Origin of the sequence: Massilia rubra (assembly GCF_011682065.1) — a bacterium.
Taxonomy (GTDB): Bacteria; Pseudomonadota; Gammaproteobacteria; order Burkholderiales; family Burkholderiaceae_D; genus Telluria_A; species Telluria_A rubra.
Genome location: NZ_VUYU01000007.1, coordinates 1 through 115,343 on the forward strand (window position 1 = coordinate 1; position 115,343 = coordinate 115,343).

Consider the following 115,343-nt stretch of genomic DNA (forward strand, 5'->3'; position numbering starts at 1 on the left):
TACCTGGGACGGTCCATATTTCGCCGCTTTCTCGGCCAATAGCTCGCTATTGGCACTGCGAAATCGTCAAAATCTGGCCTCGCCCAGCTATTTTTTCGCTTCGACTCCCCAAGTCCGACAGGCTGCTAGTCTTTAGCCGGCGCCAGCTGCATTTCGGCCAGCCGCACCCAGTAGCTGGCGCCGATCGGCAACAAGTTATCGTTGAAATCGTAGCTGGCGTTGTGCAACTGGCATGGCCCCAGCCCGTGACCGCCGGCGCGATGGTCGCCTTCGCCATTGCCGATGAACACATAGCACCCCGGCTTTTCCTGCAGCATGAAGGCGAAATCCTCCGCCCCCATGGTCGGCTCGGTATTCGCATTGACCATGTCATGCCCCACCACGGCCGTCATCGCCTCGACCGCAAAGGCCGTTTCGCGCGCATGATTGACCAGCGGTGGATAGTTGCGCTTGAACTGGAAGTCGACCGTGGCATTGAAACCCGCCGCGCAATGCTGCGCCATCTCGCCCATGCGTTGCTCGATCAGGTCCAGCACCGGCGTGGTGAAGGTGCGCACGGTGCCGATCAGCACCGCTTCGTCGGGAATCACATTGGTGGCGCTGCCCGCGTGAATTTGCGTAATCGACAACACCGCCGTATCGAGCGGACTTTTCTCGCGCGACATGATTGTCTGCCACGCCTGGGCGATCTGCACCGCCACCATGACCGGGTCGACCCCGCGATGCGGCTGGGCCGCATGGCAACCCTTGCCCTTGACCACCACGCGGAACTCGTTACTGGACGCCATCATCGGCCCCGCCACCACGCCGAAAGTGCCCATCGGCATGCCCGGCCAGTTGTGCATGCCGTACACGGCATCCATCGGAAACTGCTCGAACAGGCCGTCTTGCATCATGCGCCGCGCGCCAGCGCCGCCTTCTTCGGCCGGCTGGAAAATCAGGTACACGGTGCCGTCGAAATTGCGGTGTTTCGCCAAATGATGCGCCGCGCCCAGCAGCATGGCCGTATGGCCGTCGTGGCCGCAGGCGTGCATCTTGCCCGGATGGCGAGAGGCATGCTCGAAGCTGTTGATTTCTTGCATCGGCAAGGCATCCATGTCGGCCCGCAATCCGATCGCGCGCGTGGAGGTGCCGTTCCGGATGATGCCCACCACGCCCGTCAGGCCCAGGCCGCGCACGATGGGGATGCCCCATTCGGTCAGGCGGGCCGCGACCACGTCGGCGGTGCGGACTTCTTCGTAACACAATTCCGGGTGCGCGTGCAGGTCGCGCCGGATCTGCTCCAGCGCACCCTGGAAGGCGATAATCGGTTCAACAAGGTTCATATCATTCTCCACTCATGCTGGAATGTTAACCCATTTGTGGCAGTTTTGTAGTCCTTCTGGGCATCAGGCTGGCAGACCGGACCTGCTTTTCAACAACAGTCCCGGAATCGTATAAAGTAAGGGTTTCAACACCTGTTTCCCTGGATCTTGCAATGACCACCACCCAAGTGAGGGCCACCTGCCCGCACGACTGTCCCGATACCTGCGCCCTGCTCATCACCGTGGAAGACGGCGTCGCCACCGAAGTCAAAGGCGACCCCGACCATCCGACCACGGCCGGCGTGCTGTGCACCAAGGTCTCGCGCTATGCCGAACGCACCTACCACGCCGAGCGCCTGCTGCATCCCATGCGCAGGATCGGCAACAAGGGCGAGGGCAAGTTCGAGCGCATCAGCTGGGACGAAGCGATCGAGACCATTGCCAGCCGGTTAACAGAAATCGCCGCGCGCGCCCCGCAAGCGATCCTGCCGTACAGTTACGCCGGCACCATGGGCCTGGTGCAGGGCGATTCGATGTCGGCGCGCTTTTTCCACCATCTCGGCGCATCCCTGCTTGACCGCACCATCTGCGCCACGGCCGGCTTTACCGGCTATAAATACACGATTGGCGCCACCATCGGCACCGATGTCGAGCAGTTCCAGGATGCCAAACTGATCATCATCTGGGGTGGCAACCCGATCGCCTCCAACCTGCATTTCTGGATGCGCGCGCAGGAAGCCAAGCGCAAGGGCGCGCGCCTGATCGCGATCGACCCGTATCGCTCCCTGACGGCCGAAAAATGCCACCAGCACATTGCCCTGCTGCCCGGCACGGATGCCGCGCTGGCGCTGGGCCTCATGCATGTGCTGATCCGCGACAATCTGGTCGACGACGATTACATCGCCCGCTATACCCTGGGCTACGAGCAACTGAAAGAACGCGCCGCCGAATGGCCGCCGCAGCGCGTCGCCGACACCTGCGGCATTACGCCCGAGGAAGTCGAAAACCTGGCGCGCGAATACGGCGAGACGTCCCGGCGCGGCGAACCGGTGGCGATCCGCACCAATTACGGCGTGCAACGCGTACGCGGCGGCGGCATGGCTGTGCGCAACATCACCTGCCTGCCGGCCCTGGTCGGCGCCTGGCGCCATGCGGCCGGTGGGGTCCAGTTGTCGTTGTCGGGCTCGTTCCCGGTCAACAAGCAAAAGCTGCAGCGCCCGGACTTGCTCAAGCAGCCGGTACGCACCATCAACATGACCACCATCGGCGACGATTTGCTGCGCGACACATCAAGCGAATTCGGCCCCAAGATCGAGGCCGTGATCGTCTACAACGCCAACCCGCTGGCGATCGCCCCCGATTCCGACAAGGTCATGCGCGGCTTTGCGCGCGACGACCTGTTTACCGTCGTGCTCGAACATTTCCAGACCGACAGCGCCGACTATGCCGACATCTTGCTTCCCGCCACCACCCAGCTGGAACACGTGGACGCCCACAGCACCTATGGCCACCTGTACATGATGGCCAACAATGCCGCCATCGCGCCGCTGGGCGAAGCCAAGCCCAACACGGAAATCTTCCGCTTGCTGGCCGCGCGCATGGGTTTCGACGACCCGTGCTTCCAGGAAACCGACGACCAACTGGCCGCGCAATCGTTCGATGCCAGCCATCCGCGCGCGATTCATTTCGACTGGGAATCGCTCAAGCGCAAGGGCTGGCAAAAACTGGCGATGCCGGCCGCGCCCTTTGCCGAAGGCGGTTTCCCCACGCCATCGGGCAAGTGCGAATTCTATTCGGCCAGCATGCTCGCCGACGGCCTCGACCCGCTGCCGGCGCATATTCCGCCCTACGAATCGGTGGCGAGCAACCCGGTGCTGGCGGCAACATATCCGCTGGCCATGATTTCCCCGCCGGCGCGCAATTTCCTGAACTCGACGTTTGTCAACGTGACCAGCCTGCGCGCGACCGAAGGCGAACCGCATCTCGACATCCATCCCGACGACAGCGCCGCGCGCGGCATCGAGCATGGCCAGATGGTGCGCATTTTCAACGACCGCGGCGCCTTTGTCGCCAAGGCGCGGGTCACGCCGAAAGCGCGCGCCGGGCTGGTGGTGGGCCTGTCGGTATGGTGGAAGAAACTCGCCAGCGACGGCAAGAACGCCAATGAAGTGACCAGCCAGCGCCTGACCGACATGGGCCGCGCGCCGACCTTTTACGATACGCTGGTGCAGGTGGAAAAGGTGTAAAACCCAAAGGGGGTGCGCGATGAAACTCAGCAGACGGGCCCGCAACGGCCTGATGGCAGGCACGGCGGCATTGCTGCTGGCAAGTTGTTCCAGCCTGAATTATTACCGCCAGGCGGCCCAGGGCCAGCTGACCCTGCTGTCCGACGCGCGCTCCATCGACGACTGGCTGAACGACCAGGCCACCGACGCCAAGCTGCGCGTGCGCCTGGCCACGGCGCGCCAGATCCGCACCTTCGCCGTCAAGGAACTGGGCCTGCCCGACAACAACAGCTACAAGAATTACGCGGCCCTGAGCCGGCCGTTTGTGCTGTGGAACGTGGTGGCCGCGCCGGAACTGTCCTTGAAACCGATCCAGTGGTGCTTCCCGGTGGCCGGCTGCGTCACCTACCGCGGCTACTACAGCAAGGAAGACGCCACCGAGTACGCGCGTGTGCTGCGCGAGGAAGGCAACGATGTCTCGGTCGGCGGCGTGCCGGCGTATTCCACCCTGGGCTGGTTCAACGATCCGCTCATTTCCACCTTCATCCACTATCCCGACGCCGAACTGGCGCGCCTGATATTCCACGAGTTGTCGCACCAGGTGGTCTACGTGGCGGGCGACTCGCAATTTAACGAATCCTTCGCCAGCGCGGTGGAAGAGGCCGGCGTCGAACGCTGGCTCAGCGGTTACGGTAACGAAACCATGCGCGCGAACTACCTCGCCATCTCGGCGCGCAAGAAACAATTCCTCTCCCTGCTGCTGGGCTGCCGCGATGCGCTCGACAAAGCCTACGCGTCCAAAGCCAGCGTGGCCGAAAAACGCGCCAGCAAAGCCCGCCTGTTCCAGAAGTTGCAGGACGATTACCAGCTGCTCAAGGCGAGCTGGGGCGGTTATGCCGGCTACGACCGCTTTTTCGCCGAGCCGCTCTCGAACGCCCACCTGGCCTCGATCGCCACCTACAACGATTTCATCCCGGCCTTCCGCGCCCTGCTGGCGCGCGAAAAAACTTTTCCGCGTTTCTACGCCGCCGCCAAGGCCTTGGCCGAACTCGACCGCGACGAGCGCCACCGCCGCCTGAAAGCGCTGGCCGGCGCCTGAACAAACGCCGGCAATTTTTCGCCATACCAATGGGTGTTGCGGCACCGCACCAAAAGGTGCGTGCATCAAGCCTGTCTGAAATACCAGCAAAAGCGCTTGCATCGAAGCGCATCGCCCGATAGCATCACAGACAGCGTAATAAAGCGCACGCTCGGTTTATTTTCTTGAGTGCAAAAAATACTGGTCGGCAATGTGCGCCGAACCCACATAACGATAATATTGAGACTGAGGCACATATGGACAAGATTTGGCTGAAATCCTATCCCGCGAACGTCCCTGCGGAGATCGATCCCGACCAGTACGGCTCGCTGGTGCAATTGCTCGAAGAGTCCTTCAAGAAATTTGCGACCCGCAACGCCTACGTCTGCATGGACAAATTCCTCACCTATGCCGAGCTCGACCAGTATTCGAAACGCATGGCGGCCTGGCTCCAGAGCCGCGGCCTTTCCAAGGGCGCGCGCGTGGCCGTGATGATGCCCAATGTGCTGCAATATCCGATCGCCATCGCCGCCATCCTGCGCGCCGGCTACACCGTGGTCAACGTCAACCCGCTGTATACGCCGCGCGAACTGGAGCACCAGCTCACCGATTCCGGCAGCGAAGCGATTATCGTCCTGGAAAATTTTGCCCACACCCTCGAACAAGTCCTCGCCAAAACGCCGGTCAAGCACATCGTGGTGGCCAGCATGGGCGAGCTGCTCGGTGGCCTCAAAGGCGCGATCGTCAATTTTGTCGTGCGCAACGTCAAGAAAATGGTGCCCGCCTTTTCGCTGCCCAACGCCGTGCGCTTCAAGGACGTGCTGGCGCAGGGCGAAAAGATGACGTTTAACCCGGTCAAGGCGAGCGCCACCGATGTCGCCTTCCTGCAGTACACGGGCGGCACCACGGGCGTATCGAAAGGTGCGACGCTGACCCACCGCAACGTGATCGCCAACGTCCTGCAAAGCGAAGCCTGGTCGCAGCCGGCGCTGATCAAGGCGCCCGTGGTCGAGCAGGTGGTGATCGTGTGCGCGCTGCCGCTGTACCATATCTTTGCACTGACCTGCTGCGCCATGTGGGGCATGCGCGTGGGCGCCCTGAATATCATGATTCCCAATCCGCGCGATATCGGCGGCTTTATCAAGGAACTGTGCAAATACAAGATCAACATGCTGCCGGCGGTCAATACCCTGTATAACGCGCTGCTCAACCATCCCGATTTCGCCAAGGTCGATTTCTCGGGCCTGAAGATTTCCAACGGCGGCGGCATGGCGACCCAGCAGGCCGTCAACGACAAATGGAAAAAGGCGACCGGCACCTGCATCATCGAAGGCTACGGCCTGTCCGAAACGTCGCCGGTGGCCACCTGCAACCGTTCCGACCTGACCGAATTCACGGGCCACATCGGCATGCCGGTGCCGTCGACCGACGTTGCGATCCTCGACGACGACGGCAAGCCGGTGGCGCTGGGCCAGTCGGGCGAAATCGCGATCCGCGGCCCGCAGGTCATGGCCGGCTACTGGAACCGTCCGGACGAAACGGCCAAGGTCATGACGGCCGACGGCTTCTTCAAATCGGGCGACGTCGGCATCATGGACGAGCACGGCTTCGTAAAAATCGTGGACCGTAAAAAGGATATGATCCTGGTTTCCGGCTTTAACGTGTACCCGAACGAACTCGAAGAAGTCATCGCCAAGCACCCGGGCGTGCTCGAATGCGCCTGCGTCGGCGTGCCGGACGAGCATTCGGGCGAAGCGGTCAAGGTGTTCGTGGTGCGTAAAGACCCGACCCTGACGGTCGAACAATTGATGGCTTACTGCAAGCAGGAATTTACCGGCTATAAAAAGCCGAAGTACATCGAATTCCGCAGCGAGCTCCCGAAAACCAACGTCGGCAAGATCCTGCGCCGCGTGCTGCGCGACGAAAAGCCGGCGGCGTAAGCGCTGCCGGCCGTATCGCATCAGGTAACAACGCATTCGCTGATTTAAGCGGCACGACCGCCTGCGGGCGGTCTTTTGCATTCACAGTCATAGATAACAGACGAGGCATAGATGGACAAGTTTTGGCTTAAGTCGTACCAGGAAGGCGTGCCTGCGGAAATCGATTACACGCAATACCGCTCGCTCACCCACCTGCTGGAAGAAGCGTTCCGCAAGTACGCCGACCGCAAGGCCTACGTTTGCATGGACAAGTCCATCACCTACGCGGAACTGGACCGCATGTCGGCGCAGATGGGCGCCTGGCTGCAAAGCCGCGGCCTGAAACCCGGCGCGCGCGTGGCCATCATGCTGCCCAATGTGCTGCAATATCCGGTGGCCATGGCCGCCGTGCTGCGCGCCGGCTACGTGATCGTCAACGTCAACCCGCTCTACACCCCGCGCGAGCTGCAGCACCAGATGATCGACTCGGGCGCCGAAGCCATCGTGGTGCTGGAAAACTTTGCCCACACGGTGCAGGAAGTGCTGGCCAAGACCCAGGTCAAGCACGTCATCATGGCCACCATGGGCGACCTGCTCGGTCCCCTGAAAGGCATGATCGTCAACCTGGTGGTGCGCAAGGTCAAAAAAATGGTGCCGGCGTTTTCGCTGCCGGACGCGGTTCCGTTCAACAAGGTGCTCGCTGAAGGCGCGCGCCTGACGCTCACGCCGGCCACGCTCGGCCACGACGACATCGCCTTCTTGCAGTACACCGGCGGCACCACCGGCGTGTCCAAGGGCGCGGTCCTGCTGCACAAGAACGTGATCGCCAACGTGCTGCAGAACGAAGCCTGGCTGCAGCCGACCCTCGACACCCTGCCCAAGAACCAGCAACTGCAATTCGTGTGCGCGCTGCCGCTGTACCATATCTACTCGCTCACCGTGTGCTCGCTCATGTCCACCCGCCTGGGCGGCATGAACCTGCTCATTCCGAACCCGCGCGACATGCCGGGCTTCGTCAAGGAGTTGAGCAAATACCGCATCAACGTGTTCCCGGCGGTTAATACCCTGTACAACGGCCTGCTCAACAACGCCGAATTCGCCAAGCTCGATTTTTCCAGCTACAAGGTGTGCAACGGCGGCGGCATGTCGGTGCAGCAGTCGGTGGCGGACCGCTGGCTCAAGCTGACCGGCACCCCGATCATCGAAGGCTACGGCATGTCCGAAACGTCCCCGGTGGCCACCGCCAACCGCTGCGACATCAAGGAATTCACCGGCTCGATCGGCCTGCCGTATCCGTCCACCGACATCGCCATCCTCGACGACAACGGCAATCACGTGCCGCTCGGCGAGCGCGGCGAAATCGGCATCCGCGGCCCGCAGGTCATGGCCGGCTACTGGAAGCGCGACGACGAAACCGCCAAGTCGATGACCGCCGACGGTTTCTTCAAGACCGGCGACATCGGCATCATGGATGAACGTGGGTACACCAAGATCGTCGACCGCAAGAAAGACATGATTCTGGTCTCGGGCTTTAACGTCTATCCGAACGAAATCGAGAGCGTGATCTCGTCGCATCCGGGCGTGCTCGAATGCGCGTGCATCGGCGTGCCGGACCATAATTCGGGCGAAGCGGTCAAGCTGTTCGTGGTTCGCAAGGACCCGAACCTGACGGCGGAAGACCTGCTCGAATTCTGCAAGGAGCAGCTCACGGCCTACAAAAAGCCGAAGTACATCGAGTTCCGCACCGATCTTCCGAAAACCAACGTCGGCAAGATCCTGCGCCGCGAACTGCGCGACCCGGCGCCGGTCGTCACGGCTTGATCCCGGCGGGAGCCGCTAGCAGCCGACGATCCCAAGTCCGGCAGTCTGCTAGACTTGGCGCGCTCCCGCTTTACCGTTGGCCACTTCAAAGCTCGCCAGCGTCGCCTTGCCCGACTGCGCATTGCGCACATCGTCCAGCCCGACGAACACCGTCGTGGTCTTGTCAGGCGTCACATCCATCAGCATGAACCCGCGCTTGTCGCTGCGCCCGTATTTGGTATGCGGGTTCATCTCCAGATACTGCAAGGTGCGCGCCTGCGGCCGTGAGCCCGACGTCACCGAGGTCCCGCAAAACTCGGTCGCAATGACCGGATTGCGCTTGGACGACGGCCGGTTGAAGTCACCCAGCAAGTCCGACGCATAAAACGTGTGCACATCGCCCGCCAGCACCACCGGATTGGCCGCGCCGCTCTTGCCCAGCGCCTCGAACAGCCGCTGGCGCGCCACCGGATAGCCATCCCACCCATCATTCCAGAAGCGCCCGTCGGTGGGCTTGAGCACCGGCACCTGGCTCGATTGCGCCATCGGCGTTTGCTGCGCGATCAGGTTCCAGCGCGCCTTCGACGAAGTGAACCCCTCGGCCAGCCACGTCTCCTGCGCGCGCCCCAGCATCGAGCGGCCCGGGTCGCGCAGCGCCGCGCAGGCGCGCGTGACCGAGCTCGAACCGCCCCGTCGCGCCGGCGCGCAAGCATGCGTGGCGCGGTACTGGCGGTCGTCGAGCACATGAAAGCGCGCCAGCCGTCCCCAGTCGTAGCGCTGGTACATGCGCATGCCGGCGTAGTCGCCCGGCCGCGCCAGCACCAGCCGCAGCGGCATATGCTCATAAAACGCCTGGTACGCCGCCGCGCGCCGCAGCGCAAAGCCGGCATCGAGCCGTTCGTCGCGCTCGCCCGCGTAATCGTTGGCCACCTCGTGGTCGTCCCAGGTCACGATCCACGGCGCCGCCAGGTGCGCACCCTGCAAATCGGGGTCGCTCTTGTACTGGGCGTAGCGCGCGCGGTACTCGGCCAGCGAAAACGATTCGGCCGTGCGCACGGCCGAAGCAGGGTGCGCCAACTGGTACGGCCCCCACTCATATATATAGTCGCCCAAAAACGCCACCAGGTCGGGCGCGGCGGCGGCGATGTGGCGGTGCGCGGCGTAGCTGCCGAATTCCCAGTGCTGGCACGAGGCCACCGCCAGCTTGAGCGCGGCCGGCATGGAATCTGTCGCCGGCGCGGTGCGCGTGCGTCCGGCCGGGCTGACCGCGTCGCCCAGCATGAAGCGATACCAGTACCAGCGCGCCGGTTCCAGTCCGCGCACGTCCACATGCACGCTGTGCGCCAGCGCCGGCAGCGCGCTGGTCGTGCCCCTGGCCGCGATGCGGGTGAACGCCTGGTCGTGCGCCACTTCCCAGCGCACCGAAAAGGCGACCGGCGGCGTGGCCGCGGCGTTCAAGGGATCGTTCAGGATGCGCGTCCACAGCACCACCGAGTCGGGCAGGGGAGAGCCGGAGGCCACCCCCAGGCTGAAAGGATAATCCGTGCCGGGCGCGCGCGCGTGGGCACCCGGAAGGGCGATGCCGCCGGCGGCCAGCGCCGCGTACCGGAGGAAGTGGCGGCGCGGCCGGTCCACTTAACGGTCTTGCGGGAAGATCAACTCATCGAGCGCCGGCACCTTGCGCGGCTTGCGGTCGTCGCCCGTGGCGACATAGGTCAAGGTGGCCTCGGTCACCTTGACGGTGTTGGCCTGCAGGCGGTTACGCTCGGCGTAGACTTCCACGTAAACCGTGATCGAGGTATTCCCCACCTTGGTGATATCGGCATAAAAAGACAGCAGATCGCCGACGAACACTGGGTTTTTGAAGACGAACGAGTTCACCGCGACGGTGGCCACGCGCCCGTTGGCGCGCCGGGTGGCCGGCAGCGAGCCGGCGATATCGACCTGCGCCATGATCCAGCCGCCGAACACATCGCCGTAGACGTTAGCGTCGGACGGCGCGGGCATGACCCGCAGCTCGGGCATTTTGCCGGCTGGGAGTCCTCGGGGGGCGGGAGCGGAGGCAGGAGCAGGTACGGCGTTTTCTGGCGTGGTCATCGTAAAATCTCTTGAAAGGCTACAATCGACCGGAATTGAACCACAAATCCCCGAGCTCCGCCATGCGCCGTAATTCTTCCCCTCCGCCTCCCGTCGACCCGAACGCCCCGCCCCGCAGCGACTGGGGCACCTTGAAGACCCTGATTCCCTACCTGTGGGTATACAAATGGCGCGTCATGGCGGCGCTGGGCTGCCTGATCGCGGCCAAGCTGGCCAACGTTGGCGTGCCGCTGGTGATGAAAAACCTGATCGACCAGCTGACCATCAATCCATCGAACCCGAAGGCGCTGCTGGTGCTGCCGCTCGGCGCGCTGGTCGCCTACGGCCTGCTGCGCCTGTCGACCACGGTCTTCACCGAGCTGCGCGAATTCTTGTTCGCGCGCGTGACGCAACGCGCCGTGCGCACCATCGCGCTGCGCGTGTTCCGCCACCTGCACGCGCTGTCGCTGCGCTTTCACCTGAACCGCCAGACCGGCGGCATGACGCGCGATATCGAGCGCGGCACGCGCGGCGTCAGCTCGCTCATCTCGTACACCCTGTTTAACATCTTGCCGACCCTGGTCGAGATTACGCTGGTGCTGGGCTATCTGGTCACCCACTACGACATCTGGTTCAGCGCCATTACCGGCGTGGCGCTGGTGACCTACATTGCGTTTACCGTCATCGTGACCGACTGGCGCACCCACTTCCGGCGCACCATGAACGACCTCGATTCCAAGGCCAACACCAAGGCCATCGACTCGCTGATCAACTACGAAACCGTCAAATACTTCGGCAACGAAGACTACGAAGCGGCGCGCTACGACGAAGGCTTGAAAAACTACGAGAACGCCGGCGTCAAGTCACAGACCTCGCTGTCGGTCCTGAACACCGGGCAATCGCTGATCATCGCCACCGCCGTCACCCTGATTCTGTGGCGCGCGACCGAAGGCGTGATCGCCGGCACCATGACCCTGGGCGACCTGGTGCTGGTGAACTCCTTCATGATCCAGCTCTACATCCCGCTCAACTTCCTGGGCGTGATCTACCGCGAAATCAAGCAAAGCCTGGCCGACATGGAGCGCCTGTTCTCGCTGCTGGACCAGAACCGCGAAGTGGCCGACAGCAAGGACGCCAAAGCGCTCGTCACCCACGGCGCCCAGGTCGCGTTCTCGAACGTGAACTTCAGCTACGAATCGAAGCGCCAGATTTTGTTCGACGTCGATTTCACGATTGCGGCCGGCACCACCACCGCCGTGGTGGGCCACAGCGGCTCCGGCAAGTCGACCTTGTCGCGCCTGTTGTTCCGCTTTTATGACGTCAACAGCGGTGCGATTACCATCGACGGCCAGGACCTGCGCAACGTCACCCAGGAGTCGCTGCGCCGGGCGATCGGCATCGTGCCGCAGGATACGGTGCTGTTCAACGACACCATCGAATACAACATCGCCTACGGCAAGCCGGGAGCGAGCAAGGACGACATCGTCGCCGCCGCGCGCGCCGCCTCCATCCACGACTTCATCGAATCGCTGCCGGACGGTTACGCCACCATGGTGGGCGAACGGGGACTCAAACTGTCGGGCGGCGAAAAGCAGCGCGTGGCCATTGCGCGCACCCTGCTCAAGGACCCGGCGATTTTGATTTTCGACGAAGCCACCTCCGCCCTCGACTCCAAGGCCGAACAGGCGATCCAGGCGCAGTTGAAGGAAATCGCAAAGAACCGCACCACCCTGGTGATCGCGCACCGCCTCTCGACGGTGGCCGACGCCGAGCAGATTCTGGTGCTCGATCACGGACGCATCGTGGAACGGGGAACGCATTATGCGCTGTTGGCGGCGAACGGCTTGTACGCCCAGATGTGGGAACGGCAGCAGGCCAAGCAGGAAGAGGAAGAGGCGGAGTCGCCGCTCGACGTGGAATAACCAGGTGGGCACGTCGTGCCCACCCTTGAACCAGTTAGTAGGTGTAGAACATGCGCTGGATTTCCTTGGTGCTGTTGGTTTTGGTCAGCGCCAGCATCAGCAGGATGCGCGCCTTTTGCGCATTGAGCGTATCGGCGGCCACGAAGTCCAGCTGATCGTCATTGGCTTCGCCGTTGCGCGCCAAAATGCCCTGTCCCACGCGGCTGGCGCGCACGATGATCGCGCCCTTGGCGCGCGCCGCTTTCAACGACGGCACCACTTTGCCGGCCAGGCTGCCGTCGCCCACGCCAGCGTGGATGATGCCCTTCGCGCCGGCCGCCATAAAGGCGTCCACCGCCACCGGATTCATGTTCGCATAACCGTACACGATGTCGACCTGCGGCAGCGACGTCAGCGCGCCGATATCGAACTCGGTCTCGGTCGTGTGCTTGCGCACCGACTGGCGATAGAAGAAAGGCTTGCTGCCCTGGATGTAGCCGAGCAGGCCCAGTTCCGGCGTGCGGAAAGAGTCCAGGGTCGAGGTATTGACCTTGGTGACATCGCGCGCGGACTGGATCTGGTCGTTCATCGCCACCAGCACGCCCTTGCCGACCGCTTCCGGGCTGGCGGCCAGCATCACCGAGTTATACAGGTTGATCGGGCCGTCGGCCGACAGCGCGGTCGATGGACGCATCGCCCCGACCAGCACCACCGGTTTGCGGCTCTTGACCACCAGGTTGAGGAAGTACGCGGTTTCTTCCAGCGTGTCGGTGCCGTGCGTGATGACGACGCCATCGACGTTGTTCTGCGCCAGCAGCACGTTGACGCGCTTGGCCAGCGTGAGCCAATGCTCGTTGCTCATGTTCTCGCTGGCGATCTGGAACACCTGCTCGCCGGTGACGTTGGCCACCTTGGACAGTTCCGGCACCGCCTTGATCAGGTTTTGCACGCCCACCGTGGCGGCTGTGTAGCCGACCGTGGTGGTGCTGCTCGCGCCGGTGCCGGCGATGGTGCCGCCGGTGGCCAGGATGGTCACGTTGGCCAGCTTGGGCGCGGCGCTTTCGGCCTGCACCGCACTGCTCACCGCCACCAGCATGGCGAACAGGGCGATCATCGATCGGGTGGTTTTTTGATACAACATGGGTTCTCCTTGGATTGATGTTTATGGTTGTTTGTAGACGACGCCGTCTTTCATCACAAAGCGCACCTGCTGCAGGAGCGCGATGTCGCGCAGCGGGTCGCCGGCAACGGCGATGATGTCGGCCGCATAGCCCGGTTCCACGGAACCGAGGCGGGTGCCTTGGTCGAGCAGGGCGGCGGCGTTCAGGGTGGCCGCGCGGATCGCTTCGAGCGGCGCCATGCCCGCTTCGACCATGTAGGCGAATTCCTTCGCGTTCTCGCCGTGCGGGAACACGCCGGCATCGGTGCCGAAGGCGATCTTCACGCCGGCCTTGTAGGCGCGCGCGAAGGTGGCCTGGATCTGCGGGCCGATGGCGGCCGCTTTCGGGCGCACCAGCGGCGAATAGTAATCCGGGTCCCTGGCCTTGTCGGCCACGTAGCGGCCGGCCGACATGGTCGGCACATACCAGGCGCCGTGCTTCTTGAACAGGGCGATGGTGTCGTCGTCCATGATGGTGCCGTGTTCGATCGAGTCGATCCCGGCGCGCAGCGCGCGCTTGATGCCTTCGGTGCCGTGCGCGTGTGCCGCGACCCGGAAGCCGTAATCTTTGGCGGTGCTGACGATGGCGCGCAGCTCGTCCTCGGTGTACTGGGCGTTCTGGCCGTTGCGGGCCTGGCTCAACACACCGCCGGTGGCGGTGACCTTGATCAGGTCCGCGCCTTCCTTGTAGCGGGCACGCACCGCTTCGCGCGCGCCTTCGGCGCTATTGACCACGCCTTCGTTCGGTCCCGGCGTGCCCAGTGCATGGCTCAAGCGCTGCGAAAAATTATTGGTCGGATCGGCGTGCCCGCCGGTGGTCGCGATCGATTTCCCCGACGTGAACATGCGCGGGCCGGGAATGCTGCCGGCCGCAATGGCGCGCTTGAGCGAGACGTTCAGGCCATCGCTCGCGCCCAGGTCGCGCACGGTGGTAAAACCGGCTTTGAGGGTGCGTTCGGCGAAGACGACGGAGCGGTAGGCATGGTCGGCGGGATTGAGGCTGATGGCGTCGCGCAGGGCGTCGGCCTGCTTCTGGGTTTCGCCGGTCAGGTGCACGTGCATGTCGATCAGGCCGGGCAGGCAGGAGTGGGCCGACAGGTCGACGCGGCCCGCTGTCGGGTTAGCGTCCGCGTTCGCGCCCGCGCCCGCGCCCGCGCTCATCGGCCCGACCGACTTGATGACGCCATCCTCGATGACGATGCTCACCTTGTCGCGCCAGGCGCCGGTTTTGACATCGAGCAGGCGTCCGCAATCGACGGTCTGGGTGGCGGCTTGCGCACTACCGCAAGCGAGCAAAATACCGATGGCGGACAGCTTGAGCATTGCGGGTCTCCCGAGAAAAATGATGGCAAAAGAGCATACATGAATTCGATATGCAGAAGTGCGGCCAAGGCCCAAAAGCAAAGGGCGGAAAAGCTGTGCTTTTCCGCCCCCGGGCATGCGTGTATTTATTTGAGCGGCGAAGTAGCCGGTTCGACCGCGCCAGGGTCGCTCAATTCACCCTCCCACTTGGCCACGACCGCCGTGGCGATGGCATTGCCGATCACGTTGGTGGCCGAACGCGCCATGTCGAGGAAGTGGTCGATACCGAGCAGCAGCAGCAGGCCTGCTTCAGGAATGTTGAACTGGCCCAGGGTGGCGGCGATCACCACCAGCGAGGCGCGCGGCACGCCGGCCATGCCCTTGGAGGTGAGCATCAGCACCAGCATCATGGTCAGCTGGGTCGACAGCGACATCTCGATGCCATAAGCCTGGGCGATGAATACGGTGGCGAAGGTACAGTACATCATCGAGCCATCGAGGTTGAACGAATAACCGATCGGCAGCACAAACGCGGCGATACGGTTGCGCACACCGAAGCGCTCCAGGCCTTCCAGCGTTTTTGGAAACGCCGCTTCCGACGACGCGGTGGAAAATGCCAGGATGGTCGGCTCGCGCACTTCGCGAAGCAGCGCAAACACGCGCGGTCCCAGGAACAGGAAGCCGGCAATCGTCAGCGCCACCCACAACACGCCGATGGCGATGTAGAACTCGCCCATGAAAATGCCGTAGGTCGACAGGATGCCGATGCCGCTCTTGGCGATGATGCCCGAAACCGCCGCCAGCACCGCGATCGGGGCCAGGTTCATCACATAGCCGGTCACCTTGAGCATGACGTGGGCAACGCCGTCGATGGCTTCGATCATCGGATTGGCGCGCGCGCCGACCGCCGCGGCGGCGGTGCCGAAGAACAGCGAGAAGATCACGATCTGCAGGATTTCGTTCTTGGCCATGCCGTCCACGATCGACGACGGCACCAGGTGGGTGACGAATTCCTTCAGCGTCAGGCTGCTGGTGACGATGCCCGACACCGCGCCGGCCGGCGGCAGGTGAGCCACCATGGCGTCGCCGGGGCGGAACAGGTTGACCAGGATCAGGCCGAGCGAAAGCGACATGATCGAGGCCAGCACGAACCAGCCCAGCGCCTTGGCGCCGATGCGGCCGACTTCCTTGGCGTCGCCCATCTTGGCGATGCCGACCACCAGGGTCGAAAACACCAGCGGCGCGATGATCATTTTAATCAGGCGCAGGAACAGCGTGGTTACCAGCGACATGTATTCGGCGAAGGCGGCCGGGTTCGGCGCGCTGACATTGATGGCATACCCGAGCACCACCCCGAGCACGAGGGCCAGAAGGATGTAGAGGGTGAGGCGGTTTTTCTGGTTCATGGGCTGTGCGTCCTGTATTTGGGTCGATTCGGTGGCGTCAGGGACAGCGGAAAGCCGGTTTCCCTGCATTCTCGGGCAAAATAGCGTTATTTTGTGAGCGAACCAGCCAGTTATGTGATGATTTTCTTGGCAAGTTCCGCAGTATCCTAGGGGCCGCAGGTGCTGTCAAGCTCGCACCTTCTCTATCAGAACAGACGAAAAACAACATGATCGAACTAAAAAATGTCAGTAAGTGGTATGGCCAGTTCCAGGTGCTGGCCGACTGCACGACCGAGGTGGGCAAGGGCGACGTGGTGGTTATCTGCGGTCCGTCCGGCTCCGGCAAGTCGACCCTGATCAAGACCGTCAACGGGCTCGAACCGTTTCAGCAAGGCGAAGTACGGGTCGACGGCGTCTCGGTGGGCGACAAAAAGACCGACCTGTCGGCCCTGCGCGCGCGCATCGGCATGGTGTTCCAGAATTTCGAGCTGTTCCCGCACCTGTCGGTACGCGAAAACCTGACGCTCGGCCAGACCCGGGTGCTCGGGCGCAGCCTGGAAGAAGCCACCGCCAAGGGCTTGCAGTACCTGGACCGGGTGGGCCTCCTGGCGCAGCAGGATAAATACCCCAGCCAGTTATCGGGCGGGCAGCAGCAGCGCGTGGCGATCGCGCGCGCACTGTCGATGGACCCGATCGCCATGCTGTTCGACGAGCCCACCTCCGCGCTCGACCCGGAAATGATCAACGAAGTGCTCGATGTGATGGTCGGCCTGGCGCAGGAAGGCATGACGATGATGGTCGTCACCCACGAAATGGGCTTTGCGCGCAAGGTCGCCGGGCGCATTTTGTTCATGGACCACGGCCGCATCGTCGAAGACAGCCCGACCCAGGAATTCTTCACGGCGCCGCGCTCCGAGCGGGCGCGCGAGTTTTTGGCCCGGATCATTCACTAAGCGCGGCAGCCTAGCGGGTCAACCTCGCGTCAACTTGCGCAAGTATGCCATCGAGATCGCGCAGTATATCGCCGGTGGTGTAATAGTCGCCGCTTTGCAGTGCCGAGTCGCGCGAGGCCAAGCCGCGTTCGATAAAGCGGCGCTGGGCGCGGCGCTGCCGGATCTGTCGCCGCACCGATTCCGCGCCAGAGCAGGACAGGGATGCGCCACTTTCCAGTGCGCTTCCGGCGGCGTTGCTCACTTCTGGTGTGACTCGAAGAGAAGGGAAGTTGGCGGTTTTCAAGGTGGACTCCATGCGTCGCGTTTGAAACGCCAATATCTCAAGCTCCCGAGGCGAATGCAAGCAGCAGGTTCAAACGTGCGTCATGTTTCTTAGAGGAATCACGAGCGATTGGTCGCCTTCGGAGGTTAAAATACCGCATCCGTTTTCCGAAAGCCGCCATGTCCACCATCGATACCCCCCAGAGCCTGACCATCACCCGCCCCGACGACTGGCACCTGCACCTGCGCGACGGCGCCGCCCTGGCCAGCGTGCTGCCGCACAGCGCGCGCCAGTTCGCGCGCGCCATCGTCATGCCCAACCTCAAACCCCCGGTCACCACCACCGCCATGGCCCAGGCTTACCGCGAGCGCATCCTGGCCGCGCTGCCGGCCGGCATGCGTTTCGAGCCGCTGATGACGCTCTACCTGACCGACAACACCGACCCGGACGAAATCCGGCGCGCCCAGGACAGCGGCTTTGTCCACGCCGTCAAGCTCTACCCGGCCGGCGCCACCACCAATTCCGACGCCGGCGTGACCGACCTGGCGCGCTGCTACAAGACGCTCGAAGTGATGCAGGAAGTCGGCATGCCCTTTTTGGTGCACGGCGAAGTGACCGACCAGGAGATCGACCTGTTCGACCGCGAGGCAGTCTTCATCGAGCGCGTCATGCGTCCGCTGCGGCGCGACATGCCCGAGCTGAAAATCGTCTTCGAGCACATCACCACCAAGGACGCGGCGCAGTACGTGGCCGAAGCCGACGGCCCGATCGCCGCCACCATCACCGCGCACCACCTGCTGTACAACCGCAACGAGATCTTCAAGGGCGGCATTCGACCGCATTACTACTGCCTGCCGGTGCTCAAGCGCGAAGAACACCGCCTGGCCTTGATGACGGCGGCCACCAGCGGCGACGAGCGCTTTTTCCTGGGCACCGATTCGGCCCCGCACGCGGTGGGCGCCAAAGAGACTTCGTGCGGCTGCGCCGGCTGCTACACCGCGCTGCACGCGATGGAGATGTACACCGAAGCGTTCGAACGCGCCGGTGCGCTCGACAAGCTCGAAGCCTTTTCCAGCTTCCACGGCCCGGATTTCTACGACCTGCCGCGCAACACCGAACAGGTCACGCTCAAGCGCGAAGCCTGGACCTTGCCGCAGACCGTGCCGATGGCCGACTCCACCCTGGCGCCGCTCAACGCCGGCGAGCAGATTAACTGGAAGCTGCTGTAAGCGATGCTGTCGCAGATTGACTGGGCGCGCCCGTGGTACGACGCGGTGCGCCCCGCGTTTGCGCGCCTGGGTCTTGACGTCGGCAGCGTGGCCGAGGCCCTGAACGCGGCTGCCGCGCCGCTGGCGCTGGTCAACCAGCGCGGCCTGCCGCTGCGCTTCGTGCCGCAGGACCAGTTGCCGGACGGGCGCGCCTACGAAGAATTCATTGGCGCCACCGGCTGCGTGCCCACGCGCGAGAACCTGCACGACTTCTTCAATGGCCTTGTGTGGCTGACCTTCCCGCGCATCAAGCAGCAATTGAACGCCCTGCAGGCGGCGCAGATCGCGCTGGCCGGGGTGGGCAAGTCGCGTGGCGCGGCGCGCGACGGCGCCACCATTTTCGACGAAAACTCGGCGCTGCTGGTGGTGCGCGCCGGCGGCGAGGGCGAGCGCCTGGTGGCCGCCCTGCGCGCGCACGGCTGGATTGAGGCACTATACGAACGGCGTGACGCTTTTGGGCCGGACGCCGAAGTCTGGCTGTTCGGCCACGCGCTGATGGAAAAATTGGTCGCGCCGCGCAAGGCGATCACCGCGCACACGCGCGTGGTGGTGGTCGGCGACGAGTACTTCGCGCTGTCGCACGACCAACGGCGCGCCTGGATCGACGGCCGGGTCGCCGCCGAACTGGCGGACCAAGGATTGAGCACTGCCTGCTTTACTCCCTTGCCGGTGCTTGGCGTGCCCGGTTGGTGGGAAGGGCAGGACCACGCGTTTTACGCCGACACCACGGTATTTCGGCCCAAGCGGGCCGTTTGAGGAGAACACATGACTGAAGCGGTACGTTGGGGAATTCTGGGCACGGGCAAGATCGCGCGCGCGTTTGCGACGGCCTTGCGCGACACGCCGGGCGCGCTGCTGGCCGGCGTGGCGTCGCGCAGCCTGGAAAGTGCGCAAGCCTTCGGCGCCGAATTTGGCGCGCTTGCCAGCTACGGCTCGTACCAAGCGCTGGCCGACGCGGCGGACATCGATGTGGTCTACATCGGCACCCCGCACCCAATGCACGTCGATAATGCCGTCATGGCTCTCAATGGCGGCAAGGGCGTGCTGTGCGAAAAGCCCTTCACCATGAACTTGGGCGAAGCGGAACACATCGTGGCGCTGGCGCGCGAGAAGAAGCTGTTCCTGATGGAGGCGATGTGGACGCGCTTCATGCCGGCGCTGGCCGAAGTGCGGCGCATCATCGCGTCCGGCGAGATCGGCACGGTGCACCAGGTGACGGCCGATTTTGGTTTCGCGGGCACGCAGGACCCGCTGCACCGCCTGAATGATCCGGCGCTGGGCGGCGGCGGGCTGCTCGATTTGGGCATTTATCCGCTCTCGATTGCGGCCGCGCTGCTGGGGCCCGTGGCCGAGGTGCGCGCCATGGCGCTGATGGGCGAGACCGGGGTCGATATCCAGACCGGCTTCACCATGCGGCACGAAGGTGGCGGCATGTCGGTGTGCAGTTGTTCGCTCAGGGCCAGGACACCGGCGGAGCTGACCGTGTCCGGCAGCCTGGGGCAGGTGCGCATGAATACCATGTTCCACCGGGCGCAGTCGGTGACCGTGACCACGGCGGACGGCGCGCGCACGATTGACACCCCGTACCTGGGCAACGGCTATGTTCACGAGGCGATGGAAGTGGGGCGCTGTCTTAAAGAGGGGCTGCTGGAAAGCCCGGGCATGCCGCTCGACGAGACGCTCCATCTGATGGGCGTGCTCGATACGATGCGCGGGCAGATTGGGTTGCGCTATCCTTCGGACGCCTGATTCGTCGTTCCCGCCACTGTCTCGTCGTTCCCGCGCCAAGGCGGCACTCGGCGGGAACCCAAGTTGTTATAGCCGCCTGTGGCTACGAAACAGACTTGGGTTCCCGCCTTCGCGGGAACGACGGGCTACACCTTCAAAAACTCCTCCTTGCCCCCCAGCCAGCGCGCCAGATGCGCTTCCACCACATCATCGACCGCCTCGTGAATCAGGTTGTGCGCCACGTCGCGCGCCTGTTCCACCAGCCACTGGTCGGTCTCCAGGTCGGCGAACCTGAGCATCGCCTGGCCCGACTGGCGCGCCCCTAAAAACTCGCCCGGCCCGCGAATTTCCAGGTCCCTGCGCGCAATCTCGAATCCATCGGTGGTCTCGCGCATGGTCATCAAGCGCTGCTTGGCGATCGGCCCCAGCGGGCTCTGATATAGCAGCAGGCACACGCTGGCCGCCGAGCCGCGTCCCACCCGTCCCCGCAACTGGTGCAGCTGCGACAAGCCGAAGCGTTCCGCGTGCTCGATCACCATCAGCGACGCATTCGGCACATCCACCCCCACCTCGATCACGGTGGTGGCCACCAGCACCTGCACCTCGTTCGCGGTGAAGGCATCCATCACCTCCTGCTTTTCGGCCGCCTTGAGGCGCCCGTGCACCAGCCCCACCTGCAAGTCGGGCAGGGCCTCGGCCAGCATCGCGTGCGTATCGGTGGCGGTCTGCAACTGCAGCGCCTCCGACTCCTCGATCAAGGGACAAACCCAGTAAATCTGGCGCCCCTCCAGCGCCGCCGCGTGCACCCGCTCGATGACTTCGTCGCGCCGGTTCTGGTCGATCGCGCGCGTGACGATCGGGCTGCGCCCCGGCGGCAGTTCATCGATGATCGACACTTCCAGGTCGGCGTAATAGGTCATCGCCAGGGTGCGCGGAATCGGCGTGGCCGACATCATCAACTGGTGCGGCGTCTTGCCGTTGCTGCCCTTGTTGCGCAGGGTCAGGCGCTGGCCCACGCCGAAACGGTGCTGTTCGTCGACGATCACCAGCCCCAGTTTCGCAAACTGCACCGTGTCCTGGATCAGCGCGTGCGTGCCGATCACCAGCTGCGCCTCGCCCGACTCCACCATGGCGGTGGCGGCCAGCTTGTCCTTCTTTTTCAGGCTGCCGGTCAGCCACGCCACCTTCACCCCGAGCGGCTCCATCCAGCCGGCGATCTTGCGGAAGTGCTGGTCGGCCAAAATTTCGGTCGGCGCCATCAGGGCCGCCTGGTAGCCGCTGTCGATGGCCTGCGCGGCGGCCAGCGCCGCCACCACTGTCTTGCCGCTGCCGACGTCCCCCTGCAGCAGGCGCTGCATCGGATAGCCGTTTTTCAGGTCGGCCCGGATTTCCTTGAGCACGCGCTGCTGCGCGCCGGTCAGCTTGAACGGCAGCTGCCCCAGGAACGCTTCCGACAGCGCGCCGACGGCCTTCAGTACCGGCGCACCCTTGACCCGGCGCGCCCGCTGCGCGCGTTTGAGCGAGAGCTGCTGCGCCAGCAGTTCGTCGAATTTCATGCGGATCCAGGCCGGGTGCGAGCGCTCGACCAGCGAATGGGCGTCGATTTCCTGCGGCGGATAGTGCAGCAGGCGCACCGACGGCTCGAAATCGGTCAGGTTCATTTCTTCGCGCAGGGCCGGCGGCAGGGTGTCGCGCCAGTCGATGCGCTTCATCGCGTCGGCGATCGCGCGCCGCAAGATCGCCTGCGACAAGCCTTCGCCGGACGGATACACGGGCGTGAGCACGGTCGGCAGCGGCGCGCCTTCGTTAATCACCTTGTACGATGGATGCACCATCTCGGCCCCGAAGAAGCCATGCTTGAGTTCCGCCCGGGCGCGCACGCGCGTGCCCTCGGCCAGTTGCTTGACCTGGCTGCCGTAAAAATTCATGAAACGCAGCAGCAGGTCGCCGCTCTCGTCGGCGATGGTGACGAGCAGCTGGCGCCTTGGACGGAAGCTGATCTCGTTTTTCGTCACGATGCCCTCGACCTGCGACACATGGCCGCCGCGCAGGCACGCTTCGCGGATCGACACCACGACGGTTTCGTCCTCGTAGCGCATGGGCAGGTGCAGCACCAGGTCCATGTCGGTGTGCAGGCCCAGCTTGGCGAGCTTGCTTTCGTTGGTTTTCGGTGGTGTTTTCGGTTTGGTCGGCGGCATATTGAAGCAACTTCAGTGCGTAAGGGGGTAAAATAGAGGGTTGCCCTGCACGCGTGAGCCCTTATTGTACGGCTCTTGACCCTCTTTTTTACAAAATTAGCAGAATGTACTCGCTCTCCGACTTCGATTTCGACCTGCCCGCCGAGCGCATCGCGCAAACGCCGCTGCCAAACCGCAGCGCCTCCCGCCTGTTGCACCTGGACGGGACGGCCCTGGTCGACCGCCAGTTCGCCGACATCGTCGACCTGCTCGCCCCCGGCGACCTCTTGGTGATGAATGACACGCGCGTGCTCAAGGCGCGCTTTTTCGGCGTCAAGGAAACCGGCGGCAACGTCGAGGTGCTGGTCGAGCGCATCCTCGACAGCCGCACCGTGCTGGCCCAGGTGCGCGCCTCCAAGTCGCCCAAGCCCGGCAACCGGATCCGCCTGGCCGACGCCTTCGACGTCACCGCGGGCGAGCGCGCCGGCGAATTCTTCACCCTCGTGTTCGATGGCGACGTGTTCGAACTGATCGAAGCGCACGGGCGCTTGCCGCTGCCGCCCTATATTGAACACGACGCCGACGAATTCGACGAAACGCGCTACCAGACCGTGTACTCGCGCGAGCCGGGCGCGGTGGCCGCGCCCACGGCCGGCCTGCACTTCGACGAAGCGCTGCTGGCCGCCTTGAGCGCGAAGGGCGTCAATTTCGCCTACGTGACCCTGCACGTGGGCGCCGGCACCTTCCAGCCGGTGCGGGTCGAAGCGCTGGCCGAGCACAAGATGCACACCGAGTGGTACACCGTGCCGCAGGAAACCGTGGACGCCGTGCGCGCCGCCAAAGCGGCCGGGCGCGCCATCGTCGCTGTCGGCACCACCAGCCTGCGCGCGCTCGAATCGGCCTCACAGTCGGGCCAACTGGTGGCCGGCAGCGCCGACACGGCCCTGTTCATCACGCCCGGCTACACCTTTAAGACGGTGACGCGCCTGATCACCAACTTCCACCTGCCCAAGTCGACCCTGCTGATGCTGGTGTCGGCCTTTGCCGGGTATGACGCCATCCGCGCCGCCTATGCGCACGCCATCGCCAGCGAGTACCGCTTCTTCAGCTATGGCGACGCCATGCTGCTCACGACCGACAACAAGTAGATCCCACATCCTATGCTCGACTTCCAACTTCTCAAGACCGACACCAGCGGCCTGTCGCACGCGCGGCGCGGCCGCCTCACGCTCAATCACGGCGTCATCGAAACCCCGATCTTCATGCCGGTCGGGACCTACGGCTCGGTCAAGGCGATGTCGCCGGTCGAACTCAAGGAGGTCGGCTCGCAGATCATTTTGGGCAATACCTTCCACCTGTGGCTGCGCCCGGGCACCGAAGTACTCAACAAATTCGGCGGCCTGCACGGCTTCATGGGCTGGGACAAGCCGATCCTGACCGACTCCGGCGGCTTCCAAGTGTTTTCGCTCGGCGCGATGCGCAAGATCACCGAGGAGGGCGTCAAGTTCTCGTCGCCCATCGACGGCAGCAAGCTGTTTTTGTCGCCCGAGATATCGATGCAGATCCAGCGCGCGCTCAACTCCGACATCGTCATGCAGTTCGACGAATGCACCCCGTACGAAATCGACGGCCGTCCGGCCACCTCGGTGGAGGCGGCGCAATCGATGCGCATGTCGCTGCGCTGGGCCCAGCGCTCGATGAACGAATTCACGCAGGGCGAAAATCCCAACGCGCTGTTCGGCATCGTCCAGGGCGGCATGTTCGAAAACCTGCGCGATGAGTCGCTGGCGGGGCTCGAAGAGATCAATTTTCCGGGCATTGCGATTGGCGGGTTGTCGGTGGGCGAGCCGAAGGAAGACATGATGCGCATGCTGGAACACGTCGGCCCGCGCCTGCCGGCCAACAAGCCGCACTATCTGATGGGCGTCGGCACGCCGGAAGACCTGGTGGCCGGCGTGGCCAACGGGATCGACATGTTCGACTGCGTCATGCCGACCCGGAATGCCCGCAATGGCTGGCTGTTTACGCGTTTCGGGGATGTGAAGATCAAGAACGCGCGCTACAAGGACGACCAGGGGCCGCTCGACGAGAGCTGCGACTGCTACTGCTGCAAGAACTTCTCGCGCGCGTATTTACATCACCTGCACCGCTCGAAAGAGATCCTGGGGGCGCGCCTGAACACGATCCACAACCTGCACTACTACCTCAAGCTGATGAGCGAGATGCGCGACGCGATCGACGCCGACCGTTTCCACGCCTTCCGCCTCGAATTCAACGCCGGCCGCGCCCGCGGTGTCTGATTTGTTGCAAAACCGTCATTCCCGCGCAGGCGGGAATCCAAGATCGTACCGTAGCTAAAGTCGGCTCAACGGAATTGGATTCCCGCCTGCGCGGGAATGACGAGGATGATGGGCAAAAACGGCGCCACTGATTGTAGAAGATCAGAAACGCGGCCGGGGATTGTTGAAAATTATATAACTTTCACCCGCTTGCAAAAACGAAGTTGGCAGCCACATAGGCCAGATTGGCTTGTCGCGAGCATGCGGTGCTAGAATACAGCGCTGATTTTTTAACGAAACTAACCTCAATATCGGAGTCTCCCGTGTTTATTTCCAACGCTTATGCGCAAGCTGCTCCCGCTGCCGCCGATACCAGTTTGATGGGTAACATGAGCACCTTCCTGCCCCTGATCCTGATGTTCGTGGTCATGTATTTCCTGATGATCCGCCCCCAGCAAAAACGCGCCAAAGAGCAGAAATCGATGATGGACGCCCTGTCCAAGGGCGATGAAGTCGTCACCGCCGGCGGCATCCTCGGCAAAGTCGTCAAGGTCAACGAGAGCTACATCACCATCGAGATCGCCAACAATACCCATATCGTTGTGCAGAAAAGTTCGATCACCACGCTGCTGCCGAAAGACACGCTGAAGTCCCTGTAAGCCCGACGCGCGGCCGCGCGCCGCCTGACTGCTCAACATTGAACGCTGGAACACTATGAATCGCTATCCCGTCTGGAAATACATTCTCATCGTCATTGCGCTGTTGCTGGGCGCCTTGTACACGGCGCCCAACTACTTCGTCGAATCGCCTGCGCTCCAGGTGACGACCGGCAGTTCGATCCTCAAGATCACCAACAGTACGAGCGAACAGGTGGAAGCGGCCCTCAAGGCGGCCGGCATCGCGCACGATGGTGTGAGCCTGGACGGGAATGAAAACAGCACGTCCGTGCGTGCGCGTTTCGCCACCACCGACGCCCAGTTCAAGGCCAAGCTGGCGCTCGAACGCGCCCTGAACCGCAACCCTGCCGAACCGGATTACATCGTCACCGTCAACCTGGTGAAGAACACGCCGCACTGGATGCAGGCGCTGCGCGCCTTGCCGATGAACCTGGGCCTGGACTTGCGCGGCGGCGTGCACTTCCTGATGCAGGTGGACGTGGCCGCGACCACCGAAACCAAGATCAAGGGCATCCAGCAGAGCGTGCGCAGCCAGCTGGTCAGCAAGGACAACAAGGACGAGGCGCGCCATAGCGGCATCGACCGCGTCGGCCAGACCATCGAAGTGCGTTTTGACGATGCCGCCCGGCGCGCCAAGGCACGCTCGATCATCGGCGCGGAGTCGGCCGACCTGCTGTTGACCGACGCTTCCGACGCCAACGGCCTGAAACTGATCGTCGCGCTCAAGCCGGAAGCGCTGCAGCGCACCATCGAAGAAGGCGTCAAGCAAAACATCCTGACCCTGTCGAAGCGGGTCAATGAACTGGGCGTGTCCGAGCCGATCATCCAGCAGCAGGGCCGCGACCGCATCGTGGTGCAGCTGCCCGGCGTGCAGGACGTGGCGCGCGCCAAGGACATCATCGGCCGCACCGCCACGCTCGAAATGCGCATGGTCGACGATACCGTGGTGCCGGGCATGGAATCGGCCGCCAACATTCCGCTCACGTCGGAACTGTTCACCGACGAGCGCGGCCAGCCGATCGTGCTCTTGAAAGACATCATCCTGACCGGCGAATACATCTCCAGCGCCATCGGCACCATGGACCAGAACAACCAGCCGGCGGTGAGCCTGGACCTGAACGGCAATGGCGGCAGCAAGATGCGCATCGCCACGCGCGAGCGCATCGGCAAGCGCATGGCCATCCTGCTCAAAGAAAAAGGCAAGTACAACGTGCTGTCGGCGCCGGTCATCAACAGTGAACTGGGCAGCCGCTTCCAGATCACCGGCATGGGCACCCCGCAAAAAGCCAACGAACTGGCGCTGCTGCTGCGCTCGGGCGCCTTGTCGGCGCCGATGGAAATCATCGAAGAAAGGGTCATCGGCCCGCAACTGGGCGCCGAGAACATCACCAAAGGCCTGTACTCGACCGTGTACGGCTTCGCCGCGATCGCCATTTTCATGATCATCTACTACCACATGTTCGGCGCCTTCAGCGTCGTCGCGCTGGCTTCGAACCTGCTGTTCCTGCTGGCGCTGCTGTCGTGGATGCAGGTCACCCTGACCCTGCCTGGCATCGCCGCGATCGCGCTGGCGCTGGGTATGGCGATTGACGCCAACGTGCTCATTAACGAACGTATCCGCGAAGAGCTGCGCGCCGGCGAATCGCCGCAGAAGGCGATCGCCGCCGGTTTCGACCGCGCCTGGGCCACCATCCTGGACTCCAACGTGACCACCCTGATCGTCGGTATCGCCTTGCTGGTGTTCGGTTCCGGTCCGGTGCGCGGTTTCGCCGTGGTCCACTGCCTGGGTATCCTGACCTCGATGTTCTCGTCCGTGTTCGTCTCGCGCGGCGTGGTCAACCTCTGGTACGGCCGCAAGAAAAAGCTGAACAAAGTCTCGATCGGTACCGTCTGGACTCCTGGCCTGTCGGTCACGAAATCATAAGCACTTACTACAACAGGACTCAAGATGGAATTTTTCCGCATCAAGAAAGATATTCCCTTCATGCGCCATGCGTTGATTTTCAACGTGATTTCGGCGCTGACCTTCGTGGCGGCCGTGTTTTTCCTGTTCTCCAGGGGCCTGCACCTGTCGGTCGAATTCAAGGGCGGCACCGTGATGGAGCTCAAATACCCGGCCGCCGCCAACCAGGAGAAGATCCGCACCGACCTGATCAAGCTCGGTTACGAGCAGCCTGAAGTGTCCAGCTTCGGCACCGCGCAGGACGTCATGCTGCGCCTGCCGATCATCGAGACGGTGACCGGCTCGACCGGTTCGCAGAAGGTGTTCGCCGCGCTGTGCGCATCCGAAGGCGGCGCCGTCACCCGGATCGACACCGTGGTCAAGGGCCAGAGCGTGGCCAAGGATGTCTGCCATTCCCCGGCCGGCGCCGACGTGCTCAGTCTCCGGAAGGTCGAATTCGTCGGCCCGCAGGTGGGCGACGAACTGGCCCACAACGGCGTCAGCGCCCTGCTCATGGTGGTGCTGTTCGTGGTGATCTACCTGGCGATTCGCTTCGAGTGGAAGTACGCCGTCTCGGCCATCATCGCCAACTTGCACGACGTGGTCATCATCCTCGGCTTCTTCGCCTTCTTCCAGTGGGAGTTCTCGCTGGCGGTGCTGGCCGGCGTGCTGGCGGTGCTCGGTTACTCGGTCAACGAATCGGTGGTTATTTTCGACCGGATCCGCGAAAACTTCCGCAAGCAGCGCAAGGCCAGCGTCGAAGAAGTCATCGACAATGCGATTACCAGCACCATCTCGCGTACCATCATCACCCACGGCTGTACCCAGATGATGGTGCTGTCGATGCTGCTGCTGGGCGGCGCGACCCTGCACTACTTCGCCGTGGCGCTGACCATCGGTATTTTGTTCGGCATCTACTCGTCGGTGTTCGTGGCCGCCGCCATTGCCATGTGGCTGGGCGTGAAACGTGAAGACCTGATCAAACCGATCAAGGAAAAGGACGAAACCGACGGCGCCGTCGTTTAAGCGCCTTTTCGCCTGCTTCGACAATGCCGCCCGGCTCACGCCGCGCGGCATTTTTCATACCTGCCGCCTGCCGACCCATGATGCTTGACGACCGCGCGCCGCCATGAGCCGCACCAACCGCCTGTTCCTGCTGCTCGACGCCCTGCGCGGGCACCGCCGTCCCGTCACCGCCGCCGTGCTGGCCGAGCGCCTCGGCGTGTCCGAACGCACCATCTACCGCGACATCCAGACCTTGTGCGAACTGGGCGCCCCGGTCGAAGGCGAAGCGGGCGTCGGGTACATGATGCGCGCCGGGCTGTTCTTGCCGCCGCTGATGTTCTCGACCGACGAACTCGAAGCGCTGGTGCTCGGTGCGCGCTGGGTGCGGCGCCAGGGCGACGACGCGCTGGCCGAAGCGGCGTCGAACGCGCTGGCCAAGATCGCCACGGCCACCCCGAAAGACCTGCGCGACTGCATCGCCGAGACCAGCCTGTGGGTGCCGGTCGGTCCCGGCGCGCCCGACACCACCGTGTTCGTGCGGCCCGCGCGCGAAGCGATCCGCGACCAGCACAAGCTGCGCATCGGCTACCGCGACGCCGCGGGAGTGGCGAGCGAGCGCACCGTGTGGCCGTTCGCGCTGGCGTTCTTCGAAGGCGCGCGCGTGCTGGCCGCCTGGTGCGAGCTGCGCGGCGCCAACCGCCACTTCCGCATCGACCGCATCGCCACCGCCGTGGCCAGCGGCGAGCGCTATCCGGCCCACCGGCGCGACCTGCTCAAGCGCTGGCGCGAAGAGTTAAACCTTGACGACGACTCCTGACAGAAACTGACGCACACCGCCCCTATCATGGCCGCTCCAACAACTTTTCACGGAGCTGCGCCATGCGCCTGTACCACAACCACCTGTCATCGAACGGCCGCCGCGTACTGATGGTCGCCGAGCAGCTTGGCCTGCCGCTGGACATCGTCAATGTCGACCTGGGGAGCGACAGCGACCGCGCGCGCCTGCGCGAAATCAACGCCAATGGCAAAGTGCCGTTGCTCGAGGACGGCGACTTCCTGCTGTCGGAATCGTGCGCGATCATGCAATACCTGTGCGACATCACCCCCGGCCAGCAACTCTATCCGCAGGATGCGCGGGTGCGGGCCGATGTGAACCGCTGGCTGTTCTGGGGCAGCCAGCATTTTGCCGAGACGATCAGCATCCTGTCGTTCGAACACATATGGAAGGCCATGATTGGCATGGGCGAGGCCGACCCGGCCATGGTCGCACGCGCCGAAGGCGAACTGCGCCAGCTCGGCGCCGTGCTCGACGGCCATCTGGCGCAGCGCGACTGGCTGGTGGGCGACGCGCTCAGCCTGGCCGATATCGGCGTCGTGACGCCGCTGATGTATCTGGAACGGGCCAAGCTGCCGCTGGGCGAGTTCGCCAACCTGATGCGCTGGTTCGACCGCCTGCGCCAGCTCGACCTCTGGAAAAACAGCGGTCCCGCATAAACCTGCACACCCCGCGACTACGCCTACAATCGGGGTCAGAGCATTAATTAGAAATGTTTCAAGTTAAAGCTCTGACCCCGGTTACGAAGCTCTGACCCTGGTTACGCCACTACCTGCCAGATCAAGCCATGGAAAAACAGCGAAGTCGGATAAATCTGCAAAACCCGCGACTGCGCCTACAACCGGGGTCAGAGCACTAATTAGAAATGTTTCAAGTTAAAGCTCTGACCCCGGTTTTTCTTGATTGACACGCGTGGACGGGATAGGCATACTCGAGGCATCCGATGTTAGCGCTAACATTGGCGTCCGCCGAGGAGAGCCCCCGTTGATTGCAACACCGCTGCCGTGGCGTGAAAAAATCAGTTACGGCCTCGCCGATATGGGCTTCAATTTTTATTGGGCCAATATCGCGACCTTCCTGATGATGTTCTACACGGACGTGTACGGCATCTCCGCCGCCGCCGCCGCGTCGATGATGTTCGTCATTAAGATCGTCAACGCCTTCACCGATCCGCTGATCGGCGCCGTGGCCGACCGCACCAGCACCCGCTTCGGCAAGTTCCGCCCCTACCTGGTCTGGATGGCGCTGCCGCTGGCTGGCGCCGGTGTGCTCACCTACACCACCCCGGACCTCGACCAGAGCGGCAAGCTGGCCTGGGCCTACGGCACCTATCTGCTCATGATGGTCTGCTACACCTGCATCAACATCCCCTACAACGCCTTGTCCGGCGTGATGTCGGCCGAGCCGCAGGAACGCTCCACCATCAACGGCCTGCGCTTTATCTTCGCCTTCGCCGGCAGCCTGCTGGTCACCGCCGCCACGCCCGCCATGGTGCTGTTCCTGGGCGGCGGGGAAGGAATCGACGCGACCCGGCGCGGCTGGCAATTGACCATGCTGGTGTGGGGCGTGCTTGCGTCGCTGCTGTTCGCGGCTACCTTTTACAACACGCGCGAACGTATCGCGCCGCCGCCGCGCCAGCGGACCCGCGTGCGCGACGACATTGGCGACCTGGCCGGTAACCGTCCGTGGATGGTGCTGTTCTTCCTGGCGCTGATCATCATGGTGTCGATCACCCTGCGCACCACCACGGCCGCCTATTACTTCAAGTATGTGGTGGGCCGGCCCGACCTGCTGGCGTCCTTCCTGCCGGCCTACATGGCGGCGGCGGCCGCCGGCGCCGCGCTCACGCCCGTGCTGACGCGCTTTATCGACAAGAAGACCCTGATGATGGTGCTGATGTCGCTCACCGCGCTGCTGTCGGCGGCGTTTTTCTTCGTCGGCCCCGAACAGATCACGGCCATGTACGCGCTCCAGATCGCCCTCGGCCTGGTGCTGGGACCGAAGTCGCCGCTGGCGTTCTCAATGTATGCCGACAGCGCCGACTACAACGAATGGCGCAACGGCCGCCGCGCCACCGCGATGACCTTCGCCGCCGCCACGTTCTCGCAAAAACTCGGCACAGCGCTGGCGGTGGCCGTCATCGGCACGGTCTTCACAAAGCTCGGCTACGTGCCCAACGCGGCGCAGTCGAGCGGCTCGCAGGCCGGCATCGTCTGGCTGATGTCCATCATTCCCGCCATGTTCGCCCTGCTCGCGGTGGCGGTCATGTTTTTCTATAACCTCGACAGCGCCAGACTGCGCCAGGTCCAGGCCGACCTGGCGGCGCGCAAGGCGCCGCTGTAACGCCATTTCTGGAGACGTTTTATGTTACGCCCCACCGACGACGGCGCCCGCTACGAATTGAGCAGCCCGACCGCGATGCCGCACGCCGCCGGCTTCCTGTGGAACCGCAAGATGATGATCCAGGTGACCTGCCGCGGCTACGCGGTGGCCCAGTTCATGCAGCCCGAACCGGCCAAATACGCGCACGCGCCAAACATGGAAGCGACGTCCTTCATGCAGCCGGAACAGGCCTATTTTGCGCACCATCCGGGGCGCTTCTTTTATGTGAAGGATGACGACACGGGCGAGCTGTTCTCGGCGCCCTACGAGCCGGTACGCGCGCCGGTGGACCGCTTTGCCTTCTCGGTCGGCCAGAGCGACTTGGCCTGGCGCATCGAGCACCTGGGCATCGGCATCGAGCTGCGCCTTTGCCTGCCGCCGGACGAGGTGGTCGAACTGTGGTCGCTGCGCGTGACCAATTTGTCCGGCCGCCCGCGCCGGATCAGCGTCACGCCGTACTTCCCGATCGGGTACATGTCGTGGATGAACCAGTCGGCCGAGTACCGCGCCGACTTGGGCGGCATCGTCGCCAGCAGCGTCACGCCGTATCAGAAAGTGGCCGACTACTTCAAGAACAAGGACTTGAAAGACAAGACCTTCTTCCTGTGCGAGCAGGCGCCCGATTCGTGGGAGGCCAACCAGGCCGCCTTTGAAGGGGAGGGCGGCCTGCACAATCCGTCGGCCCTGCAAGGCGCGGCGCTGGCCTGTGGCGACGCGCGCTACGAGACGCCGGCGGCGGTGGTGCAGTACCGGCTGGCGCTGGAGGCCGGCGCGGCCAGCGGCCAGCGCTTCCTGTTCGGCCCCGCGTTCGACGACGCCGAGGTCGCGGCCCTGCGCAGCGCCTGGCTGAGCGAAGACGGCTTCGCGCGGGCCGCCGCCCAGGCCGAGGCCTACGTGGCCGGCGGACGCGGTTGCGCGCGCATCTCCACGCCCGACAAGGAGTTTGACAACTTCGTCAACCACTGGCTGCCGCGCCAGGTGTTCTACCATGGCGACGTGAATCGTCTCACCACCGATCCGCAGACGCGCAACTACCTGCAGGACAATATGGGCATGAGCTTCGTGCGCCCGTCGGTGATGCGCGCGGCCTTTTTGCATGCGCTCAGCCAGCAGGAAGCGTCCGGCGCCATGCCCGACGGGATCTTGCTGGCGGCCGGCGCGCAGCTCAAATACATCAACCAGGTGCCGCACACCGATCATTGCGTGTGGCTGCCGGTGTGCCTGCAGGCTTACCTCGACGAGACGGCCGACATGGCCATGCTCGATGAAGCGGTGGTCGATGCGCAGGGCCGCAGCGAAAGCGCGTTCGCGCGCGTCGGCCGCGCCATGGACTGGCTGCTGGCCGAACGCGACCATCGGGCTCTGTCGTTCATCGCCCAGGGCGACTGGTGCGATCCGATGAACATGGTCGGCTACAAGGGCCGCGGCGTGTCCGGCTGGCTGACGGTGGCGGCGGCGTATGCGCTCACGCTGTGGGCTGGCGTGTGCGAACAGCGCGGGGACGCTGCGCGGGCGCGGCACTTTCGCGATGGCGCGGCCGCCATGAATGCGGCGGCCAACGCGCATCTGTGGGATGGCGCCTGGTTCGCGCGCGGCATCACGGATGACGGCGTGAAGTTCGGCGTGAGCACGGATTCCGAAGGGCGCATCTACCTCAATCCGCAGGCGTGGGCTATCCTGGGCGGGGCGGCGGACGGCGCGCAGACGGCGCGCATGCTGGCCGAAGTCGAGCGCCAGCTGTATTCGCCCTACGGCGTGACCATGTTCGCGCCGCCGTACAGCGCCATGCGCGACGACGTCGGACGCGTGACGCAGAAGCATCCCGGCTCGGCGGAAAATGGCGCGGTGTACAACCACGCGGCGATTTTCTACATTTTCAGTTTGTACGGCATCGGCGAGACCGAGCGCGCGCACATGCTGCTGCGCCAGATGATTCCGGGGCCTGGCGACGCCGACTACCTGCGGCGCGGGCAGCTGCCGGTGTTCATTCCCAATTACTACCGGGGTGCGCACCGTGAGTATCCGAGGACGGCGGGCAGGTCGAGCCAGTTGTTCAATACCGGGACCGTGTCATGGATGTACCGCTGCATCGTCGAAGGCTTGTGCGGCCTGAGGGGCGATGCGGACGGCTTGACGATCAACCCGCAGATGCCGGCCGCCTGGCAGCGCATGGATGTGGAGCGCGAGTTTCGCGGGGCGCGCTTCCAGGTGCATATCGAGCGCGCTGATGTGAAGAGCGTGATGGTCAGGCATGAGGGAAAGTTCTTGCCGCAGGCGCGCATGACGGGCATCGTGGCGGGGGCGCACTACCGACTCGATGTATTCGTGCCGTAGATGGAATTACGCGCTCTCGCGCGCCATCAGCGTAAATCCCAGGTCGATCTGCGCCGCCGGCGGCGCCTCGCCCTTGATCACCGCCAGCAGCAGGCTGGCCGCCTCGAACCCGATCCGGTAGCGCGGCGTGGCGATCGTGGTCACCGATGGCGTCATCCAGGCCGACGCCGGCAAGTCGTTAAACCCGCATACCGCCAGCTGCTCCGGCACCTTGATACCGCGCCGCTGGCAGTGGTAAATCGCGCCATGCGCCAGGTCGTCATTGCAGCAGAAAACCGCGTCGCAGTCCGGCGCCTGCGCCAGCATGCGTTCCACCAGTTGCGCCCCCAGCGCGATGGTCGACGGCTCGCCCACCATCAGCTCCAGGCGCGCATCAAGCAGGCCCGCCTCGCCCATGGCCTTGCGGTAGCCGTCGGCACGGCGCAGGGTGCGCTCGTCCAACTGGGCGCCGATGAAACCGATGCGCGTGTGGCCTTTGTCGATCAGGTAGCGCGTCATCGCCCGGCCCGCATCGAACTGCGAAAACCCCACCGACAACTGGCCCGGCGCGCTTCCCAGGTCCATCATCGACACCAGCGGCACGTTGGACGCCGCCAGCATCCGGGTCACCCGCGCACTCTGGCTCAGGCTCGAGAGCAAAATGCCATCCGGATTCGATTGCAGATAAATACCGAGCAGCTTTTCTTCCTCGGCATCCGAATAGCGGGTGTTGCCGATCAATAGCTGGTAATTGCCGGAGCCGATCGCATCCTCGATCCCCTCCAGCACGGCCGTGAACACCGCATTCGACAGCGACGGCACCAGCACCACGATCACGTTCGACTGCGCCGACGCCAGGGCGCGCGCGGCGCGGTTCGGCACGTAGCCGAGTTCGGCAACGGCGAGCCCGACCCGCGCGCGCACGGCGTCCGATACCCGCTTCGGCTGGTTCAGTGCGCGCGAAGCCGTCATCGCCGACACCCCGGCGCGCGCCGCCACCGACGCCAGCGTGGCTTTGCCGCTGGCGCGGCTCTTGATCGTGCTTGTTTTGCTCATGCGCTTGGCCGACTCCGATAATTTTTTGAAAACTTTTGCCGGATTTTACCCCGTGCGGCATGCTTTCCGTCAATACATCTCAAGTTGCCTGAGGGAATTAACTACTTGTGTGTGTTCCCGCACAGAGCTGGGGCGAGCGGCGGACTATAGTGGAACTGTCTCTTTCAGGACATCCCTAGTTTTGGACTTCGCCCGCTTTAATACAGCGGGCATTTTTTTGCCCTGGCGAAAAGCGGTGTCACATCCAAAGGGAAGGGGCGGGCGCGGCAGGACGCCGCGCCGGGGCATTACATCAGGGCCGAGGTCAGGCTGCTCACTTCGGCGGCCGATTCTTCCAGGATGCTGTTGAGGGTGCCATCGCCGATGACGAAGTCGATGGTGGCCGCCGCCTGGCGCGAGGTAGCGGCGGCGCGCTCGTACAGGGGCGACGGGACCGGCGCCAGGTCGTTGGCCAGCAGCAGGGTGTCGCCCAGGGTTTCGGGCGGCAAGGCGCGCATGCCGACCCAGAGCGCCTCGATGGCCGCCATGACGGGCGCCGGCACGGCCAGCCGTTGCAGGACGCAGCGGCCGATGATCTGTTCGCCATGTTCGATCCAGTCGTCCGGCTCGCCTTCGAACAGGCCCGGAAACTCATCCGCGCGCGAGAGCATGTAAAAACCGCCCACCTCGTGCACGATGCCGGCGAACATCGCCGTTTCCGGGTCCAGGTTGGCCACGCGCCGCGCGATCACCTGCGACAGCGCCGCCACGTGGGCCGAGTGCTGCCACAATTGATTGGCCTTGGCGCGCAGGGCTGGCTGGGTGATCTTGCTGTCCAACTGGCGCACGATGACCGCCGCGCCCAGCGCGTTAAGGGTGCGAAACCCCACCCGCTGCACCGCGGTGCGCACGTTGGTCACTTCGTTGCCGGATCGGTTGTACGCGACCGAATTGGCGATCGCCACGGTGCGCGCGGCCAGCAGCGGCTCGGCCTGCACCAGGCGGGCCGCCACGTCGGCATGACAGTCGGGATCGTTCAATGCGCGCTGCAACTTCAGCGTGGCGTCGACATTGGTCGGGAAACTCAGTTCCCCCCGGCTTGCTTGAGCAGCAATGCTCTTGTACGCTTCGAGTCTGTCCATGAAAAAATTATACTCCGATAACCCAGCCGTGTTTGTCGTAAAAACGTGCTTTAAAGCATTTATCTGATCGGACGCCGGGGAGCGCCTCGTCCAGCACGCTCACCCCGGGCTCACGGCCGGGCTGGCGTTCAGGGCTCGCTGAAAATGGCGTCGCAGCCGTCCTGGGTCGCTTCGGTATCTTCCAGCTCATCGACCAGGCCCAGGTCGAACAATTCCTCGACGGCGTTCATGAAACTGTTGAGCTTGGTTGCGCCGATGAGGCGATAGATTTCCCCGGCTTCGTTACGCACGCCGATCAACATTTTTTCCTGGCGCACTTCGTCCGGCGTGGCGACGTTGAGCAGCAGGTTGCCGATGATGTGTTTGTCAAAGTGAGCGGGCTTTTTGCCTTCGAGCAGGGTGGTTTTCAATCTTCTTCCTTGTGTTGTTGTGATGTGGGGCAAACGGCATGGTCGGCGATGACTTGTTTCAGTTTGCGCAAGCTGGCGTCGATGTCATCGAAATCGCTGTCCGACAACGATGAAAACAGTTGCCTGCCATGCGCGATGACCTTGGGAAAGACTTCCTGGAACACGCCCTCGCCGCAGGCGGTCAGGCGCACGTAGAACGAGCGCTTGTCGTCGCAGCTGCGTTCGCGCACAACCAGGCCCTTCTGTTCCAGGCGGTCGATCACGCCGGTCAGCGTGCCCTTGGTGATCAAGGTTTTCTCGCCCAGTTCCTTGTACGTCATGCCCTGCGTATTGCCGAGCGTGGCGATGATATCGAACTGGGCATGCGTCAAGCCGCACTGGCGCACCGACTCGCCCGAAAAGCGCTCGAAGCTTTGCAGGCACTCGGACAGCAAGCGCACACTCCTTAAATATCGTTCCCCCATAGGCCGTGATTATAGCTGGCTGCGCCCGGTTTGACGGCGGCGCGCTCGCTGGTGTGGCCTGTGCGCCGCGCCGCGCGTGCTGTTGATGCTGATTTGCGACAGCGTGCCGGCGGCAGCCTGGTCCGGGCAGGATGGTTGATCTCCGGTATGATAGTCAGCCAATGAAATCCGATGGCGCCTCGCGGGCGCCGGACCCCTTGTCATGACGCACCCATGCCCGTCCGATGCCACTTACTAAACTCGCCCGCCTGGCGCAAGAAACACCGCTGCGCGTGCTCCTCATCAACGCCGGCGAGCCTGATGCGCTGACCTGGGCCGGCCTGTTCCAGCCGTTGCGCCTGGCCGCCAAGATCCTCGGTCCCGAGCGCTTGCACGTGGACGTGCGCAGTCCCGACAAATTCGCCGCCGACGCCCAGCGCCACTGGCACCTGGTGCTGCTGGTGGCCGACGAAGCGCAAGCCTCGCTGAAACCGGCCAACAGCCGCATCCTGATCGAGCGCTGCCGCGCCGCACCGTTCTGGGGCGGGGTCGGCGCGGGCGTGTTGTGGCTGGCCGACGCTGGCGTGCTCAACGGCGTGCGCACGGCGCTGCCATGGGCCTTGTATGCCGAGGTCGACACGGTGGCCGACCGCGCCATGTTTACGCCGAACCTGTTCGAAATCGACGACAACCGGCTCACCTGCTGCGGTGGCGCGGCCAGCATCGACTTTGCGCTGAACCTGGTCGAGATCATCTTCGGGGCGGGGGTCCAGGCGCGCATCAAGGAAACGCTGTGCATCGACCGGGTGCGCGGCAAGGAAGAGCGGCAGCGGGTGGCCTTGCAAGCCCGCTTCGGCGCGCTGCAACCGAAGCTGACCGAAGCGGTGACCTTAATGGAAGCGAACATCGAAGAGCCGCTGTCGACGGACGACATCGCCAACCTGGTCGGCATCTCCCGGCGCCAGCTGGAGCGCTTGTTCAAGCAATACCTGGGCAGCCTGCCATCGCGCTACTACCTGGAATTGCGGCTGCAGCGCGCGCGCCAGTTGCTGCTCGACACGCATTATTCCATTGTGCAGGTCGGGCTGATGTGCGGTTTTTCGAGCGGCTCGCACTTCTCGACCGCGTTTGGCGCCTTGTTCGGCAACACCCCGCGCGAAGAACGCCAGCGCAAACTCGCCGCCCCACCCACTTGAATTCGCCAACCCGCCGGCGCACCCCCTACAACCGGGGTCTGACCTCTGATTCGAAACATTTCCTGGCACGGGGCTGAGCTTCAAGGTGCGGCAACGATGTCAGGGGCGTAGTTTGATACGTGAGGCCCTTCGAGGCTCGTCAGACGCGCCTTTGTAGCGTTGTTGGCAATTAGTTTCGAATCAGAGGTCAGACCCCGGTTAGGAAATGTTTCGAATCAGAGGTCAGACCCCCGGTGGGGGCGGCGCTTGTGGGTTTTGTACGTTTTGGCGGCGAGCAAAAATGAAAATGCTTGTCGCGTATTCAAAAGATGTTTGGGGCTGCTCTTCTTATAATAGTTCGACGTGCCCAGCGGTTTCGCCCGGGGACGCCTACTAACATTGGATGAGGAATGCCATGAACGCAAAGCTTGAAACGGGTGCAACCACGCGGCCGGTGACCAGACAAACCTTCGACGACGTCCTCGTCCCAACCTACGCGCCCGCCGCCATGGTGCCCGTGCGCGCCGCCGGCCTCGACCTGTGGGACCAGAACGGCAAGCATTACCTCGATTTCACTTCCGGCATCGCCGTGTCGAGCCTCGGCCATTGCAATCCGACCCTGGTCGCCGCCCTGACCGCTCAGCTGAACAACGTCTGGCACCTCGGCAACGGCTACACCAACGAGCCGGTCCTGCGCCTGGCCCTGGCCCTGACCGAAGCCACCTTCGCCGACCGCGCCTTCTTCTGCAACTCCGGCGCGGAAGCGAACGAAGGCGCCCTGAAGCTGGCGCGTAAGTACGCCCACACCAAATTCGGCCCGCACAAGTCGCGCATCATCTCGTGCCTGTCGTCGTTCCACGGCCGCACGCTGTTTACCGTGTCGGTCGGCGGCCAGCCGAAGTACACCGAAGGGTTCGAGCCGCTGCCGCAAGAGATCGACCATATTCCGTACAACGATATCGCAGCGGCCCGCGCCGCCATCGGCGACGACGTGTGCGCGGTCATCGTCGAGCCGATCCAGGGCGAAGGCGGCGTCATTCCGGGCGATCCGGCTTACCTGAAAGCGCTGCGCGAACTGTGCGACCAAACCGGCGCGCTGCTCATTTTCGACGAAGTGCAATCGGGCGTGGGCCGCACCGGCGCGCTGTACGCGTACATGGACAAGGGCGTCACGCCCGATATCCTGACCAGCGCCAAGGCGCTCGGCAACGGCTACCCGATCGGCGCCATGCTGACCACCAACGAGATTGCGGCGCACTTCGGCGTCGGCTCGCACGGCACCACCTACGGCGGTAATCCGCTGGCGGCCACCGTGGCGTTGAACGTGCTCGACACGATCAACCAGCCGGCCTTTTTGGCGCGCGTGAAACAGGCGTCGGAAAAAATCTTCGCCAACTTGCGCAAACTCGCCGCCGACTACCCGCAAGTGTTCGGTGAAGTGCGCGGCAGCGGCCTGCTGATCGGCCTGCCGGTGGCGGAACCGTTCAAGGGCCGCGCCAAGGACATCACCAAGGCCGCCGAAGCACTCGGCCTGATGCTGCTCATCGCCGGCACCGACGTGGTGCGCTTCGCGCCCGCGCTGATCGTCACCGACGAACAGATCGACGAAGCCGACCGCATCCTGCGCGCCGCCGTCGACGGCATGCTGAACGCGGCTCCCGCCAAGTAATCAGTTACAGACGGCCGGCGCGGCACTCGCCGCGGCCGGCCGCGGCACGCTTTGCCTATAAAGGGAAATCACATGTTTGTTGTCCGTCCGGTTGAACTGTCGGATATCGACGCCCTCGAAACGTTGGCAGCAGTGACGATGCCGGGCGTGCATACCCTGCCGAAGACGCGCGAAAAAATCGCCGCTTCGGTCGAGCGTTCGATCGCCTCGTTCGCCGCCCATGTCGACATCCCGAGCGAGGAGTCGTATCTCTTCGTGCTCGAACAGCAGGCCACCCGCGCCATCGTCGGCACCGCCGCCATCTTCGCGTCGGCCGGTTCCAACGGCACCTATTTTTCATTCCGTAACGATGTGATCCAGCAGGTCTCGCGCGACCTCAATATCAGTCACAGCGTGCATGCGCTCACGCTCTGCTCGGAGCTGACCGCTTACTCCCAGCTGTCCGGCTTTTACGTGAGCAACCGCAGCACCGCCGGGCTGGAAGCGGCCCTGCTGTCGCGCGCGCGCCTGTTGTTCGCGGTGCTCGCCCCGCACCGCTTCGGCGACCGCTTCTTCGTGCCGCTGGCCGGCGTCACCGACAAGAACGGCCAGTCGCCGTTCTGGGAAGCGCTCGGCCGCAAATTTTTCAAGATGGATTTCCTCGAGGCCGAACGGGTCATCGGCGGCGCCCGTAACCGTACCCTGATCGTCGAACTGATGCCGCACTATCCGGTATATGTGCCGCTGCTGCCGGGCGACGCCCAGGCGGCCATGGGCCAGATCCATGGCGACGGCGAACTCGCGTTCAACCTGCTCACCGAAGAAGGTTTCGAGGCCGACGACTATGTCGACATTTTCGATGGCGGCCCGATCCTGCAAGCGCATAAGAACGCGCTGCGCACCTTTGCCGGTTCGATGCTGCGCCGCGTGGCGCCGTTCGATGCGGGCATGTCGTCCGAGCTGCCGGTGACCTACGCGGTCGCCGCCAGCAATGAGCAGAACTTCCGCGCCATCACCGTCTCGTGCCCGTCCGCCGAAGGATACGACATCGTGTTCCTGCCGCAGGACGCGCAGGATGCGCTGATGGTGGCCCCGGGCGATAACGTCATTTGCGTCAGAATCTGAAAGAGAACCCTATGCTAGTTGTACGCGCAATTCACGCGTCCGATCTGGATGCCCTGATCGAACTGGCGCACCAGGTCGGCAGCGGCATGACGACGCTCAAGCCGGACCGCAAGATGCTGGGCGACCGCATTTCGGTGGCGGTGGCCTCGTTTGCCGAGACCATCCCGCCCGAACAGCGCGACTACATGTTCGTCATGGAAGACACCACCAGCGGGCGCCTGGCCGGCGTGTGCGCGATCAAGGGAGCGGTGGGGCTGGACGAGCCGTTCTATAACTACCGCATCGGCACCCTGGTCCATTCGAGCCGCGAGCTCGATGTGTTTACGCGCATGGACACCCTGTACCTGTCGAACGACCTGACCGGCGCCACCGAATTGTGTTCGCTGTTCCTGCATCCGGATTACCGCAGCGGGAACAATGGCAAGTGGCTCTCGAAAAGCCGCTTCCTGTTCATCGCCCAGTTCCCGCACCTGTTCACGGCCAAGCTGATCGCCGAGATGCGCGGCTACCAGCTTGATGACGGCAGCTCGCCGTTTTACGAAGGCCTGGGCCGCCATTTCTTCAAGATGGATTTCAACCACGTCGACCACCTGACGGCGATGGGCAAGAAGTCCTTCATCGCCGAGCTGATGCCGCGCCAGCCGTTGTACGTCGCTTACCTGCCGGAAGACGCGCAGGAAGTGATCGGCAAGGTGCATCTGTCGACCGCGCCCGCGCGCCGCCTGCTCGAGCAGGAAGGCATGCACTTCGAAGGCTATGTCGATATTTTCGACGCCGGCCCGGTGTTGCAGGCGCGCGTGTCGGAACTGCGCGCCATGCGCGACAGCACGGTGGCCACGGTCGATGAAAGCGCCACGCCGACGGATACCGATCCGCTGCTGGTATCGAACACGAAGCTCAATGATTTTCGCATGATCGTCGCACACGCCAATCCGGTCTCGGGCAAGCTCGCCCTGACGCCGGACGAACAGGCGCTGCTGCATTGCCAAGGCGGCGACACGGTTCGCACGCTGTCACTCAATGTAAGGAAGAATGTCCATGTCTGATGCCAGCAAGGTAGTGAGTAACATCGCAAGTAACTTCGTCAACGGCGAATGGCTCGCCGGCAGCGGCGCCGAACTTGTCACCATCGATCCGTCCACCGGCAAACAGACCTGGGCCAGCCTGGAGTCGACCGCCGACGACGTGGCACGCGCGGTGCAGTCCGCGCGCACGGCCTTCGATGCGTGGGCATTGACCCCGCTCGACGATCGCATCGCCCTATGCGGGCGTTTCCGCGACCTGCTCAAGGCCAATGCCGAAGAGCTGGCGCAGACCATCTCCGAAGAAGTCGGCAAACCATTGTGGGAAGCGCGCACGGAAGTGGCGACCATGGCCAACAAGGTCGATATTTCGGTGCAGGCCTACGGCGCGCGCACCGGCGAAGTGGCGGCCAAGGTCGCCGACGGCAATGCCGTGCTGCGCCACCGTCCGCACGGCGTGTTCGGCGTGTTCGGACCGTACAACTTCCCCGGCCACCTGCCCAACGGGCATATCGTCCCGGCCCTCATCGCCGGTAACACGGTAGTGTTTAAACCAAGCGAATACGCCCCGCGCACGGCCATCAAGACCGTGCAGCTGTGGCAGCAGGCCGGCTTGCCGGCTGGCGTGATCAACCTGGTCAACGGCGGGCGCAATACCGGCGTGGCACTGGGCCAGGATGCGGGCCTCGATGGCGTGCTGTTTACCGGCTCTTGCCAGACCGGCGTCGCCCTGCACAAGCAGTTCGGCGGCCAGCCGGGCAAGATGCTGGCGCTGGAAATGGGCGGGAACAATCCGCTGGTGGTGTGGGACGTCAAGGATGTCGACGCCGCCGTGCATCACGCGGTCATGTCGGCGTTCATCTCGGCCGGCCAGCGCTGCACCTGCGCGCGCCGCCTGGTGGTGCAGGACAGTCCGGCCGGCGAAGCTTTCGTCAAGCGCCTGGTCGAAGTGGCATCTACCCTCACCGTGGGCGCCTCCAACGCCGAACCGCAGCCGTTCATGGGCCCTGTGGTCTCGAGCGCGGTCGCCGCGCGCCTGGTGCAGGCGCAGGCCGACATGGCCGCCAAGGGCGGCACGGTACTCCTGCAAATGAAGCAGCTCGATCCGAACGCCGGTTTTGTCACGGCCGGCATCGTCGACGTCACCAACGCCATCGGCATTGCGGACGAAGAGTGGTTTGGCCCGCTGTTGCAGGTCGTCCGCGTCAAGGATTTCGCCAGCGCCGTCAAGGTTGCCAACGCCACCGAATTCGGTCTGGCCGCCGCGCTGCTGTCGAACGACGAAGCGCTGTGGAAGCAGTTCTCGGTGCAGGCCCGCGCCGGCATCGTCAACTGGAACCGCCCGACCACGGGAGCTGCCAGCAGCGCGCCGTTCGGCGGCGTGGGCAAGTCGGGCAACCATCGCCCGAGCGCCTACTACGCGGCCGATTATTGCGCGTACCCGGTCGCCTCGATCGAAACGAGCGAACTTGAACTGCCGGCCAAGCTCTCGCCCGGCTTGAGCTTCCAGGACCGGCCATGAGCGCACGCGAATTTAACTTCGATGGCCTGGTCGGCCCGAGCCACAACTACGCCGGCCTGTCGTTCGGCAACGTCGCCTCTTTCAGCAATGTGAAGAGCGCGTCGAACCCGCGCGAAGCGGCCCTGCAGGGCCTGGCCAAGATGCGCGAGCTGGCCGCGCGCGGCTTCGCGCAGGCGGTCATGCCGCCGCAGGCGCGTCCCAATTTCCGCCTGCTGCGCCGCATCGGCTTTACCGGGACCGATGCCGACGTGCTGGCGCGCGCCTACCGCGAGGCGCCCGTCATCCTGGCGTGCGCCTATTCGGCGTCCCCCATGTGGACCGCCAACGCGGCCACGGTCAGCCCGTCGGCCGACACCTTCGACGGCCGCGCGCACTTCACCGCCGCCAACCTGAATAACAAGCTGCACCGCTCGGAAGAGCACCTGCAGTCGACCCGCACCCTGCGCGCGCTGTTCTCGGACGAGCGTCATTTCGCGGTGCACGAGGCGCTGCCGCCAACGTCGGCCTTTGGCGACGAAGGCGCGGCCAACCACACGCGCTTTTCCGCCACCCACGGTGGCAAGGGCGTCGAGTTTTTCACCTACGGCCGGGTCGAATTCGATCCGTCCGCGCCGGCGCCTAAAAAGTACCCGGCCCGCCAGAGCCTGGAGGCGTCGCAAGCCATCGCGCGCCTGCACGGGCTGGACTCGGCACGCACCGTGTTCGCCTCGCAAAATCCGGACGTGATCGACCAGGGCGTGTTTCACAACGACGTCATCGCGGTCGGTAACGGCAATGTGCTGTTCTATCACGAGCAAGCCTTCCACGACGAAGGGGCGGTACTGAACGGGCTGAGGAATGCCCTGGCCGGCGTTGAAACCGAACTGACCGCGATCCGCGTCGATACCCAGGTGGTGGCGGTGGGCGACGCGGTGGCCAGCTACCTGTTCAACAGCCAGCTGCTCACCAAGCCCGATGGCGCGATGGCGCTGGTCATTCCCCAGGAAAGCCAGGAAAACCGCGCCGTGGCGCGCTACCTCGAAGAACTGGTCGCCAGCGGCGGCCCGGTCGACGAGCTGATTCATTTCGACCTGCGCCAAAGCATGCGCAACGGCGGCGGGCCTGCCTGCCTGCGCCTGCGCGTGGTGCTCACCGACGCGGAAATCGCGGCCATGCACCAGGGCGTGATCATGACCGACGCCCTGTACCACACCCTGGTCGACTGGGTCGGTAAATACTACCGCGACCGCCTCGAACCGAAAGACCTGGCCGACCCCCAGCTGGCGCTCGAATGCAGCGCCGCGCTGGAGGAATTGAGCCGCATCCTGGGACTGCCCGGCCTGTATGACCTGACGTAGAATACCGCCAGCCGGACGGTGCCCCTTATTTGGGCGGGTAAAACCCGCCTGCCTGCAAATCGCGAAAGCGCCGTCACAAGCTGGCGCCGGAACGATGGAATACAAACCAAGCAACGGAGAAGCAAAGATGAAACAGATGCCACAAGATTTGCGTAAACAGACGCTCGACCTGATCACTGCGAGCCAGCCTGCCGATGACGGCCAGGTGACGGCCCTGATCAGCGCCTGGCTCGGTTCGCTCGACGACGAAGACCTTGCGGGCACGTCGCCGGAGAGCCTGGCGCCGGTCCTGCGCGACGGCTTTACGCAAGCGGCGCGGCGTACCGCGCCCGGCTGCCAGATTGCGCAGCTGCGCTACTCCGACGGGCGCGGCGCGCAAGCGACCGCCCTCCTGGTCATCAACGATGACATGCCTTACCTGGTCGACTCCATCGTCATGGCGATGCGCAAGCAGCGCGTGGCCGTCAATGGCGTCATGAATGCCGTGCTGGCTGTGCGCCGTGACGCCAGCGGCACCGCGCTCGCCGTCGGCGAAGCCGGCGCACCGCTCGAATCCGTGGTCCTGTGCCTGCTGGCCGAAGATCTGGGCGCCGACGAACTGGCCGCGCTGGTCGCCAGGCTGCACATGGTCGCGCGCGACGCCGCCGTGGTGCGGCGCGATTCCGTGGCCATGGGCGACCGCCTCACCGCCGTCGCCGCCGCCGCCGCCGCCAACGGCACCGAAGGCCAGGAAGTCGCAGCCTTTCTGGAGTGGGCCAAGAACGAAGGCTTCGAGCCGTTCGGCTACGCCTATTACGTCGTCAAGGCCGGCGAGCGCGAACTCGAACGCGATATCCCGAGCCGCATCGGCGTGCTGCAAGATACCTCGCATCCGGTCTACGGCACCTGCCTGGCCAACATCCCGGGCGACTTCGACACCTTGTCCAAGCGCCCCGACGCGCTGTCGATCGTCAAGGCCGACGTCGAAGGCACCTTGCACCGCGACCAGCCGCTCGACTTCATCGGCGTGCGCGATACCGATGCACAAGGCAATATCCGCGGCGAGCACTGCTTCGTCGGCCTGTTCACCCGCGCCGCCACCGCCACCCCGCTGGCGCGCCTGCCGTTCGCGCGCGGCCGCGTGGCCAAGGTCCTGAGCCTGGCCGGCGTGCGCCAGGAAGGCTTCCGCGCCGAGAAATTCCTCGAAATCCTCGAGTCGCTGCCGCGCACCGAAACGGTGGAAGCGGACGCCGAATGGCTCTCGCAGGTGTGCAGCTCGGTCGTTTCGCTGTACAAGCAGCCGCGCGCCAAGGTCTTTGCACGGCGCGATGTCTACGCGCGCCACTTGAATGTACTGGTCTACATGCCGCGCGAGCGTTACAGCGCCAGCGTGGCGGCCAGCCTGGCCCACGCGCTCAAGGAAAGCTCGGGCGCGACCGACGTGCGTTCGCAAACCCTGGTGGCCGACGGTCCGCTGGCCCGCGTGTACCTGATCGCCCACGCCGCGCGCAACCCGCTCGACCTCGAAACCGATATCCAGCAGCCGCTCCTGGCGGTGCTCGACGGCTGGCACGACAAGTTCGCCGCCCTGACCGACAACGTGTTCGATGTACAGACCCGCGGCACCCTGCGCAAACTGTGCTCGACCTTGCCGGTCAACTACGTCAGCGCCACCGCGCCGGCGGTCGCCTTGCGCGACCTGAACGCGATCCTGCACAACGGCCATGCCGGCCGTGTGTCGGTGCGCGTGGAACTGGACGACGCCGGCAGCGCCACCATCCGCCTGTACTCGGTCGACGGCGTGCCGTCGCTCTCGCGCATCCTGCCGGCGCTGCACAACGCCGGCGTTGCGATCGACCGCGAACAGACCTACGCGATTGCCGTTGCCGACGGCAGCCGCCATTTCGTCACCAGCCTGGCGGTGGACGCCGAAAGCGCGGCCAAGTTGGCCAAGCCGAACGTCGTGACCGTGGCGCAGGAACTGTTTGCCTCGCTGTTTAACAACGAAGCCGAAGACGGCCGCATGAACGGCCTGGTGATCGAAGGCGGCTTGCGCATGCGCGAAGTGCAGCTGATCCGCGCCTACATCAGCTACTGGCGCCAGACCGGCAGCAAATTCTCGGTGCGCTACATGGCCGACACCCTGCGCCGCCAGCCGGTGCTGGTCAAGGAACTGGTCGAAGGGTTCGTGCAGCGCTTCGATCCGTCGGTGCCGGAAGAACAGCGCCTGGCCGCGGCCGCGCGCATTGCCGCCATCAAGACCAGCCTGGCCACCGTCAACCACGCCGACACCGAGGAAATCGTCGCCGCCCTGGTCGACCTGATCCTGGCCACCGTGCGTACCAACTACTTCCAGAACGACCAGCAAGGCGACAAGATCATCTTCAAGTTCGACACCAGCAGCCTGGCGCTGGTGCCGGAACCACGTCCGTACCGCGAGATCTATGTATTCTCGCGCCGCTTCGAAGGCGTGCACCTGCGCGGCGGCCCTGTGGCCCGTGGCGGCTTGCGCTGGTCGGACCGCATGGAAGACTACCGCACCGAAGTCCTGGGCCTGGTCAAGGCGCAGATGGTCAAGAACGCGGTCATCGTGCCGGCCGGCTCCAAGGGCGGTTTTGTCTGCAAGCAGATGCCGAAGGACGCCGTGCGTGAAACCATCGCCGCCGAAGGCGAAGCAGTCTACCGCCTGTTCATTTCCAGCCTGCTGGAAGTGACCGACAACCGCGTGCGCGGCGTCATCGTGCCGCCAAGCGACACGGTACGCTACGACCAGGACGATCCGTACCTGGTGGTGGCCGCCGACAAGGGCACCGCAACCTTCTCCGATATCGCCAACAGCATTGCAGTCAAGCGCGGCTTCTGGCTGGGCGACGCCTTTGCCTCGGGCGGCTCGAACGGTTACGACCACAAGAAGATGGGCATCACCGCCAAGGGCGCGTTCGAAGCGGTCAAGCGCCACTTCTACGAGATGGACCACGACATGAACACCACCCCGATCACCATGGTCGGCGTGGGCGACATGTCGGGCGACGTGTTCGGCAACGGCGTGCTGCTGTCGCGCCAACTGAAGGTGCTGGCCGCGTTCGACCATCGCCACATCTTCCTCGACCCGACGCCGGACGTGGTCACCTCGTTCGCCGAACGCGAGCGCATGTTCGCGCTGCCACGTTCGTCGTGGGAAGACTACAACAAGGACCTGATCTCGGCTGGCGGCGGCGTGTTCCCGCGCAGCGCCCGTTCGATCGAGATTTCGCCGCAAGTGCGCGCCGCGCTCGATATCGCCGAGACCGTGCTGCCGCCTGAAGAACTGATGCACCGCATCCTGCTCGCTCCCGTGGACCTGTTCTACAACGGCGGCATCGGTACCTACATCAAGGCCTCGACCGAAACCCACGCGCAGGTCAAGGACCGCGCCAACGACAATATCCGCGTCGACGGCAGCCAGTTGCGCTGCAAGGTAGTGTCCGAAGGCGGCAACCTGGGCGCAACCCAGAACGGCCGTATCGAATTCGCCCTCGCCGGTGGCCGCATCTTCACCGATGCGATCGATAATTCGGCCGGCGTGGATTGCTCGGACCATGAAGTGAACGTCAAGATCTGGCTCGACACCGAAGTCAATGCCGGTGAACTGCCCGAAGCGGACCGCAACCGCATCCTGAACGAGATGACGAGCGATATCGAACACCTGGTCCTGCGCGACAACACCCTGCAAACCCACCTGCTGGTGCGCGAAGTGCAGGCCCAGCTCGATCCTGCTGTGGTGGATGCTTACGCCGCGCTGATCACCAGCCTGGAAGCCGAGGGTGCGCTCTCGCGCGAACTGGAACAGCTGCCGACCGACGCCGAACTGCAGCGCCGCAAGACCTTGGGCGCGGGTTTGACCGCGCCGGAACTGGCGGTGGTGATCGCCAACGTCAAGAACCGCTTCAAGCGCCTGCTGGCCGCGCTGCCGCTGACGGACGAAAGCTGGGCCGAGTCGGTGCTCAAGCCTTACTTCCCGGCGCAACTGGTCGCCACCCGCAACGCGCTGGCGCACCCGCTGGCCAACGCCATCCTGGCCACCGTACTGGCCAATGAATCGGTCAACCGCTGCGGCCCGTTGATGATCCGCGAGCTCGCCAGCGCGCACCAGATCGACGAGACCGAGGTCGTCAAGGCCTGGGGCCAGTCGTGGTCCGCGCTGCACCTGGCGCCGATTTTCGGCGCGCTCGACGCCGATGCACTGACGGTGCCGCGCGCCGTGTCGATCAAGGTCGATGCGCGCACCCGCGTGCTGTTCAAGGCGATCGTCGAAGGCGTGCTGTCGGTTCCAAGCGGTGCGGGCGGCATGGAAGAACTTTCGCGCCTGTTCTCGCAGCCGGAAATGCTCAAGCAGCTGATGCCGGCAACGGCCGATGCCGACGCTTTCGTTTCCCTGCCTGCGTCGTTCACGCAAGCCTGGAAAGCGGTCGACGCGATCGAAGCGGTAGCGACCTTCCTGTTCGCGGCGGTGTCGGTCAACCGTCCCGCGGGCATGAGCCTCGCGCAATTCTTGCAGGTGGGGATGGCGCTGCGCGGCCAGGCCGGCATCGATACGCTCGAACGTGGCCTCAAGCTCGCGCCGCACAGCAAATCGCAAGAGCAGCTGCGCAATTACGCGATGCAGGCGCTGCGCCGCACCCAGCAACGCCTGCTGCAGCAGGTGCTGGCCCGTTCCAGCAACGGCAGCGACACCCTGGAAGCGGTTGAAGTGGTGACCAACACCATGGGCTTGTCGGGCTACGCGCCGGCGCTTGACCTGGAACAGGCGATGCTGGACGTGTGGGCCTTGTCCGAGGCGACCAACGCGGCGCCGGTGGCGGCGTAAATGAGCGCCTACGTTGCACCAACGGCAAACGGGGGCGCGCAAGCGCTTCCGGCCGCCGTGCGCGCGCTGGCCGGCGCCGACTTTGGCGTGCTGGCCAAGCGCTTCATCGACGCCGGCTTCTCGGTCGCGCAGCCGGCGCCCGGCATCGTGACGATCAAGTCCGGCCGGGCGCCCGCCTGCGCCAGCGTGATCGTCTCGGTCGGCGTGCATGGCGACGAAACCGGCCCGATCGAGGTGCTGGCCTACGTGCTCGACGCCCTCTCGCAGGGACCGGACGCGCTGGCGGTGGACCTGATGGTCTGCGTCGGCAATATCGACGCCATCGCGGCCGGCAAGCGCTTCATCGATGCGGACCTGAACCGGATGTTCCGTCCGGTTCGAGGTAGCCTCGCCAGCGCGGCGGAAGCGGCGCGGGCCGACACCATGATCGCCGCCACCGTAGACTTTTTCTCCGGCGCCGGGCCGGATCGCTGGCACCTCGACCTGCACACGGCCATCCGCCCGTCGCTGTACCCGACCTTCGCGATCGTGCCGGACCTGATTGCGGAAGAGGGCAAGTGCGCGCTGATCGCCTGGCTGGGCCAGGCCGCCATTGGCGCCATCGTCATGAATCCGCAGTCGGCGGGAACCTACAGCTACTATTCGGCCGAGTTTCACGGGGCGGCGGCCAGCACCGTGGAACTGGGCCGGGTCGGCACGCTGGGCCAGAACGACCTGGGTTTGTTTGCCGACGTCGGCACCGCGCTCGACGACCTGCTGCGCGGCGCCAAGCCGGCCGCACCGAAAGTCGAACCGCACGTGTTCGCGGTGGCGCAGGAAATCATCAAGCACAGCGACGCGTTTCACATGACGTTCGACCGCACTACGCAGAACTTCACCGCGTTAAGCCAGGGCCAGGTGATCGCCACCGATGGCGATATCATGTACGCCGTCAGACATCCGGAGGAACTGGTAGTATTCCCGAACCCGGATGTGCGCGTCGGTCTGCGCGCCGGATTGATGGTGGTGCGGACGCGTTAGCCGGGATGCCCGTGGCACGCCCCGTACCGTTTTTTACACGCGCATCGAGGCAATCCATGAGCACTCTCTTCACACCTTTCAGCATGGGGCCAGTCACACTGGCCAACCGCATCGCGATCGCGCCGATGTGCCAGTACTCCGCCGACGAGGGCATCGCCAGCGACTGGCACATGATCCATCTGGGCCACCTGGCTTTGTCCGGGGCGGCCATCCTGTTCCTCGAGGCGAGCGCCGTCTCGCCCGAAGGACGTATTTCTCCCAAAGACCTGGGCATCTGGTCGGATGAGCATGCCGCCGCACTGGCGCCGATCGTGGCCGCCATGCGCCGTCACGCGCCGATCCGCCTGGCGATCCAGCTCGCCCACGCGGGGCGCAAGGCATCGAGCCAGGTGCCGTGGGACGGCGGCGCCAATATCGCCATCGACGATGGCGGCTGGCAGACCGTGGCGCCGTCGGCGCTGCCGCATGCGGACGGCGAAACGGTGCCGCTGGCGCTCGACGACGAGGGCCTGGCGCGCGTGCGCGACGCGTTCGTGGCGGCCGCGCAGCGCAGCCACGCGCTCGGGTTGGACGCGATCGAGCTGCACGCCGCGCATGGCTATTTGCTGCATCAGTTCTTATCGCCACTGTCGAACCAGCGCAGCGACCAGTATGGCGGCGCGCTGGAAAACCGCATGCGCTTTCCGCTGGACGTGTTCGCGGCCGTGCGCGCGGCGGTGCCGCCGACGATGGCCGTCGGCGTGCGTATTTCGGCCACCGACTGGGTCGAGGGCGGTTGGGATATCGAGCAGAGCGTGCGTTTTTCGCAGGAACTGAGCGCCGCCGGCGCCGACTTCATTCACGTGTCGAGCGGGGGCATCTCGCCGGCGCAAAAAATCCCGGTGGGGCCGTCGTACCAGATCGGCTTTGCCGCCCGCATCCGCGCGGAAACCGGCATGCCGACCATCGGCGTGGGCATGATCACCGAGGCGCGCCAGGCCGAAGAGATTGTCGCGCGCGGCGACGCCGACGTGGTGGCGCTGGCGCGCGCGATGCTGTTCGATCCGCGCTGGCCGTGGCACGCGGCCGCGCAACTGGGCGCCCAGGTGGACGCGCCGCCCCAGTACTGGCGCTCGCAGCCGCGCGAGTACAAGGACTTGTTCGGGCCGACCACGCTGGGCCAGCGCTAGCGCATTTTTTGGCCGCTACGCGGCGGCACTACTCACGCGGCGGCGACGCCGCGCGGCAGCGCCGACGATCAGCGCGCCAAAGCCGAACATGGCAAAGGCGGCCGGCTCCGGCACCGCAGACGGCGACGGGCCGTCATAGCTGGCGTAGTTGGAAAGCTCCATCGATAAATAGATGGAAATCGCGGTATCCTGGTCGTTGGAGAACTCCAAAGAGAATGCTTCGCCACGCACGCCGCTGTCGTTCAGGCCCGCCCAGCCCTGGTTGATGCCACGCGTGAATGGTTGGTAGCCGAAGTTGATGTTCAAGTGACTGTTTGCGCGAAAATTGTTGGGGCCGTACTGCGTCGCATCGCTGATCGCCATTTCGCCATAGCCGGAGTAAATCAGCTTGGTATGCGGGGCAAGCCACACCGGCACCATCTGGGCGATATAGCCATTCGCCCGTGCGCCTGTGCCGGCCGTGTTTTGCAGCCGCGTCTCGATACGTACCTCGCCCACGCCGGTGGAGGTGCTGGCCACGCTCGAGCTGCCATGCGCCAGCGTCGCGCCGAGGGCCAGGACAATGTCATCCTTGTCGTGCGTCGACCCGCTCCATGAAGTTGCAGGGGCGGTCAGGTTCGCTTCCACGTAGGAAGAGCCAGCGCCGTCGAAGCGGTAGCTGGCGCTCATGCCATCGTTCGGGGTCAGGTCGATGACTGTCATGCTGGCGTTGCTGATGGAAGCGCCGACGCTGATGTTCTTTGCCGCGAGCGCGCTGGCGCCAGCCAGCGACAGGGAAACAAACAGGGCGGCAGCAGTCAGGCGATGGTGTCGTGTCATGGTATGCAGTTTAGGAAAGTTAAAGTCGGGAAGGCAGAATGCCTGCTCGTTCTCGTTATCATAATTCCCATGTTGCAATAGGGGCAGTATTTATTTTATGGCCGTCCCTTAAGCTGCAACTTATTCCTTCGCCCTTACTTCGGGCCGACCACGCTCGGGCAGCGCTAGCACCTGGCTCCCACGGTGCCGGCCTTGTGCCGTTGAGCACCACGCTGACGCTTATGGCGTGGGGATTTCGGCAAAGCGCTTGCCGTCGAACTGGTAGTAGTGCGTGCCGCCGCCTTGTTCGTCACGGGCGCCGTGCACGATGAGCAGGCGGCTGTCCAGTTTGTATTCAAGCGGGGCATCGACGTCCGCATCCCAGCAGCACACGGTAAACGGCAGCCAGCTGACCGCGCCGGTCCTGGCGTCGATGGCGGCGGACATGATGCACGAGGCGCCGCAGCCCCAGGTGGCCAGCACGTAGCGGCCCGCGAAGTCGGCCTTGCCGGCGGTGGCGCGGCGCAGGCGGGTGGCGTAGTTGCGGCTGTGCGCATCGGCCAGCAGCGGGCGGGCGGTGGCGCCGTGGTGGATGGCAGGGACGGGAAAGTCCCCGAAGCGCGGCGCGGCGAGCGCGCTTGCCGGCACGACGGCCAGCAACGCTGCCAGGGCAGCCCGCGCGCCCGTGCGCCATCGCGGTGATGCGTCAACCGGCATAGCGCGTTCGCGGCAGCCGATCAGGGCGCGCGTTGCTGGCGGCGCTGGCGGCGTGCCAGCGCACCGACCATCAGGGCGCCCAGCCCGAACATGGCGTAGGTCGCCGGTTCAGGCACGGGCGACGAGGCCTGGTACACCGCCCGGGTGAGGGTATTCATGTACAGGTAGACGTACTGCTCGGTGTTGGTGTTGTTGACGTACGACATGGAGAACGTCTCGCCGCGTACGCCGCTATCATTCCAGCCGGCGCCTTGCTGCATGCCGCGGACCCAGTATTCCCCGCCGAAATAGACTGTCGCGACGGCGTTGCCGAGGGAGGCGCCCGCGCTATTGTTGATCGATACCTCGCCGTAGGCCGAGAACACCAGCTGCGTGTGTGCGGCGACCAGCACATTCATCGTTTGGGTAACGTTGCCGGAGCCAGCGCCGCGATTGCCGACGCTGTCGTCGAGTTGAATATCCGTGCGCAAGTTGCCCCACAAGCCTGAGCTGCTGACGGAGGTCGAGCTACCGTAGAGCGCCGTCGCTCCGATGAGTTCGAACGTGGCGCTCGAGGCGCTCTCGGTCTGCTTCCACGACGCCGCAGGGGCAGTGATACTCGCATCGAGCCGGGACGACGCAGTGTCGTGAAAGCGATAGCCTGCGGCCTGTCCGTCGTCCGGAGTCAGGTCGATGACGGTCATGCTGGGGTTACCAATGGCAGCACCGACGCCGAGGCTTGGCGCAGCGAACGCGCTGCCGCCGGCCAGCGACAGGGAAACCAGCAGGGCGGCGGCGCTTGTCAGGCGATATTTCTGTGTCATCATTTTTTTCAATATAGGAAAGAAGCGGGTGGAAAGGCAAGCTTGCCTGCACATTCCGTTATCATAATTCCTATATTGCGTGTGGGCAGTGTTTTTTTTGTAACTGCCCACGTTTGCGCGTGCCTACAACAGATGATCCAGCATGTCCGGCCCGAACACTTCGCGGTGCAGGCGCGTGACCGGCACGCCGGCGCCGACCAGCGCCAGCCATTGCGCCTGCATGAAGGGCAGCGGTCCGCACAGGTAGACGTTGGTCTCGGTGCGCGGCCAGGCCGGCAGGCGCGCCACCTCCATCCATCCCGGCAGGACGCCGCTGTCGTGAGCGCTCACTTCTTCGTAGAACGTGAACACTTGCAGGTTCGGCATGATGCTGCGCGCGGCAAGCACGTCAAGCTGGTGCGCGTGATGCTGCGCATTGCGGGCGGCGTGGGCGAAGATCACCCGGCGCTGCGGATGGACCTGGGCGATGCGCTTCAAGGCCGCGATCATCGGCGTGATGCCGATCCCGGCCGACAGCAGCACCACCGGTTCTTCCGATTCGGTGTCCGGTGCAAAATCGCCGAACGGCGGCGATACCTGCAGCACGCTGCCCACGCGCACATTGTCGTGAATCCAGTTCGATACTTCCCCCGCCGGGGTGGTGGCGCCGGCCGGCTCGCGCTTGACCGAGATGCGCACGCTGCCCGGCGTGCTGGTGTCGGACAGGCTGTACTGGCGGATCTGGCGCCGGCCATCGGCAAAATCGACCTGCACGCTCAGGTACTGGCCAGCCTTGCCTTGCGCCAGCGGCGCGCCATCCTCGGGCGCCAGGCGGATCGCGACCACGTCCGCGCTTTCCTGCGTCAGCTCGGTCACGCGCAGGGCGCGGCGCTGGCCCGGAGTGATGCAGGCGTCGGCGTACATGGCGCGCTCGGCCTCGATAAACAGCGTGGCCAGCGAGCGATACGCTTCGTCCCAGGCGGCCAGCAGCGGCGCCGTGGCGGCCTCGCCCAGGGTGCTGGCGATGGCACCGAGCAGGTGGCGCCCGACGATCGGATAGTGTTCTTCGCGAATGCCGACCGATACATGCTTGTGCACGATGCGTTCGATCACCGGCGCCAGCGCGCCCGGGTCGCCGATGTTGGCGGCGTAGGCAAACACGGCCGAGGCGAGCGACTGCTGTTGGGCGCCATTCGCCTGGTTGCCCATATTAAATAGGTTGCTCAGCTCGGGATGCTCTGCGAACATATTGCGATAAAACGTGGTGGTAATCGCCACGCCGTGTTCGCGCAGGACGGGAACGCTGGCGTCGATGTAGGGGCGGGAAGCGGCAGAAATCATGGAAAACCTTTCAATTTGTTGCATTTAAGATGCAACTTTAACGTCGTAAAAAAGGCACGTGCCAACGCGCCCATCCGATGGCTGTGTGTCAGGCGGCCCTGTCCTGGTCGAGGAACATCCTGTGCATGCGCACGATTTTCTCGCCGGTGTTGCCATGCGTAATATGGGCCAGGGTGACTTTGTCCATGGCCCCGTAAAACGCGTCCATGCCGCTGCGCAGGGCGGCGCGCAACTGGCAGTCGCCGCTCAGGCGGCAGCCTGTGCCTTCGCAGTCGACCAGCTCGCTATCGCCTTCGAGCTCGCGCAGCACCGCGCCGACCGAGAGCGTGGCGGCATCGGCGGCCAGGCGCAGCCCGCCGTTGCGCCCGCGGGTGGCGCACACCCAGCCCGCACGCGCCAGGTGACCGACCACCTTGACCAGGTGGTTGACCGGCAATGCGAACTGCGCCGCCACTTCCGCCACCGTGACCGGCACGCGTCGCTCGCCGGCGCGCGCCAGGTAAATCAGGACGCGCAGGCCCATATCGGTAAAACGGGTCAGATGCATGGAACACTCCGGTGAGAACAGATTCATTCTAGCAAAGGTGCATCTGAAATGCATCTTTAAATGGCTAGTGTTGTATTTGCGAAATAATTATTTTGTTAACAATCATTCCCACGTAAAATAGCCGGCTCCCCTGTAAATACGAGAATGCGATGTTCAAACACCTATCCCTGGCCGTGTTCTTGCTGGCCCTCGGCTGCATGACCGGCGCCCATGCCCAAGCCGGCGGCGACAAGCAAGAGCACAGCAGCGAGCAGCTGGAAGCCTCGCTCAAGATGCAAAGCGGCAAAATCAACTTGCCGGGCGGCATGGCCACCCTGAACCTGCCCGACACCTTCCGCTACCTCAGCCCGCAAGACGCCGAACGGCTGCTGGTCGAAGGCTGGGGCAATCCGCCTGGCAACGAATCGCTGGGCATGATCGTGCCGGCCAGCGGCGTGATGAGCAAGGATGGCTGGGGCGTGATCATTACTTACGAAGCCGACGGCCACGTCAAGGACAGCGACGCCGACACCATCAAGTACGATGAACTGCTCAAGGACATGCAGGAATCGGTGGCCGAACAGAACAGCGAGCGCAAATCGCAGGGCTACGCGGCCATGAGCCTGGTCGGCTGGGCCGAAAAGCCGAGTTACGAAAAAGCCACCCACAAGCTGTTATGGGCCAAGGAACTGGCGGTCGTCGGTGAAACCGAGCATAGCCTGAACTACAACATCCGCGTGCTCGGGCGCCAGGGCGTGCTGGTGCTGAACGCCGTGGCAAGCATGGACCAGATCGCCAATATCCGTCAGGAAATGCGCAAGGTCACCGCTTTCAGCGACTTCACGCCCGGTAACCGCTATGCGGACTACAACCCGAGCACCGACAAGGCCGCCGAATACGGCCTGGCGGCGCTGGTCGCCGGTGGTGTCGCCGCGAAAATGGGCTTGTTCGGCAAGCTGTTCGCCTTGCTGCTCGCTTTCAAGAAGCTGATCATCATCGGCTTTCTGGCCGCCGGCGGCGCGCTCGTGAACTTTTTCCGTGGCAAGAGCAAGGATAAAGTCGATCTCAGCAAGTGATGCGGCGGGCCGTGCGTTATCAGTCCGGCACGGCCACTTTCCGCGCGCGAAAGATGTGTATAAGTAAATGGCAATAGCCCCTATAATCGCTGCTGCCATTCATCTAGCGCGACAAAAGGGACGAATCCGTGAATCAAACTCTGGGCCAGAAGCTGTTCCGCATCAAACCTGCCGGTAGCACGACCAACCCCCCTCCCGGGCATGCAGGAACCGGCCTGGCGCGCACCATGGGATTGTTCCCGCTGACCATGATCGGCGTGGGCGCCACCATCGGGACCGGCATCTTTTTCACCATGGTCGAGGCGGTGCCCAAGGCCGGTCCCTCGGTCGTGCTCTCGTTCCTGCTGGCCGCGCTGACCGCCGGCCTGACCGCGCTGTGCTACGCCGAATTGTCGTTCCGCATCCCGGCGTCGGGCTCGTCCTACTCCTTCGCCTACGCCACCGTGGGCGAGTTCGCCGCCTTCATCATGGCCGCCTGCCTGCTGCTCGAATACGGCCTGGCCGCCAGCGCCACCGCGATCGGCTGGTCGGCCTACCTGAATAACTTCCTCACCAATGCCGTTGGCTGGCAGATCCCCGAAATGCTGCGCACGCCCATGATCGTCTCGGGTGAGCATGGGATGGAAATCCGCGCCGGGCACATCAACCTGCCGCCGATCTTTCTGGTGATCATGTGCTGCGTGATGCTCATTCGCGGCACCAAGGAATCGGCCACCACCAATGCCATCATGGTGCTGGTCAAGCTGGCGATCCTGGTGTTTTTCGTGGTGATTGCGTTTTCCGGCTTCGACATCAACAACTTCACGCCGTTCTTCAATACCGACAACAGCAAGGGCTTTGCCGGCATGACCGGCGTGACGGCGGCGGCGGGCACGGTGTTCTTCTCGTTCATCGGCCTGGACACGGTCGCCACCGCCGGCGAAGAAGTGCGCAACCCGACCCGCAACGTGCCGATCGGCATCCTGGCCGCGCTTGTCATCGTGACGGTGTTCTACATGCTGGTCGCGGTCGCCGCCCTCGGCGCCCAGCCGGCCCGGATGTTCGAAGGCCAGGAAGCGGGCCTGGCGGTGATTTTGCAGAATGTGACCGGCAAGGCCTGGCCGGCGCTGGTGCTGTCGGCCGGCGCCGTCATTTCGGTGTTCAGCGTGACCCTGGTGACGATTTATGGGCAGACCCGGATCCTGTACGCGATCAGCAAGGATGGCCTGATTCCGCCAACGTTCCAGAAAGTGAGCCCGCGCACCCAGTCGCCGGTCAGCAATACCCTGATCGTGTGCCTGGTGGTGGGACTGGTGGCCGGATTCGTGGACTCGACCTACCTGTGGGACATGGTCAGCATGGGCACCCTGACGGCGTTCATCGTGGTGTCGGTGGCGGTGCCGGTGATGCGCAAGAAGATGGGCGAATCGCTGGTCAAGGGCTTCCGCGTGCCGTTCGGCCCGTACGTGGTGCCGGGCCTGAGCATCTGCGCCTGCCTGTACATCATGAAAGACTTGTCCAAGACCACCTTTACCGTGTTTGCGATCTGGATGTGCGTGGCGGTGCTGACCTACTTTGGCTACAGCATCCGCCATTCGCGCCTGAACAGCAGCGCTGCTTGAGCGGAGCCGTCATGCCTGGAGTAACGATGCGCTTGCTCATCGCGGCGTCGCTGTCGGTGCTTCTTCAGGCGTGCTCCCGCACCGGGCATACGGATGCCCCGCCGGCCATCAACAGTAAAATGGCCGAGCTTGCTGATGACGGAGTGAACCGATTGAACATGGCCGACGACAAATTTCAAGACACCGATTGGGGTAAGGTTAATCTTCCAGGGAAAAGACTGGAACTGATCGATCCGGTGCGGATCGAGGATTTGCGGTTCCATGCCGATGGCTATGTCATCGCCACGATCGGTACCAAGGAAGTGTTAGCAGGCCCGATCTTCTATTGGAAAGTGAAGAACGGCGTATTGCTTTTGTCTGACAATAAGAATTTTTCTTCCGTTTTTTCAGAACTCAGCGCGCCGCGCGTTGAGACGCTTCCTGCGAGTGATGCGAAGCAGATCGTGAGTGTGACTGCGAAAAACGGCAGGCAGTTGCAGTACACACTCTCGCAGCGGCGCTAGCGATAAAGGGACGCCCGGGCCCACGGCGCGGGCCTGCGCGACGACTCCCGCTGCGCTGCTACTGGCCCAGCCGCACGGCGGCCCGGTCCAGCACGCGCACCACCATGGCGATCGCGTGCGGGACCATCTTTTTGGCCACGCCGCGCCGCACCGCGTGGTCGTGCGACGACAGCACCGCTCCCCCATATTTGTAGGAATAGGTACCGCCCTGCGTGAGCAGCGGCCGGATGTCGGTCGCGCCGTCGGCCAGCGGGGCAAAATCGTTGAGCGCGGCCAGCACCAGCGCCGCGTCTCCCAGCTTTTCGCTGTCGTAGTAATCCTCGACCCAGCTTTCCCAGCCGGAATGGTTGTGACCGAGTACGTTGAATGTATGGTGCGGCTGCAGCAGGTCGGTCGCGTGCAGCACAAAGCCGAGCGATTGCGCCGACGGCGCCTGCAAGAAGCGCGTCCAGAAATGTTGCGCCAGGTTGTCGATCGGCTGGAACGGGAAGTGCTGGTAATCCTGGTACATGCTGGCCGTCGAGTAACCGCCCTGGCGGTAGCGCGCTTCGGTCACGCCGTAGCTGTTGTACTTGCTGGCGTCGCCGAACCAGCCCCCCAGGCCGCCGGCGCCATCGTCCAGGTAATCGCCCACCAGCCAGGTGGCGGCCAGCTTGTCGATGTCGCCCGGATTGCCGAGTTTTGCGTAGTGGTAGCCGCCGAAATCGTTGCCGTGCACGTCGGCGCCGGCGGTGTGGTTCTGGAAGTGCCAGAACGAGGTGTAGCGCGCCAGGCCCGAGCCGAGTCCCCACAAGGGCGCGCCCTGGCAATTGCCGGTGGCGGCGCCGCAGATATAGGTGTCTTCGAAGTAATCGACATCGTGCGCGCCCTGGCCGATCGCGGCGGCGAACTGCTCCATCGAGTAGCCGGCCCGCGTCACGCCCGCCAGCAGGCTCGCGTAGCGGGTCTGGTTGGGGTGCGTTTTCATGAACTCGACGGCGTCGAGCACGATGCGGCGGTGGGTTTCGGTGTTCCACGCCCTGGCCGGCAGGCATGCGAGCAGGGCGAGTGCCACGGGGGCAAGCTTGAATAGTGCCTTCATCTGGTCTCCATCTTGTTGGTAGTAATTGCGGGCATCACGGACGCGATGCCCGGCCGGCTTGCTGCATTGCCACGACCGCGTGCGGCCGCGTTCATCTCCCCAGCGCGGGATGATCTTTGATCAGCTGCGCGCGCATGTTTTCGAGTCCACGTGCCTTCTCTTCCGCCCTGGCGACTTTGTCGGCGGCGATGCCCATGGCGCGCCCGCGCGCGATGTCGTCACGCAGGCGCGGCAGCTCGTCGTCCACGGCCTTGATGTAAGCGGCCAGCACCTGCGCGTTCTGGCGCGCCTCGAACGCCTGGTAAGCCTGCGGGTCGGCCAGTTCGGCCGCCGTGGGACGCGCCGGCGCGGCGCTCTCCCGCGTGGCGCTTTCCCGCGCGATGGGCGGCGCTTCCGGGTCGCCGTGCAGGCGCGTCTGCGCCAGGCTGTGCGCGGCCGCCAGCGGCGCGTTGCCGGCGGGCGTGGCCTGCCTGGCCGGGGGCCAGGCGTCCAGCCAGGGACGGCCGGCGGCGGGCGCGCCCGGGGCGGCGCTGGCGCTGGCGGGAACGGGAGCATCCTGCGCCTGCGGCCACCCCAGCCAGAGCGCGCCCGCCACCGTCAGCGCGCCAGCGAGCGTCATCAGCGCCGCTTTCATGGCGCCCCCGTGGCGCCGGGCAGCCTGGACGGCATGTCGACTTTGGCGGCGCGCACCAGGGCAATGCGGGCGTCGGTGAATTCGGCGCGGGCGCGCTCATGGGCGATGGCCTTGCGCGCCATGTAGCGCACGGTTTCCGAACCGGGCGGGTAAAAGCCGTCGATCCGCTGTGCGACCAGCACGATGTCCCACGTGGCCGGCGCGGACGGCCCGACCGGCGCGCGGAACGGGGTCGATACCTGGCCGGCCGGTTGCTGCAGTGCCAGCGCCGCGAGCCAGCCGGGCACGGCGGTCTGTCTCACCCAGCCCAGGTCGCCGCCACGCTTCCCGTTCGGCGCCAGCGAGTGGCGCCGCGCCAGCAGGGCGAAGTCCTGGCCGGCCGCCACCTCGGCAGCGATGTGTTTCGCCAGCGCTTCGCTGGCGACCCGGATGTGGCGCGCCCGCACCTTGTCGGTGCGCCGGAACTGGTCCTTGTGCGCGCTGTAGAAGGCGTTGACGTCGGCCTGCGTGACCTGCCGCGCCAGCGCCGCCTGCAGCGGGCTGTGCGCCTCTGCGCCCTCGGCCAGCCCGTACAGGCGCAGGGCGCCGCGCACCGCCTCCTGCTCATCGAGCGCCTGGCGCAGGTCGGCCACGGCGGCCGCGCCGAAGCGACGGCTGGCCCAGTCGAGCACGAACAGGCCGGCCACCCGCAGGCGCGCCTGATGGGCGATGAAATCCATCCTGCGATTGAAAAATTCCATGCGCCCCTGCACGTTCTGGCGCTCGAACACGTCCAGCACGCTCAGGATGACCGGCTCTGTCTTGCCCAGGCGATAGCGCAGCAGCGGCGTGCGGGCCGCCAGCGCGGCTTGGTCGGGCGTGAAGTCGTAGCCCAGCCGCAGTGCGCCGGGCGCACCGAACAGGCGCTCGAGCGTCGCCGGCGCCAGCGGGTAGATGGCCTCGATCGCGCCGGGCAGGGCGCGCAAGGCCGCGTCCAGCTCGCTGGCGTGCATGCTGCGCAGCAAGCCACCCAGGCGCTCGTCGACGCCCACGCCCGGCGCGAAACCGACCGTGCCGGCGGGGTACAACTGCGCCGCGCTGAAACGCTCGCGCGCCCAGCGCGCTTGCAGGCGGTCGGCGACGATCTCGGCCAGCACCGCGTCGGCGGATGGGTGGCCCGGCTGGTCGCGGGCCTGGTGCAGCAGCGCGCGCAAGGTGAGCGCGTGCACGGGCGCGCCGTTGATGTGCGCCACCGGCGCGGCGTCAAGCGCTGGCGGCGTCGCCTGCGCGTGGCACAGGATGCTTGCCAGGAGCAGCAGGGCGGCCAATTGCCGGCGTGGGGTCGGGATCATGGATGCTTTCGTGTCAGGCGAGGATGGCCACGCCGTGGTCGGTGCGGTCGGTGAGGATTTCGAAGGCGGCGCCGTGGCGCGAGCTATACCTGCGCGGCGGCTCGTCGCGCAGGGTGACGGTCATGCTGCACGAGGCCAGCTTGGAATTGAGGCAAGTCTTGATGCCGCCGGGCGGATTCGGATAATGCAAACCGGCAAACGCCTCGCGCGGCGCATCGATGCGGATCTCGACGCGCACGCCGTCGGCGCGGGCATCGAGGTCCCAGGTAAAACCGGCAATCCGGGCGCGCGTGCGCAGCGCTTGCGTAATGCTGTTGAGCGACAATGCCAGGGTGCCGATGCGCAGCACCACCAGGCTCATCTGCGGTGACCGGAGCGGACCCCATCTCAGGCGCGCCGTCGAGCATTCCAGGAACACCTCGGGCGCATCGTCGAAGCCGGCCACCTGGCCCCAGGCATAGGTATCGGTGTGGCGGCTGCCCCAGTTGTGGTTCTGGCTGCCGCGCCATTGGTCCACCGCCACGGTCTCGCCATCGATGTCGAGCTGGCCCGAAAACAGCGCGCCCGGCGCTCCCACCAGCGCCTTCGCTTGCGGAAAGCGTCCGCCATACAGCGACGCCGGCAGCAGCAGCAGCGGCGGATGCGGCGCGTCGTAGCCGAGCGCCCAGGCGATGCTGTGACCAGGCCCGCTGGCGCTGCCGGCCAGGCAACTGGCGCTCAGGTGCGCATGGCCGATCAGCAGATCCGGCGCGCCCGCCCCGATGAGGCAGTCCGCCAGCGCGAACTGGTTTTTGAGCGCCACGATGCGGCGCTGTTCGCCGTCGAACCACACCGCCCAGACTTCGCCGAGCGCCAGCTGCGGCTGGCCGGCCGGGCTGAAGAAGGTGTAGCGAATCCAGAAGGCGCGCGCGCGGCCGGCCTCGTTGGCGCGCAGGAAGTAGCTTTCGTAATGCCCGGCGCGGCTGCCCGGGACGAAGCGGCAGCGGTTGGCGTCGGCGCGGCTGGCGCCTGTGGCCAGGCTGCCCGGTGCTGCCATAAGATGACGACGCTTGCTGCGGTCCGGCATGGTGGCTCCTCCGTGGGATGGAGCAGCCAATGTACCGGGCCGGTATGTACAGCGTCTTGTTGGAATGCGACAGGCAATGGCGCAGTTACGCCAAATCCGCCATCGCTCATCGATCCGTTACGGTCGCCCGGCGCGCCGGGCGGCCGGGGACTATGCCGCCTGGGTGAGGCGTTCGACCACCGGTTCCAGCGCGGCCGGACGGCAACCGAAGGCGGCCAGGCGGCCTTGCGCCTGCGGCGCCAGGTCGAGGTCGTACGGCAGGCGGCCGGCGACGACCCACAGCTTGTCCGCCGGCATGGCCGCCAGCAGGCGGCGCTGGTTTTCGACCAGCATCGCGTTATAGGTCTGCACCACAATCTGCTGCGCGCCGTCGGCAAAGGCGATCGCCGCCGCCACTTCGGCATCGGACGCCTCGGCCGAGATCGCATATTCCGTCACGTCGAGCCCGGCCTGGCGCAGCGCCGGCAGCATCGAGCTGCGTGCTTCGTTGTTGCGCCCGTTCGCCACTTCATCGACTTCGCTGCGCGAGCGCACCTCGACCGTGATCAGGCGCACCGGCAAGGCCGGGTCGAGCGGGCGGAAATCGCCCTGCACCAGCAGTGCCGCTTTCTGCACTTTTTTCGCCAGCGTCATCGACTCGGCCGTCATCAGGCCGCCTGGGATAGCGGCGCGCTCGCGCCAGCCGCCCACCGCGCGCGCCTGCTTCAGGCGGCGCACGCGCGCCAGCGCTTCCTCGATCCGCTGCGCGGCGATCGTCCCCTGCGCCACGGCCGCCGACACGGCCGCCAACGCCGCGCGCTGCTGTTCTTCGCGGTGCGAAATCAGCACGATGTCGCAGCCCGCCTGCAAGGTCGCCACCGCGCCCGCCGCCACGCCCACGCCGTCGGCGATCGCGCCCATTTCCAGGCAATCCGAAATGATCGCGCCCTGGTAAGCCATTTCCTCGCGCAACAGCCCGGTCAGCACGGCCCGGGACAAGGTGGCCGGCACCGCCGGATCGGGTTCGATCGCGGGAAACGCCACGTGCGCCGTCATGATGGCGTCCACGCCGCCGGCGATGGCGGCGCGGAACGGCGCCAGCTCGACCGCGCGCAGGCGCTCCAGGTCGTGCGGCACCAGCGCCATGGAATAATGCGAGTCGACCGCCGTGTCGCCATGGCCGGGGAAATGCTTGGCGGTGACGATCACGCCCGCTTCTTGCTGCCCGCGCAAGGCCGCCATGCCGTAGCGCACCACGGTGTCGGCATCTTCGCCGTAGGCGCGCACGCCGATGATCGGGTTCAGGCGGTTGTTGTTCACATCGAGCACGGGCGCGAGCAGCATGTTGATGCCGATCTGGCGCATCTCGTCGCCATTGATGAAGTTCACTTGCCGGCAGTCGTCCACCGATCCGGCCGCCTGAAAAGCCATGGCGGCGGGAATGGGCGTGACGCCCTGTTCGATGCGCATCACCATGCCGCCTTCCTGGTCGAGCGCGATCAGCAAGGGCTGGTCGCTCACTTCGGCGTTAATCTCTTGCAGCCTCTGGCACAGCCTGGACACTTGCGCCGGCGTGTGGACGTTGCGCCGGAACAGGATCACGCCGCCGATGCGACGCTCCCGGATCAGGCCGATAATATGCTCGTTCGGCTCCAGGGCGTCGAAGCCGACCATGAATAACTGCCCGATGTTGTGCTGCATAGTCGCTTGCATCTTGAAAATCCTCGCTATCCGTAAAAAAGTTCTAGTCCCTATCCTGCCATGGCCGCAGGCCCAGCAGTTGTTCGCCCAGCGCGGATAATTGCGCCCGCGGGTATTTTGTTTGTTCCCATTTGCGCGGATCGCCGTGCAGGCTGTATCCGGCCGGCGCTTCGCGCTCGCGCCAGGAGCGGATGCGCCATTGTTTCAACGCCTCGTCATGCTCCTGCGCCGGCATCATCGAAATATACTGCGCCATCCTCACCTTGCCGGCCGAGACATTCTGGCGGATGCCGTGGCACAGGCGGCTGTTAAAAATGAGCAGATCGCCCTTTTTCAACAATACCGGCACGTGCGGCAAGGCCGAGACATCCGGCCGGTACCAGTCCCAATCGGCCGGCTGGGTGCGGCGCCAGGCGTCGAAATCGCGGAACAGCGACGGCACGCAGACAAAGCCGCCCACCTCGATATCGGTCTGGTCGCCGATCGACAGCACGCCCTGCACATTTGGCGGCGCGCTCTCGGGGTCGTAATCCCAGTGCATGAAGCTCTTGAATGCGAATCCCGGCTCGGGCGGCAGGTTCAGGTTGATGCGGTCGATCGACACCCACAGCTTGCGCGTGCCCCAGATATCGGTAAAAGCGTCGTGCACCCGCGGCATCTGGCGCGTATCCCACAGATACTGGTGGTTGTATAACTCTATCATCCCCGCGTTGAAGCTCAGCTCTGTTTTTCTCAGGCGCGATTTTTCGGGCGGATACCAGGTGCCCGGGTCGTGCGGATCGAGTTCCTCGAATTCCCAGATCAGCTGTTCCAGGCGCGCCAGTTGATCCGGACCGACCGCGTCGGGAATGACGATATAGCCGTTTTGTATCCAGAAGTCCCAATCGGTTTCCGACAGCACGCGCAGCGGCGCGCCGTTGGAACGGTCGTTCAGGCGCGCCGTGGCGCTCGCCCGTGTCGATTGATTGCGCGTGCCGACGCTATGCTTGCCGATGGCCTCGATATTGGCGTTCATTGCGATCCTCCAGGTAGTACCAGTTCCATGAAATGCAGGCGGTCGAAAAACAGCTCGGCCGCGTAATCGAACACCGCGCACGAGCGCCATCCCTTGTGCAGGTAAATGCTAAAGGCGGCGCTGTTTTCCCACACCGTGAGCACGATGCGCGCGCTGCCCTTGCCGCGCGCCAGGGCCTCGATATCGGCCAGCATCAGGTTCAGCAGGCCGCGCCCGCGACAGCGCTCCTCGACCGCCAGGCTGGCCACGAACAGGTCGTCAGCGCGCGCGTGCAGGGCGATAAAGGCGTCGTAGGCGGCGTCCATGGCGCGCATCTCGTCGCGGTAATACGACACTGCGTTCACCCGGGCGAATTCGGCGATGGTGGCGGCCGTGTAAAAGCCGCTGAAGCAGCCGGCGCCATCGAACAGGCCACGCGCATGGGCGATATACGGATCGATATTCTGGCGCCGCTGCAAAGCGACCAGGGGCAGGCGCAGGCGATTGCCGAACGAGCAGTATTCGAGATAGCTGGTGGCGAACAGCAGCGCCGCCATGCGGTCGCGCTGCGCCTCGCCGATCTGCGCACCGGGCAGGAAAGCGTAGGGTTCAGCGTTCGTTGGCATGGGCGCCGCGCAGTCGCGTGGTGAGGTTGGCATGGACCTTGGCATAGCTGCGCTGGTCCGGCATGGCGTGGCCGTGTGTCGTGTGCCAGAAGTTCCCGCGCCGGATGCGCTCGGCATTGATGGCCATCAGATAGGCGCCGAACAGATCGTTGACCCGGTCCAGTTGCCGGTCTTGCGACAGGAACGAATAATAGTGGCAGCCCGGCGCCGCTGCGCGCAGTTGCGAGGCGTACGCCATGCGCGGCACTTCGGTGCTGGACAAGACCACGGCCACCTCGGCGAGCTGGCCAATGTCGTCCAGGCGCCAGCCGCGTTGATCGAGCGCGGCGATGCAACTGTCGTAGCCGGCCTGTTCCGACGGCGTGAGCGGCGCCGGCTGGTGCGTGAGGGCGTCGACGCGCAGGCGCATGCCGTGCAGGCCGCTGACGATGGTTTCCGGCGCATCGTCATGCAGCACGCCGTGGCGCGCCACCAGGTCGTGGTAGCCCGCCAGCGAGCGCCCGATGGTGTCGTGCCAGGCGCCGTAGGTGGCCTGGTGCAGGGTGGCGGCGTAGCCTGCGCCGTGCGGCTTGTCCTTCTCGGGCACGGCTGGGCCCATCGCGTCCAGATTCGCATCGATCCGCGCGATCAGTTGCGCGATGGCCGGATTGGCCTTGCGCGCGACCAGCATGCCGTTTTCATCGTTGAACAGATTCATCCAGCAGACGAAACTGGCGTCGAGACGGTTGCTCTCCCGGTTCACCGCGAAGCTGACGTAATCGGGCACTTCCGGCTTGCACAGGAACACCGTGGCGGGACGGTACGGCATGGTGTCCGCATCGAGATAGATGCCGCCGCAGCGGTGCAGGATCAGCAGCCTGAAATAATCGGCCAGGTTCACGAAATAGCGCTGGCGGTGCAATTGCGCCAGCAAGGCGGCGATGCCTGGGCCGCATTCGCGCGCCAGGGCGTCGAGCGCATGGACGGTGAGCAGGCGCGTGCCGCAAAGATACGTGCCGATCGCATGGTGCGCGCCCGGTGCCGGGTGAAAGCACGGATCGTTGCGCAATTGCGCGCCATTCCAGACCCACAGCGCCAGGCGGTATGGCCCGCTGTCCGGCGCGCCGATGGCGTCGAGTGCGCAATCCCACTGGCGTACCGATTCGCGCGCCATGGCCGGCAGCGCCCCGCCCAGCCAGATCCGGTGCATGATCAACTCGCCCGGCGCGAGCGGCTGGGTGGGAATGGCCAGCAGCGACGAAGCCCTGCGCGCATCGAAGTCGCTGCCATGGCGGCGCACCAGGCGCCGTAATTCGCGCAGGTGGACGTGGTAGGACGACTGCGCCGCGTGCAGGCGCGCCCGGGCGTCGGCGCCGCCATGCGCATCCTGCCGGCAGAACGCTTCCCACTGTTTATACGCAAGGAATTCGGCTTTCAGATCCTTGATCAGCACTTCATACGCCAGATCGACATGCATGCTGCCTCCGTTCCGTATCCGATTGCTTATTCGGCCTGGGGCGATTGCGCCAGGGCCGGCTCTTGTCCATCGTGGTTCCTGGCAAAGCGCATCAGGCAGATGCCGAGCACCACGCCCAATGGCACGTTGAACAGCGCATACGACGCCAGCGAATAGTCAAAATACGCGCCCACCAGGTTGTAGATCTCGACGCCGGCGGCGATATACACGCAATACAGCAGGCTCATGGCGGACGAGGTGAGGTTCATCGACACGCCGGTGGCGGTCAGCGACAGGCGGATCAGGGCGCCGTTAAACAGGCCGAAGCCGGCCGAGAAGATAAACATGCAGACAATGAACAAATGCCCGTGCCGGTACACCAGCCCGGCGCCCAGCATGCCGACCACGGCCAGTGCCGCGCCCTGGCGAATCAGGCGGGTGAGCGAAAAGCCGTCGCCGAGTTGTTGAATCGCCATGGTGCTGAGGATAAATCCGGAGAAAATCACCAGCTGGTACAGGATATAGGTGCCATAGGACTGGCCCATGTGTTCCATGATGATGAGCGGCGACAAGCCGATCCAGGCCGTCAGCGGCGTAATCGCCAAGGCCGCGATCAGGATCCCGGACATGAATTTTTTATTCCGCACGATGGCCAGGTAACTGGCGCGGATGGCGGCCAGGTCGGCGGGCGGTTTGAGCGTTTCCGTGCGCGGCATGAATGTAAACAGGCCGAGCCAGGCGATACAGCCGAGCACAAAACCGATCCCGAAAATCGATTGCCACGGAAACATGCTGATCACGGCGCTGCCGACCACCGGGCCGATCAGCGGCGCGAAGACGGTGGTATTGGACAGCATGGCGGTCAGCTTGACGGCGTCGGCATCGTTGAACAGTTCGTGGATGGCGGCGTAGCCGATGAAAATGAAGCAAGAGCCCATGCCCTGGAAGAAGCGGGCGGTGAGGAACTGGCCGATGGTGGCCGAGAACGGCACCAGCAAGGTCGCCACCAGGTACAGCGCCACGCCGGCCAGCATGACCTTGCGCTTGCCGACGCGCTCGGCGATCGGGCCGAGAAAGATCTGCAGCATGCTGCCGCCGAGGATGAACAGGCTCAGCGACAGTCCGATATGCCGGTTCGACGCCTGGAACTCGCGCACGACCTGCGGCATGGCCGGCATGATCATATCGTTCGACAAATAGACGGTCAGCTCGTAGAGGATGAAAAACAGGGAAAAGTAGAGCAGATGTGTGCGTTTCTCGAACATGTTTTCCACCTGAAAAAATTTTCCGACATTCCTACGGCTGAGTTCTAAAACCCTACAACCGGGGTCAGAGCTTTAATTAGCAACAAACGCGTTGTCGATCGGTCCCCGCCGCCTCGTCATTCCCGTCTACGCGGAAATGGCAGAACTGCATTGGGGCCTGACCCCGGTTTTGCACGGTTTTGGAACGAATCGGGGTCTGACTCCGGTTTTGTAACTAGCTGTTTTGCAACTGTTTCAAGTTAAAGCTCTGACCCCGGTTGGGGAATGTGGTCTTAGATTGGAATCTATAGTAACTCTACTGGTCGTAGATTGGTATTAAAAAATTGTAGAATTTTGTCATCGCTTGGCGTGTTGTTCACGCCGCCCGCCAGCGATGGACGAAAAAAATGCCTGCGTCCCGGAGGAGGCAGGCATCGGAGATGGGCGGGCCGATAGCCCCGCCTCAGCTTATTCCACGTTCATTTCTTTGAGCAGGTTGTCGGCTTTGTCGACATGCTTCATGTTCCACAGCATGTAGCGCACGTCGACCTGGATGTCGCGCGTGTTGGCTTTGTTGAAGTCCCAGTCGGAAATGATCGAGTCCAGGGTGCCGTCGAACGCCAAGCCGATGAACTCGGCCTTGCTGTTCAGCGCCGCCGAACCGGAGTTGCCACCCGTGATGTCCAACGTCGCCAGGTAGTTCACCGGCACGGTCTTGAGCTTCGGATCGACATATTTGCCGAAATCCTTGGCCTGGATCGCCGCCAGTTGCGCCGCAGGGGCGTTGAACTCGCCTTCGCCGGTCGCTTTCGCTACCACGCCCTTGACGGTCGTGAAGGCGGACCACGATCCGGTGCCGTCGGCTCCATGGTCGCGGCCGGCAATCTTGCCGAAGGTGACGCGCAGGGTGCCGTTGGCGTCAGGATAGACCGGCTGGCCCTTGCTGGTCATGTAGGCGATCTTGGCCTTCATGTAGGTGGCGTAGGCTTGCTGGATCTTGCCTGCCAGCTCTTCTTCTTCGGCTTCGCGCTTCATGCCGGCGTCGTACATGGCTACCGCAGCCTTGATGAAGCTGTCGTTGCTGGCTTTGAAGTCGGCCGGGGTCTTGCCGACCCAGGCTGCGCGCTCTTCCTTGGCGCCGAGCTTGGAGCCGGCATACATGGTGTCGAGCACGGCTTGGAGCTGGGCTTCGCTCATGCCGTCGTTGACGCCGACAGCGGCGTCGAAGCTGGCGTTGCGCTCGGCTTTCGGCTGGGCCGCATATTGCTTCAGGAAGTTCAGGACCAGCGCCTTGTCGACTTTTTCGTCGTAGCTGCGCTCGACTGCCGCCACGCTCGCGGTCAAGGTCGGCAGGTCGCGTTCCTGGTAGCCCGTTTTGCGCTCGGCGTTCGGCTTGGTGCTTTCGTTCGACAGGCGGTACAGGCGGCGTGCCACGGTCAGCAGTTGCGGCGTGGCGCGCGGCAGCAAGAAGTTGCGCTTGGTTTCGGCGTCGCGCTGGGCAATGAGCTTCTCGACCTGTTCGATGTCGGCCGCGTATTCTTTCTGGCGCGCCGGGTTGGCATTCACCCAGGCTTTCATATCAGCATGTTCGCGCGTCTTGCGGGCCAAAATGTCGCTACCTTCGTAGCTGTTCATCATGCCCTTGCGGTTCTTGTAGTAGTTGTTGACGTTGGCGACCTGGCCGGCGTATTTCAGCTTGGCGTCTTCATTGGTCTTGGTCTCGCGCGCGATAATGGCCAGCGTTTCAGCCGATACTCTCACGAAGGTCGGATAGTCCCAATCGAAGGCAGCCACCACTTCCGACGGCAGGCGGTGACGGCTGGTGCGGCCCGGATAGCCGAGCGCCATGATGAAGTCGCCTTCCTTGACGCCTTCGCGGGCGATCTTCAGGTGCGTTTGCGGCACGTACGGCACGTTGTCCTTGGCGTAGGCGGCGGACTTGCCGTCCTTGCTCACGTAGGCGCGGTAAAAGCCGTAATCGCCGGTGTGGCGCGGCCACATCCAGTTGTCGGTGTCGCCGCCGAACTTGCCCACGCCGGCCGGTGGCGCGTGCACCAGGCGCACGTCGCGAATGTCGAGCTGCTTGATCAGGTAAAACTCGAGTCCGCCGTAGTAGCTGGACACGGTGCAACGGTGGCCGGCGTCTTTTTCGCACTCGGCAACCATCGACTTCATGTTCTTTTCCATCGCGTCGACGCGCGCCTTGCCGGCCAGCTTGGCGACCTCAGGGCTGATGATCTTGTCGCTGACGTTGGCGACGTCCTTGGTGACGAAGATGTGGCTGCCCGGCGCGGCCGGCAGTTCTTCCGCATGGGTCTTGGCCAGGAAGCCGTTGGCCAGCAGGTCGCGCTCAGGGGTCGAGTTGACCGCCACGCTGTTGTACACGCAGTGGTGGTTGGTCGCTACCAGGCCCTGCGGCGAGACGAACGATGCGGAGCAGCCTCCCAGGCTGACGATCGCATTCATCGGAAATTCGGTGAGCTTGGTCAGGTTGGCCGGATCGAGCTTGAGGCCGGCGGCCTTGAGTTGCTTGGCTACTTGTGGCAGCTGCTGCGGCATCCACATGCCTTCGTCGGCTTGTGCAACGGTGCTGAGGATGGCTAGCGTTAGGAAGGTCTTTTTCATTCGCATTTCGTCTCTTTTTGGTCAATCGGAACAGGCTTGGCTCGCTGAGCGCCCTAGAGTATCCGTATCGCCAAAATAATAGTCAATCAAATTTTGATTGACCGCCGTCCGCGCCGTCCGCGCCATCCTCCGCTATGCGCCTCCCCTTACAACTGCCCGCCCACCAGCGAGGCCACTTCGCCCGCCACTTTTTCGGTCCACGAACGCTGCTGCCATGCCTGCAGGGTAATCGGGCGCGACAGTTTCCAGTCCTTCTCGAAGATGGCTACCTGTTCGGCCGCGAAGGCGTGGTCGATGATGTTCAGGTTGGCCTCGTCGTTCAGGCTGAACGAGCGGTTGTCGAAGTTGGTCGAGCCGACCGACACCATCAGGGTATCGACCACCAGCGCCTTGACGTGGAACATGGTCGGCTGGTACTCGGCGATGTCGACACCGGCTTCGAGCAGCGCGCCCCAGCGCTCGCGCGAGGCGATGCGCACCACGTCCGAATCGATGTCGTCGCCGGGCGTGATGATTTTCACCTTGACCCCGCGCTTGGCGGCCGCGACCAGGGCATTGATGGTCAGCTCGTCCGGCACGAAATACGAACTCGACAGGTGGATGGTGTCGCGCGCCGAGGTGATCGCCATCAGGTACATCAGCAGCATGCTTTCGCTGCCGCCGCTGGGCGAACTGCTGAACATCTGGGCCGCGTGGCCGCCCACGGGTTTGAGTGGAGGAAAGTAATTCGGGCCATCGAGGACGGTGCCGGTGGCCTTGGTCCAGTTGTCGGCGAACACCGCCTGCATTTGCCCGACCACCGGGCCTTCGACCCGGAAGTGGGTGTCGCGCCAGTGCTTCTTGTCCTGGCCGGCGCCGCGCCACTGGTCGGCGATGCCGACCCCGCCGGTAAAGCCGATGTGGCCGTCCACCACCAGCACCTTGCGGTGGGTACGGTTGTTCAGGCGCGTGAATTTCCACCAGACCGGCTTGTGGTAGCGCTGCAGCTGGATGCCGGCCTGTTTCATCTGGTCCATGGCGGCGTTGTCCATTTTCATGCTGCCGACAAAGTCGAGCATGACGTGGACCTTGACGCCGGCGCGCGCGCGTTCGATCAGGGCGTCGGAAAATTCCTTGCCGATCGATTCGGACCAGTAAATATACGTTTCCAGGGTGATCGTGTGCTTGGCTTCGCGGATGGCCTTGAGCATGGACGGGAAGATCTGGTCGCCGTTGAGCAAGACCTCGACCTGGTTACCTTCGAGAATGGGGGGACCCAGCAGCACGCCCATGGAGCGCCGGAATTGCGGGTCGTCGGTGTCGTACAGGCGATGCAGTTGCCGCTCGATCTTTTTCTCGCTCGGCATGAAATTGAAAACCAAAAACACTCCCAGCAAGGTAAGCGCACAGCTGATCAATGCTACGTAGAGGGGTTTTTTGGTCATCGGGATATCCAGGCAAAAAAAAACCAACGCCCGCAGGCGTTGGTCATGGGGAGGACTGCATTTAGCGTACTTTACCGCGACGCAGCAGGTTGACGATGGCCAGCAGGATCACGGCGCCCAGGAAGGACACGAGCAGCGACGAGACGCTGAAGTCATCGTAATTGATGGTGCCGGTGCCGAACAATGGGGCGAGCAGCCAGCCGCCCAGGGCCGCGCCGATGATGCCGACGATCACGTTCAGGATGATGCCTTGTTGCGCGTCCGTTTTCATGACCATGCTTGCGAGCCAACCCAAGATACCGCCGACGATGATCCAGATGATGAATAACATGTTGATTCCTCCAGTTGGTTAAGTGATTTACCCGGCCACGTGCAATCGCCGGGCCATGGAAAAAGAATAATCGGGGCCATTGGCACGGTCGGTGCGGCAACGAACGTAATGGACGATTCAACATCTTTTTGGGTGGGGACGTTGTGAAAATGCATGCTGCGCAATGCGCCGTCTTCCAACGCCGCCCATGCATCACCACTGGCGTCCCCGCGCCACCACCACCGGCGTCCCCGCGCCGCCGCCGCCCATGCGCTACCACCACCGTCGTCCCCGCGCAGGCGGGGACCCAAGGTAGTGCCGTAGTTACGGGCGAACGACAGCCTTGGATCCCCGCCTGCGCGGGGATGACGGCGGTGGCGTGCGGCGGGGATAACGGCGGCGGCGTGCGGGAATAACAGTGCTGTATAGGGGATGACGTCGCCGTCGCCATGCCTACTTTCAGCGCGCCGCCACGCGCACGTCGCCAACCACCCACAAGCCGCGGCAGCGCATTTTCCATGCCATTTGGAAACACCGTTGTTGAGTGCGGCAACGTACGGAAGCATTGTTCAAGCGGGCTTATCGTTTCGTCACTGGCATTGATTTCCAGGTTTGCATGCGAGCCCCGCACATCAAAAATTCGAAAGGAAATTGAAATGAGCAATTACGACACCACGACCCAAAAAGATTCCCGTATGGTCACCGGCCTGTTCCGTGATCGCGACAGTGCAGAGCGGGCTTACAACTCCCTCTCCGACCGCGGCTACAGCAAGGACGACGTCACCTTGATGATGTCGGATGACACCCGCAAAACCTATTTCAACGATACCGATACTGAACTCGGCAGCAAAGCGGCTGAAGGCGCGGGCGTTGGCGCCGGCATCGGCGGCACCATCGGCGCTGTACTGGCTGGCATCGCCGCCGTCGGCACCACCCTGGTCCTGCCTGGCATTGGCCTGGTCGTCGCCGGTCCTATCGCAGCGGCATTGGCCGGTGCTGGCGCTGGCGGTATCGCCGGCGGCCTGGTCGGCGCACTGATTGGCGCGGGCATCCCTGAAGAGCGCGTCGTGCACTACGAAGAAGGCATCAAGAACGGCGGCATCCTGATGGGCGTGAACCCACGTAACGATGACGACGCGACCCACATCGAGCGCAGCTGGACTGAAAACAAAGGTGAGCACATCATTGGTACCGGCGTTGGCGCTGGCGCTGGCGCACTCACCGGCGCCGGCATCGGTGCAGCAGCCGGCCCGATCGGCATGGCCGCTGGCGCCGCCATCGGCGGTATCGCCGGCGGCCTGGCTGGCAAGGGCGCAGCCGAAGTGATCAACCCGAAAGCGGGCGATGACTTGCATGAGCATCACTTTGCCAAGGGCATGGGCGCCGGTAGCGGCGCAGCGATGGGCGCAGCCGCTGGTGCGGTCGGTGGCCCGGTCGGCATGGCAGCGGGCGCTGCGATCGGCGCACTGGCGGGCGGCATGGCCGGTAAAGCAGCTGGCCAACTGGTCAATCCGGAAGAAGAAGCAGCCTACTGGCGCAGCTCGTACCAGACCGCTCCTTACTATTCGCCAGGCTACACCTACGACGACTACGGTCCTGCGTACGAACTCGGCTACAACAGCCGCGGCCGTTATGCCGGCACCAGCTTCGATTCGGTAGAGAACAACCTGTCGGACGAGTGGGATACCGTCAAAGGCAAGTCGCGCCTGAACTGGCAGCAAGCCAAGTCGGCTACCCGCGCAGCGTGGGATAAAGTCGAGCGCGCCATGCCGGGCGACTTCGACCGCGATGGCCGTTAATCCGGGCGTCTCAAGCTGGTAAGCACGTAAAAAAGCCTCGCTTCCCATACAGGAAGCGAGGCTTTTTCACATGTGCCGCAAGCAGCGTGCTTAGTTCTTGACCGCTTCGACCTGGATAGCCAGTTTGACTTCCGGTGCGAACGGCGGCACGGCGTAGCTGATGCCGAAATCGGTGCGCAGGAATTGAGCCGATGCATCGGCGCCGCAGACTTCTTTCTTGTGCATCGGGTGGATGATGCACTTGAACTTGTTGATGGTCAGCGTCACCGGTTTGCTCACGCCGTGCAAGGTCAGGGTGCCTTCGGCCGATACCGGCACGTCGCCCTTGAAGGTGATCGATTTCGACTTGTAGGTCACGTCCTTGAACTTGGCGACGTCGAACATGTCTTCATTCTTGGCGTGCTTGTTCAGTTTTTCGTTACCGAAATCGAGCGAATCGGCATCGATGGTGATGTCGATCGAGCCGGTTTTGGCAGCGCGGTCGAGCACGACGGTGCCTTCGGTCCTGGTGAACTTGCCGCGCAGGATGGAGATACCCATGTGATCGGCTTCGAAGCTCGGGAAGGTGTGGGTCGGGTCGATCTTGTAGGTATCGGCGGCGAAGCTGGCGGTGGCGGTGGCGGCGGCGGCCATGGCGATGATCAGGTGCTTGATTTTCATGTGGTGTCCCTTGATGTACGTTGAAGTGTCGTTTGAATTAAGTGCTTCTCAATGCGTGACGGTACTGCGGTTTACTGCGCCGCGCTGACGCGGAATTTGATGATGACTTCATCGGCGACCATGCTCGTGTCTTTCCACTCGCCATCGCCAATGTTGTAAGTGAGGCGTTTGATGGGCAGCGCGCCATCGAAGGTGTGCTTGCCGGCCTCGCTTTTCACGGTCAGCGGAAAGCTGACATCGGTGGTCTTGCCCTTGATCGACAGCTTGCCGGTAACCGTCATCTTGCCCGGGCCGGCAGCCTTGATTCCCGAAGAGACAAACGTCGCTTTGGGAAACTGTGTGGAATTGAACCAATCCTTCTTGGCCACTTCCTTGTTCATCAGCGGATCGCCCAGGTCCAGGCTGGCCGTGTCGATCTCGACCGTGGCCTTGGCGGCGTCCGGCTTGGCCGCGTCGTAATCGATGCTGGCCGCAAACTTGGTAAACTTCGCTTCGACCGGCACGTTCATCTGCTTGAACGAGGCCGACACCATGCTCTTGCCCGCATCGGTCTTCAGCGGGGCGGCGACGGCGACAACCGCCACGGCCAGCAGGGAGGCAAGCAAAGTGCCATTGGTAAACTTCATACAATCTCCTTGGAATCGATAGGGTGACTACGGCAGCATGCGCTTGAGCACGCCGTCGCGGTCGATGAACTGGTGTTTCAGGGCGGCCGCCAGGTGCAGGGCGACGGCGCCGGCCAGGCCCATGTTGAGCCAGTAGTGGACGGCTTTCAGGACCGGCTTGAGGTCGGGATCGGCAGCGATGATGACCGGCAACTGGAACAGGCCGAAGTACACCACGGGAATACCGGCCGACAAGGTGTAGAAGTAGCCCGACAGCGGCACCGCGAACATCAGCAGGTACAGCATGCCGTGCAGGCCGTGCGCCGCGCCTTTTTGCCAGGCCGGCATGGCGGCCGCATAGGGCGGGGCGGCGTGGGTCAGGCGCCACAGCAGGCGCAGGGCGGCCAGCGCCAGCACCGTCACGCCGGCCCATTTATGCCAGGAATAGTATTTGAGTTTGGTGGGCGTGATGCCGGGAATATCGGTCATCACCAGGCCCATGATGAAGGCGCCCACGATCAGCACGGCGATGAGCCAGTGGAAAACGATCGCGGTGATGGTATAGCGTTCCTGCATGGACCTGCTCCTGGAAATAGTACTCATTAGGACTAATATACCAAATAAACAGCATTGTCGCTTGCGAAGGGCAGATTACCATAGTGCGCGCCTTGCGCAGACGTATCCGTATTGTAAAATTGCTTGAGGCCCAGTTCATTCATTGAGCATGGGAATGGCCGCTGCATTGATTAGCCTGGAATGCCATGAAGATGACACCGTTGCGCTGGATCGCCCTTGCTCCGCTGTTGCTGGCCCTGCCCGCGGCCGCGCAGTTGTCGGCTGTCGCGGCCAAGGCCATGGCCGACATGTCGATCGAGGAACTGGCCAATATCGAGGTGACGTCGGTGTCGAAAAAGCCGGAACGCCTGGCCGCCGCGGCCGCTTCCGTGTTCGTGATCACGGCCGACGATATCCGCCGCTCCGGCGTGGCCACCTTGCCCGAAGCGTTGCGCCTGGCGCCCAACCTGCAAGTGGCGCAAACCAGCGGCTACGGTTACGCCATCAGCGCGCGCGGTTTGAATACCAGCCGCAACACCGTTCCCAACAAGTTGCTGGTGCTGATCGACGGGCGCTCGGTGTACTCGCCCTTCTTTTCCGGCGTGACCTGGGACGCCCAGCAAGTCATGCTCGAAGACATCGAGCGGATCGAAGTCATCAGCGGGCCCGGCGGCACTTTGTGGGGTGTCAATGCCGTCAACGGCGTTATCAACATCAGCACGCGTGCCGCCAGCGCCACCCGGGGCAGCCTGGTGGTGCTGCGCGCCGGCCAGCGCGGCAATCATGTGGCGGTGCGCCAGGGCGCGGGCGACTGGCGGGTGCAGGCCAGCTATCTCAACGAGCGCCATACCGAGCTGGCCAGCGGCGCGCCCGTCAACGATGCGCGCCACCAGTGGCAGGCCGGGATGCGGCGCGACTGGGGCGGCGGCGCCGACCTGTTCAGCGTGGTCGGCAACGCCTATCGGGGCGTACTCGACCAGCCCGAACCGGGCTCGATCTCCACCGGCGGCAAACTCGACCTGGGTGCGATCGGCTCGTCCGGCGCCAGCCTGACGGCGCACTGGACCCATGCGCTGGCCCGTGGCGGCAGCCTGACGCTGCAAGGCTACATCGACCACAGCGAGCGCGACGTGCCGCCGACCTATGCCGAGCGCATCCAGGTGGCCGACCTGCAATTCCAGCACAGTTTGCCCGCCGGCAGTCTCGGGCAACTGGTGTGGGGCGCCAATGTGCGCCACACCTGGGATGCGGTGACCAATAGCGCAACGGTCGCCTTCTTGCCGGCCAAGGTCGAGCAGGACTGGTACAGCCTGTTCGCGCAGGATGAGCTTGCCTTGCGCGAGAACCTGCGCCTGGTCCTCGGCGCGCGGGTCGAGCACAATGATTACACCGGCGTCGAGTTTTTGCCCAGCATGCGCCTGGCGTGGCAGGTAGCACCGCAGCATGCGCTGTGGAGCGGCGTCTCGCGCACGGTGCGCGCGCCATCGCGGCTCGACGCCGACACCTTTGTTCCCGGCAAGCCCCCGTATCTCCTGCGCGGCGGGCCGCAGGTGCGTTCCGAAGTGGCCAAGGTGTTCGAGCTCGGCTATCGCGGCCAGCCGCTGGCGCAGCTGTCGTACTCGGCCACCGTGTTTCACAACCGCTACGACTATTTGCGTACCCAGGAATACAACGTGGCCGGCGGTTTTTTGACCTTCGACAGCAAAATGGAAGGCAAGTCGAGCGGCATCGAGATGTGGGGCAGCTACCAGGCCACGCCCTGGTGGCGCTTGAATGCCGGCTGGCTGGCGCTGCACCAGCGCTTTGCCCTCAAGGCGGGCAGCAACGACGCGCCCGCGCCGCGCACCAGCGGACGCGACCCGTCGCACACGGCGCAGCTGCGATCGACCTTCACCTTGCCGGGCGACAAGGAACTGGAAGTGGCGGTGCGCAAGGTGGCGCGGCTCGACAGCGACAAGGTGCCCGGCTACCGCGCGCTCGACGCCCGCCTGGCCTGGCGCGTGTGGCCCGATCTGACGCTGTCGGTGTCGGGGAATAACCTGAACGGCGCGCATGCCGAATACGGGCCGCTGGCCACGCGCAGCGAAGTGCCGCGCGAAATCGCGGTCAAGCTGGTGTGGATGCATTGAAGAAGAAAAAAGTGGCGTCGCCGCTGGCCACCGCGCCGGCCGTTCCGCGCCAGTGGTCGGAAAAAAGCCAGGGATCGGTGGCGGCGTCGTTTCGCACGCACTATACCGATCGGGCTTACCGTTGCCATACCTGCCGCAAGGATGTCGTGTTCACGGCGGCCGAGCAGAAAATCGCGTACGAAGTCAAGAAGACCCACATCGCTGTGCGGCGCGTGCTGTGCGAAGCGTGCTGGAAAGAGAGCCATGTGGTGGCGCAGAAAATTGCCGCATGCGAGGTGCGCTGGGCCGGGTCGAAGCACGTGTTGGCGCGCGATGCGGAATTTCTGTCGGCGTGGAGCGGGTTGCTTCTGGAACATCAGCACTACGGCGCCAGGGAGAACAGCGCGGCAAAAAATATGCTGCGCAAATTACTCGACCGGGCCATCGGCGCGGACGCGCAGAATGAATAACGGGTGTCCGCCCCCGGTGTCAGGTCTGACATTCGGACACGAGCTAAGCTGTAAGTGCCGCTTTTACAGCCGAGGTCGTGTCCGAATGTCAGCGCAGTAATCGGCGGGGTGCGCCGAAAATCGCGCCGAAGCAAGCACCTTATATAACTGGCAGATATGAAAACCGCTGTCCTTATGGTGTTTGCTTAAGAGACCTGACACCGGCTTGGACACCGGCTTGACAGACACCGGCTTCTGCTGACACCGGCTGGAGACGCTTGAGGCGCCGCCGGATTACTTGTTACGGTTGGCGATTTCGTTGCCCAGGAAGCCGCCGCCGATCACACCGGCTACCGTGGCAATTTTCTTGCCTTTGCCGCCGCCAATCTGGTTACCGAGCAGGCCGCCAATGACCGCGCCGGTGCCGATGCCCACGTAGTTAGGGCCGCTGGCTTGCTGGACCGGTTCGCGATAGGCCGGCTGGGCGCGGTAGCTCGGCTCCTGGCGCTGGGCGACGCGGGTGTGCTGCGGCGCGCGGTGCACCACTTTCTTCACGGCCGGTTTCTGGTACACCCGCTCCGGTTCAGGCTGCGCCTGTGCGGCCGGCGGCGAATATTTCGCTACCAGCATTTGCGCATCGGCCAGTTGCTGCGCGGTCGGCGCCGGCTGGGCCACCAGCACCGCTGGTGCGACCGGCGCGGCCAGCGCTTGCGGAGCGACCAGTGCTTGCGGCGCCGTCGCCACGCTGCTGTCGGCCTTGGAGCTTGGAAGCAGGCCGGTGATTGCCGCCGTGCCCGCCACGCTGACCGCGATGACCGACAGCGCCGCTGCCGCCATTAATGGATGAATACGCGAGAGAGTGTTGACCTGTTCCATGATAGTGCTCCTGTTCGTTTGATCTTGAGTAAAAGATTAACGCAGGGAAGCTCCGCCAGATAGACGGAAACCCGTATCAGTCGTAAGTGAATGTAAAACGGGCCCGCAGGCCCGTTTTGCAACTTGGCGTGAAACGCGGCGCTTAAATGGCCTTGGCCAGCTTGGCGGCAATGCCCACGTAGTTCGACGGCGTCATCGCCAGCAGCAAGTCCTTGGCGTCTTGCGGAATCGCCAGGGTCAGCACGAATTCACGCAGCGCCACTTTCGAAATGCCCTTGCCGCGCGTCAGTTCCTTGAGCTGCTCGTACGGGTTTTCGATGCCATAGCGACGCATCACGGTCTGCACCGGCTCGGCCAGCACTTCCCAGTTCGCGTCCAGGTCCTGCTCCAGGCGCGCCGCGTTCACTTCCAGCTTGTTCAGGCCGCGCAGGCAGCTGTCGTAGGCCAGCAGGGCGTAGCCGAAACCGACGCCGATATTGCGCAGCACGGTCGAGTCGGTCAGGTCGCGCTGCATGCGCGAGACCGGCAGCTTTTCCGCCATGTGCTTGAGCACGGCATTGGCCAGGCCCAGGTTGCCTTCGGAATTTTCGAAGTCGATCGGGTTGACCTTGTGCGGCATGGTCGACGAACCGATCTCGCCAGCCTTGGTGGTTTGCTTGAAGTAACCGAGCGAAATGTAGGCCCAGATATCGCGGTTCAGGTCCAGCAAGATGGTGTTGGTGCGCGCGATCGCGTCGAACAGCTCGGCCATGTAGTCGTGCGGCTCGATCTGGATGGTGTACGGGTTGAAGGTCAGGCCGAGGCGCTGCTCGATCACGTTCTTCGAGAAAGTTTCCCAGTCAAAATCAGGATAGGCCGCCAGGTGGGCATTGTAATTGCCGACCGCGCCGTTCATCTTGCCCAGGATTTCCACGTCGGCGATGCGCTGCACTGCGCGTTTCAGGCGTGCGACGACGTTCGCCATTTCCTTGCCCAGGGTGGTCGGGCTGGCCGTCTGCCCGTGCGTGCGCGAAAGCATCGGCAGCTCGGCATTGGCATGCGCGATCTGGGTCAGCCTGGCGATCAGGCCCTGCAGCGCCGGCAGCATCACGCCGTCGCGCGCGGCCTTGAGCATCATCCCGTGCGAGGTGTTGTTGATATCTTCCGAGGTGCAGGCAAAGTGGATGAACTCGGTCGCCGCGACCAGTTCCGGCACGTCCTTGACCTGTGCCTTGAGCCAGTACTCGACCGCCTTGACGTCATGGTTGGTGACCGCTTCCTCTTTCTTGATGGCGGCCGCGTCGGCTTCGCTGAAATCGCTGGCCAGCTTGTCGAGCAAGGCCGTCGCTTCGGCCGAGAACGGCTTGAGTTCGGCGAAGCCCGCTTGCGACAGTGCTTGCAACCAAGAAATTTCCACCTTGACGCGGTGGTGCATGAAGCCGGCTTCGGACAGGATCGGGCGCAGTTTGTCGGTCTTGGCGGCGTAGCGGCCGTCCAGCGGGGACAGGGCCGACAGCGTGGAGTAAGGAGCGGTAGAGGTCATGGGAGAGGGCGCTTATGGCGGAGTAGAGGAGTGGTGTGCATTGCAGCAAAGAGCGCCATTTTACCACTGGCGGCCTTGTCAAGCCGGTGTTGCTGGCATGTTGCCGGGCCGGTTTCGAGGCCATCGCAGGGCGGGCGCGATGCTATACTGTCAGCCAATCGTTCACTCTAAGCATCTATGAAACTCATCGGTTCCACCGCCAGTCCGTTTGTCCGCAAGGTTCGTGTCGTCATGGCCGAGAAAAAGCTCGACTATGATTTCGAGCTCGAGAACGTCTGGACGGCCGAAACCCGGATTCATCTGTCCAATCCGCTGGGCAAGGTGCCGTGCCTGATCATGGAAGACGGCAGCTCGATGTACGATTCGCGCGTCATTGTCGAGTACATCGACACCCTCACGCCGGTCTGCAAGCTGCTCCCGCCGAACGGGCGCGACCGCTCCGACATCAAGGTCTGGGAAGCGCTGGCCGACGGCGTGCTCGATGCCGCCGTACTGGTGCGCCTGGAAAAAACCCTGCGCCCGGAAGAGCAGCAGAGCGCGGCCTGGATCGAACGCCAGATGGGCAAGGTGCATGCCGGCCTGGCGATGCTCTCGACCAACCTGGGCGAGTCGCCTTTCTGCAAGGGCAACCATTACACCCTGGCCGACGTCGCCGTCGGCTGCGCGCTCGGCTGGATCGCCTTCCGCTTCCCCGAGATCGACTGGCGCACCGACTACCCGAACCTGGCCAAGCTGTTCGACAAGCTCTCCGAGCGCCAGTCGTTCAAAGACACGGTGCCGTTCTAAACGCGCACTGCGGGGCAATGGGTACTTCTCCACCGGATCACGCTGCAGGCAGCGCCGCACAAAAGCGTTTGCAGATGGCCGACATCGCGCGCCTTGCCGGCGTGTCGAAAGCGACCGTCTCGCGCGCGTTGAACCGCAGCCCGCTGGTCAACGAGGAAACCCGCACCCGCATCCTGGAGCTGGCCAGTTCCCTCAAGTACACCATCAATATCGGCGCGCAGAACCTGCGGCTCAAGCAGAACCGCACGATCGGCGTGGTGGTTCCCTACGATTCGACGACGCGCCAGCATTTGTCCGATCCGTTTTTCCTGAGCATGCTCGGCAGCCTGGCCGATGCGCTGACCGAGCGCGGTTTCGACATGCTGCTCTCGCGCGTGGACGCCGAGCAGCTCGACGCGGCCGCCATGCCTTTCGATACCGGGCGCGTGATCGGCCTGATCCTGATCGGCCAGTGGCGCCATCACGACCAGCTCAACGGGCTGGCGGCGCGCCACGTGCCGATCGTCGTGTGGGGCGCGCAGCTGCCGCAGCAGCTCTACACCACCGTCGGCGGCGACAACGTCAGCGGCGGCATGCTGGCCACCGAACACTTGATCGCGGCGGGGCGCAGGCGCATCGCGTTTTTTGGCGATATCAACCTGCCTGAAGTCGCGCAGCGCTACAGCGGCTATTGCAACGCGCTGGCCAGGCATGGCTTGCCGCTTGACCCGCAACTGCGGGTGTCGGTGTCGTTCCTGCCCGAGGGCGGCGACCAGGCGGTGCGCGAGATCGAGCGCCGCGCCGTGCCCTACGATGCGGCGTTTGCCTGCAGCGACTTGCTGGCGATGACCGCGATTAACACCCTGCGCGCGCTCGGCAAGCAGGTGCCCGGTGATGTCGCCGTGGTCGGTTATGACGACATCGAACTGTCGACTTACTTCCATCCGCCGCTGACCACGATCCGCCAGCCGATCCGCGCCGCCGGACAGGCCTTGGTGGGGGCGCTGCTGGCGATCATCGACAGCAAGCCGGCCGGCTCCTTGCAATTGCCGACCGAGCTGATCGTCCGCGCGACGTCCGCCTGATCTTCCATTTGTATTTTCCTTGCAGCGCCTGTCCGACGAAGATGTAATCGGTTGCATTAATCCGCTATGTTGTGGAAAAAACGCCTCATTTCTTTGTATTGAAAGAAAATGCAATCGATTGCATTAAAAAATTGCATGAGTCATAATCTGCTCGCACACACCAATAAGCGCCGGTCTACGGCGCATCCCCTACCGGAGGAGACTATGACATTCCAGACCACCCGCATGGCTGCGGCCGTGTCCATCGCGGTGCTTCACATCGGCGCCGCCGCCCAGCAAACCCCGTCCACCGAGGCGCTCGCCACCGATGGCCTGAACATGGAGCGCGTCGTCGTCACCGGCACCAGCGGCGGCGCGTCGAAAATGAAGTCGAGCGTCTCGGTCAGCACCATGGAGCTCGACGCCGTCCTCAAGACCGCGCCCACCAGCGCGGCCGACGTGCTGCGCGCTATCCCTGGCGTGCGCTCGGAGTCATCCGGGGGCGAAGGCAATGCCAACATCTCGATGCGCGGCGTGCCGGTGTCGGCCGGCGGCGCGCGCTACGTGCAGATCCAGGAAGACGGCCTGCCGGTGCTGCAATCGGGCGACTTCAACTTCATCACGCCCGACAGCTACGTCAAGATCGACGGCGGCCTCGATCACCTGGAAGTGGTGCGCGGCGGTTCCGCATCGACCCTGGCCAGCAACGCGCCGGGCGGCATCATCAACTTCATCAGCAAGACCGGGGTGGAGAAGGGCGGCAGCGTCGGCCTGACCAAGGGCCTCGATTACGACACCACGCGGGTCGACTTCGACTACGGCGCGCCCTTGTCGGACAAGACGCGCTTCTTCGTGGGCGGCTTTTACCGGTACGGCGAAGGCATCCGCAAGACCGGCATGCACACCGAACAGGGTGGCCAGATCCGCGCCAATGTCACCCATGAACTCGAGCATGGCTTCATCCGCTTGTCGTTCAAGCACGTCAATGACAAAACGCCGGCCGGCCTGCCTGTGCCGGTCCAGGTGAGCAACAAGGTCATCTCCGAGATCCCCGGCATCGATCCGCGCGAGGTGAGCTTCTATTCGCCGCACTGGGTGCGCGACGTCACGCTCGCCAAGGATAACGGCAAGGTCGCCAGCGATGTGAACGATGGCCTGGCCGTCAAGAGCACCGCCATCGGCCTGGAAGCGCGCTTCACCCTGGGCGACGCCTGGAGCCTGAGCGAAAACCTGCGCTGGTCGGATAACACGGGCCGCTTTATCGGCGTCTTCGCGGGCAACAACGGCAGCATTGGCGACTACACTTTCGCCACCGGGCCGAACGCCGGCAAGGCCTACAGCGGCCGCGCCTTTTCCGCAGTGGTATTCAATACCTCGATCGACGACGCCGGCGCCGTGTTCAACGACACCCGGCTGTCGAAGACCTTTACCCTGGACCAGGGCACCAGGCTGACCGCCACGGGCGGCCTGTACCTGTCCGTGCAAAACCTCGGGCTGACCTGGAACTTCAACGAGTACCTGATGCAGGCCAGCGGCGACCAGCCGGCGCTGCTGGGCACCGCCAGCGCCACCCCGGGCCTGGTCGGACCGGCGTTCGGCGCCTGCTGTTCGCGCGCGGTCGACATGCAATACAAGCTGCGCTCTCCTTACGTGAACCTGGGTGTCGAGCGCGGCGCATTGAATGTCGATGCCAGCCTGCGGCGCGACATGCAAAGCGCCAGCGGCAGCGCCAACATCGCCACCGGCGCCACGCGCTACGATCCGGTGACGGCGCAGCGGGTCGACTATGACCTTGCGCGCACCTCGTATTCGGTGGGCGGCAACTACAAGCTGGGCACCGGCCTGGCGGTGTTCGCGCGCGCCAGCGACGGCGTCGCCTTCAATGCGGACCGCATCCTGTTCGGCTCTCCGCTGGACGGCAGCGCGCCGGTCAGCATCAACACGGTCAAGCAGCTCGAAGGCGGCGTCAAATGGCGCAAGGGCGGCATCAGTACCTTCGCCACCGTGTTCCAGGCCAGGACGCGCGAATCGAATTACGAGGCGACGACGCAGCGCAGCACCGCCAACAGCTACGACGCCAAGGGCGTCGAGCTGGAAGCGGCCTACAACGGCGGCGCGCTGCGCGTGGCCGGCGGCCTGACCTGGACCCATGCCAGGATCACCGCCACCGCGCCCGGCGCCGAAGCCGTCATCGGCAATACGCCGCGGCGCCAGGCCAAGGTGGTGTACCAGCTCACGCCGAGCTACGTCATTGGGGACGCCAGCTTCGGCGTGAGCGCGATCGGCACCGGAAAATCGTGGGCCGACGACGCGCACACGATCATCATGCCGGCCTATGCGGTCGTGCATGGCTTTTTCAATTACCAGTTGGGCGAGCGTACCCAGCTCGCGTTGAGCGCGAACAACCTGTTCAACAAGATCGGCTACACCGAAGTCGAAAGCGACGGCCATGCCGCCCGTTCGATCAGCGGCCGTGCGATCAAGGCCAGCATCAGGTACGCATTCTAAGCCCCGCCGCGGCCGGCGCGTCCACCCTGCGCCGGCCGCGGCCTTTTTTTGGCCACCATGACCACTTTCTCACCGCAGCAGCGCATGCTCGACGCGCTGCCTCTTCACCTGCGCGAGCAGGCGGCGCAGCGCTACGCCCGGCACGAACCGGTACTGCTGGACCGCCTGCAGCGGCTGTACGGCCATCGCGCCGATTTTCACGCGTGGTACGCGGACCTGATGGGCGCCGTTGGCGCGCTGCACGGCGCGCGTTCGCCGGAACTGCTGGCGCAAGATGCCCGGCGCGCCGCCGATCCCGCCTGGTTCACCAGCGAGCACATGCTCGGCTACAGCGCCTACGTGCAGCAGTTCGGCGGCAGCCTGCGCGGCGTCATCGGCCGCATCGCCCACCTGCGCGAGATGGGTGTGACTTACCTGCACCTGCTGCCGTTCCTGCGCCCGCGCGCCGGCGACAGCGACGGCGGCTTTGCCGTGGCCAGCTTCGACGAGGTCGATCCGGCCCTCGGCAGCGCGGCCGACCTGCTGGACCTGACGGCGGCGCTGCGCGGCGCCGGCATCAGCCTGTGCTGCGACCTTGTGCTCAATCACGTGGCCGACGATCACGCCTGGGCGCTTGGCGCCAAGGATGGCGACGCGGCGTTGCGCGACTACTTCCATGTTTTCCCCGGGCGCGAACAGCCGGACCGCTACGAACAGACGGTAGGCCAGATTTTCCCCGAGACGGCGCCCGGCAACTTCACCTGGGTCGATCCGATGCAGGCTTGGGTCTGGACCACCTTCTATCCCTTCCAGTGGGACCTGAACTACGCCAATCCACACGTGCTGGCGGCGATGGTGCGCAGCCTGCTGGGCCTTGCCAACCGTGGCGTGGAAGTGTTCCGGCTCGATTCGACCGCCTTCCTGTGGAAGCGCGAGGGCAGCGACTGCATGAACCAGCCGGAGGCGCACGAACTGCTGCAGGTGCTGCGCGCGATCGTGGAGATCGCGGCGCCCGGGGTGCTGCTCAAGGCCGAAGCCATCGTACCCACGCGCGAACTGCCCGCCTACTTCGGCGACGCCGGCGGCGCGGCGCGCGAATGCCACCTGGCCTACCACAGCACCTTGATGGCGGCCGGCTGGGCCGCGCTGGCCGAGCAGGACGCCGGCCTGCTGCGCGCTGTCGCCGCCGCCACGCCGGCACTGCCGCCGGCCGCCAGCTGGCTGACCTATGTGCGCTGCCACGACGACATCGGCTGGAACGTGCTGCGCGCGGAGGCCGAGTCACCGCGGCGGCTGGCCGCGATCGCCGATTTTTACGGGGGCGGCGACAGCGCCAGCTTCGCGGCCGGCGTGGCGTTCCAGACCAGCGCCGGGCGCGCCGTGCATGGCACCAATGGCAGCGCCGCCGCGCTGGCGGGCCTGGAGACGGCCCGCGGCCCGCAGCAGGAGGCATGCGCGCTGCGCCGCCTGATGCTGCTGCATGGCCTGGCGCTGGTCTTCGGCGGCATGCCGATGCTGTACATGGGCGATGAACTGGGCATGGAAAACGATTACGCGTATCTCGACGATGCCGAGCGCGCGCGCGACACGCGCTGGGTGCAGCGCGCACCGTTCGACCAGCTGCGTTACGCGCAGCGCCACGATCCATCGACGCCAGCCGGGCGTGTGTTTGGCGCCTTGCGCGCGCTGCTTGAACGGCGGCGCAGCCTGCCGGTGCTGGCCGCCGATGCGCCGCGCGCGCTGCTCGAGACGCCCTACCCCGCCTTGCTGGCGCTGGCGCGCGGTGAGCGTTTTCTGAGCCTGTCGAATTTTTCGGCGCAGCCGCTCTCGCTGCGCCTGTCCGATATCGGCGCGGGGCAGTGGCCGGGCGCGGGCGACGTGATCGCGCTGGCGCCCTGGGACATGCTGTGGCTGGAGCGTTGAGCGTAGTATGATTTTTAACGATGGATCAAGTTCAATGAGGGCGGCGGACATGCAGATGGCGACAGGATCGATCGTGCTGTTCGGGGAGGCGCTGGTGGACGATTTCGTTAGCGAGCAGGTGGTGGGCGGCGCGCCCTTCAACGTGGCGCGCCACCTGGCGGCATTCGGCAGCGCGCCCTTGATGATCACGCGGATCGGCAACGACCAGGCCGGCGCGCTGCTGCGCGCGCAATTCGAACGTTTCGGCCTGGCGCAGCAGGGTTTGCAGCACGACCCCACCGAGCCGACCGGACGCGTGCTGGTCGAACTCGGCGAGCACGGTCATCGCTTCACCATCCTGCCCGACCAGGCCTATGACCGCATCGACAGCGCCGCCGCGCTGGCCGCGGCCGCAGCATGCACGCCATCGACCGTGTATTTCGGCACGCTGGCGCAGCGCCACCCGACCTCGCGCGCGGCGCTGCGCGCGCTGTTGCGCTCCTGCGACGCAGTGCGCTACCTGGACCTGAATGTGCGCGAAGGCCAGGTCAGCGAGCGCTGCGTGTTCGAGTCGCTGCACGAGGCCGACATCGTCAAGGTCAATGAAGAGGAACTGCGGGACCTGTTCGGCTGGTACACCCACACACGCCAGGACACCGGCGACATGGGCGGCAGCGGCGTGCGCGGCGCCTGCGCGGCCTTGATCCGCATCTTCGCGCTCGACGCCCTGATCGTCACGCTCGGGCCGCGCGGCTCGGTGTACTTCGGCGCCGACGGCGCCACCGTGGTCCATGCCGATACCGTCAAGCCGGCGCGCATGGTCGACACGGTCGGCGCCGGCGACGCCTTTTCCGCGCTCTTCTTGCTGGGGCGCGAGCGTGGCTGGCCGCTCGAGCTCACCCTGGCGCGCGCCAACGAGTTTGCCGGCGCCGTCTGCGCCATTGCCGGCGCGGTGCCGGCCGAACGCGCCTTTTACGCGCCCTACGTCGCGCGCTGGCTCTCCGACTGACCCCACGAAAGAGCGCCATGTCGACCACCAAACCCACCTTGTCGTTCTGGCAGATCGTGAACATGAATGTCGGATTCTTCGGCATCCAGTTCAGCTTCGGCCTGCAGCAAAGCAGCATGAGCCCGATCTACAACTACCTCGGCGCCGACGAGGCCAGCCTGCCCTATCTGTGGCTGGCCGGCCCGGTGACGGGGCTGATCGTCCAGCCCATCGTGGGCGCCATGAGCGACCGCACCGTCACGCGCTGGGGGCGGCGCACGCCGTACTTCCTGCTCGGCGCGATCCTGTGCAGTATCGGCCTGCTGTGCATGCCGTTCAGTCCCACCCTGTGGATGGCCGCCAGCCTGCTGTGGATTCTCGACGCGGCCAACAATGTGACGATGGAACCGTACCGCGCTTTTGTGAGCGACAAGCTCGATCCCGCCCAGCATTCGCTGGGCTTCATGACCCAGAGCGCGTTCACGGGACTGGGGCAGACCCTGGCCTACCTCACGCCGTCGCTGCTGGTGCTGGCGGGGATGAACAAGGATGCCGTCAATGCCAGCCAGATCCCGCACATCGTCATTGCCGCGTTCTTGATCGGCGCGGTGTTTTCGATCGCGTCGGTGCTGTGGACGGTCAAGACCACCGGGGAGCATCCCTTGAGCGCGCGCGAGGTGATGGCGCTGCGCGACCGGCCGCGTGGCTTCATGCACACCCTGCGCGAGATCGGCAGCGCGATGCGCGAGATGCCGCCGACGATGAAGCAGCTGGCGCTGGTCAAGCTGTTCCAGTGGTACGCCATGTTCTGCTACTGGCAATACATCACGCTGTCGCTGGCCACCACCCTCTACGGCACCACCGACCCGGCCTCGCAGGGCTTTCGCGACGCCGGGCTACTCAATGGCAAGGTCGGCGCGTTCTATAACTTCGTTGCCTTTATCGGCGCCTTCGCGCTGGTGCCGTACACGCGCCGCTACGGACCGAAGGCTACGCATTGCGTGTGCCTGGCGCTGGCCGGGATCGGCATGCTGGCGATTCCCCAGATCCGGTCGCCGGCGCTGCTGTTGATACCGATGGTGGGCATTGGCCTGGCCTGGGCCAGTATCATGGGCAACCCGTACATCATGCTGGCCGGGAGCATTCCGCCCGAGCGCACCGGCGTCTACATGGGCATCTTTAACATGTTCATCGTGATCCCGATGATCATCCAGATTGTCACGCTGCCGCTGTACTACCGCAGTTGGCTTGGCGGCAATCCCGAGAACGTTATAATGCTGGCCGGCGCCCTCATGCTGTGCGCGGCGGCGGCTGTGCTGCGCGTGAAGGTCGATCGGGCGGGGCGCGCCGGTGTGCCGCCCGCGCCATCCGCGCTCGCCGGCGCCAAGCCCTAGGCGTTGCCGGCGCCGCAACGCGCAAGGAACGAAGAAGATGACAACCGTAGTGTATGGCGAGGCGCTGGTCGACGACTTCCTCAGCGAGCAGGCGGTAGGCGGCGCGCCGTTCAACGTGGCGCGCCACCTGGCGGCCTTCATGTCGCCGCAACTGGCGATCACCCGCATCGGCGACGACAGGAACGGCGCCATCGTGCGCGCCGAATTCGAGCGCTTCGCCATGTCCGACGCCGGTTTGCAGTTCGATCCGATCGAAGAAACCGGGCGCGTGGTGGCCGAGCGCAACGTGCGCGGCCACCGTTTCGTGATCCTGCCGGGCCAGGCGTACGATTACATCAATCCCGAGCAAGCCCTGGGGGCGCTGGAATCGGTGGCGGCGTCGGCGATCTATTTCGGCACCCTGGCGCAGCGCTGCCCGCGTTCGCGCGACACCCTGTACGCGCTGCTCGACGCCAGCAACGCCACGCGCTACCTCGACCTGAACCTGCGCGAAGGCCAGTTCGACGAGCGCTGCGTGTTCCACTCCCTGCACGCGGCCGATATCGTCAAGGTCAACGAGGAAGAATTGCAGTCGCTGTTCGCGTGGTATGTGGATATCCATCCGAGCGCGCCGCCGCTCGATGGCGACGAGGTGCGCGCGGCGTGCGCGGTGCTGGTGCAGATGTTTGGACTGGAAGCGCTGATCGTGACCCTGGGTCATCGCGGTTCGGTGTACTTCGGCGCCGATGGCGCGGTGATCGTCCATCGCGACAATCCGCTGCCGCCGTTCGTGATCGATTCGGTGGGGGCGGGGGATGCGTTTTCGGCGCTGTTCCTGCTCGGCCGCGTGCGCGGCTGGGCGCTGGAAACGACCCTGGCGCGCGCCAATGAATTCGCCGGCGCGGTGTGCGCGATTCCGGGGGCGATACCGAGGAGCCTCGGCTTTTACGACAAATGGGTGGCGCGCTGGCGCAGTGGCTAAACCACCGTCGCCCCGCGCAGGAGGCTGTCTTAAAAGGGAAGCGTTCAACGACTACCACCGCCTCCAGCACCGTCATTCCCGCGCAGGCGGGAATCCAAGTTCGCTGCTACGCCACGGAATGGGATTCCCGCCTGCGCGGGAACGACGGATAAGAGTCTACCGCCTAGCGGTGATTTTACGTTTTGAGACAGCCTCGCAGGCGGGGGCCCAAGTTCATTCCGCAGCCAGTGACTGAGCGGAAGACTTGGGCCCCCGCCGAGGGCCGCCTTGGCGCGGGGGCGACGGTTTTGCAGTCAGCGGTATATGCCGACGGTTTTTGAAGCTAACGCGATATCTGATTAAGCGTGCTCGCCCATCTGGCTCTGCAGGTAATTCTGAATCCCGACCTTGACGATCAGGTCCAGCTGCGTTTCCAGCCAGTCGATGTGTTCCTCGGTGTCTTCCAGGATCATCAAAAACAAATCGCGGGTGACGTAATCGGCTGCCAGCTCGGCGGCGGCGATGCCTTCCTTGACCGTCGCATGCGCGGCTTGCTCAAGTTTCAGGTCGCATTCGATCATTTCCTGGGTCGATTCGCCGATCAGCAGCTTGTGCAGCGCTTGCAGGTTCGGCAAGCCGTCGAGCATCAGGATGCGGTCGATCAGTTTGTCGGCATGCTTCATTTCGCCGATCGATTCTTCGTATTCTTTCTTGGCCAGCTTCTCCAGGCCCCAGTGACGGTACATGCGCGCATGCAGGAAATACTGGTTGATCGCGGAGAGCTCATTGGTCAGCTGCGCATTGAGCAGCCGGATGACATTCTTGTCGCCCTTCATGGGAGGCTTTCTTTAGTGATGGAGAGTTTCTCCATGATAGCAAAAAACAGGCGTTAACGAGGAAAGACGGCCTCCGGGGCCGTCTTTTTGTTGCTCCGAAACCGATCAGCTGGCGAGCTGGAAGGTCAGCGGAACGATCACATACACCGGCACCGGGTGGCCATCTTCCACGTGCGGCTTGAATACCGCGCGCAGGGCCGCCTGGCGCCCGGCTTCGTCGAGGCGCGACGAACCGGACGAGGACTGCACCTTGACCTGGTCGGGCATGCCTTTTTCATTGACCAGAATCAGCAGCACGACCTTGCCCTGCTCGCCCATGCGCTTGGACATGGTCGGGTACACCGGCTGCGGCGCCTGGATGTATTCCACGCCCGAGCTGATGGTCTTGGGACCGGTCGCCGGCGGCGCCGGCGGCGCGGCCACGACCACCGGGGCGGCCGGCGCTTCGCTCACCACCGGCGCCGACGGGGGCGAGGCGGTAATGGTGTTCTGGAGCGGCGCCTGCACGATCGGCGTGGGCGGCACCACCACCCGCGGGGGCGGGCGCAGCGTGGCCACGGAAACGATTTTCGGCGCGCTCGGGGTGGCCGGCTTGGGCGGCGGCGGCGGGGCCACGAAGCTGACCATGATCGCCTGCGGCAGCGCCACTTCGGCCATGCGGTGCAGCAGGCCGCTCGAAATCAGGTAGAACAGTGCGCCGTGAATGGCGATGACGACCGCGAAGGGGCCGAACTTGGCGCGCAGCTTCGCCACCACGGCAGTGGGATCGCCCATGCCGGGGTCGGTGGAAAAGGTCATTGCGCTCATCGTGGACTCAGGCTGTTTGCGCCGAGCGGAACGACAACTCGGTGGCGTGGATGGTTTTGCTCTCAAGGTGCTGGTTCAGGACTTGCTTGGCGCAACTGGCGCATTTGCCGCAGCAGGTACCCACGCCCAGGTCGCGGCGCAGCTCGGCCATCGACGACAAGCCGAGATCGACCGCCTGACGAATTTCGCGGTCGGAAATGTTATTGCAAACACAGACGATCATCGAAGCACCTTCCTTTCATCAGGGTCGGCGGGCAAAATTGCCGCTTTCACCATAATGAGAATCATTATCATTAAGATTTGTATTCTGTCGCAACTCCAGATCGATTGCAAGTGGTTTACGCAAAAAAGGCCCAACTCCAAATAGAAATAGTTCGCATTTACGTTTATGATGCTAGTATCCAACACGATGTAGCGCGAATTCCACTTATCTTAGTGAACTGACAATATGACTCTTGCCCCCACCCTGATCACGCTCGATGCCCTCGTCCCCGGCCAGAGCGGCACTGTGATCCATATCGCGCCCTGCGCGGCGGACGCGGGTGCCGGCGTGGATGTCACGCGCCGCCTGATGGAGCTCGGCTTCGTGCCGGGCGAATCGATCCGCATGCTCAAGCGCCTGCCGGGCGGCGATCCGGTCGCGGTCAAGGTGGGCGACTCCACCTTCGCGCTGCGCCGCTTCGAGGCGTCGCTGGTGTCGGTCAAACCGGATTAAACGAAAACACGACGGAAACAACGGAAGCAGAAAATGGGTGCTGTAGAACCACAAGTCCAGGCAGTGACGCGCACGCCGCTCATTGCGCTGTTGGGCAATCCGAACTGCGGCAAGACGGCCCTGTTCAACCGGCTCACCGGGGCGCGCCAGAAGGTCGCCAACTACGCCGGCGTGACCATCGAGCGCAAGGAAGGCAGTTTTACCTCGCCCATGGGGCGCGCCTATAAAGTGCTGGACCTGCCGGGCGCGTACAGCCTGTCGGCCACCACGCCCGACGAAGCGATCACGCGCGACGTCGTGGGTGGCCTGCGCGCCGGCGAACAGGCGCCCGACGCCATCGTCTGTGTGGTCAACGCCACCAATCTGCGCCTGAACCTGCGCCTGGTCCTCGAAGTCAAGCGCCTCGGCCTGCCGATGGTGCTGGCGCTGAACATGGTCGACGTGGCCAACAAGCGCGGCATCAAGATCGACAGCGCCAGACTGGCGCAGGAGCTGGGCATGCCCGTGGTCGAAACGGTGGCCGTGCAGAGCGGCGGCGAAGTCGCCCTGCTCAAGGCGCTCGACCTGATGCCCGATCCTGTGCGCGGCAGTGGCGCCGTCAAGGCCGCGCCGCTGGCGGCCATCGACGCCGTGCCGGTCGAAGAAACCCAGCGCGAAGTGCGCCGCATCCTGGACGCGGCCGTCAGCTTCGCCAACGACACCGGCAACCTGTCGGAAAAAATCGACGACGTGGTGCTGCACCCGCTGGCCGGCCCGGTCATCCTGGCCGCTCTCATGTTCCTGGTGTTCCAGGCCGTGTTCAGCTGGGCCGCGCTGCCGATGGAAATGATCAGCGGCGGGGTCGAAGCCATCGGCGCCTGGGTCGGCGGCATGATGGGCGAGGGCGTGCTGCGCAGCCTGCTGGTCGAGGGCATCCTCGGCGGCGTCGGCAGCGTGCTGGTGTTCCTGCCGCAGATCCTGATTTTGTTCTTCTTCATCCTGGTGCTGGAAGACTGCGGTTACCTGCCGCGCGCCGCCTTCCTGTTAGATCGCATCATGGGCGGGGTCGGCCTGTCGGGACGCGCCTTCATTCCGCTGCTGTCGAGCTTTGCCTGCGCCATTCCCGGCGTGATGGCCGCGCGCACCATCCAGAATCCGCGCGACCGCCTGGTGACGATCATGATCGCGCCTTTGATGACCTGCTCGGCGCGCCTGCCGGTGTACGCGCTGATCATCGCCGCCTTCATTCCCAACCGCGATGTCGCCGACGGCTGGATCAACCTGCAGGGCCTGGTGCTGTTCATCCTGTACTTCGCCGGCATTTTCAGCGCCATGGCGGTGGCCTGGGTGATCAAGCGCTTCATGGGCGCCAACAGCCACCAGCCGCTGATGCTGGAACTGCCAAGCTACCACTGGCCGCACCTGCGCAACCTGGCGATGGGCCTGTGGGAGCGCGCCAAGATCTTCCTGGTGCGGGTCGGTACCGTGATCCTGGCGCTGATGGTGCTGCTGTGGTTCTTGTCGAGTTTCCCGGGCGCGCCGGAAGGCGCCACCCACCCGCCGATCTATTACAGCATCGCCGGCATGCTGGGCCGCGCGCTGGCCGTGGTGTTCGAACCGATCGGCTTCGGCTGGCAGATCTGCATCGCGCTGGTGCCGGGCATGGCCGCGCGCGAAGTGGCCGTGGGCGCGCTCGGCACCGTGTATGCGCTCTCGCAGACCGGCGACGAACTGGCCACCACGCTCGCTCCCCTCATTTCGCAATCGTGGTCGATGCCGACCGCGCTGTCCTTGCTGGCCTGGTATGTGTTCGCGCCGCAGTGCATCGCCACCCTGTCGGTGGTGCGCAGGGAGACGGGCAGCGCGCGTTACGCCTTCATCATGGCCGGCTACATGTTCGCGCTGGCTTACACCGCCTCGTTCATCACTTACCGCGTCGCCATCGCGATGGGAGCCTGAGATGCTTGACTATCTGATCGTGGGACTGATCGTCGCCGTGGCCGCGTGGTACGCGGCCTCGAAGTATCTGCCGACAAGCTTGCGCAACAAGCTGTTCGGCCAGAACAAGGCCTCGTCGGGTTGCGGCAGCGGGTGCAGCAGTTGCGGCACCTGCGAGGATGGGCCGGCGGCGCCGCGAATCGGCGCCGATACGCCGTCGGGCAACAACAAGCAGCGCGTGATCGAGCTGCACCTCAAGTAAGTTCCCGGTTTTACCGCCGGCGCAGGCGGCTCCACGGCGTAATCTTGTACAAGGTCGCAAAGCGGGCCCAGTACACTTCGCCATGCGGGCCGAGCGCCATCAGGGTGAGCGGGTAATCCTGAACCGGGTTCTTGAGCGGGATCGGCGGGCCTTTGGCGGGATCGAAAAACGTACTGATCGCGCCATCCGTATCGACTTGCAGGATACGCCCATCGTCCGACAGAAAAATACGGCCGCCCGCATCGACAGCGAGCGCGTCGATCTTGCATCTCGGCGCTTTTGGCGCTGTGGTGCGTTCCGTGCAACCGCTGTGCGGGCCGGTCCTGCATGTGCTGTCGTCCTGTGCCACGGGGGCAATCGGTACATCGAGCGAACAATCGCCGCCGCGCGTTTCCAGCCGGGCGGCGCGGCCGTCGGGCAGGAGGCGGTAAACCCCGTGGCCGGGGCTCGCCACGACCACACCGCCGTCGGGATGCGCGGCCAGGACGCCCTCCTGCGGCGGGAAGGCGTAGTCGGCCTCGCCTTCCGGCACCGGCTGGGGGAACAATTTTCCCGCGCCCGAGACTTTGTACGGACCGTCCTGCGTCAGCATGTACAGCGCGCCCGTCTTGTCCACGGCAATCGGCATCATGCCACCGCCTATGTTGCGCGGCGCCATGGCGGTGTCGGCGTGGGCCAGCGCGCTGACCTTGCCATCGGCAGCGATGCGTTTGACGCGCGCCGAGGCAAAGCAGCCGAAGCGGGGGCCGCTGGCATCGAGCGCATACAGGTTTCCCATTGCGTCAGCCGTCAGCGTGGACGGCGATTCCAGGCTCCTGTGCCGCGACGGATTGCTTTCCTGCTCATCCTGGTCGGTGAACCTGACGCGCTGTCCGGGTTTGCTCAGGGCGTACACATCGTCTTCTCCGATGGTGGTGATATAGAGCGTGCCGCGCGCGTCGACGGCCATGCCGTGGACCATGTGTTCGCCGTCGACGATCACCTCCACCCGCGGCGCCTGGGCCAACCGCTCGCGCTGCCGGGCTTCGGCGGCATAGGCTGGCTGGCGCGGGAAGTGGTACAGCGCCGCGGCGACGCCGGCGGCCACCACGGCCAGGCTGAGGAGGATGCTGCGGCGCTCGCCGGAAGCTGTGGGCATGTGATAACCTTTTCTGTCTGTATTTATCAATTGTAACAAGGCAATAAATACTGGCAGAAGTTATTTTCCTGCGCGCATGTTGGCTACCTGGGGGCGCTCAGGTCGATCGCCGTCAGGTAGCCGGGCTGTCCGGGCACCACGCGGTAGGTGTGCCGGTACGGCGCATAGCCGGCCACGTTGATGGTCAGTTCGTAGCTTCCTTGAGCCAGGCCGACGAAGGAAAAAAACGTCTTGAACAGATAGTCCTGGCCGGCCTGGTAGGCTTCCAGGGTGCGGTCGCTGGTGTCGGCGGCAGGCCGGATCTCGCGCCGCTCGCTGGCGTTGGCCAGCACGATGGACTCGATGACGATGTCGCTCCGGTCGGCGCGCAGGCTGCCGGCCGGGTTGTCGGTGGGCGTGACCTCGGCCCCGATGTAGCCCGACAAGGTGCCTTGCGGCGCGAGCGCGAAGGCCAGCTCGGGGACAAAGCCGGGGCCGATGTCCGCCTGCACGGCGGCCGGCGTGGTCTTGAATCCGCGCGCCAGCAGGCTCACATGGTAGGCGCCGGGCGGGAAGGGGCCGAGTTCGCGCCCGCTGTCGCGCGCGCCGACCGGCACCACGATGCGCTCGCGCGTAGTGTCGACCGGTTGCAGCACCAGCACCGGCGCCGACGCCGGCGTGGCGTCGCTCCGCGCGGAGAACCTCACGCGCAGCTTGCCCTTGCCCGCCGCCGGGGCGTCGCTGTCGCGCTGGTCGGCCGCCTTGAGCAGCGCCGCGTACTGCGCGAACACCTCGGGCGAGGACAGGATGCCGACGTGGCCCGCGTCGTAGCCGAACACGCGCCTGGCCTCGGACTGGGCGTCGGCGCGCAACTGGCTGGCCAGGGTGATGACGCCGTCGTTGCTGGCGGGGCGCAGCAGGCTGTAACGGCCGCCATGGCCGAACATCAGGTAGTAATCGATCTCGCGCGGAAGCGGCTTGCGGAACAGCGTTTGCACGAAGCGCCCGCCGGCCCGCACGTCGCGCCATGACGGGACCACCGCCGGCGAATAGGCGATGCCCTGGTCGGCCAGCGCATCGCCGCCCCACGGCGTGGACAGGGTCACGAACAGGGTCGCGGCCGGAAACTGGTCGCCGTAGTCGGCCAGGAACGAGCGCACCACCAGCCCGCCCATGCTGTGCGCGGTGAGGTACAGCTTGTCGTAGTGGTAGCGCCGCTGCAGATTGCTCAGCTTCCAGTACAGCAGGTAAGACATCGAATCGAGCGATGACCCGGACGGGTAGTAGAAGATCCACGGCTGGTAGCGGCTGCGGTCCAGGTGCGCGATAAAGTAGCGCCAGTCCTGGGGCGAGCCGGCCGCGCCGTGCACGAACAGCACCGGCGTCTTGCGCGGATCGTACGCTTCCAGGAAGTAGATATTGCCGCCCACCTCCCTGAAAAAATCGACCGGCGCCCAGTAGCCGCGCTGCCCGGCCTGGGCCGAAAACAGCGGGTCGTCGAGCGCCATGAGCGCGCCGACCTGGGTGCTGTGGGTTTTTGCCGGCAAACGCGCGGCCACCGAGGTGCCGGGCGGGATGGCGCTTTGCGGCGTGGCCGAGATCACCACATCGAGGCTGACCAGCGAACCGCTGCCGCTGGCGCGCACCGGCGCCGACGCGTAATGGCCGACCGGTTCGCCGGCGTCGAGCGTCAGGTTGCCGTTGGCGTCGCCGAAGGCAAACAGCGTGTATTCGCCCTTGGGTACGATCAGTTCATAGCCGCCCGCTTCGTGCAGGACGGTGTAGTGCGCGATGTCGATCCGTCCGTCCCGCATGGTGCCGGCGGCGACGACCACCTGCCCGTCCCAGGCCTGGGCGCCTGTCACGTACCCGGCCAGCACGGTCGATGAATAGAAGGTGGCCGATTCTTCCTTGAGCTTGACCAGCGCGCAGCCGCCCAGGCCGAAACAAGCGCCCAGCCAGAAACAAACAGTGAGCAATACCGTGCCGGATCGATTTCGCAAGAGACACCTGTTAACGCAGACCAAAGGAACTCCCTTATACACAATATCGGCGCTGCCCGCTGGCCGGGCCTTGAATCATTTCGCGACCGGCACCACTGGCAGTTCGACCGCGCTTTCCATGCCCGGCGCGTGGAATACCTTGTGCGTGGCCTTGCGGTAGTCGCCCGGCCTGGCGAAGAAAATGTTCGGTACGAAGGTTTGCGGATTGCGGTCGTACAGCGGGAACCAGCTTGACTGCACCTGCACCATGATCCGGTGGCCCTTGAGGAACACGTGGTCCGCGTTCGGCAGGGCGAAGCGGTAGCGCTCCACCTTGTTCGGCACGATCGCGGCCGGCTTGTCCAGGCCCGTGCGATAGCGCCCGCGGAAGATATCCATCGCGATGCCCAGCTGGTAGCCGCCCAGTTCCGGCTGCGAGGCCACTTCGTCCGGGTACACATCGATCAGTTTCACAACCCAGTCGGCGTCGCTGCCGGTGGTCGAGGCGAACAGGTTGACCATCGCCTGGCCCGAGATCTGCAAGGGCGCCTCGAGCTTGTCGCTCACGTAGGCCAGCACGTCCGGGCGGTCGGAGAATGCGCGCTGGTCGCTGGCCAGCCACGGCTTCCAGACCGCGCCGTCGAACATGCGCACCGGGCGCGCGATGAAAGGCACCGGCTTGGCCGGGTCGGAGACGTAGTCGTCGGCCTGCGCATTGGCGGCGCCGGCGGCCGGCTTGTCGAAGTCCAGGCGCGCGCCGGCTTTCAGGTACAGCGGCTGCATGACGTCGGTCAGCGGCCACTTGTCGAGGCGCTGCCACTTGTTCGCGCCGGTGCGGTACGACAGCACCGGCGGCGTGTCGGCCCTGGGCGCGCCGTCCTGCAGGTACTGGTTAAAGAAGGGCAGCATCACTTCGCGCCGGAATTCGGCGGCGGTGTCGCCGGTGAAGCGGATCGCGCCCAGGGTCGAGCCGTCGTAATTGACCCCGCTGTGACGCCACGGGCCGACCACCAGGTGGTTCATGGTGTTGGTGGTGTCGAGTTTTTCGGTGGCGGCGTAGGCGGCGTACGGGCCGTAGATGTCTTCCTGGTCCCAGCGCCCCACCACGTGCATGGTCGGCACCTTGAGCGGTCGGGCGCCGAGCACGCGGTCGAGCGCCTGGTTCTGCCAGAAGCTGTCGTAGGCCGGGTGTTCGAAGATCTTTTTGGTAAAGGTCAGCTGGTCGATGCCGAAGCGCTTGGCGTAGTCGGACGCGGAACCGGCGCGCAGCGCGAATTCGTAGTCGTCGTAGACGCCGGTGGCGATGTTCGGCCCATTGCCGCGCGCGGCGGTCTGGCCGGCGATGTACGACAGGTTATTGACGCGGAAGGCGCCGTTGTGGAACCAGTCGTCGCCGCGCCAGCCGTCCACCATGGCGCTCATCGGCACCGCGGCCTTGAGCGCCGGGTGCGGATCGGCCAGCGCCATGAGCACCGTGAAACCCTCGTACGAGGAGCCCACCATGCCGACCTTGCCGTTACTTTGCGCGATATTCTTGACCAGCCAGTCGATCGTGTCCCAGGCGTCGGTGGCATGGTCGACGGCGCTGGTGTTGAGCGGGTCGCGCAAGGGGCGCGTCATCACGTACTCGCCTTCGGAGCCGTACTTGCCGCGCACATCCTGGTACACGCGGATGTAGCCGTTGGCCACATAGCCGTCGTCGCCTTCGGCCAGCATCGAGGCCATGTGCGGGCTCACATTGCGCTCGCTGCGCTTGGCCGCGTTGTAGGGCGTGCGCGAGAGGATCATCGGCGCGCGCGTGGCGCCCTTGGGAATGGTGATCACGGTGTGCAGCCTGACGCCGTCGCGCATCGGAATCATGACGATGCGCTTGACGTAGTCGGCGCCGTGATCGGGCAGTTCGAACGGGGTGGCGACGATGTCCGGCGCCATCGGCGCGGTCTGCGCGGCCCCCAGCGGGGAGCCGGCCAACAGGATCATTGAAAGGGCGGACAGGCGGATGGTGCGTTGGCGCGGCATGCATTATCTCCAGGATGGTCTTGTCGTTACAGCAATTCATTATTGCAATATTGCTTGATAGTACCTAACCATGCGCGCCTATGCAATCCGCATTGGCGCAAATTGACAGCGAATGAAAAATTGATGGCCGTTGTGACAAACCGCGCTTTTTGGGCCGGATAAAACCTGTATCCTCGCTGCCCCGGCCGGGTGGCGTCACGCCAGCGGCTGGAACGATTCGGCTTGCGCAATCGGCCAGTACAGCCCGAACACGGGCGGCAGGCGCTCGATCTGGTCCGGGTCGAGCAGTTCGCCTTCGGAGAGGTAGGGAATCAGGGTCGAGACCTGCTTGACCTGGTTGGGCGAGACGCGCCGCACCAGGTGATGGGGATTCAACTGGTCGGGATGGGTCAGCCCGGCGGCGGCGATCAGGTGCGCCAGCGCTTTCATCGTACTCTGGTGGAAGTTGGCCACGCGCGCGGTTTTGTCGGGCACGTCGAGCGCTTTCTGGCGCTGCTCGTCCTGGGTCGCCACGCCGGTCGGGCAGCGGTCGGTGTGGCAGCTCTGCGACTGCACGCAGCCGAGCGCGAACATGAAGCCGCGCGCCGAATTGCACCAGTCGGCGCCGAGCGCGATGGTGCGCGCGATATCGAACGCGGTGATGATCTTGCCCGAGGCGCCGATCTTGATCTTCTCGCGCAGGCGCGCGCCGACCAGGGTGTTATGCACCAGCACCAGCGCTTCCTGCAAGGGCGTGCCGACATGGTCCGAAAATTCGACGGGGGCCGCGCCGGTGCCGCCTTCGCCGCCATCGACCACGATAAAGTCGGGCACGATGCCGGTCGCCAGCATGGCCTTGACGATGCCGAAGAACTCCCACGGGTGGCCGATCGCCAGCTTGAAGCCGGTCGGCTTGCCGCCCGAGAGGGTGCGCAGGCGCTCGATAAAATGCAGCATCTCGATCGGGGTCGAAAAGGCCGAATGGCTGGCCGGCGACAGGCAATCGACGCCCACCGTGACGCCACGCGCGGCGGCGATTTCGATGGTCACCTTGGCGCCCGGCAGGATGCCGCCCTGGCCGGGCTTGGCGCCCTGCGACAGTTTGAGTTCGATCATCTTCACCTGCGGCTGCGTGGCGTTGGCGGCGAAGTTCGCTTCCGAGAAGCTGCCGTCCGGGTTGCGGCAGCCGAAGTAGCCCGAGCCGATTTCCCACACCAGGTCGCCGCCGTGCTGGCGGTGATAGCGACTGATGCTGCCTTCGCCGGTGTCGTGCATGAAGCCGCCCAGGCGCGCGCCGCCGTTCAGGGCCAGGATGGCGTTGGCCGAGAGCGAGCCGAAACTCATGGCCGAGATGTTAAACACGCTGGCTGTATAGGGCTGCGCGCGCGGGCACGATGGGTGGTTGCCGATCTCGATGCGAAAGTTATGGTCGCCCATGGGCGCCGGCGCCATCGAGTGGTTGATCCACTCGTAGCCGGCTTCGTAGACATCGAGCTGGGTGCCGAACGGGCGCTTGTCGGTTTCCATCTTGGCGCGCTGGTAGACGATGCTGCGCTGGTTGCGCGAGAACGGCTTGGCCTCGGTATCGTCTTCCAGGAAGTACTGGCGGATCTCGGGGCGGATCGACTCGAAGAAAAAGCGGAAGTGCGCCAGGATCGGGTAATTGCGGCGCAGCGCGCGCCGGGTCTGGGCCAGGTCGGCCACGCCGAGCGCGCTCAAGGCCCCGCTGAGGACCGCCAGCCACCATCCGGGGCCATCGCCCCTGAACGCAAGGATGGCCGACCATCCGAAGACGAGCAGGGAAATCAGGAAAGGCAGGTAGCGCGGCGAGACAAAGCTCATGGGGACTCCGTGGTCAATAGGCTGTAACAATGCTAAGCTAGCGCCGATTCAACACCGGCGAAAGAACCCAATGATCATTGTCCACCATTTGAATAATTCGCGCTCCCAGCGTATTTTGTGGCTGCTGGAGGAATTGGGACTGGCGTACGAGATCAAGAAGTACCAGCGCGACCCCAAAACCATGCTCGCGCCGCCCGAACTGCGCGCGGTGCACCCGCTGGGCAAGTCGCCGGTCATCACCGACGACGGCAACACGGTGGCCGAATCGGGCGCCATCATCGACTACCTGCTCGAACGCTACGGCAACGGCAAATTCGTCCCGCCCGCCGGCACCCCGGACAAGCTGCGCTACACCTACTTCATGCACTACGCCGAAGGCTCGGCCATGACGCCGTTGTTGATGAAGCTCGTGTTCGACCGCGTCGAAACGAGCCCGATGCCGTTCTTCGCCAAGCCGATCGCGCGCGCCATCGCGCAAAAGGTCAAGGGCACCTACATCCTGCCGCAGATCGCGCAGCACCTGGCCTACCTCGAAGCCGAACTGGCTACCTCGAACTGGTTTGCCGGCCCGGAGTTCAGCGGCGCCGACATCCAGGTCAGCTTCGTGCTGGAAGCTGCCGCCTCGCGCGGCGGCCTGGGCGACAAGTATCCGAAGCTGATGGACTTCCTGAACCGCATCCACGCCCGTCCCGCCTACCAGCGCGCGCTGGAACGCGGCGGCCTGTACGAACTGCTCAAGTAAGGCCGTGGGCAAGCTGCTGGCCATCGACGGGCTCAATATCGTACGGCGCGTGTACGAGGCCAGTCCCGAACCCGATTCGGCCGAGAAGGCCGACATCGCGCTGCGTCACGCGCTCTCGTCGTTCCGCAAGCTGTTGGGCGCGCACGGGCCGACCCACGTGCTGGCCGCTTTCGACCATGGCGGGCCGACCTGGCGCCACGCACTGTATCCGCGCTACCGCGAGCAGCGCGCGCCCATGCCATCCTTCCTGCGCGACGCGCTTCCCGGGTTTCATGCGAAGCTGGCGGGCGAGGGCCTGCACGTGCTCATGCTGCCCGGCGTCGAAGCCGACGATGTGATCGGCACCGGGGTGCTGCGCTGGCTGGCCGAAGGGCGCGGCGAAGCGATTGTGGCGTCCACCGACAAGGACTTGCACGGCCTGATTGCGCACGGGGCGCTGGTGTGGGACCATTTCAAGGGCGAATGGCATGATGACGCCTGGGTGCGCAACAAGTTCGGCGTGGCGCCCGAGCTGCTGGTGGACTTGCTGGCGCTGATGGGCGACGTGACCGACGGCGTGCCGGGCGTGTCCAAGGTCGGCATGAAGACGGCGGCCAAGCTGCTTAACGCGTACGGCAACCTGGACGCGGTGATGGCCGGCGCCGGCATTCTCAAGACGCCGGTGGGCGAGCGCCTGCGCGCCGAACGCGAGGTGTTGTATTTGTCGCGCCAACTGGTGCAACTGAAGACCGACGTGCGCCTGGGCGTGACCTGGAACATGCTGGCATTCGAAACGTTCTGACCAAAAAAGGATACGACGCGATGTTAAAAGCAGTGATCGTCGATGGAAATGCGATTTCGCGCGGCTTGTTGAACAGCGTGTTGACGGAGGGCGGCTACAACGTGGTCGGCGACACGCATACGGGGCTCAAGGGTTACCTGATGGTGCAGAAGTACCATCCCCAGATCGTGTGCGTGGCGTTGGAGCAGGTCGAGGATGGCGGCGAGATCGTCGAGCAGATCCGCGCGCACCACCCCAAGACGCTGATTTTCATGGTCTCGGGCACGCTCGACGCGCCCACCGTGCAGGCGGCGGTGGCGCGCGGGGTGCAGGGGTTTATCGTCAAGCCGTTCAAGGCCGACGCGGTGCTCAACACGATCAGGAATACGGTGCTGGCGGTGATCAAGAAACAGAAGGCGCCGCAGCCGGAATGAGTGCCATGTATCCGAAGCTGACCAACTGGTCCGACCTGCCGCGCCTGAACGCGGACGAATTTTTTGCCATCTTCCCCCTCGCTGAAGAGGCATACGAGGACGACGAGAGCGAATTTTATGACGGTGATGTCGATGACCTCGAATTCATCGTCATCAAGGGCGACGTCAGCATCTCGCGCGAGCAGCTCCAGGAAATGGACGCGACATTACAAAACGACAGAATGCTGCGCATTGCCGTTGACGGTCATGCGCAGGTCGACGGTTCGGCGTACGCTTTGTTTGTCGTCAAAGGCGACCTCCATTGCAACTGGCTGGGAATCGACACAAGCTGGGCAAGCTATTCCGTGCACGGGCGCGTGTATGCCAGGGATTGCGTGTTCGTCAGCGCCAGCGACGAGGGCTGGATGCGTACCTTGCCCGCCACCCGCATCGATACACCTTTGCTCTTTTTATGGAACTACAAACCGGACACCATCGATCTTAATCCGGATGCAGTGATGTTCGTCCTGGGCTTCGAGTGGTGGGGCAGCAAACTGCCGAACCGCTGTTATGCGCACAAAGAGATCGTCCACCGTGTCGACAGGCGCTTCCTGACCCCGTTTACGTGCGAGTACAGTGAGGAAGACGTCTTGGACAGCGGCGCCATCATCCGCGCCCTGGCCGCCGGCGAGAGCATCTATCGCTCCGGTTTCGATGTGCGCTGCGATGAGGCACTCGACGCGGCCATCGCGGCGATCAACAAGGGCGATTACCGGCTGGGCTATTTTTACTACAAACAGGCGGCCACCATCTGGCCCGATTTCTACCCTGCCTATATGGGCATGGCTGGAACATTGTGCGCGGTGAGCGCCCACGCGCAGGCCTACGATGTATACCTGGAAGCGAGCAAGCGCTTCCCGCCGGAGCAAACCGGCCTGGTGAACGATGCGCTGAATATGGCCGCCCGCATAGCCTTGCGCTTTGGCTGGCTGGAGCTCGCATACGATCTGTCGACGCAATCGATCGACTTTACGCGCGTCTCGGGATGGGAAGATAAACTGCTGACCGAGGGTTACTGGATCCGCGCCGAGACCTGCATCGCGCAGGGCGACATGGCGGCAGCGCAGCGCGATCTGGAGCAGTCGCTGCGATTCGACCAGGGTGAGCCCCAGCCCAACTGGCTGATGGGCCAGTTATGCTTCCGGCGCGGCGACCTCGAACAGGCGCGTGCCTTCCACGCCAAGGCCGCGCGGCGCTGGAGCGGGACCCCCTACTACGATGTGGCGGACACTTACATCGAGGGCTTCAATCCGGTCAGCGTCGACTGGGACCAGCGCGATCCGGCGACCGTGCTGCCGGCGTGAACGACGGCACGCGGCTTACCCGGCGGTCGACCCCGCGATAATCCCGCCGCCCAGGCACACGTCGCCGTCATACAGCACGGCCGACTGCCCCGGCGTGACCGCCCACTGCGGATCGGTGAACCCGAGGCCGAAATTGCCCATGCCGTCCGGCGTGAGCACGCACGGCACGTCGGCCTGGCGGTAGCGCGTCTTGGCCGACATGGCGCGCGCCTCGGGGGCCTTGCCCGCCACCCAGCTGGCCTGGTCGGCGTGCAGGGTGCCGGACAACAGCCACGGGTGGTTATGCCCCTGCACGATGTACAGGGTGTTGTTCTCGATATCCTTGCGCGCCACGTACCAGGCGTCGCTCGAGCCGTCGTCGTTCTTGTACTTCTTCATGCCGCCCACCCCGATGCCCTTGCGCTGGCCCAAGGTGTAGAACGACAGCCCCACATGCTCGCCCACCACGGTGCCGTCGTCGGTCTTCATCGGCCCCGGCTTGTACGACAGGTAGCGGTTCAAAAAGTCGCGGAAAGGCCGCTCGCCGATGAAGCAGATGCCGGTCGAATCCTTCTTGGCGGCGTTCGGCAGCGCCAGCTTTTCGGCGATCTTGCGCACTTCCGTCTTCGGGATTTCACCGAGCGGGAACAGGGTGCGCGACAACTGCGCCTGGTTCAGGCGGTGCAAGAAATAGCTCTGGTCCTTGGTGTGATCGAAGGCCTTGAGCAGCTCGAAGCTGCCGGCGTTTTCGCGCACGCGCGCATAGTGGCCGGTGGCGATCAGGTCCGCGCCCAGGTGCATCGCATGGTCGAGGAAGGCCTTGAACTTGATCTCGGCGTTGCACAGCACATCCGGATTCGGGGTGCGCCCGGCCTGGTATTCGCGCAGGAAGTCGGCGAACACGCGGTCCTTGTATTCGGCCGCGAAATTGACCGCCTCGATGTCGACGCCCACCACGTCGGCCACGCTGGCCGCGTCGATCCAGTCCTGGCGCGTCGAGCAGTATTCGGAATCGTCGTCGTCTTCCCAGTTTTTCATGAACAGGCCGACCACGTCGTAGCCCTGCTCCTTGAGCATCCACGCCGCGACCGAGGAATCGACGCCGCCCGACATGCCGATCACGACTTTCTGCTTTTTCCCTGCGTTTGCCATTGCATTAATCCGTCTAAATACATCCGTCTTACGGGGACCTCGAAAAACCTACTGCGCGACGCAATTTTCGTTCTGCGATGCTCACCGTACCTTCGTACGGCTGCGCTTCTCGGACGAAACTTGCGCCGCTCGCTACGGTTTTTCGAGATCCCCTTACGTTAATCCACCCTCGAACACCGAGGCGTGGGTGTGCAGCATTTCCAGTGGCATGCGGCGGCCACCGAGGTAGTCGTCCACGCACTGCAGCATCAGCGGGCTGCGGTGGCGCTCCTGGCAAGCGGCCATTTCGTCGCGCGTCATCCACAAGGTGCGGATGATGCCGTCGTCGAGCGGCTGGTCATGCTCTTGCCCGGCCTGGCCGCAAAAGGTGAAGCGCAGGTAAGTCACGTCGGTGCCGCGCCGCTTGGAGGTGTAGCGCGACATGTACACGCCCACCAGCGCCTCGGGCATGAAGTCGTACGCCGTCTCTTCCAGCACCTCGCGCACCACCGCCTGGGCCAGTGTTTCGAGCGGGTCGAGGTGGCCCGCCGGCTGGTTCAGGCGGATGCCTTCGCTGGTCTCTTCTTCAATCAGGAGGAACTTGCCATCACGCTCGATGATGGCGGCAACGGTAACGGAGGGTTTCCAGATATGCGGCATGCGTGTCCTTCAAAATGAGCCATCATTTTACCTTCATGCAGCATCGGTTGCCGATCCGGCATCGAACACAAGCCTGAAACACGGATGCGGGTATTGATCTGATACAAGAAAACGCTGGATTTTGCGCATTGCGCAGTGCAACCGGTTTGGATGTGGAAGACTTCATCTAGAAAAAACGGATGGTCGTGCTATTTTTGGGTTTGCGTGTACTATCGTGAGCAGTTTATTAATTCTATGGAGGCGTCATGAGAATAGGCATACCGGCCGAAACGCGGTCGGGTGAAACCCGTGTTGCAGCAACTCCCGAAACGGTCAAGAAGCTCGCCGCCAAGCACCAGGTGGTAGTCCAGGCGGGCGCCGGCCTGATGGCATCCGTTACCGATGAAGCGTATGCCGCCGCCGGCGCGACTATCGGCAGCGCGCTTGATGCGTTTGGCTGCGACGTGGTGCTCAAGGTACGCGCACCGAACGCAGATGAACGCCCTCTCATGCAAGCCGATGCCGTGTTGATCGGCATGCTCAACCCTTTCGACACCGACAATATCGCCGCCATGGCGGCCGCCCGCCTGCGCGCCTTTGCGCTCGAAGCGGTGCCGCGCATCACGCGTGCGCAGTCGATGGACGTGCTTTCGTCGCAGGCCAACATCGCCGGCTACAAGGCCGTGATGATGGCCGCTAACACCTACCAGCGCTTCATGCCGATGCTGATGACCGCCGCCGGCACCGTGAAAGCGGCGCGCGTGCTGATCATGGGCGTGGGCGTGGCCGGCCTGCAGGCCATCGCCACCGCCAAGCGCCTGGGCGCGGTGATCGAAGCGTCCGACGTGCGCCCGCCCGTCAAGGAGCAGGTCGAGTCGCTCGGCGCCAAGTTCATCGACGTGCCCTACCTCACCGACGAGGAGAAGGAAATCGCCAAGGGTTCGGGCGGCTATGCGCGCTCGATGCCGGCCGACTGGATGCGGCGCCAGGGCGAACTGGTTCACGAACGCGCCAAGCTGGCCGACATCATCATCACCACCGCCTTGATTCCCGGCCGCGCCGCGCCGGTGCTCATTTCCGAAGAAACGGTCAAGGCCATGAAGCCCGGCTCCGTGATCGTCGACCTGGCTGTCTCGCAAGGCGGCAACTGCCCGCTGTCGGAACTGAATAAAACGGTCACCAAATACGGCGTGCACATCATCGGCGAGCCGGACCTGGCGACCCTGGTGGCGGCCGACGCCTCGGCCCTGTATGCGCGCAATGTGCTCGATTTCCTCAAGCTGGTCATCGACAAGGATGAACAGCTGGTGATCGACCGCGAAGACGAGATCCTCAAGGCCACCCTGGTGTGCGCCGACGGCGAGGTACTGCGCAAGTAGAACGCGGGGCGCCACACCGATACAGCAACGATCACACAAGCAAGGCAGGACGGGCCGCGGCCCGTTGTCACATCAACGTCAAGAGGGAGGCAACATGGAAGTCAGTCACACCATCATCAATCTCATCATCTTCGTGCTGGCCATTTACGTCGGCTACCACGTCGTCTGGACCGTCACACCCGCACTGCACACGCCCCTGATGGCGGTCACCAACGCCATCTCGGCGATCATCATCGTCGGCGCCATGCTGGCCGCCGGTCTTACCAGCGGCATCGTCGGCCAGGTGTCCGGCACCCTGGCGGTGGCGCTGGCGGCGGTCAATGTGTTCGGCGGCTTCATGGTCACCCAGCGCATGCTCGAGATGTTCCGCAAGAAGGAACCGAAGGCCGCGCCAGCAGCCAAGGCGGGGGAGCACGCATGAGCTACATCAGCATGAACCTGGTGACGATGTTCTACCTGATCGCGTCGGTGTGCTTCATCCAGGCGCTCAAGGGCTTGTCGTCGCCGGCCACCGCGCGTACCGGTAACGCTTTCGGCATGAGCGGCATGGCCATTGCCACCATCACCACCGTGGCGCTGATCTTCAAGCTGCAGTCGCAAGCGGCCACCACCGGGGGCCTCGGCTTCACGCTGGTGCTGATCGGCGTGGTGGTGGGCGGCGGCATCGGCGCCTTTGCCGCCAAAAAGGTCGAGATGACCAAGATGCCGGAACTGGTGGCGGCGATGCACTCGCTGATCGGCCTGGCCGCGGTCTGCATCGCGATCGCCGTGGTGGCCGAACCGTGGGTGTTCCAGATCACGACGCAGGGCGTGGCGCTGCCGTTCGGGAACCGCCTGGAACTGTTCATCGGCACCTTTGTCGGCGCGGTGACCTTTTCGGGTTCCGTGATCGCCTTCGGCAAGCTGTCGGGCAAATACAAGTTCCGCCTGTTCCAGGGCGCGCCGGTCAGCTTTCCGGGCCAGCACATGCTCAACCTGGGCATCGCGGTCGCACTGGTCGCGCTCGGCCTGGTGTTCTGCTTCGCCCCTGGCGTGGAGCCGGCCTGGACCCCGTTCATCATCATGGCGGTGCTGGCGTTCATTCTCGGCGTGTTGATCATCATTCCGATCGGCGGGGCCGACATGCCGGTGGTGGTGTCGATGTTGAACAGCTATTCCGGCTGGGCGGCGGCGGGCATTGGTTTTTCGCTCAATAACTCGATGCTGATCATCGCCGGTTCGCTGGTCGGTTCGTCCGGCGCGATCCTGTCGTACATCATGTGCAAGGCGATGAACCGCTCGTTCTTCAACGTGATCCTGGGCGGCTTCGGGGGTGACCCGGCGGCCGCCGCTGTTGGCGGTGCGCAGGAACAGCGTCCGGTCAAGTCGGGTTCCGCCGACGACGCGGCCTTCATCATGAGCAATGCCGAAACCGTGATCATCGTGCCGGGCTACGGCCTGGCCGTGGCGCGCGCCCAGCACTCGCTCAAGGAACTGGTCGAAAAACTCACCCACAAGGGCGTGATCGTCAAGTACGCGATCCACCCGGTGGCGGGACGCATGCCGGGCCACATGAACGTGCTGCTGGCCGAAGCCGAGGTGCCGTACGACCAGGTGTTCGAGATGGAAGACATCAACGGCGAATTCGGCCAGACCGACGTGGTGCTGGTGCTGGGCGCGAACGACGTGGTCAACCCGGCGGCCAAGGATCCCAAGTCGCCGATCGCCGGCATGCCGATCCTGGAGGCGTACAAGGCCAAGAGCATCATCGTCAACAAGCGTTCGATGGCGTCCGGCTATGCGGGGCTCGATAACGACTTGTTCTACCAGGCCAACACGATGATGGTGTTCGGCGACGCCAAGAAGGTGATCGAGGCGATGGTCAAGGCGGTCGACTAGGCATCAGCGGCAAGCAATCAGCAGCAAAAAAACGCCGCCCGGTAACATAGGGCGGCGTTTTTTTATGGGGCTGGCAGGCCCCGATCAGGCGGCCTGGCGCTGTTCCAGCACCTGCACGTTGTCGCCGCCGTCGATGAGGATACGGCGCGGCTTGAGGGCCTCGGGCACTTCACGCACCAGTTCGATGGTCAGCATGCCGTTGTCGAACGAGGCCGTGGTGACCTTGACGTGGTTCGCCAGCTGGAAGCGCTGCTCGAAATCGCGTGCCGCGATGCCGCGGTGCAGGTAGGTAGGCTGCGTGTCCTCTTTCTGCTTGCGTCCGGTGATGTGCAGGCTGTCGCGCTCGGTGATGATCTCGACTTCCGAACGGTCGAAACCGGCCAGCGCCATCACGATGCGGTACTTGTCGTCGCTGACCAGTTCAATGTTGTACGGTGGATAGCTGGGCTGTGCGTCGGCGCGCTGCGATTCCAGCAGGTTGGCCAGGCGGTCGAAGCCGATAGCGGAACGATACAGGGGAGCAAGGTCGAATGTGCGCATGATAAATATCCTTTTAGAAGTTAAGCGATAGGTTGACGGACCTCCGTGGAGCATCCGTTGAATCCAATCTAAAGGCGGATGCGACAGTTTTCAAGGCCTTGAAAAAGACGGTTTTTTGCCCAATGCGCCGAAAAATAATTTGAAAATTTTTTGATCGGGCAAAGACGCTTCGGCGGCATCCTCCGCGTCGGCGCTCGTCTTGCCCTCGCCGCGTGCATGCAAGCAGGGAACTAAATGAGTGCGTGTTGTACCTGTTGCCGGCAGGCCTGCTGCGGCAAAGTGTCTCGTTTGGGTGTCTATTCTTGTCTCTTTTTGTCTCGTTTTGTCTCGTTTGAACCGAGCCCCCGAGCCGCTGGCCAAATGAGACAAAACGAGACAAAACGAGACAGAACAAGACAGCGAAACGAGACACTTTGCCGCAGCAGGCCGTCCGGCAATAGGGACAACGCTCCGCTGTTTGCGTGACGGTGTGCAACTCAGCACCAGGATACGGCACTGAGTTGCCGCGGCGGGCCCGGGGTCGCCGTTCAGGTGCCAGCGGACCTTGAAAAAACCGTAGCGAGTGGTACACGTTCAGTCGGATACTTGCAAGGTCGCGGCTGGCGCGTTCTCTCGCCGCTCGCGCCGGTTTTTCGAGGCCCCCTACAGCGTGCGGGTATAGATCAGCGTGTAGGTATCGACATGCTCGAGCTGCCCCTTTGAGGGATCGAGAGAACGTACCTGCAAGGTGGCCGCGACGTACACATTGGCGGTGCGGTCATCGTACTCGACGACGATGGTGGGATTACCCAGGAATGGCGCCTTGGCGTACACCCGTTCCGGGTGGGCGTACGGAATGCGGGGATCGGGAACTTCCTTGTTGAGGTCCACGGTGTGGCTCAACTGCGTGCCGTCGCGCGCGCGCCACTTCATTTCCATCAGCCCGGTGAACGCCTTGTAGTAACCCGCTGTCGAGCCGGGAACCCGGTTGACGTCGGACGCCAGTTTTTCGCGCGCGACCTGGGTGACGCACAGCTCGCTGATCAGGCCCGCATATTTCAGCCAGGCGTTGGTGACGCCACTGTAGCAAGTCAGTCCAATGTTGTGCGTCGAATAGCCGATCCCCTTGTCGTTCAATGTCGCGGCGCATCCTTGCAGCAGTAAAAGTCCAGCTAACAAAGGGATGAGCGCTTTTGTTGCTAACGATTTTGGTATGTTCATCCCGGATTTCCTTTGATTGTCAGCTGCGCGGCAGCGATCGGCCCAGGCATCGGGCCTGTGAGAATGCCTGATTTTGTATCATTTCAGAGTTTGTACAATAATGTTTTTTGTTGCTTACCACTCAAACAGGGGCATTGCGGGCCATGCAGCTCCGCAGGGAACGAGGCGATGCCTCAGCCGCCGCGCACCCGATTGCGGCCCGCGTTCTTTGCCTCGTACAGCGCCGCGTCCGCGCGCGTGAGCGCCTCGTTGAACGGCATCCCCGGCGCCAGCTGCGCCAGCCCGATGCTGATCGTCACGCGCACCTGCTCGCCCTGCGGCGTGACGATGGCGCCGTTTTCCACCGCCCCGCGAATGCGGTCCGCCACCACGTTGGCGGTAGCGCCGTCCAGCCCCGGAAACAGCAGGCAGAATTCCTCTCCGCCGGTGCGCGCGACAAAGTCGGTGGCGCGCGAGGCCATGCCGATCAGGCCCGCCACCGCAACGAGCACCGTGTCGCCGGCGGCGTGGCCATACTGGTCGTTGATCTTCTTGAAGAAATCGATATCGGCGATGCCGACGCAGGTCAGCGCGCCGCTGCGGGCGGCCCGTGCGCAGGTGAGCAGCGCTTCGGCGTCGAAGGCGCGCCGGTTCGGCAGGCCGGTCAGCGCATCGCTCAGCGCCTGCTTTTCCAGTCGCGCCAGCAGCGCATCGCGCTCGGCCTCCATGTGGCGGCGCGCGCGCAAGTCTTCGAGAAAGGCGCCGAAGTAACGCTTGCCCTCGTGGACGCCGAGGTCGATCGCCTTCATTGCGATCGGGACCATCTCGCCGGTGCGGTGCCGGATCGCGAATTCGCGCACCTGCCCGAGCACCGTCGACTCCTTGCAGCTGTCCAGGTAAGCGCGCACGTAGCGCTCGTGCTGGCCCGCCAGGTTGGCCGGCAGCAGGCCGGTCAGCGGCTGTCCCAGCGCCTCGCCCGGCGCGTAACCCGACAAGGTCTGCATCGCGCCGTTCTGGTAGCGAATGGCGCCGTCTTCATCGATGACGACGATGGCGTCGAGCGCGTTTTCGAGCAGGCGCAGGGAGAGAGTGCAGGGCAGGGTGTCGAGCATGATCGGAGCCGCAGGGACGGGGGACTGTACCGACCTTAGCATATAAGTTTCTGAATATCATGAAAAATTGCCGGGATTTCGCGCAGCTTGACCCTTGGCGACAGCAATGAATACAAGCACACAACATTGCTGTTCCGCTTGTCGCATCACAAACACAAGACGCGCTGAATTTGTCCTATGTTGATATTGCGCCATTTAACTCACCGGGTAAGTTCGGTATATTTCTTAGGAGATAGTATTTCTCATGTCGCATCACGCCATGTGCAACCGGCCCGGCAACCGACAACTGAAAGGTCAACGACCATGTTTAAGAACGTGACGATCAAGGCACGGCTCATTTTTGTCATCGGGGTCATCAGCGCCATTTCGCTGGCGGTCGGGTTGATCGGCTTGCGCAACCTGAGCGTGACCAACGCCTCGCTCAAAACGGTGTACGAGGACCGCCTGGTGGCGGTGGGCATGCTGGCCGAAGTGCTCACGCAGATCCAGCAAAACCAGAACACGCTGGCGTTGGCGGTCAGCGGCGACCCGGCCAAGCTGCCCGAGGTCAGTAGCGATGTCGAGCAGCGTGTACAGAGCAATACGGCGCTCTGGGGCAAGTACATGGAAACCTATCTGACGGATGAAGAGAAGACCCTCGCCGGCAAATTCGCGGCCAGCAGGGAAACCTTTGTGACGCAGGGGATCAAGCCGACGCTGGCGGCGTTCAAGGCCAAGGACGTGCCGGGCGCCGTCGCGCTGGTGCAAGGTGCGCTCACTCAGAACTTCCAGCCGGTGCGCGACAATATGCGCAACCTGGTCAACTACCAGCTTACCGTCGGCAAGTCCGAGTACGAGCAGGCTACGGCGCGCTTCGAGACGGCGCGTGCGCTGGCCATCGGCCTGATTGTGCTCAGCATCGCGCTGGGCCTGATGATGGGTGCCGCGCTCATTCGCGGCATCTCGCGCTCGATCGCCGAGGCGCTGCGCTTCGCCAACAACATCGCCGGCGGTAACCTGA

General features: G+C 64.2%; 97 protein-coding genes (1 of these 97 running past the window's edge). 51 read left to right on the forward strand and 46 right to left on the reverse strand.

What is annotated here, in order from left to right; translation table 11 throughout:
* Window positions 1-125: 125 nt before the first annotated feature.
* Window positions 126-1,325, reverse strand: coding sequence for a M20 aminoacylase family protein (locus tag F0185_RS12205; RefSeq protein ID WP_167224741.1), 1,200 nt, complete (start codon window positions 1,323-1,325; stop codon window positions 126-128).
* 152 nt (window positions 1,326-1,477) lie between these two features.
* On the opposite strand from F0185_RS12205, the gene F0185_RS12210 reads away from it, so the two are divergent.
* The 4 genes from F0185_RS12210 to F0185_RS12225 all read left to right on the forward strand — a co-directional run bounded on the left by F0185_RS12210 (window position 1,478) and on the right by F0185_RS12225 (window position 8,347).
* Window positions 1,478-3,550, forward strand: a complete 2,073-nt coding sequence (locus tag F0185_RS12210) for a molybdopterin-containing oxidoreductase family protein (RefSeq protein WP_167224743.1) — start codon at window positions 1,478-1,480, stop codon at window positions 3,548-3,550.
* A 19-nt stretch (window positions 3,551-3,569) separates the two neighbouring features.
* Window positions 3,570-4,628, forward strand: coding sequence for an aminopeptidase (locus tag F0185_RS12215; protein ID WP_167224745.1), 1,059 nt, complete (start codon window positions 3,570-3,572; stop codon window positions 4,626-4,628).
* A 236-nt stretch (window positions 4,629-4,864) separates the two neighbouring features.
* Window positions 4,865-6,547, forward strand: coding sequence for a long-chain fatty acid--CoA ligase (locus tag F0185_RS12220; RefSeq protein ID WP_167224747.1), 1,683 nt, complete (start codon window positions 4,865-4,867; stop codon window positions 6,545-6,547).
* A gap of 111 nt (window positions 6,548-6,658) precedes the next feature.
* A complete protein-coding gene (locus tag F0185_RS12225) occupies window positions 6,659-8,347 on the forward strand; it encodes a long-chain fatty acid--CoA ligase (RefSeq protein WP_166897267.1) in 1,689 nt (562 codons plus the stop codon).
* Window positions 8,348-8,395: 48 nt separating this feature from the next.
* Here the strand turns inward: F0185_RS12225 and F0185_RS12230 are convergent, their stop codons facing one another.
* Both F0185_RS12230 and F0185_RS12235 read right to left on the reverse strand, forming a co-directional pair.
* On the reverse strand, window positions 8,396-9,961 hold the full coding sequence (locus F0185_RS12230; RefSeq protein WP_167224749.1) for an alkaline phosphatase D family protein: 1,566 nt from the start codon (window positions 9,959-9,961) through the stop codon (window positions 8,396-8,398).
* Window positions 9,962-10,423, reverse strand: a complete 462-nt coding sequence (locus F0185_RS12235) for an acyl-CoA thioesterase (RefSeq protein ID WP_167224751.1) — start codon at window positions 10,421-10,423, stop codon at window positions 9,962-9,964.
* A gap of 62 nt (window positions 10,424-10,485) precedes the next feature.
* Here F0185_RS12235 and F0185_RS12240 point away from each other — a divergent pair, with 62 nt between their 5' ends.
* On the forward strand, window positions 10,486-12,324 hold the full coding sequence (locus F0185_RS12240; RefSeq protein WP_167224753.1) for an ABCB family ABC transporter ATP-binding protein/permease: 1,839 nt from the start codon (window positions 10,486-10,488) through the stop codon (window positions 12,322-12,324).
* Between the two features lie 34 nt (window positions 12,325-12,358).
* Here F0185_RS12240 and F0185_RS12245 read toward each other — a convergent pair whose 3' ends face one another.
* From F0185_RS12245 to F0185_RS12255, 3 genes are all read right to left on the reverse strand, one after another.
* Window positions 12,359-13,399 (reverse strand): type II asparaginase, encoded by a 1,041-nt coding sequence (locus F0185_RS12245; protein WP_370664011.1) that lies wholly within the window; start codon window positions 13,397-13,399, stop codon window positions 12,359-12,361.
* A 66-nt stretch (window positions 13,400-13,465) separates the two neighbouring features.
* The gene (locus F0185_RS12250) at window positions 13,466-14,785 is read right to left on the reverse strand and encodes a metal-dependent hydrolase family protein (RefSeq protein WP_167224757.1); all 1,320 of its coding nucleotides are present in this window, start codon (window positions 14,783-14,785) and stop codon (window positions 13,466-13,468) included.
* A 125-nt stretch (window positions 14,786-14,910) separates the two neighbouring features.
* A complete protein-coding gene (locus F0185_RS12255; RefSeq protein WP_167224759.1) occupies window positions 14,911-16,170 on the reverse strand; it encodes a dicarboxylate/amino acid:cation symporter in 1,260 nt (419 codons plus the stop codon).
* Window positions 16,171-16,376: 206 nt separating this feature from the next.
* On the opposite strand from F0185_RS12255, the gene F0185_RS12260 reads away from it, so the two are divergent.
* Complete coding sequence (locus F0185_RS12260; RefSeq protein WP_167224761.1) at window positions 16,377-17,102, forward strand: amino acid ABC transporter ATP-binding protein; 726 nt, start codon at window positions 16,377-16,379, stop codon at window positions 17,100-17,102.
* A 10-nt stretch (window positions 17,103-17,112) separates the two neighbouring features.
* On the opposite strand, the gene F0185_RS12265 is transcribed toward F0185_RS12260, so the two are convergent.
* Window positions 17,113-17,385: a prevent-host-death protein gene (locus F0185_RS12265; protein ID WP_167224763.1), complete on the reverse strand. Its 273-nt coding sequence runs from the start codon at window positions 17,383-17,385 to the stop codon at window positions 17,113-17,115.
* Window positions 17,386-17,543: 158 nt separating this feature from the next.
* On the opposite strand from F0185_RS12265, the gene pyrC reads away from it, so the two are divergent.
* Genes pyrC through F0185_RS12280 form a run of 3 tightly spaced genes read left to right on the forward strand, consistent with a single transcriptional unit; the run spans window position 17,544 to window position 20,381 of the window.
* Window positions 17,544-18,593 carry a dihydroorotase gene (gene pyrC / locus F0185_RS12270; protein ID WP_167224766.1) on the forward strand — a complete coding sequence of 350 codons (1,050 nt, stop codon included), beginning with the start codon at window positions 17,544-17,546 and terminating at the stop codon, window positions 18,591-18,593.
* Between the two features lie 3 nt (window positions 18,594-18,596).
* Window positions 18,597-19,388, forward strand: a complete 792-nt coding sequence (locus F0185_RS12275; RefSeq protein WP_167224768.1) for a DUF3025 domain-containing protein — start codon at window positions 18,597-18,599, stop codon at window positions 19,386-19,388.
* Window positions 19,389-19,397: 9 nt separating this feature from the next.
* On the forward strand, window positions 19,398-20,381 hold the full coding sequence (locus tag F0185_RS12280; RefSeq protein WP_167224770.1) for a Gfo/Idh/MocA family protein: 984 nt from the start codon (window positions 19,398-19,400) through the stop codon (window positions 20,379-20,381).
* Between the two features lie 125 nt (window positions 20,382-20,506).
* Here the strand turns inward: F0185_RS12280 and recG are convergent, their stop codons facing one another.
* Window positions 20,507-22,558 carry an ATP-dependent DNA helicase RecG gene (gene recG, locus F0185_RS12285; RefSeq protein WP_167224772.1) on the reverse strand — a complete coding sequence of 684 codons (2,052 nt, stop codon included), beginning with the start codon at window positions 22,556-22,558 and terminating at the stop codon, window positions 20,507-20,509.
* A 104-nt stretch (window positions 22,559-22,662) separates the two neighbouring features.
* Here recG and queA point away from each other — a divergent pair, with 104 nt between their 5' ends.
* From queA to F0185_RS12330, 9 genes are all read left to right on the forward strand, one after another.
* Entirely contained in the window at window positions 22,663-23,685 is a 1,023-nt protein-coding gene (gene queA, locus F0185_RS12290; RefSeq protein WP_167224774.1) for a tRNA preQ1(34) S-adenosylmethionine ribosyltransferase-isomerase QueA, read from the forward strand.
* A gap of 12 nt (window positions 23,686-23,697) precedes the next feature.
* Window positions 23,698-24,837, forward strand: a complete 1,140-nt coding sequence (gene tgt, locus F0185_RS12295) for a tRNA guanosine(34) transglycosylase Tgt (protein ID WP_054265073.1) — start codon at window positions 23,698-23,700, stop codon at window positions 24,835-24,837.
* Between the two features lie 302 nt (window positions 24,838-25,139).
* Window positions 25,140-25,475, forward strand: a complete 336-nt coding sequence (yajC, locus tag F0185_RS12300) for a preprotein translocase subunit YajC (RefSeq protein ID WP_167224776.1) — start codon at window positions 25,140-25,142, stop codon at window positions 25,473-25,475.
* A gap of 55 nt (window positions 25,476-25,530) precedes the next feature.
* Window positions 25,531-27,417: a protein translocase subunit SecD gene (gene secD, locus F0185_RS12305; protein WP_167224778.1), complete on the forward strand. Its 1,887-nt coding sequence runs from the start codon at window positions 25,531-25,533 to the stop codon at window positions 27,415-27,417.
* Between the two features lie 24 nt (window positions 27,418-27,441).
* A complete protein-coding gene (gene secF, locus F0185_RS12310) occupies window positions 27,442-28,461 on the forward strand; it encodes a protein translocase subunit SecF (protein ID WP_167224780.1) in 1,020 nt (339 codons plus the stop codon).
* 103 nt (window positions 28,462-28,564) lie between these two features.
* Window positions 28,565-29,257 carry a helix-turn-helix transcriptional regulator gene (locus tag F0185_RS12315; RefSeq protein WP_167224782.1) on the forward strand — a complete coding sequence of 231 codons (693 nt, stop codon included), beginning with the start codon at window positions 28,565-28,567 and terminating at the stop codon, window positions 29,255-29,257.
* 62 nt (window positions 29,258-29,319) lie between these two features.
* Window positions 29,320-29,934 carry a glutathione S-transferase family protein gene (locus F0185_RS12320; RefSeq protein ID WP_167224784.1) on the forward strand — a complete coding sequence of 205 codons (615 nt, stop codon included), beginning with the start codon at window positions 29,320-29,322 and terminating at the stop codon, window positions 29,932-29,934.
* A gap of 325 nt (window positions 29,935-30,259) precedes the next feature.
* A complete protein-coding gene (locus tag F0185_RS12325; RefSeq protein ID WP_229476972.1) occupies window positions 30,260-31,618 on the forward strand; it encodes an MFS transporter in 1,359 nt (452 codons plus the stop codon).
* A gap of 21 nt (window positions 31,619-31,639) precedes the next feature.
* Window positions 31,640-33,991, forward strand: a complete 2,352-nt coding sequence (locus F0185_RS12330) for a GH36-type glycosyl hydrolase domain-containing protein (RefSeq protein ID WP_167224786.1) — start codon at window positions 31,640-31,642, stop codon at window positions 33,989-33,991.
* A gap of 6 nt (window positions 33,992-33,997) precedes the next feature.
* On the opposite strand, the gene gntR is transcribed toward F0185_RS12330, so the two are convergent.
* The 4 genes from gntR to F0185_RS12350 all read right to left on the reverse strand — a co-directional run bounded on the left by gntR (window position 33,998) and on the right by F0185_RS12350 (window position 37,021).
* Window positions 33,998-35,026, reverse strand: a complete 1,029-nt coding sequence (gntR, locus tag F0185_RS12335) for an HTH-type transcriptional regulator GntR (protein WP_167224788.1) — start codon at window positions 35,024-35,026, stop codon at window positions 33,998-34,000.
* Between the two features lie 287 nt (window positions 35,027-35,313).
* Window positions 35,314-36,147, reverse strand: coding sequence for an HDOD domain-containing protein (locus F0185_RS12340; RefSeq protein ID WP_166897328.1), 834 nt, complete (start codon window positions 36,145-36,147; stop codon window positions 35,314-35,316).
* 128 nt (window positions 36,148-36,275) lie between these two features.
* Window positions 36,276-36,557 (reverse strand): hypothetical protein, encoded by a 282-nt coding sequence (locus F0185_RS12345; protein ID WP_126073913.1) that lies wholly within the window; start codon window positions 36,555-36,557, stop codon window positions 36,276-36,278.
* Window positions 36,554-37,021 (reverse strand): MarR family winged helix-turn-helix transcriptional regulator, encoded by a 468-nt coding sequence (locus F0185_RS12350; protein WP_167224790.1) that lies wholly within the window; start codon window positions 37,019-37,021, stop codon window positions 36,554-36,556. Before F0185_RS12350 ends, F0185_RS12345 begins: the two co-directional genes overlap by 4 nt.
* Before the next feature lie 224 nt (window positions 37,022-37,245).
* Here F0185_RS12350 and F0185_RS12355 point away from each other — a divergent pair, with 224 nt between their 5' ends.
* The 9 genes from F0185_RS12355 to F0185_RS12395 all read left to right on the forward strand — a co-directional run bounded on the left by F0185_RS12355 (window position 37,246) and on the right by F0185_RS12395 (window position 51,843).
* Window positions 37,246-38,196 (forward strand): GlxA family transcriptional regulator, encoded by a 951-nt coding sequence (locus F0185_RS12355; protein ID WP_166897334.1) that lies wholly within the window; start codon window positions 37,246-37,248, stop codon window positions 38,194-38,196.
* A 394-nt stretch (window positions 38,197-38,590) separates the two neighbouring features.
* Window positions 38,591-39,844: an acetylornithine/succinylornithine family transaminase gene (gene astC, locus F0185_RS12360; RefSeq protein WP_167224792.1), complete on the forward strand. Its 1,254-nt coding sequence runs from the start codon at window positions 38,591-38,593 to the stop codon at window positions 39,842-39,844.
* Between the two features lie 72 nt (window positions 39,845-39,916).
* Window positions 39,917-40,948, forward strand: coding sequence for an arginine N-succinyltransferase (locus tag F0185_RS12365; protein WP_167224794.1), 1,032 nt, complete (start codon window positions 39,917-39,919; stop codon window positions 40,946-40,948).
* An 11-nt stretch (window positions 40,949-40,959) separates the two neighbouring features.
* The gene (astA, locus tag F0185_RS12370; protein ID WP_166897342.1) at window positions 40,960-41,994 is read left to right on the forward strand and encodes an arginine N-succinyltransferase; all 1,035 of its coding nucleotides are present in this window, start codon (window positions 40,960-40,962) and stop codon (window positions 41,992-41,994) included.
* A gap of 22 nt (window positions 41,995-42,016) precedes the next feature.
* Complete coding sequence (gene astD / locus F0185_RS12375) at window positions 42,017-43,492, forward strand: succinylglutamate-semialdehyde dehydrogenase (protein ID WP_167225273.1); 1,476 nt, start codon at window positions 42,017-42,019, stop codon at window positions 43,490-43,492.
* On the forward strand, window positions 43,489-44,829 hold the full coding sequence (gene astB, locus F0185_RS12380; RefSeq protein WP_167224796.1) for an N-succinylarginine dihydrolase: 1,341 nt from the start codon (window positions 43,489-43,491) through the stop codon (window positions 44,827-44,829). The genes astD and astB overlap by 4 nt, the downstream gene beginning before the upstream one ends.
* Before the next feature lie 127 nt (window positions 44,830-44,956).
* A complete protein-coding gene (locus F0185_RS12385) occupies window positions 44,957-49,654 on the forward strand; it encodes an NAD-glutamate dehydrogenase domain-containing protein (RefSeq protein WP_167224798.1) in 4,698 nt (1,565 codons plus the stop codon).
* Window positions 49,655-50,674 carry a succinylglutamate desuccinylase gene (locus tag F0185_RS12390; RefSeq protein WP_167224800.1) on the forward strand — a complete coding sequence of 340 codons (1,020 nt, stop codon included), beginning with the start codon at window positions 49,655-49,657 and terminating at the stop codon, window positions 50,672-50,674. It begins immediately after the preceding gene.
* A 56-nt stretch (window positions 50,675-50,730) separates the two neighbouring features.
* Entirely contained in the window at window positions 50,731-51,843 is a 1,113-nt protein-coding gene (locus tag F0185_RS12395; RefSeq protein WP_167224802.1) for an NADH:flavin oxidoreductase/NADH oxidase, read from the forward strand.
* Between the two features lie 15 nt (window positions 51,844-51,858).
* Here the strand turns inward: F0185_RS12395 and F0185_RS12400 are convergent, their stop codons facing one another.
* The 5 genes from F0185_RS12400 to F0185_RS12420 all read right to left on the reverse strand — a co-directional run bounded on the left by F0185_RS12400 (window position 51,859) and on the right by F0185_RS12420 (window position 56,028).
* On the reverse strand, window positions 51,859-52,662 hold the full coding sequence (locus F0185_RS12400; RefSeq protein WP_167224804.1) for a PEP-CTERM sorting domain-containing protein: 804 nt from the start codon (window positions 52,660-52,662) through the stop codon (window positions 51,859-51,861).
* A 219-nt stretch (window positions 52,663-52,881) separates the two neighbouring features.
* Complete coding sequence (locus F0185_RS12405) at window positions 52,882-53,358, reverse strand: hypothetical protein (protein WP_167224806.1); 477 nt, start codon at window positions 53,356-53,358, stop codon at window positions 52,882-52,884.
* Window positions 53,359-53,378: 20 nt separating this feature from the next.
* On the reverse strand, window positions 53,379-54,164 hold the full coding sequence (locus F0185_RS12410) for a PEP-CTERM sorting domain-containing protein (RefSeq protein WP_223164506.1): 786 nt from the start codon (window positions 54,162-54,164) through the stop codon (window positions 53,379-53,381).
* Window positions 54,165-54,284: 120 nt separating this feature from the next.
* Window positions 54,285-55,481, reverse strand: a complete 1,197-nt coding sequence (locus tag F0185_RS12415; RefSeq protein WP_167224810.1) for a globin domain-containing protein — start codon at window positions 55,479-55,481, stop codon at window positions 54,285-54,287.
* Between the two features lie 88 nt (window positions 55,482-55,569).
* On the reverse strand, window positions 55,570-56,028 hold the full coding sequence (locus F0185_RS12420; RefSeq protein ID WP_167224812.1) for an RrF2 family transcriptional regulator: 459 nt from the start codon (window positions 56,026-56,028) through the stop codon (window positions 55,570-55,572).
* 149 nt (window positions 56,029-56,177) lie between these two features.
* Here F0185_RS12420 and F0185_RS12425 point away from each other — a divergent pair, with 149 nt between their 5' ends.
* From F0185_RS12425 to F0185_RS12435, 3 genes are all read left to right on the forward strand, one after another.
* Window positions 56,178-57,083: a DUF2167 domain-containing protein gene (locus tag F0185_RS12425; protein WP_167224814.1), complete on the forward strand. Its 906-nt coding sequence runs from the start codon at window positions 56,178-56,180 to the stop codon at window positions 57,081-57,083.
* 128 nt (window positions 57,084-57,211) lie between these two features.
* Window positions 57,212-58,684 (forward strand): APC family permease, encoded by a 1,473-nt coding sequence (locus tag F0185_RS12430; RefSeq protein WP_167224816.1) that lies wholly within the window; start codon window positions 57,212-57,214, stop codon window positions 58,682-58,684.
* A gap of 26 nt (window positions 58,685-58,710) precedes the next feature.
* Complete coding sequence (locus F0185_RS12435; protein WP_167224818.1) at window positions 58,711-59,187, forward strand: hypothetical protein; 477 nt, start codon at window positions 58,711-58,713, stop codon at window positions 59,185-59,187.
* Between the two features lie 58 nt (window positions 59,188-59,245).
* Here F0185_RS12435 and F0185_RS12440 read toward each other — a convergent pair whose 3' ends face one another.
* From F0185_RS12440 to F0185_RS12495, 12 genes are all read right to left on the reverse strand, one after another.
* Window positions 59,246-60,268, reverse strand: coding sequence for a phospholipase C/P1 nuclease family protein (locus F0185_RS12440; protein ID WP_167224820.1), 1,023 nt, complete (start codon window positions 60,266-60,268; stop codon window positions 59,246-59,248).
* A 91-nt stretch (window positions 60,269-60,359) separates the two neighbouring features.
* Complete coding sequence (locus tag F0185_RS12445; RefSeq protein ID WP_167224822.1) at window positions 60,360-60,902, reverse strand: hypothetical protein; 543 nt, start codon at window positions 60,900-60,902, stop codon at window positions 60,360-60,362.
* On the reverse strand, window positions 60,899-62,233 hold the full coding sequence (locus F0185_RS12450) for a peptidylprolyl isomerase (RefSeq protein ID WP_167224825.1): 1,335 nt from the start codon (window positions 62,231-62,233) through the stop codon (window positions 60,899-60,901). The genes F0185_RS12445 and F0185_RS12450 overlap by 4 nt, the downstream gene beginning before the upstream one ends.
* A 13-nt stretch (window positions 62,234-62,246) precedes the next feature.
* The gene (locus F0185_RS12455; protein WP_229476973.1) at window positions 62,247-63,299 is read right to left on the reverse strand and encodes a hypothetical protein; all 1,053 of its coding nucleotides are present in this window, start codon (window positions 63,297-63,299) and stop codon (window positions 62,247-62,249) included.
* Between the two features lie 150 nt (window positions 63,300-63,449).
* Window positions 63,450-64,991, reverse strand: a complete 1,542-nt coding sequence (gene nagZ, locus F0185_RS12460; RefSeq protein WP_167224827.1) for a beta-N-acetylhexosaminidase — start codon at window positions 64,989-64,991, stop codon at window positions 63,450-63,452.
* A gap of 31 nt (window positions 64,992-65,022) precedes the next feature.
* Window positions 65,023-65,994, reverse strand: a complete 972-nt coding sequence (locus tag F0185_RS12465) for a phytanoyl-CoA dioxygenase family protein (protein WP_167224829.1) — start codon at window positions 65,992-65,994, stop codon at window positions 65,023-65,025.
* Entirely contained in the window at window positions 65,991-66,599 is a 609-nt protein-coding gene (locus F0185_RS12470) for a GNAT family N-acetyltransferase (protein WP_167224831.1), read from the reverse strand. Before F0185_RS12470 ends, F0185_RS12465 begins: the two co-directional genes overlap by 4 nt.
* Window positions 66,583-68,055, reverse strand: a complete 1,473-nt coding sequence (locus F0185_RS12475; RefSeq protein WP_167224833.1) for a glycosyltransferase — start codon at window positions 68,053-68,055, stop codon at window positions 66,583-66,585. The genes F0185_RS12470 and F0185_RS12475 overlap by 17 nt, the downstream gene beginning before the upstream one ends.
* A gap of 26 nt (window positions 68,056-68,081) precedes the next feature.
* A complete protein-coding gene (locus tag F0185_RS12480; protein ID WP_167224835.1) occupies window positions 68,082-69,299 on the reverse strand; it encodes an MFS transporter in 1,218 nt (405 codons plus the stop codon).
* Between the two features lie 447 nt (window positions 69,300-69,746).
* Window positions 69,747-71,903 (reverse strand): S46 family peptidase, encoded by a 2,157-nt coding sequence (locus F0185_RS12485; RefSeq protein WP_167224837.1) that lies wholly within the window; start codon window positions 71,901-71,903, stop codon window positions 69,747-69,749.
* Window positions 71,904-72,049: 146 nt separating this feature from the next.
* Window positions 72,050-73,327 carry a cardiolipin synthase gene (cls, locus tag F0185_RS12490; RefSeq protein ID WP_167224839.1) on the reverse strand — a complete coding sequence of 426 codons (1,278 nt, stop codon included), beginning with the start codon at window positions 73,325-73,327 and terminating at the stop codon, window positions 72,050-72,052.
* A gap of 61 nt (window positions 73,328-73,388) precedes the next feature.
* Complete coding sequence (locus F0185_RS12495) at window positions 73,389-73,658, reverse strand: GlsB/YeaQ/YmgE family stress response membrane protein (RefSeq protein ID WP_167224841.1); 270 nt, start codon at window positions 73,656-73,658, stop codon at window positions 73,389-73,391.
* Between the two features lie 635 nt (window positions 73,659-74,293).
* Between F0185_RS12495 and F0185_RS12500 the strand changes: the two genes are divergently transcribed.
* Window positions 74,294-75,436, forward strand: coding sequence for a hypothetical protein (locus F0185_RS12500; protein WP_167224843.1), 1,143 nt, complete (start codon window positions 74,294-74,296; stop codon window positions 75,434-75,436).
* Between the two features lie 90 nt (window positions 75,437-75,526).
* Here F0185_RS12500 and F0185_RS12505 read toward each other — a convergent pair whose 3' ends face one another.
* The 3 genes from F0185_RS12505 to F0185_RS12515 form a co-directional block, all read right to left on the reverse strand.
* Complete coding sequence (locus F0185_RS12505; protein ID WP_166893741.1) at window positions 75,527-76,096, reverse strand: YceI family protein; 570 nt, start codon at window positions 76,094-76,096, stop codon at window positions 75,527-75,529.
* 71 nt (window positions 76,097-76,167) lie between these two features.
* The gene (locus tag F0185_RS12510; RefSeq protein WP_167224845.1) at window positions 76,168-76,722 is read right to left on the reverse strand and encodes a YceI family protein; all 555 of its coding nucleotides are present in this window, start codon (window positions 76,720-76,722) and stop codon (window positions 76,168-76,170) included.
* 27 nt (window positions 76,723-76,749) lie between these two features.
* Window positions 76,750-77,277: a cytochrome b gene (locus F0185_RS12515; protein WP_167224847.1), complete on the reverse strand. Its 528-nt coding sequence runs from the start codon at window positions 77,275-77,277 to the stop codon at window positions 76,750-76,752.
* Window positions 77,278-77,462: 185 nt separating this feature from the next.
* Here F0185_RS12515 and F0185_RS12520 point away from each other — a divergent pair, with 185 nt between their 5' ends.
* Together F0185_RS12520 and F0185_RS12525 are read left to right on the forward strand one after the other, a co-directional pair.
* Window positions 77,463-79,385, forward strand: a complete 1,923-nt coding sequence (locus tag F0185_RS12520) for a TOL_0244 family TonB-dependent receptor (RefSeq protein ID WP_167224849.1) — start codon at window positions 77,463-77,465, stop codon at window positions 79,383-79,385.
* On the forward strand, window positions 79,382-79,834 hold the full coding sequence (locus tag F0185_RS12525) for a zinc-ribbon domain containing protein (protein WP_167224851.1): 453 nt from the start codon (window positions 79,382-79,384) through the stop codon (window positions 79,832-79,834). The genes F0185_RS12520 and F0185_RS12525 overlap by 4 nt, the downstream gene beginning before the upstream one ends.
* 273 nt (window positions 79,835-80,107) lie before the next feature.
* Here the strand turns inward: F0185_RS12525 and F0185_RS12530 are convergent, their stop codons facing one another.
* Window positions 80,108-80,689: a glycine zipper 2TM domain-containing protein gene (locus tag F0185_RS12530; protein WP_167224853.1), complete on the reverse strand. Its 582-nt coding sequence runs from the start codon at window positions 80,687-80,689 to the stop codon at window positions 80,108-80,110.
* Between the two features lie 142 nt (window positions 80,690-80,831).
* On the reverse strand, window positions 80,832-82,211 hold the full coding sequence (gene purB, locus F0185_RS12535; protein WP_167224855.1) for an adenylosuccinate lyase: 1,380 nt from the start codon (window positions 82,209-82,211) through the stop codon (window positions 80,832-80,834).
* Window positions 82,212-82,388: 177 nt separating this feature from the next.
* Here purB and F0185_RS12540 point away from each other — a divergent pair, with 177 nt between their 5' ends.
* The 7 genes from F0185_RS12540 (at window position 82,389) to F0185_RS12570 (ending at window position 91,772) form a co-directional block, all read left to right on the forward strand.
* Window positions 82,389-82,997, forward strand: a complete 609-nt coding sequence (locus tag F0185_RS12540; protein ID WP_167224857.1) for a glutathione S-transferase C-terminal domain-containing protein — start codon at window positions 82,389-82,391, stop codon at window positions 82,995-82,997.
* 17 nt (window positions 82,998-83,014) lie between these two features.
* Window positions 83,015-84,061 (forward strand): LacI family DNA-binding transcriptional regulator, encoded by a 1,047-nt coding sequence (locus tag F0185_RS12545; RefSeq protein ID WP_229476975.1) that lies wholly within the window; start codon window positions 83,015-83,017, stop codon window positions 84,059-84,061.
* A gap of 204 nt (window positions 84,062-84,265) precedes the next feature.
* Window positions 84,266-86,548, forward strand: a complete 2,283-nt coding sequence (locus tag F0185_RS12550; protein ID WP_167224859.1) for a TonB-dependent receptor domain-containing protein — start codon at window positions 84,266-84,268, stop codon at window positions 86,546-86,548.
* A gap of 57 nt (window positions 86,549-86,605) precedes the next feature.
* Window positions 86,606-88,450: an alpha-amylase family glycosyl hydrolase gene (locus tag F0185_RS12555; protein ID WP_229476976.1), complete on the forward strand. Its 1,845-nt coding sequence runs from the start codon at window positions 86,606-86,608 to the stop codon at window positions 88,448-88,450.
* 55 nt (window positions 88,451-88,505) lie between these two features.
* A complete protein-coding gene (locus F0185_RS12560) occupies window positions 88,506-89,438 on the forward strand; it encodes a PfkB family carbohydrate kinase (protein ID WP_167224861.1) in 933 nt (310 codons plus the stop codon).
* Between the two features lie 17 nt (window positions 89,439-89,455).
* Window positions 89,456-90,811: an MFS transporter gene (locus F0185_RS12565; RefSeq protein ID WP_167224863.1), complete on the forward strand. Its 1,356-nt coding sequence runs from the start codon at window positions 89,456-89,458 to the stop codon at window positions 90,809-90,811.
* A gap of 37 nt (window positions 90,812-90,848) precedes the next feature.
* A complete protein-coding gene (locus F0185_RS12570; protein ID WP_167224865.1) occupies window positions 90,849-91,772 on the forward strand; it encodes a PfkB family carbohydrate kinase in 924 nt (307 codons plus the stop codon).
* Between the two features lie 338 nt (window positions 91,773-92,110).
* Here the strand turns inward: F0185_RS12570 and bfr are convergent, their stop codons facing one another.
* The 3 genes from bfr to F0185_RS12585 form a co-directional block, all read right to left on the reverse strand.
* A complete protein-coding gene (bfr, locus tag F0185_RS12575; RefSeq protein WP_166877516.1) occupies window positions 92,111-92,587 on the reverse strand; it encodes a bacterioferritin in 477 nt (158 codons plus the stop codon).
* A 105-nt stretch (window positions 92,588-92,692) separates the two neighbouring features.
* Window positions 92,693-93,394, reverse strand: a complete 702-nt coding sequence (locus F0185_RS12580) for an energy transducer TonB (RefSeq protein WP_229476977.1) — start codon at window positions 93,392-93,394, stop codon at window positions 92,693-92,695.
* Between the two features lie 7 nt (window positions 93,395-93,401).
* On the reverse strand, window positions 93,402-93,617 hold the full coding sequence (locus tag F0185_RS12585; RefSeq protein ID WP_166877522.1) for a (2Fe-2S)-binding protein: 216 nt from the start codon (window positions 93,615-93,617) through the stop codon (window positions 93,402-93,404).
* Window positions 93,618-93,842: 225 nt separating this feature from the next.
* On the opposite strand from F0185_RS12585, the gene F0185_RS12590 reads away from it, so the two are divergent.
* From F0185_RS12590 to F0185_RS12600, 3 genes are read left to right on the forward strand one after another with little or no spacing between them, the layout of a single operon-like run.
* Window positions 93,843-94,109, forward strand: a complete 267-nt coding sequence (locus F0185_RS12590; protein ID WP_166893716.1) for a FeoA family protein — start codon at window positions 93,843-93,845, stop codon at window positions 94,107-94,109.
* A 33-nt stretch (window positions 94,110-94,142) separates the two neighbouring features.
* The gene (gene feoB / locus F0185_RS12595) at window positions 94,143-96,047 is read left to right on the forward strand and encodes a ferrous iron transporter B (protein WP_167224867.1); all 1,905 of its coding nucleotides are present in this window, start codon (window positions 94,143-94,145) and stop codon (window positions 96,045-96,047) included.
* A gap of 1 nt (window position 96,048) precedes the next feature.
* On the forward strand, window positions 96,049-96,288 hold the full coding sequence (locus tag F0185_RS12600) for a hypothetical protein (protein WP_167224869.1): 240 nt from the start codon (window positions 96,049-96,051) through the stop codon (window positions 96,286-96,288).
* 10 nt (window positions 96,289-96,298) lie between these two features.
* On the opposite strand, the gene F0185_RS12605 is transcribed toward F0185_RS12600, so the two are convergent.
* From F0185_RS12605 to F0185_RS12620, 4 genes are all read right to left on the reverse strand, one after another.
* Entirely contained in the window at window positions 96,299-97,426 is a 1,128-nt protein-coding gene (locus F0185_RS12605) for an NHL repeat-containing protein (RefSeq protein WP_167224871.1), read from the reverse strand.
* Window positions 97,427-97,509: 83 nt separating this feature from the next.
* On the reverse strand, window positions 97,510-99,408 hold the full coding sequence (locus F0185_RS12610) for a lipase family alpha/beta hydrolase (protein WP_167224872.1): 1,899 nt from the start codon (window positions 99,406-99,408) through the stop codon (window positions 97,510-97,512).
* Between the two features lie 75 nt (window positions 99,409-99,483).
* Window positions 99,484-101,406 (reverse strand): CocE/NonD family hydrolase, encoded by a 1,923-nt coding sequence (locus F0185_RS12615; RefSeq protein WP_167224874.1) that lies wholly within the window; start codon window positions 101,404-101,406, stop codon window positions 99,484-99,486.
* Window positions 101,407-101,601: 195 nt separating this feature from the next.
* Window positions 101,602-103,227 carry an FMN-binding glutamate synthase family protein gene (locus F0185_RS12620; protein ID WP_167224876.1) on the reverse strand — a complete coding sequence of 542 codons (1,626 nt, stop codon included), beginning with the start codon at window positions 103,225-103,227 and terminating at the stop codon, window positions 101,602-101,604.
* 70 nt (window positions 103,228-103,297) lie between these two features.
* Here F0185_RS12620 and F0185_RS12625 point away from each other — a divergent pair, with 70 nt between their 5' ends.
* Genes F0185_RS12625 through F0185_RS12640 form a run of 4 tightly spaced genes read left to right on the forward strand, consistent with a single transcriptional unit; the run spans window position 103,298 to window position 106,506 of the window.
* Window positions 103,298-103,969 carry a glutathione S-transferase family protein gene (locus F0185_RS12625; protein ID WP_167224878.1) on the forward strand — a complete coding sequence of 224 codons (672 nt, stop codon included), beginning with the start codon at window positions 103,298-103,300 and terminating at the stop codon, window positions 103,967-103,969.
* A 4-nt stretch (window positions 103,970-103,973) separates the two neighbouring features.
* Window positions 103,974-104,750: a 5'-3' exonuclease gene (locus F0185_RS12630; protein ID WP_167224880.1), complete on the forward strand. Its 777-nt coding sequence runs from the start codon at window positions 103,974-103,976 to the stop codon at window positions 104,748-104,750.
* Between the two features lie 20 nt (window positions 104,751-104,770).
* Window positions 104,771-105,163, forward strand: a complete 393-nt coding sequence (locus tag F0185_RS12635; RefSeq protein ID WP_167224882.1) for an ANTAR domain-containing response regulator — start codon at window positions 104,771-104,773, stop codon at window positions 105,161-105,163.
* Complete coding sequence (locus tag F0185_RS12640) at window positions 105,160-106,506, forward strand: tetratricopeptide repeat protein (RefSeq protein WP_223164507.1); 1,347 nt, start codon at window positions 105,160-105,162, stop codon at window positions 106,504-106,506. Before F0185_RS12635 ends, F0185_RS12640 begins: the two co-directional genes overlap by 4 nt.
* A 15-nt stretch (window positions 106,507-106,521) precedes the next feature.
* Here F0185_RS12640 and mnmA read toward each other — a convergent pair whose 3' ends face one another.
* Together mnmA and F0185_RS12650 are read right to left on the reverse strand one after the other, a co-directional pair.
* Window positions 106,522-107,637: a tRNA 2-thiouridine(34) synthase MnmA gene (gene mnmA / locus F0185_RS12645; protein ID WP_167224886.1), complete on the reverse strand. Its 1,116-nt coding sequence runs from the start codon at window positions 107,635-107,637 to the stop codon at window positions 106,522-106,524.
* 153 nt (window positions 107,638-107,790) lie between these two features.
* A complete protein-coding gene (locus F0185_RS12650) occupies window positions 107,791-108,276 on the reverse strand; it encodes an NUDIX hydrolase (RefSeq protein ID WP_166893698.1) in 486 nt (161 codons plus the stop codon).
* A gap of 245 nt (window positions 108,277-108,521) precedes the next feature.
* Between F0185_RS12650 and F0185_RS12655 the strand changes: the two genes are divergently transcribed.
* The 3 genes from F0185_RS12655 to F0185_RS12665 all read left to right on the forward strand — a co-directional run bounded on the left by F0185_RS12655 (window position 108,522) and on the right by F0185_RS12665 (window position 111,512).
* On the forward strand, window positions 108,522-109,634 hold the full coding sequence (locus F0185_RS12655) for a Re/Si-specific NAD(P)(+) transhydrogenase subunit alpha (protein ID WP_167224888.1): 1,113 nt from the start codon (window positions 108,522-108,524) through the stop codon (window positions 109,632-109,634).
* A 94-nt stretch (window positions 109,635-109,728) separates the two neighbouring features.
* Window positions 109,729-110,055, forward strand: coding sequence for a proton-translocating transhydrogenase family protein (locus tag F0185_RS12660; protein WP_167224891.1), 327 nt, complete (start codon window positions 109,729-109,731; stop codon window positions 110,053-110,055).
* Complete coding sequence (locus F0185_RS12665) at window positions 110,052-111,512, forward strand: NAD(P)(+) transhydrogenase (Re/Si-specific) subunit beta (RefSeq protein WP_167224893.1); 1,461 nt, start codon at window positions 110,052-110,054, stop codon at window positions 111,510-111,512. Before F0185_RS12660 ends, F0185_RS12665 begins: the two co-directional genes overlap by 4 nt.
* A gap of 84 nt (window positions 111,513-111,596) precedes the next feature.
* Here the strand turns inward: F0185_RS12665 and F0185_RS12670 are convergent, their stop codons facing one another.
* The 3 genes from F0185_RS12670 to F0185_RS12680 form a co-directional block, all read right to left on the reverse strand.
* Window positions 111,597-112,052 carry an Hsp20 family protein gene (locus F0185_RS12670; protein ID WP_167224895.1) on the reverse strand — a complete coding sequence of 152 codons (456 nt, stop codon included), beginning with the start codon at window positions 112,050-112,052 and terminating at the stop codon, window positions 111,597-111,599.
* 642 nt (window positions 112,053-112,694) lie between these two features.
* Entirely contained in the window at window positions 112,695-113,168 is a 474-nt protein-coding gene (locus F0185_RS12675; RefSeq protein WP_167224897.1) for a hypothetical protein, read from the reverse strand.
* Between the two features lie 257 nt (window positions 113,169-113,425).
* Window positions 113,426-114,343, reverse strand: coding sequence for a sensor domain-containing diguanylate cyclase (locus F0185_RS12680; RefSeq protein ID WP_167224899.1), 918 nt, complete (start codon window positions 114,341-114,343; stop codon window positions 113,426-113,428).
* Between the two features lie 303 nt (window positions 114,344-114,646).
* On the opposite strand from F0185_RS12680, the gene F0185_RS35325 reads away from it, so the two are divergent.
* Window positions 114,647-115,343: the 5' portion of a methyl-accepting chemotaxis protein gene (locus F0185_RS35325; RefSeq protein WP_167224901.1), read on the forward strand. The gene runs 968 nt beyond the window's last position; 697 of the gene's 1,665 nt are visible here — the first part of the coding sequence; the start codon lies at window positions 114,647-114,649; the stop codon falls past the right edge of the window.

Excerpts from the sequence above, each read along its gene's own strand:
- F0185_RS12205 (WP_167224741.1), bottom strand. The coding sequence starts at position 1,325 with ATGAACCTTGTTGAACCGATTATCGCCTTCCAGGGTGCGCTGGAGCAG.
- F0185_RS12210 (WP_167224743.1), top strand. The coding sequence starts at position 1,478 with ATGACCACCACCCAAGTGAGGGCCACCTGCCCGCACGACTGTCCCGAT.
- F0185_RS12215 (WP_167224745.1), top strand. The coding sequence starts at position 3,570 with ATGAAACTCAGCAGACGGGCCCGCAACGGCCTGATGGCAGGCACGGCG.
- F0185_RS12220 (WP_167224747.1), top strand. The coding sequence starts at position 4,865 with ATGGACAAGATTTGGCTGAAATCCTATCCCGCGAACGTCCCTGCGGAG.
- F0185_RS12225 (WP_166897267.1), top strand. The coding sequence starts at position 6,659 with ATGGACAAGTTTTGGCTTAAGTCGTACCAGGAAGGCGTGCCTGCGGAA.
- F0185_RS12235 (WP_167224751.1), bottom strand. The coding sequence starts at position 10,423 with ATGACCACGCCAGAAAACGCCGTACCTGCTCCTGCCTCCGCTCCCGCC.
- F0185_RS12240 (WP_167224753.1), top strand. The coding sequence starts at position 10,486 with ATGCGCCGTAATTCTTCCCCTCCGCCTCCCGTCGACCCGAACGCCCCG.
- F0185_RS12245 (WP_370664011.1), bottom strand. The coding sequence starts at position 13,399 with ATGCTGGTGGCGGTGAGCAGTGCGGTGCAGGCCGAAAGCGCCGCGCCC.
- F0185_RS12250 (WP_167224757.1), bottom strand. The coding sequence starts at position 14,785 with ATGCTCAAGCTGTCCGCCATCGGTATTTTGCTCGCTTGCGGTAGTGCG.
- F0185_RS12255 (WP_167224759.1), bottom strand. The coding sequence starts at position 16,170 with ATGAACCAGAAAAACCGCCTCACCCTCTACATCCTTCTGGCCCTCGTG.
- F0185_RS12260 (WP_167224761.1), top strand. The coding sequence starts at position 16,377 with ATGATCGAACTAAAAAATGTCAGTAAGTGGTATGGCCAGTTCCAGGTG.
- pyrC (WP_167224766.1), top strand. The coding sequence starts at position 17,544 with ATGTCCACCATCGATACCCCCCAGAGCCTGACCATCACCCGCCCCGAC.
- F0185_RS12275 (WP_167224768.1), top strand. The coding sequence starts at position 18,597 with ATGCTGTCGCAGATTGACTGGGCGCGCCCGTGGTACGACGCGGTGCGC.
- F0185_RS12280 (WP_167224770.1), top strand. The coding sequence starts at position 19,398 with ATGACTGAAGCGGTACGTTGGGGAATTCTGGGCACGGGCAAGATCGCG.
- recG (WP_167224772.1), bottom strand. The coding sequence starts at position 22,558 with ATGCCGCCGACCAAACCGAAAACACCACCGAAAACCAACGAAAGCAAG.
- queA (WP_167224774.1), top strand. The coding sequence starts at position 22,663 with ATGTACTCGCTCTCCGACTTCGATTTCGACCTGCCCGCCGAGCGCATC.
- tgt (WP_054265073.1), top strand. The coding sequence starts at position 23,698 with ATGCTCGACTTCCAACTTCTCAAGACCGACACCAGCGGCCTGTCGCAC.
- secD (WP_167224778.1), top strand. The coding sequence starts at position 25,531 with ATGAATCGCTATCCCGTCTGGAAATACATTCTCATCGTCATTGCGCTG.
- secF (WP_167224780.1), top strand. The coding sequence starts at position 27,442 with ATGGAATTTTTCCGCATCAAGAAAGATATTCCCTTCATGCGCCATGCG.
- F0185_RS12315 (WP_167224782.1), top strand. The coding sequence starts at position 28,565 with ATGAGCCGCACCAACCGCCTGTTCCTGCTGCTCGACGCCCTGCGCGGG.
- F0185_RS12320 (WP_167224784.1), top strand. The coding sequence starts at position 29,320 with ATGCGCCTGTACCACAACCACCTGTCATCGAACGGCCGCCGCGTACTG.
- F0185_RS12330 (WP_167224786.1), top strand. The coding sequence starts at position 31,640 with ATGTTACGCCCCACCGACGACGGCGCCCGCTACGAATTGAGCAGCCCG.
- gntR (WP_167224788.1), bottom strand. The coding sequence starts at position 35,026 with ATGAGCAAAACAAGCACGATCAAGAGCCGCGCCAGCGGCAAAGCCACG.
- F0185_RS12340 (WP_166897328.1), bottom strand. The coding sequence starts at position 36,147 with ATGGACAGACTCGAAGCGTACAAGAGCATTGCTGCTCAAGCAAGCCGG.
- F0185_RS12350 (WP_167224790.1), bottom strand. The coding sequence starts at position 37,021 with ATGGGGGAACGATATTTAAGGAGTGTGCGCTTGCTGTCCGAGTGCCTG.
- F0185_RS12355 (WP_166897334.1), top strand. The coding sequence starts at position 37,246 with ATGCCACTTACTAAACTCGCCCGCCTGGCGCAAGAAACACCGCTGCGC.
- astC (WP_167224792.1), top strand. The coding sequence starts at position 38,591 with ATGAACGCAAAGCTTGAAACGGGTGCAACCACGCGGCCGGTGACCAGA.
- F0185_RS12365 (WP_167224794.1), top strand. The coding sequence starts at position 39,917 with ATGTTTGTTGTCCGTCCGGTTGAACTGTCGGATATCGACGCCCTCGAA.
- astA (WP_166897342.1), top strand. The coding sequence starts at position 40,960 with ATGCTAGTTGTACGCGCAATTCACGCGTCCGATCTGGATGCCCTGATC.
- astB (WP_167224796.1), top strand. The coding sequence starts at position 43,489 with ATGAGCGCACGCGAATTTAACTTCGATGGCCTGGTCGGCCCGAGCCAC.
- F0185_RS12385 (WP_167224798.1), top strand. The coding sequence starts at position 44,957 with ATGAAACAGATGCCACAAGATTTGCGTAAACAGACGCTCGACCTGATC.
- F0185_RS12390 (WP_167224800.1), top strand. The coding sequence starts at position 49,655 with ATGAGCGCCTACGTTGCACCAACGGCAAACGGGGGCGCGCAAGCGCTT.
- F0185_RS12395 (WP_167224802.1), top strand. The coding sequence starts at position 50,731 with ATGAGCACTCTCTTCACACCTTTCAGCATGGGGCCAGTCACACTGGCC.
- F0185_RS12400 (WP_167224804.1), bottom strand. The coding sequence starts at position 52,662 with ATGACACGACACCATCGCCTGACTGCTGCCGCCCTGTTTGTTTCCCTG.
- F0185_RS12405 (WP_167224806.1), bottom strand. The coding sequence starts at position 53,358 with ATGCCGGTTGACGCATCACCGCGATGGCGCACGGGCGCGCGGGCTGCC.
- F0185_RS12410 (WP_223164506.1), bottom strand. The coding sequence starts at position 54,164 with ATGATGACACAGAAATATCGCCTGACAAGCGCCGCCGCCCTGCTGGTT.
- F0185_RS12415 (WP_167224810.1), bottom strand. The coding sequence starts at position 55,481 with ATGATTTCTGCCGCTTCCCGCCCCTACATCGACGCCAGCGTTCCCGTC.
- F0185_RS12420 (WP_167224812.1), bottom strand. The coding sequence starts at position 56,028 with ATGCATCTGACCCGTTTTACCGATATGGGCCTGCGCGTCCTGATTTAC.
- F0185_RS12425 (WP_167224814.1), top strand. The coding sequence starts at position 56,178 with ATGTTCAAACACCTATCCCTGGCCGTGTTCTTGCTGGCCCTCGGCTGC.
- F0185_RS12435 (WP_167224818.1), top strand. The coding sequence starts at position 58,711 with ATGCGCTTGCTCATCGCGGCGTCGCTGTCGGTGCTTCTTCAGGCGTGC.
- F0185_RS12440 (WP_167224820.1), bottom strand. The coding sequence starts at position 60,268 with ATGAAGGCACTATTCAAGCTTGCCCCCGTGGCACTCGCCCTGCTCGCA.
- F0185_RS12445 (WP_167224822.1), bottom strand. The coding sequence starts at position 60,902 with ATGAAAGCGGCGCTGATGACGCTCGCTGGCGCGCTGACGGTGGCGGGC.
- F0185_RS12450 (WP_167224825.1), bottom strand. The coding sequence starts at position 62,233 with ATGATCCCGACCCCACGCCGGCAATTGGCCGCCCTGCTGCTCCTGGCA.
- F0185_RS12455 (WP_229476973.1), bottom strand. The coding sequence starts at position 63,299 with ATGCCGGACCGCAGCAAGCGTCGTCATCTTATGGCAGCACCGGGCAGC.
- nagZ (WP_167224827.1), bottom strand. The coding sequence starts at position 64,991 with ATGCAAGCGACTATGCAGCACAACATCGGGCAGTTATTCATGGTCGGC.
- F0185_RS12465 (WP_167224829.1), bottom strand. The coding sequence starts at position 65,994 with ATGAACGCCAATATCGAGGCCATCGGCAAGCATAGCGTCGGCACGCGC.
- F0185_RS12470 (WP_167224831.1), bottom strand. The coding sequence starts at position 66,599 with ATGCCAACGAACGCTGAACCCTACGCTTTCCTGCCCGGTGCGCAGATC.
- F0185_RS12475 (WP_167224833.1), bottom strand. The coding sequence starts at position 68,055 with ATGCATGTCGATCTGGCGTATGAAGTGCTGATCAAGGATCTGAAAGCC.
- F0185_RS12480 (WP_167224835.1), bottom strand. The coding sequence starts at position 69,299 with ATGTTCGAGAAACGCACACATCTGCTCTACTTTTCCCTGTTTTTCATC.
- F0185_RS12485 (WP_167224837.1), bottom strand. The coding sequence starts at position 71,903 with ATGAAAAAGACCTTCCTAACGCTAGCCATCCTCAGCACCGTTGCACAA.
- cls (WP_167224839.1), bottom strand. The coding sequence starts at position 73,327 with ATGACCAAAAAACCCCTCTACGTAGCATTGATCAGCTGTGCGCTTACC.
- F0185_RS12495 (WP_167224841.1), bottom strand. The coding sequence starts at position 73,658 with ATGTTATTCATCATCTGGATCATCGTCGGCGGTATCTTGGGTTGGCTC.
- F0185_RS12500 (WP_167224843.1), top strand. The coding sequence starts at position 74,294 with ATGAGCAATTACGACACCACGACCCAAAAAGATTCCCGTATGGTCACC.
- F0185_RS12505 (WP_166893741.1), bottom strand. The coding sequence starts at position 76,096 with ATGAAAATCAAGCACCTGATCATCGCCATGGCCGCCGCCGCCACCGCC.
- F0185_RS12510 (WP_167224845.1), bottom strand. The coding sequence starts at position 76,722 with ATGAAGTTTACCAATGGCACTTTGCTTGCCTCCCTGCTGGCCGTGGCG.
- F0185_RS12515 (WP_167224847.1), bottom strand. The coding sequence starts at position 77,277 with ATGCAGGAACGCTATACCATCACCGCGATCGTTTTCCACTGGCTCATC.
- F0185_RS12520 (WP_167224849.1), top strand. The coding sequence starts at position 77,463 with ATGAAGATGACACCGTTGCGCTGGATCGCCCTTGCTCCGCTGTTGCTG.
- F0185_RS12530 (WP_167224853.1), bottom strand. The coding sequence starts at position 80,689 with ATGGAACAGGTCAACACTCTCTCGCGTATTCATCCATTAATGGCGGCA.
- purB (WP_167224855.1), bottom strand. The coding sequence starts at position 82,211 with ATGACCTCTACCGCTCCTTACTCCACGCTGTCGGCCCTGTCCCCGCTG.
- F0185_RS12540 (WP_167224857.1), top strand. The coding sequence starts at position 82,389 with ATGAAACTCATCGGTTCCACCGCCAGTCCGTTTGTCCGCAAGGTTCGT.
- F0185_RS12545 (WP_229476975.1), top strand. The coding sequence starts at position 83,015 with ATGGGTACTTCTCCACCGGATCACGCTGCAGGCAGCGCCGCACAAAAG.
- F0185_RS12550 (WP_167224859.1), top strand. The coding sequence starts at position 84,266 with ATGACATTCCAGACCACCCGCATGGCTGCGGCCGTGTCCATCGCGGTG.
- F0185_RS12555 (WP_229476976.1), top strand. The coding sequence starts at position 86,606 with ATGACCACTTTCTCACCGCAGCAGCGCATGCTCGACGCGCTGCCTCTT.
- F0185_RS12560 (WP_167224861.1), top strand. The coding sequence starts at position 88,506 with ATGGCGACAGGATCGATCGTGCTGTTCGGGGAGGCGCTGGTGGACGAT.
- F0185_RS12565 (WP_167224863.1), top strand. The coding sequence starts at position 89,456 with ATGTCGACCACCAAACCCACCTTGTCGTTCTGGCAGATCGTGAACATG.
- F0185_RS12570 (WP_167224865.1), top strand. The coding sequence starts at position 90,849 with ATGACAACCGTAGTGTATGGCGAGGCGCTGGTCGACGACTTCCTCAGC.
- bfr (WP_166877516.1), bottom strand. The coding sequence starts at position 92,587 with ATGAAGGGCGACAAGAATGTCATCCGGCTGCTCAATGCGCAGCTGACC.
- F0185_RS12580 (WP_229476977.1), bottom strand. The coding sequence starts at position 93,394 with ATGAGCGCAATGACCTTTTCCACCGACCCCGGCATGGGCGATCCCACT.
- F0185_RS12585 (WP_166877522.1), bottom strand. The coding sequence starts at position 93,617 with ATGATCGTCTGTGTTTGCAATAACATTTCCGACCGCGAAATTCGTCAG.
- F0185_RS12590 (WP_166893716.1), top strand. The coding sequence starts at position 93,843 with ATGACTCTTGCCCCCACCCTGATCACGCTCGATGCCCTCGTCCCCGGC.
- feoB (WP_167224867.1), top strand. The coding sequence starts at position 94,143 with ATGGGTGCTGTAGAACCACAAGTCCAGGCAGTGACGCGCACGCCGCTC.
- F0185_RS12600 (WP_167224869.1), top strand. The coding sequence starts at position 96,049 with ATGCTTGACTATCTGATCGTGGGACTGATCGTCGCCGTGGCCGCGTGG.
- F0185_RS12605 (WP_167224871.1), bottom strand. The coding sequence starts at position 97,426 with ATGCCCACAGCTTCCGGCGAGCGCCGCAGCATCCTCCTCAGCCTGGCC.
- F0185_RS12615 (WP_167224874.1), bottom strand. The coding sequence starts at position 101,406 with ATGCCGCGCCAACGCACCATCCGCCTGTCCGCCCTTTCAATGATCCTG.
- F0185_RS12620 (WP_167224876.1), bottom strand. The coding sequence starts at position 103,227 with ATGAGCTTTGTCTCGCCGCGCTACCTGCCTTTCCTGATTTCCCTGCTC.
- F0185_RS12625 (WP_167224878.1), top strand. The coding sequence starts at position 103,298 with ATGATCATTGTCCACCATTTGAATAATTCGCGCTCCCAGCGTATTTTG.
- F0185_RS12635 (WP_167224882.1), top strand. The coding sequence starts at position 104,771 with ATGTTAAAAGCAGTGATCGTCGATGGAAATGCGATTTCGCGCGGCTTG.
- F0185_RS12640 (WP_223164507.1), top strand. The coding sequence starts at position 105,160 with ATGAGTGCCATGTATCCGAAGCTGACCAACTGGTCCGACCTGCCGCGC.
- mnmA (WP_167224886.1), bottom strand. The coding sequence starts at position 107,637 with ATGGCAAACGCAGGGAAAAAGCAGAAAGTCGTGATCGGCATGTCGGGC.
- F0185_RS12650 (WP_166893698.1), bottom strand. The coding sequence starts at position 108,276 with ATGCCGCATATCTGGAAACCCTCCGTTACCGTTGCCGCCATCATCGAG.
- F0185_RS12655 (WP_167224888.1), top strand. The coding sequence starts at position 108,522 with ATGAGAATAGGCATACCGGCCGAAACGCGGTCGGGTGAAACCCGTGTT.
- F0185_RS12660 (WP_167224891.1), top strand. The coding sequence starts at position 109,729 with ATGGAAGTCAGTCACACCATCATCAATCTCATCATCTTCGTGCTGGCC.
- F0185_RS12665 (WP_167224893.1), top strand. The coding sequence starts at position 110,052 with ATGAGCTACATCAGCATGAACCTGGTGACGATGTTCTACCTGATCGCG.
- F0185_RS12670 (WP_167224895.1), bottom strand. The coding sequence starts at position 112,052 with ATGCGCACATTCGACCTTGCTCCCCTGTATCGTTCCGCTATCGGCTTC.
- F0185_RS12680 (WP_167224899.1), bottom strand. The coding sequence starts at position 114,343 with ATGCTCGACACCCTGCCCTGCACTCTCTCCCTGCGCCTGCTCGAAAAC.